Source organism: Sciscionella sediminilitoris (assembly GCF_000737195.2).
Taxonomy (GTDB): domain Bacteria; phylum Actinomycetota; class Actinomycetes; order Mycobacteriales; family Pseudonocardiaceae; genus Sciscionella; species Sciscionella sediminilitoris.
Map to the genome: position 1 here is coordinate 224,446 of NZ_JALM01000009.1, position 89,596 is coordinate 314,041.

The following is an 89,596-nucleotide window of genomic DNA, read 5'->3' on the forward strand; positions in this document are numbered from 1 at the left end:
TAGTCGAGTGCGGCCTTGGGATCACCGGATTCGCCGTACAGCCCGATGAACGAGCCCGCGAGACAGTCGCCCGCTCCGGTGGTGTCCACGATCGGCGGCGCATCGGCGGGCGCCGGAACCGAGAACCGCTCGGTGCGGGTGCACCAGCGGGCGCCGCGCGCGCCGTCGGTGAACACCACCGCCCGCACACCCATGCCGAGCAGCACCTCCAGCGGATCCGGTCCGATCGCTTGCGCGGCACGGGTATTGCAGAACACCACCGCGGCACCGTCCAGCTGCGCGGCCAGTTCCGTGATGCCCGAAGGGAAGGTCGCCGGTTCCAGGTCGATGGACCACGGCACCCCGGATTCCGCGCAGCGGGCCAATAACACGCGCGCCGCCTCGGGTTCGTAGACCGCGGTGTGCACCCAGCCGACATCCTCGAGCGAGAGGTCCGCGCAGCGCCGTGCCGAGGGGTACATCCGCACCCCGGGGGCGAGCATGAGCTGCTTCTCCCCGTCGCCCGCGAGCGCGATGATCGCCCGGTTCGCCGGCCCGGTCAGGGTTTCCGGGCAGAACTCGATGCCGAGCTCGCGGCCCTGGGCGAGGCATTCCGCGCTCGCGGTGTCGGTGCCGATCGCGGTCACCAGGCGGGTGGGCTGCCCGGTACGGCGGCAGGCGACGGCGGCATTGGTGACCACGCCGCCGATGGAGTCGGCGAGCTCGGCCGCGACGACCTTCTCGTCCGCGGCAGGCAGATGGCCGACCCGGATCGTGGTATCGAAAACCGTGTCCCCGACGAAGAGTGCGGTCACGAACCCTCCTCGCTGGTGCTCGTCGGCTTCGCGACCGGCGGTGCTGTGTCCGATGGTGACCTCGCAAGCTCGGTCACGAATCCTCCTCGCTGGTGCTCGTCGGCTTCGCGACCGGCGGTGCTGTGTCCGATGGTGACCTCGCAAGCTCGGTCACGAGGCGGTCCTTCCTGAGCATCGCAGCGAGCGCCAGCGAGTGAGGAGCGGAGGGAAGGCCGCGTCGGGTAAGCAGGATCATGGGCGGGCGAGCTCGATCCGGAACCGGTACCGGTCGGCGCGATAGGTGATCACCGCGGACTCCACCGGTTCACCACTCGCGCTCACGCAGCGCCGCCGTGCGATCAGGATCGGCGCGCCCTTGGTCACGGCGAGCCGCCGGGCCAGGGACGGCGTGGCTACCCCGCCTTCGATGTATTCCTCGCCGGAACTGATCCGGGTACCGGTCTCGCGCTCGATCCATTGGTACAGCGAGGATTCGTCGAGGGTTTCCGGGGCCGGGGCGTTGCCGGTGGGTACCACCCGAGGGGAGAGCCAGGAGGCGCTGGAGGCGATCGGCTCCCCGTCCGCGAGCAGTACCCGGTCGATGTGCACGACCTGCTCGTCCTCGCTGAGCCCGAGCTCCTTGGCCACCTCGGCGGGCGCCGCGGCCACGCTGACCTCGGAGAGCCGGTATCCGGGGGTGAGTCCCCGGGCGCGCATATCGTCGGAGAACGAGGCCAGCAGGTTCAGCGGCTGCTCCACCTTGGGCGGCAGCACGATCGTGCCCTGCCCGGAGCGCCTGCTCACCAGCTGGTCGTGCTCCAGCTCGTTGAGCGCGCTGCGCGCGGTGGTCCTGCTGATGCCGAACCGCCTGGTGAGCAGGGTTTCCGAGGGCAGGGCGTCCCCGGGGGCGAACTCGCCGGCGGTGATGCAGGAGCGCAACCGCTCGGCGATCTGGTGCCACTTGGGCACCGGTCCGTCCACCAGGTCTTCGTCATGCCACGCCATGAATCGAACATACAAACGTCATGACGTTTGGTCAATGGGTCATCTATGGCTAGGCTGGTTCCGTGATCGTCTTCTGCGGCTACGCCAACAACGATGTGACGGTGTATCTGCCCGCGCTTCCCGGGGTCGGTGCGCGGGTGCAGGCGCGTGCGCTGCACCGCCGGGACGGTGGCATGGGCGCGAATGCCGCGTTCGCCGCCGCGCGGCTGGGTGCCGAGGCGCGGTTCGCCGGGGTGCTCGGCGCCGATCCGCTCAGCGCCGCCTTTCTCGAGGAGCTGGGCCGTGCCGGGGTGGACACCTCCTGGACCGCGCGGGACGGGGAGCTCACCACCGCGATCGTGCTCGTCGGCCCGGACGGGGACCGCTCGATCATCAGCCAGGACGATGCGATCACCGAGGCACATCTGCGGCAGGTGCTGGACCGGATGTCCGGTGGTGACCTGCTCTATCTGGACGGGTACCGATTCCCGTGGGCGGCCGCGCTGGTGCGCGCCGCACCGGATGTCCGTCTCGCCGTGGATCTGGACGGCTGCGAAGACGCCGATGCGGCCCGTTCCGCGCTGCTCGCCGCCGAACACGTGGTGCTGAGCGCGGAACAACTCGCCCTGCTGGGCACCGAACCGGGCACGGCCGCGGTGGACCATGGCACCACGGTGGTGGTCACCGAGGGCGCGCGGGGCTGGCGGCTCCACGCCCCGGATGGGCAGCAGTGGAGTGGTCCGGCGCTCGAGGTCGCGGTGCGGGACACCACGGGGGCCGGGGACTGTTTCACCGGCGGGTATCTCGCCGAACTCGAACGGGGTTCGCCCGCGCACGAGGCAGCGCGATTCGCCGCGGCCGCCGCGAGCCTTTCCTGCACCGCGGAGGGGGCGCGGGCCGGGGTGCCGGACCGGGCGAGCCTCGCGGAGGCCCTCAGCCGAACACGTCGATCCCGGTGAGCTCGGCGCTCAGTGTCCACAGCCGGTCCGCGAGCGCATGGTCGGCGAAGGTGCCGCGCACCGGGAGCTGCCGGGGGTTTCCGCGCAGCCCGAACCACCGCGGGGCCCACAGCTGCCCGCCGCGCACCCCTGGATCGAGGGTGGCGCGGACGGCGACCCGGGCGGCGGCCTGTTTGCCGTGCAGCAGAAGGGCCGCGGGCAGTCCGCGCAGCCGCTGCCCGGCCGTCGGTTCGTGCACCGGAGGCCGCGCGGGGGTGAGCGCATCGAGGGCACCGCCCGGATGGGTGACCGTGCTCAGTGTGGTGCTGCCCGCGGCGCGCAGCCTGCGGTCGAGTTCGAAGCCGAACAGCATCTGCGCCAGCTTCGACCGGGCGTAGGCGCGTTTGCTCTGGTAGTCGCGGGTGCTCTGCGGATCGGCCGGGTCGAACTTCGCGGAACCGGCGACCAGGCTCCCGGTGGTGACCACCCGGCCCGCCTCGGCCGCCTCCAGCAGCGGGGTGAGCAGGCCGACGAGTGCGAAATGCCCGAGGTGGTTGGTGGCGAACATCAGCTCGTTGCCTTCCCCGGTGACCTGCCGTTCCGGTTCGTCGAGCAGCACACCGGCATTGCAGACGATCGCGTCGAGCGCGGCGACCCCCAATGTGGTGATGCTCGCTTCGATCGAGGCGCGGTCCCCCAGGTCCAGCGGAACGTGGCGCAGGCGCGCCCCGGGAACCCGGGACCGGATGGTGCCCATCGCCGCCTCCGCCTTGGCGGTGTTCCGGCTGCCGAGCAGGACGGTCGCGCCGGTACTGGCCAGCTGTTCGGCGACGAAATAGCCGATCCCCGCATTGGCGCCGGTGACGAGGAAGTTCCGGTGTTCGGCGCGCGGCAGCCGGTGAACATCCCAGGATGTGGCTGACATGGCGGCAGCGTACCTGGCGGATCAGTCCCGCAGGCTCCTCGGGAGCACGTTGTCCCACACCCGGTCGATATAGGCGAGGCAGTCCTGTTTGCTGCCCCGGGGGCCGGTGCGGGACCAGCCTGCGGGCGGTTCCCCGTCCGCAGGCCAGGTGGAGTACTGGTCCTCCTCGTTGACCACCACGGTGTACTCGGTCATGCGGGAGCTCCCGGAAAACCGTGCTGGCCTGGAAAGAAGTTCTCCACGACCGTCCCGCCGCCGCGTTCGGTGATCTTGCGGTGTACCCAGCTGCCCAGTGCCAGGTCGAGCACGCCGAGCCCGAACGGGGAGAAGATCGCCGGTTGCCCCGCCGGTCGTTCGATCCGCCCGGTGACCAGTTCGGCGATGGTGCCGTGCACGAACTCCCGGTTCCCGGTGCGCTGTTCGGTCAGGTGCAGCGAGGTGCGCTCGCGCACGGCGTGGTCGACGTCGTCGGTGATGTTGAAGGCGCCGAGGATGAGCTCCGGGGCCAGATCGCGCAGCGAGACGTGCAGGACGACGGGGTTGTGCCGCAACAGTTCCGGATCGTGAATGTGCGGGGTCCCGGCGACCGTGGCGAGCACGACGAGATCGCTTTCCGCGCACACCTGCTCGGCGCTGTCCGCGATCCGCACCTCACCGGCGCCGTCGGCCGTGCAGTCCGCGGCGAACCGGCCCGCCGCGTCCGCGCTGTGGTCGTAGAGCAGGAATTCCCCGAGCTGCCAGTTCAGATCGCGGAAGAACCGGCGGATGTTCTCCGCGATCAGTCCGGTTCCGATGAACCCGATGGTGTTTGCTTTCCGTTGCCCGGTAAGGGCTTCCGCGCCGAGCACGGCCGAGGCGGCGGTGCGCGATGCGGAGATCACCGAGGCTTCGAGGCAGGCGAAGGGATAACCGGTCGTGCAGTCGTTGAGCAGCAGTGCGGCCGAGGCGCGCGGGATCCCGTTCGCGGTGTTGCCGGGGAAACTGGCGATCCACTTGATCCCGGCGACGTCGAAATCGGCACCCAGATAACCGGGCAGCGCGATGATCCGGTCCGACTCCCGGTGCGGGAACCGCAGGAAACTGCTGTGCGGTAACACGCTCTGCTGATTCTCGTGCGCGAGATAACCCGCGCGGATCACCTCGAGGCAGCCCGGGCGGTCCGCCTCGATCTCGGCGGAGATCTCCGGGCCGCCGACGACGAGGAACGGTTTTTCGGTCACAATGGCTCCTTCATGCGGATGGGGTCAATTCGAGGTGCGGGTCGAAGCCGAACTGCTCGCGCACCCAGTCGCGATCGTAGACGGTGTCGGCATAGGCGCGGCCCCGATCGGCGCACAGGAAAGCAACGCTGGCGGGTACTTCGCCGGCCAAGGCTCCGGAACCGAAATACTCGTTGAGCGCGGCGTACACGCTTCCGGTGGAGCCGCCCGCGTGGATTCCGTGTGTGCGCAGCAGTTCGTGGCAGCCGCGGATCGCGTCCTGTTCGCGCACCAGCATCACCTCGTCGATGAGCGCGTGCTCGCACAACGGCGGCCGCATACTCGATCCGAGCCCGGGCAGTCGCCGCTTTCCCGGTGTGTCCCCGAAAATGGCGGATCCGGCGGCGTCCACGGCGATCACCTTCGCCCGCGGGAACTCCTGTTTCACCCGCAGCGAGAGTCCGCTGATCGTGCCGCAGGTGCTGGTGCCGACGAACAGGTAGTCGAGCCGGTCGAGTTGCGCGCACAGTTCCCCGCCGGTGAGCCGGTAGTGCGCGAACAGCGCGTCGAGGTTCGCGTACTGGTTCGGCCAGTACACCGGGTCGAGTTCGGTGCGCAGCCGCTGCACCGCGGCCAGCCGGGTGCTCAGGAATCCGCCGCTGGCATCGCGTTCGGTGACCTTCTCCACCCGGCGGCAGGTATCCCGCAGGAAGCGTTCGGTCGCAGCATTCACGTTCGGATCGATCACCGGGACGAACTCGATACCGAGCCGGGCGCAGAAGTTCGCCAGGGAGATGGCGAAATTCCCCGATGAGGACTCGACGATGGTGCTGTCCCTGGTGATCTCGCCGCGTTCGATGGCGGATTTCAGGATCCAGTACGCGGAGCGGTCCTTGGAGCTGCCGTTCGGGTTCTCGTACTCGAGTTTGGCCCACAGGTCGAGCTCGTGTGAAAGGGCGACGACCGGGGTCTCGATCATCGCGGCACGCAGCTCGGTGATCCCGCGCAGCAGCTGGCGATCGGTCATGCGGGCACGCTCCGTGGGGTGACCGGACTGGGAATGATCGGGAAGAGCGGGAACTGCCGGGCGAGTCGCAGCACTTCGGCCCCGGTGGTGAACAGCGCCCCGGAGCCGCCGAGCCAGGCGTGGATGAGCGCGGCCAGCTGGCACATCTCGCCCGGCCCGAATCCGCGCCTTGTCACCGCGGCGGTGCCGAGCCGCAGGTGCGTGCCGGCCGGTTCGGCGAGAATGTTGACCTCGGCGAGCTTGCGGGCGCCCGCTTCGGCGTCCTCGGTGACCAGATCGGTGAACGGCACCGCGCAGGAGCGGACGCAGTCGCGGCCGAGCGCGCGCAGCTGCTCGTCCAGGTGCGCGGCGTTGTCGAGCACGGCCCGCGCCCCGGCGATGCCGTGTTCCCCGGTGGCGGCGTCCAGGGCACGGGCGACCCCGGCGAGTACCGGGGCGGGCACCGCGGGATGCTCCGCGTGTCCGCCGAGCACCAGGGTCGCTCGCGGCCCGCCGAGCGCGGAATCCATGGCCAGTACCGCGGTTGCGTTCTCCGGGAGTTCCGCGTTCCCGGTGAGCACCCCGAGCGCGGTGTCCGAGATATCGGTGACCGTGCCCTCCCGCGCGGCCGCCTCGGCGGGGGTCGCCGAGGTGATCACCACCCGGTCGGCGCGGAATCCGCGCAGCGCCCGGTCTTTGGCGAGCTGTTCGATCCGGTCGCTACTCGGGCCGACATAGGTCAGCGCGCCCATCGCCGCGCCCACACTGGATTCCAGCACGGATGCCCTCGTGGTGAGCGCGATGCTGCGTTCGGCGCGCTCCCATTCGGCGTGCACCAAGCCGTGCAGTTCGGCGTCCTGGCTGGCCAGCAGTTCGGTTCCGGTGACGGGGACCCGCATCATCGCGCGACCGCCGAACGGTAGGCCCGTGTGGTCAGCGGGGCGAAGATGGCCAGCAGCAGCACGGTCAGCAGCAGCGCCCAGGGGATCGGCGCGCTGCCGAACACGCTCATTCCGCGCAGTGCCGCGGATCCCGCGTTGCCGAACAGATCCCGGCAGGCCGCGATGACCGCGCTGATCGGGTTCCACGCGCACACCGCCTGCAGCCAGCCGGGCAGTTTGCCGAGCGGGATGAACGCATTGGACAGGAAGGTGATCGGCGCGACGATCACGAACGCGACCGGGGTGATCACCTCGGGGGAACGCAGCGCGAGTCCGAGCAGCGCGCCGAGCCAGGCCATGGTCAGCCCGAGCAGCGCGAGAATGCCGAACCCGGCGAGTACCGCGAGCACATTGGTATGCACCCGCCAGCCGATAGCGAATCCGATCAGCGCCATCGCGGCCGCGGAAGTCAGGGACAGCAACAGATTCGAGGTGGTGCGCGCGATCATCACCGGTGCGGCGCCGATCGGCAGCGAGCGGAACCGGTCCACGATTCCGCCCGCGAGATCGTCGGCCACCCCGAGCGCGGTCCCGGACACGTTCATCAGCATGGTCTGCGCGAGGATCCCGGCCATCAGGTAGTCCAGATAGTCCACCCCGGGCACGGACATCGCGCTGCCGAACAGCACCCCGAAGATGACCACATAGGCCACCGGCATCATGGTGAGGCTGAGCAGTTTCTCGGGTATCCGCAACAGATGCCGGATGTGCCTGCCGAGCAGCGCACTGGTCTCCATCGCGAGTTCACGCAGGTTCATGCCGGGCTCCCTGCTTTCTCGGTTTCCGCCGGACTGTCCATGCCGCCGACGAGGGAGAGGAACACATCGTCGAGCGAGGGGCGGCTGGTGCCGAACTCGGTGACCTCGATGCGGGACTCGCGCAACCGTCCGGTGACCTCGGCGAGGGTGTCGATGCCCTCGCGCGTGGCGAAGGAAATGGTGCCGGATTCGGGATCGAGCAGCGGCCGCTCGGTGAACAGGGGCTCCAGCGTGCGCACCGCACCGTCCACATCGGAGGAATCGGCGAGCGTGATGCGCAGCCGTTCCCCGCCGACGCGGCGTTTCAGCTCGGCCTGGGTGCCCTCGGCGATCACCGAACCCTCGCCGAGCACCGCGATCCGGTCCGCGAGCCGGTCGGCCTCCTCGAGGTACTGGGTGGTGAGCAGCACCGTGGTGCCCTCGCGCACCTGTCCGGCGATGATGTCCCAGAGCACCTGCCTGCTCGCCGGATCGAGTCCGGTGGTCGGCTCGTCGAGGAACAGCACCGCCGGCTCGTCCACCAGGCTCGCCGCGAGGTCCACCCGGCGGCGCATCCCGCCCGAGTAGGTCTTCACCGGACGGTCGGCGGCGGCAACGAGATCGAACCGCTCGAGCAGTTCCCCCGCCCTGCGCAAAGCGGACCGCTTGCCCCGGTGGTGCAGCTGGCCGATCAGGGTGAGGTTCTCCCGTCCGGTGAGTCGTTCGTCCACCGCGGCGTACTGCCCGGTGAGCCCGATGCGTTCGCGCACCCGCTTCGGTTCGGCGCTCACCTCGTGCCCGGCGACGGTCGCCCGCCCGGAATCGGCGGGCAGCAGCGTGGACAGAATGCGTACCACGGTGGTCTTTCCCGCTCCGTTGGGCCCGAGCAGACCCAGCACGGTGCCGGTCGGGACGTGCAGATCCACCCCGCGCAGGGCGTAACTGTCCCCGTACCGCTTGCACAGCGCCTCGGCGTGAATACTCACTTGGTCACCTCGATAACTCTTCGACTGCTTCGAACCTGAGAGCACGTCTGAGAGCTCCGTGTCCTGCTGCGCGGGGCCAATCGGCGCCTCGCTGCGTTGTCGTCAGTCGCCATAGAACCCCGCTATGGCTTCTTCCTCCGCCTTGCGATGCATCCGATCCGGCTCCCGCTCGCGACGGACGAGAACTCTCAGACGCACTCTAAGGGCGATCGCGCCGCCGGGGAGCCGGATCCGGGCCAGGGTTCCGGTTGCTGCAAGAACGTTGACCCCGGTACAGCCGGATCGGTGTCATGGCGAACAGGAATTGTTCGCGGAGCGAGGGTGTGAAAGATGGCCGATGGCGTACTGCCGCTGACCGATGCGCAGCGCGGGGTGTGGTTCGCGAACCGGCTGGACCCGGGGAATCCCAGCTATGCCGTGGCCGAATGCGTGCGGATTCCCGGTGCGGTCGACCCGGAATGTTTCGCACGGGCACTGCGCCGGACCGTGGCGGACATCGAGGTGTTGCGCGGCTCGGTCGTCGAGGACACCGAGGGTGGCACTGTGTTGCGGGTCACCGCGGAAATCGAGGATTTCCCTTTCGCATTCCTGGATCTGTCCGCGGAAACCGATCCGGAGCGGTCCGCGCGGGACTGGATCGCGGACCTGCTCGATGAACCGGTCGACGTGACCAGTGCCCCGGCGTTCTCCTTCACTCTGCTGCGCCTTTCCGAGGCGGAATACCTGTGGGTGCAGCGGTATCACCACGTGCTGCTCGACGGGGTCGGTATGACCCTGGTGCAGCGCAGGGTCGCCGAGGTCTACACCGCACTGGTGCGCGGGGAAACCGTTGCGGCGGCTGAATTCCCGCCGAGTTCCGCACTCGCCGATGCCGAGCGCGCCTACCGGGAATCACCGGAGTGCGCGCGGGACAGGGAATACTGGACCGGATTGCTCGCCGATCGCCCGGAACCGGCAAGTGTCGCCGCGCAGGCCTCGGGTACTCCGGATCGCCTGCTGCGCCACACCACGCATCTGGATCGGGCCGCGCTGGAGCGGGTGCACGCGGCCGCGCGGGAGATCGGCATCGCCTGGCCGAGCCTGCTCGTCGCCGGGTTCGGGCTCTACCTGGAGCGGGTCGGCGGCGGTCGCCCGGTCGTACTCGGCCTCCCGGTCGCCGCGCGCGGTCCCAAACTCGGCGCGGTTCCCGGCATGGCAACGAATATCGTGCCGCTGCGCCTGGAAACCGTTGCCGCGCAGGACATCGCCGGACTCGCCAAGCACACCGCCAAGCGGCTGCGCGAGGCGGTGAAACACCAGCGGTACCGCTATGAGCAACTGCGCGCCGAACTCGGCCTGCTCGCCGAGGAACAACGGCTGACCGGCCCGCAGGTGAACATCGTGCTGTTCGACTACGAGCTGGACTTCGCCGGGGTGCGGGGCCAGAGCCACAACCTGGCCGGCGGCCCGGTGGACGAACTCTCCCTGGTGCTCGACGCGCGCTGCCCGGACGGCGGGCTGGACCTGATCCTGGACGCGAACCCGGAACTGTTCACCGAGGCGGAACTGGACACGTTCGCCGAACGGCTGCGTTCGCTGTTCACCACCCTCACACGAACGCCGCCGGAAACCGCGACCGCTTCGCTTTCGGTGACCACGCCCGAGGAATCCACCCGGGTGCTCGAGGAATTCGCCTCGGAGACCCGGACGATCCCGGACAGCACGCTCTACACGGAGTTCATCGCGCAGGCCGCACGCACCCCGGAGGCGCCCGCGGTTCGGCATGCGGGGCAGTGCCTCAGTTACGGCGAACTCGCCTCGGCGGCGAACCGGCTCGCCAGGCGGCTGATCGCGCGCGGTATCGGGCCGGAGGATTTCGTCGCGGTGACCGTGCCCCGCTCGGCGCCCATGATGGTGGCGCTGCTCGGGGTGCTCGGCGCGGGCGCGGCCTATCTGCCGGTCGACCCGAACTATCCGGCCGAGCGGATCGAATATCTGCTCGCGGACGCGGAACCGGTGCTGGCACTGAGCACCACGCGGGCCCGTTCCGTGCTGCCGGACTCGATCGAGGTGCTGCTCCTCGACGAGTCCGAGGTGCAATCCGCCGATGAGGATTTCCCAGTGAGTGCCGCGGAACGGGTGCGGCCGCTGCACCCGGAACACCCGGCGTACGCGATCTACACCTCCGGATCGACCGGGAAACCCAAGGGAGTGGTGGTCGCCAACCGCAGCGCCGTGGACCTGGCCTGCTGGGCGCGGAACACCTTCGGCGCCAAGGGACTCACCGAGGTGCTCGCCTCCACCTCGCTGAACTTCGACGTCTCGGTCTTCGAGATGTTCGGGCCGCTGACCTGTGGCGGCTGCATCGAGATCGTGCGGGATCTGCTGGAGCTCACCGAACGCGCCGAACGGTCCTGGTCGGGCAGCCTGATCAGCGCGGTTCCCTCGGCGCTCTCCGCGGTGCTCGAACACGGCGAGGTGCGGCTGCGCGCCGAACAGGTCGTGCTGGCCGGGGAAGCGCTTCCCGGTTACCTGATGCACCGGATCGAGCGGGCGATTCCCGGCGCGCGGATCGCCAATATCTACGGCCCGACCGAAGCGACCGTGTACGCCGCCGCCTGGTACGGCGCTGTGCCGGAGAGGGAGGGGCGAGCCGCGGAACCACCGATCGGCAAACCACTGCCCAATACCGGTGCCTATATCCTCGACGCCGCGCTGCGCCCGCTGCCGGTGGGGGTGACCGGGGAGCTCTACCTCGCCGGTCCCGGACTGGCCCGCGGTTATCTGGGCAGGCGCGGGCTGAGCGCCCAGCGGTTCCTCGCCGACCCCTACGGAGACGGCACCCGGATGTACCGGACCGGGGATCTGGCGCGGTGGAACGAACACGGCGAGATCGTCTACCTCGGGCGTGCCGATGACCAGATCAAGATCCGCGGGTTCCGGGTGGAACTGGGCGAGGTGGAAAGCGCGCTCGCCGAGGCCGAGGGGGTCGCCCAGGCCGCGGTGGTTTTCCGGGACGGGCGGATCGCCGGATACGTGGTTCCCCTTGCCGGGCACGACATCGAGCCCGCCGAGCTGCGCACGAGGATCGCGAGCCGGCTGCCCGACTACATGGTGCCCTCGGCGATCGTGGTGCTGGATGCCCTGCCGCTCAACGCGAACGGGAAACTCGACCGCAAGCGCCTTCCGGATCCGGAGTTCGGCGCCGGACAGGGCCGGGCCGCGTGCACCGAGAACGAGCGGATCGCCTGCCGGATCGCGGCCGAGGTGCTGGGCCTCGATGAGGTCTCCCCGGAACGGAACTTCTTCTCCCTCGGCGGGGACAGCATCATCGCGATCCAGTTCGTGAACCGCGCCCGTTCCGCGGGACTGGACCTCGGGCCCCGGCAGGTGTTCGAGCACAAGACGATCGAACGCATCGCCGAATCCGCGGGCCGCCTGGAAACCGAGGCCGCGCACGACGAATCGGCCGGACCGGTTCCGCTGACCCCGATCATGCGGCGGCTCGCCGAACGCACCGGGCCGACGGCGGGCTACAACCAGTCGGTGCTGATCGAGGCCCCGGCCGGGATGCGCGCGGCCGAGGTCCCCGCGCTGGTGCAACGGTTGCTCGACCGGCACGACGCGTTCCGGATCCGGGTCCGCGATGGAGCGGCCGAGGTACTGGAATCCGGTGCGGTGCCCGCACGCGTGCGGACCGCGGATTCCGCCGACGTGGCCGCGCTCGCCGAACAGGCAAGGGCCCGGCTCGATCCGGAACAGGCACGGTTGCTCGAGGTGGTGGTGCTCGAAGGGGAGCCACTGCGGCTGTTGTTCGTGGCGCACCACTACGCCGTGGACGGGGTCTCCTGGCGTGTGCTGCTTTCCGAGCTCACCGAACCGAGCCCGGTCCCGGTCGGGTTCCGGAGCTGGGCGCAGCGGCTCGCCGAACGCGAGGCCGGGGCGGAACTGCCGTACTGGCGCGCACAACTGGACGGTCCCACCGCCGCCGCACCCACCGGAGAGGGGCAGAGCAGGCACCGGTTCCGGTTCCCCGCGGAGCTGACCGCGACCCTGCTCGACCGGTTGCCCGCGCAGCTGCACGCGGGCGTGGACGAACTGCTGCTCGCCGCGCTGCACCGGGCGCTGCCCGCGATCGGTGTCGCGACCGGGGAACTGCCGCTGCTCGTGGACCTGGAACGGCACGGCAGGCAGGACGAGGATCTCGGCCGCACGGTCGGCTGGCTGACCAGCATGCACCCGGTCCGGCTCGACCCCTCCGGGGATCCGGTGGCCACGGTGCGCACGGTCAAGGAGGCGATGCGGTCCACGCCGGGCGATGGGCACGGCTATGGCCTGCTGCGCTACCGGGACGGGGAACTGGCCGAGTCCCCGCGGCCCTGGCTCGCGTTCAACTACCTCGGCAGTCTCGCCCTCACCGACCGCGGCTGGTCGCTGGTCGAGGCGGGAGTGATCCCCGGTGCGCAACCAGGGTTGACACCCGAGCACGCGCTGGTGGTCAACGCCTTCCTGGACGGTGCACAGCTGGTCGCCGAACTGGAACTGGCCGGAGCGGAGGCGGACCGGCTCGCCGTGGCCTGGCAGGCGGAACTGGCCGCGCTCGCCGAGGCGGCCCGGCCCGGGCAGCGCACGGGAGCCCCGAGCGCCAGGACCCCGAGCGATTTCCCCTACGCCACACTGAATCAGCACGAGGTGGATGTCCTCGAGGACACCGCGGGCGATCTGGTGGACGCGGTCCGGCCCGCCCCGCTGGCCGCCGGTCTGGTGTTCCACGCGCTCTACGAGCAGGACGCGCAAGACGTCTACACCGTGCAGGTGTGCTTCGAGCTGAGCGGGGAACTCGACGAGGACCGGCTGCGTGCCGCGGCGCAGCGGCTGCTCGACCGGCACGACGCGTTGCGTTCCGGCTTCGCCACCGAGGGGATGCGGGAACCGGTCCGGTTCATCGTCTCCGGAAGGGAACTGCCCTGGACGAGCATCGACGTGTCCACAATGGACGATGCCGCGATCGGGGAACTGCTTGCCCGGTGGCGCACCGAACGGTTCGACCTCGCCCGCCCGCCGCTGCTGCGCTTCGACCTGCTGCGGTTGGGTGCGCACCGGTACCGGCTGGTGTTCACCCATCACCACACCCTGCTCGACGGCTGGTCGCTCCCGGTGCTCGGGGCGGAACTGTTCGCCCTGTACGGCGGCGCGGAACCGGCCGAGACCGCGGGACACGAGCCCTACGCGCGCTGGCTGGCGAACGCGGACCGCGCGGCGGCCGAACAGGCCTGGGCGGCCTATCTCGAAGGCCTGCGCGGGCCGAGCCTGCTCGCCCGCGGTGAACCGGATGCGGCGCCGGACTCGATCCGGGCGCGGCTGCCCATCGAGGAACTGCGGGAGCGCGCCCGCGCACGCGGGGTCACCCTGAACAGCCTGGTGCAGACCGCTTGGGCGCTGGTGCTCGGCACGTTCACCGCGAGCGAGGATGTGGTGTTCGGGGCGACCGTTTCCGGGCGGCCCGCCGAACTTCCCGGCGTGGAGCGGATGGTCGGCCTGTTCATCAACACCGTCCCGGTACGCGCCCGGGTGCATCCGCGACGGACCCTCGCCGAGACCGCGCGCCTGGTGCAGGACGAACAGACCGCGCTGCGCGAGCACCAGCACCTGGGACTGTCCGCGATCCAGCGGGCGAGCGGGCAGGACACCCTGTTCGATTCGCTGCTCGTGTTCGAGAACTACCCGCTGGACCACGCGGAATTCACCCCGGAGGGCGCGGATATCGCGGTCACCGGGGTACACGGCAGCGATGCCACGCACTATCCGGTCACCGTGAACATCACCCCGGGGCAGCAGCTGGAGATCCGGCTCGATCACCGGGACGGCGCGGTGGACCGCCCGCTGGCCGAGGCACTGCTCGCGGCATTCACCCGGGTGCTCACCGGCGATCTCGACCTGCCCGCCGGGCGCCTGCGGCCCGCTTCCGGGCGATTGCTCGCCGGGGAATCCCGTGAGCTTCCGCGCACCACGCTGCCCGCGCTGTTCGGGCGGCAGGTGGCCGAGACGCCCGAGGCGACGGCGGTGATCGCGGATAGCGAGCGGTACAGCTATCGGGAATTCTCCGACCGCGTCGCCCGGCTCGCCGGGCGGATCGCCGCACGTGGGGTCGCTCGCGGGGACCGGGTCGCGGTCGCGGTGCCACGCTCGGCCGAACTGGTCGCCGCACTGTACGCGGTGCAACGGCTCGGCGCGGCCTATGTGCCCATCGATCCGGACTACCCGGCCGAGCGCATCGAGTTCATGCTCGAGGACTGCGCGCCCGCGCTGTTGCTGACCACCTCCGCGCTCGCCGATGAGCTGCCGGAGACCGAGCGGTTGCTCGTGGACACCGCGGAAACCGCCGAACCGGTGGCACCGGCCCAGGTGTCCGCGCACGACACCGCCTACGTCATCTACACCTCGGGATCCACCGGTCGGCCCAAGGGAGTCGCCGTCTCGCACGCCGCGATCGTGAACCGGCTGCTGTGGATGCGCGCCGAGTACGGCATCGGCGCGGACGACGTGATCCTGCAGAAGACCCCGTCCAGCTTCGACGTCTCGGTGTGGGAGTTCTTCCTTCCGCTGCTTTCCGGGGCCGCGCTGGTGGTCGCCGAACCGGAAGCACACACCGATCCGGCCGCCCTCACCGCGCTGATCGAACGGCACGCGGTCAGCACCGTCCACTTCGTACCCTCGATGCTGCAGGCCTTCCTGGCGCACAGCGAACCCGGCAGCTGCCCGTCGCTGCGCAGGGTGATCTGCAGCGGGGAAGCGCTGTCCCCGGCCACCAGGACCCGGTTCGGCGAAGTGCTCGGCGCGCAGCTGCACAATCTGTACGGGCCGACCGAGGCCGCGGTGGATGTGACCGCATGGCCCTGTGAGCCGGCCGATTCGGGCCCGAGTGTGCCGATCGGGGAACCGGTGTGGAACACCCGGCTCTACGTGCTCGACTCGGCGCTGCGCCCGGTTCCCGAAGGGGTCGCCGGGGATCTCTACCTCGCGGGCCCGCAACTGGCCGATGGCTACACCGAGCGCAGGGGCCTGACCGCGACCAGGTTCCTCGCCGACCCGTTCGGTGCCCCCGGGACGCGGATGTACCGCACCGGTGATCTGGCCAGTGTGGACGGTTCCGGGGTGCTGTGGTTTCACGGCCGCGCCGACGACCAGGTCAAGATCCGCGGATTCCGGGTGGAACTCGGCGAGATCGAGTCCGTGCTCGCCGCCGCGAACGGGGTCGCCGAATGCGCGGTGCTCGCGCGCACCGACGCCGGCGGAACGGCGCGGCTGATCGGGTACCTCACCGGAACGGCCGAACCCGAGCAGTTGCGGGCCGGGCTCGCCGAACTGCTGCCCGCGCACATGGTGCCCGCGGCGTTCGTGGTGCTCGAGGAGTTCCCTCTCACCCCGAGCGGGAAACTCGACCGCGGCGCACTGCCGGATCCGGAGTTCACCGGCGGATCCCAGGCGGCGAACGGACCGGTCGAGGAGACCCTGTGCGCGCTGTTCGCCGAAACCCTCGGGCGCACCGAGGTCGGGGCCGGGGACGGTTTCTTCGCGCTCGGCGGGGACAGCATCCTGTCCATCAAACTCGTGGCGCGTGCCAGGGAACACGGCCTGGTGTGCACGCCCAAGGACGTGTTCAAGCACCGCACCCCGGCCGCGCTCGCCGCGGTGTGCACGGCAGCGGGGACCGAGGCGAACGCGGTGGACGGCATCGGCACGCTGCCGGTTCCCCCGATCGCGCAGGCGCTGCTGGACCGCGGTGGGCCGATCGGCGGCTACCACCAGTCCATACGGGTGCACCTGCCCGCCGAGACGAGCGAACCGGTGCTGCGCGCGGCCCTTGCGGCCCTTGTCGAACAGCACGACGCACTGCGTGCCCGGCTGCTTCCCGAAGGCCTCCTGGAGGTACCCGAACCGTCGACTGTGGACGTGCTGCGGATCGATGCGGACCCGGAAAGCGTTGCCGCCGAACTGGATCCGGAGTCCGGGGTGATGTTCCGCGCGGTGTGGGACACCTCGTCCGGACAGCTGCTGCTGCTCGCCCATCACCTGGTGGTCGACGGGATCTCCTGGCAGATCCTGCTCGCCGATCTGCGCACCGCACACGCCGCGATCGCGGACGGAAAAACCCCGGAGCTGCCCGCGGTCCCGGTTTCCTACCGTGGCTGGGCGCGGGCGCTGGAAGACCACGCGCAGACCGTGGATCGGCGGTTCTGGCGCGAACTCGGCGCGGCACCGCGGCTCGGCGCGCGGGCACTGGACCCGGTGAGCGACACCGTGGCCACCGCGCGGCGCACCGAAGTCCGGTTGTCCGCGGCGGACACCGAACGGCTGCTCGGCACGGTGACCGAATCCTGTCACGCGCGCGCCGACGAGGTGCTGCTGGCCGCGCTCGCCGTGGCCGTTCGGTCCTGGCGCGGTCCGGAGGCGCTGCTCGCCGAGCTCGAAGGGCACGGCCGGGATGTCCTCGGTGACCTCGACACCGGCCGCACCGTCGGCTGGTTCACCACGCTGTTCCCGGCGCGCATCGAGATCGGCGCCGCACACGGTGCCGAGGCGGTGAAGCTGGCCAAGGAACAGGTGCGGAACAGCACCGCGCGCGGCGGCGAGTACGGACTGGCCCGCTGGACCGGACAGCGCCCGGAACTCGACAACGGCGCGGAGATCGGCTTCAACTATCTGGGCAGGATGCCCGCACCCGAACCGGGCGCGTTCGCCCCGGCGGGCGAGGGCATCGGCGGCGGGGCGGACCCCGGAATGCCGCTGGCGCACCTGCTCGAGCTCACCGCGGTACACAGCGGGGACCAGCTCGTGGTCGACGTGCTCGCCGCGGGGGAACTGCTCGGCGAGACCGAACTGGAGCGGTTCGCCGATGCCCTGCGCACCGCCCTGGCCGAACTGGCCGAACACGGCGGCGAAGGTGCCGGGTTCACGCCATCGGATCTGAGCCTGCTCGAGCTCGACCAGGACGACATCGACGAATTCGAGAACGAACTAGACGAAGAGTGGGAGTTGCTTCCGTGAGCGAGCTTGCGAGCGAACCAGAAGATACGGCATCTCGTGCAGCGATGGTGACGAGCGTCGGCGAGGAGGCATCGTGAGCGGCAACCGTATCGAGGACGTCCTTCCGCTTTCCCCGCTGCAGCTCGGGTTCCTGTTCCACGCGCTCTACGACGAGCGGGCCGAGGACGTGTACACCATGCAGCTGCGGCTCGAACTGGACGGCGAACTGGACGCCGCGCGGCTGCGGCGCGCCTTCGAAACCCTCATCGAGCGGCACCCGAACCTGCGCGCGGGATTCCGCCAGCGGCGCAACGGCGAGACCGTACAGGTGATCCCGAAACAGGTGCGACTGCCCTGGCGGGAGCTCGATCTGTCCGATATGGACGGTGCGGACACCGGGACGCATCTGGAGAAGCTGCTCGCCGAGGAGCGTTCGCGTACCTTCACGCTCAGCTCCGCCCCGCTGCTGCGGGTGCTGCTGGTGCGGCTGGCCGGGGACCGGCACGTGGTCGCGCTGACCAACCACCACATCCTGCTGGACGGCTGGTCGCTCCCGCTGCTGGTGCGCCAGCTGTTCACCACCTACGCGGGCGAGGAACTGCCGCACACCACGCCGTACCGGGACTACCACGGCTGGCTCGCCGAACGCGATACCGAGGCCGCGCACACCGCATGGCGCGCCGCGCTCGACGGTCTCGGCACGCCGCCGCTGCTGGTGGACGCCGCCGAGCGGGAACCGGTGCACCCGCGCCGCATCGTGACCGAGCTCTCCGAACAGCAGACCGAACGGCTCACCGCCTTCGCCAGGGAACACGACTGCACCTCGAACACGGTGCTGCAGGCCGCGTGGGGGCTGCTGCTCGGCTCGCTGACCGGGGCCGAGGACGTGGTGTTCGGTTCCACGGTTTCCGGGCGCCCGCCGGAGCTCCCCGGATCCGGTGCGATGATCGGGCTGTTCATCAACACCGTCCCGGTGCGCGTGCGGCTGCGCCCGCAGGAGTCGGTTTCCGCGCTGCTGCACCGGATCCAGGACGAGCAGGCCGAACTGCTCGAGCACCAGCACCTTCCGCTGACCGACATCCAGAAACTCGCGGGCGGCGGAACCCTGTTCGATTCGCTGGTGGTGTTCGAGAACTACCCGCTCGAACCGGACGCGCTCGAACTCCCCGGTACCGGTCTGCGGCTGAGCGGGGTCAGCGGGCAGGACGCCACGCACTACCCGTTCGCCATCTGCGCGATTCCCGGGCCGCGGCTGCGGTTGTGCTTCGATCACCGCGAGGACCTGCTCCCGGCAGCGGCCGCCGAGCGGATCGCCGCGCGGCTGTGCGAGGTGCTGACCGCGATGCTGGAGAACCCGGAGCGCCCGATCGCCGCGATCCCGGTGACCGCGCCCGAGGAGCACAGCATCCTGCGCGGTGACGGCGGGGAAATCGAGGAATCGCTGCTGGACGCGTTCGGCAGGCAGGTCGCGGCGCAGCCGGACGAGCCCGCGCTGCTCGGCGACGGAATCCGGCTGAGCTACCGGGAACTGGACGAGCGCGCGAACCGGCTGGCGCACCGGCTGCTCGACGCCGGGGTCGGCGCGGAGCACCGGGTGGCGATCCGGCAGCGCCGCTCGCCGGAATTCGCCGTCGCTGTGCTCGCGGTGCTCAAGGCGGGCGCGATCTATGTGCCGCTGGACATGCGCAGCCCGCAGGAGCGGCTGGCGCACATGCTCGGCGCCGCCGGGGTCGCGGTGTTGCTCACCGACACCGCGAGTGTGGGCGAGACCGCGGTGGACGGCATCACGAGCATCCTGGTCGACGAACCGGTAACCGGTTACCCCGCAACGGATCCCGGTATCCCGGTGCATCCGGAACAGCTCGCCTACATCATGTTCACCTCCGGATCGACCGGGGTGCCCAAGGGTGTGGGCGTGCGGCACAAGGACATCGTGGCCCTCGGCGCGGACCGGAGCTGGGACACCGACCGGCATCAGCGGGTGCTGCTGCACTCGCCGTTCGCCTTCGACATGTCCACCTGCGAGCTGTGGTGCCAGCTGCTGCGCGGGCGGCAGGTGGTGGTCGCGCCGGACGGCGAGCTGGACTCCCAGGAACTGGCGCGGCTGATCCGGGAGCACGAGGTCAGCACCGTATTGCTGACCGCTGGCCTGTTCCGGATGTTCGCCGAGGAGGATCCGCACTGCTTCACCGGTGTCCGCGAGGTGTGGTCCGGCGGGGATGTGGTGCCCGCCGCGACCGTGCGTGCGGTGCTGGACGCCAACCCGGGGATCGTGGTCGGCGATGGCTACGGCCCCGCGGAAGCGACCGCGTTCGTGTGCCGGCACCTGATGCGCACGGTCGATGAGGTGCCGGACACGGTGCCGATCGGCGCGGTGATCGACGGAACCCGGCTCTACGTGCTCGACGATTTCCTCCGCCCGGTCCCGCACGGCAGCACCGGCGAGCTCTACATCGGCGGCGCCGGGCTGGCCCGCGGTTACTGGGCGGCGCCGGGGCAGACGGCGCAGCGGTTCCTCGCCGACCCGTTCGAACCGGGCGCGCGGATGTACCGCACCGGGGACCTGGTGCGCCGCATCGAGGATCCGCACGGGCTGCATCCCGAGGGGATTCTCGAGTTCGCCGGACGCTGCGACGAACAGGTCAAGATCCGCGGATTCCGCGTCGAACCGGGGGAGATCGCCGCGGTACTCGGCAACTCGCCCGAGCTCGCCCAGGTCGCCGTGGTCACCAGGCAGACCCCGCGCGGGAAGCAGCTGATCGCCTACTACGTACCCGAAGGCGCGGACCCGGGCGCGCAGCGGCTCGCCGAATGGACCGGCGAGCGGCTGCCCGAATACCAGGTGCCCGCGGCATTCGTGGCCATGCCCGCGCTGCCGCTCACCACGAACGGCAAGATCGACCAGGCCGCACTGCCCGAACCCGAACTCGGCGTGCGCGGCGGCGAGCACACCGCACCGCGCGATGAAACCGAACGGCAGCTCTGCGAACTGTTCGCACAGGTGCTCGGGGTCGAGCAGATCGGCGTGCACGACAGCTTCTTCGCGCTCGGCGGGGACAGCATCGTGTCCATTCAGCTGGCCAGCAGGGCCCGCAAGGCCGGGCTGCGCATCAGCCCGAAGGACATCTTCACCCACCGCACCGTGGCCGGGCTCGCCGCTGCGGCCACTCCGGTGCGGGAAAACCAAGCACCGCAACAGGAATCGGGCATCGGCAAGGTCGAGCTCACCCCGATCATGCACTGGCTGCGCGAACTGGGCGGGGAGATCGACGGATTCTGCCAGTCGGTCTCGCTGATCGCCCCGCAGGGCCTGACCGTCGAACGGCTGCGCACCCTGGCGCAGACCGTGCTGGACACCCACGACGCGCTGCGCATGCGGCTGCGCCGGGAGCAGGGGAACTGGTCGCTGGACATTCCCGAACCCGGCACCGTCACCGCGCAGGTGCGGCGGATCGAGGTGTCCGGCGATCTGGCCGGGGCCACCGCGGCCGCCCTGGAACAGGCCCGCGCGCAGCTCGATCCGGGAGCCGGGGATCTGGTGCGGTTCGTGTGGCTGGACACCGCGGACACCGGGCGGCTGCTCATCGTGGCGCACCACCTCGCCGTGGACGGGGTTTCCTGGCGCATCCTCACCGGCGACCTCGCCGAGGCCTGGCAGGCGGTACGCGAGGACGCGAGCCCGGCGCTGGAACCGGTACCCACCGCCTACCGCGGCTGGGCCGCCCGGCTGCGCGAAGCGGCCGGTGGCGCCGATGCCGCTGCCTGGGCGCGGTTGCTCGACCAGCCCGACCCGCCGCTTTCCGAACGCGCGCTCGATCCGAACCGGGACACCGCGGACACCGTGCGGCACCTGGATCTGGTGCTGCCACCGGAGATCGCGGATCCGCTGCTCGGCACGGTTCCCGAGGCGTTCCACACCGGAGCGCAGGAGGTACTGCTCAGCGGTCTCGCCCTGGCCTGCGCGGGCTGGCGGGCGCGGCGGGGAACCCCGGGAACGGCTACCCTGCTCGATCTGGAGACCCACGGCAGGGACGGCACCGACACCGATCTGACCCGCACGGTCGGCTGGTTCACCACGATGTACCCGGTTCGCCTTGAACTCGACGGGATCGACCTCGGCGCGGCGCTGCGCGGCGGTCCGGCCCTGAACGGGGTCGTCGGCCTGGTCAAGGATCAGCTGCGGGCGCTGCCCGATGCCGCCAGCTACGGGCAGGCGCGCTACCTCGATCCGGAGACCGCGCCCGCACTGGCGGCCGGGGCCACCCCGCAGATCGGCTTCAACTACCTCGGCCGGTTCACCGCGGGCAGCCAGCCGTTCACCCCGGCACCCGAATCGGCGGGGCTCGGTGGTGGCGCGGACGCGAAACTGCCCGCCCCGCATGCGCTCGAGGTCACCGTCACCGCGCTCGAGGACGGCTTGCACACCCGGCTTTCCTGGCCGGAGGCGGTGCTCGCGGAGACCGAGATCGCCGAACTGGGCAGGTTGTTCACCGAGGCGCTCACCGCGCTCGCCGGTGCCGAAGGCGGGTACAGCCCCTCGGACTTCCCGCTCGCCGCACTCGATGCCGGGCAGCTGGGCGCACTGGAGCGCGAGCACGCCCCGCTCGCCGAGGTGCTGCCGCTTTCCCCGCTGGCCAAGGGATTGTTCTTCCACGCGGCCTACGGCGAGGACCCCTATGTTGTGCAGCTCGGCCTGCGGCTCTACGGGGAACTGGACGTGGAACGCCTGCGTGCCGCGCTTTCCGCGCTGCTCGACCGGCACCCCAACCTCGCCTCCGGGTTCACCGACCGCGGCCTCTCCGCTCCGGTGCAGTTCTCCCGCGCAAGGCCCGAGGTCCCGTTCCGGCTCATCGAGGCCAGCGAAGCGGAACTGGACGGACTGCGCGCCGCCGACCGGGAAGAGGGCTTCGATCTCGCCGATCCGCCACTGCTGCGGCTGATCGTGTTCGCCCTCGGTTCGGGACAGCACGAGGTCATGCTCACCAACCACCACCTGCTGCTGGACGGCTGGTCGGCCCCGCTGCTGGTGCACGAGCTGTTCGCGCTCTACGCCGGGCAGCGCCTCGACCCGCCCGCGCGGTACCGCGACTACCTGGAATGGCTTGCCGCCCAGGACATCGAGGCCGCGAAGCAGGACTGGGCCCGTGCGCTGGACGGGGCCGAACCGACGCTGCTGTGCGCGCACTCCGAGGCGGAGGCGGAGCAGCGCAGGCACACGGTCACCTTCCCGCGCGCGCTGACCGAAGGCCTTTCCGCGCTCGCCGCGGAGTCCGGGGTCACCCTGAACACCGTGCTGCAGTCGCTGTGGTCGGTGCTGCTCGGCAGGCTGACCGGGCGCGAGGATGTGCTGTTCGGCGCGACCGTTTCCGGGCGGCCCGCGGACCTGCCCGGGGTCGAGTCGATGATCGGCCTGTTCATCAACACGGTCCCGGTCCGGGTGCGCCCGGGTGCCGCGGACAGCTTCCGTGCGCTGCTCTCGGCCGTGCAGTCCGAGCAGACCGCGCTGCAGGCACAGCACTATCTGGGCCTTTCCGATATCCAGGAAACCCTCGGCAGCGGGGAACTGTTCGACACGCTGCTGGTGTTCGAGAACTACCCGCTCGAATCCGCGCTGGAACTGCCCGGGACCGGGCTGCGTGCCGAGGCGGGCTACATCGACGACGCCACGCACTATCCGCTGACCGTGGTCGCGGTTCCCGGCGCCGAACTGGAACTGCGGCTCAACCACCGCCCCGATCTGGTCGACGCGGAGGCGATCGGCGCCCGGCTGCGCACCCTCGCCGAACGAGTGCTCGCCGCCCCGGACGCCGAGCTGTCCACAATGGACGTGTTGCCGGAGGCCGAGCACACGCTGCTGCAGGAACTGGGCACCGGTGCGTCGCAGCAGGAAGCGGTGCGCGGGGTGCACGAATGCTTCGCCGAAGAGGCCGCAAGGCACCCGGAGGCCACCGCGCTGCTCGCCGACGGGGTGCGGATCGGATACGGCGAACTGGACGCGCGGGCGAACCGGCTCGCGAACCGGTTGATTTCCCTCGGGGTCGCCGCGGAGGAGCGGATCGCGCTGCTGCTCGATCGCGGACCGGAGCTCGTGGTCGCCACCCTCGCCGTGCTCAAGGCCGGGGCCGCCTATGTTCCGCTGGACGCGCGCAATCCCGAGGGCAGGCTCACCAGGATCCTCGAGCACACCGGGGCCCGGCTGCTGATCACCGATACCGAACCGGGTTTCGCGCACGGCTGCGAACTCGTGGATCCCGGGCAGACAGCGGATTTCCCGGCCACCGATCCGGGCATCACCGCGGATCCGCAGCAGCTGGCCTATGTCATGTTCACCTCCGGTTCGACCGGGGTGCCCAAGGGAGTCGCGGTCCGGCATGCCGATGTGCTCGCGCTCGCGGCCGATCGCTGCTGGGACACCGAACGTCAGCAGCGGGTGCTGCTGCACTCCCCGCACGCCTTCGACGCGTCGACCTACGAACTGTGGGCGGGACTGCTGCACGGCCGTGAACTGGTCCTCGCCCCGGCCGGTGAGCTCGACATCCGGGACCTGGCCGCGAGCATCCGCGAACAGGGGATCACCGCGCTGTGGCTGACCGCGGGCCTGTTCCGGCTGCTCGCCGAGGAGGAGCCCGGCTGCTTCGCGAACGTCCGCGAGGTGTGGTCCGGCGGAGACGTGGTGCCCGCCCCGGCCGTGCGCCGGGTGTTCGAGGTGAACCCGGAGCTGGTGTTCGGCGACGGCTACGGTCCGACCGAGACCACGACCTTCGCGACCAGGCACCTGATGCGCTCGGCCGCCGAGCTTCCGGACACCGTGCCTATCGGTGCGCCGATGGACGGGATGCGGTGCTATGTCCTGGATGAGCGGCTGCGCCCGGTCCCGCACGGCACGATCGGCGAGCTCTACCTCGCCGGAGCCGGTCTGGCCCGCGGTTACCTCGACGAGCCGGGGCTGAGCGCCAACCGGTTCGTGGCCGACCCGTTCGCCGCCGGTGCGCGGATGTACCGCACCGGGGACCTGGTGCGCTGGACCGCGGGCGGTGCCCTGGAATTCGCCGGGCGTGTCGACGAACAGGCCAAGATCCGCGGATTCCGCATCGAGCTCGGCGAGATCGAAGCGGTGCTCGGCCGCGCGGAGGGCATCGGGCAGGTCGCCGTGCTCGTTCGCGAGGACCGCCCGGGGGACAAGCGACTGGTCGCCTACTACGTGGGCACGGTGAACGAGGAGCAGCTGCGCGCGCTCGCCGAGCACGAACTGCCCGGCTACATGGTTCCCGCCGCCTTCTGCGCCCTGGACCGGCTTCCGCTGACCGCCAACGGAAAACTCGACCGGCGCGCCCTCCCGGAACCGGTGTACGCGGGCGCGGCCGAGGGCAGGTCCGCGCGCAACCGCAGCGAGGAAGTGCTGTGCGAACTGTTCGCCGAAGCACTCGGCCTCGACGCGGTGGGCATCGATGACAACTTCTTCGCCATGGGCGGGCATTCGCTGCTGGCCACCCGCCTGGTCAGCCGGATCCGCTCGGCCTTCGGCGTGGAACTCGCGGTGCGCAACCTGTTCGACGCGCCCACCGTGGCCGGCCTGGTCACCGCGCTGGACAATGCCGCCGATGCGCGCCAGACCCTGTGCCCGATGCCGCGCGGGGAACGGATCCCCGCCTCCTTCGGGCAGCGGCGGCTGTGGTTCCTGAACAAACTCGAACCGGAGAACTCCCCGTACAAGATCCCGATCGGCATCCGGCTTTCCGGGGTGCTCGACGTGCCCGCGCTCGAGGCCGCCATCGCGGATGTGCTGGCTCGCCACGAAGTGCTGTGCACTGTGTACCCGGAATTCGACGGTGAGCCCTACCAGGTGATCCTGCCCGCCGAACAGATCCAGCCCGCGCTGGATCCGGTCGCGGTGACCGAATCCGGGCTCGGCGAACGGATGCTCGAGGAAGTGCGCAGGCCCTTCGATCTGCACACCGAGCCGCCGCTGCGCCCGGTGCTGTTCCGGACCGGCGAGACCGAGCACGTGCTGCTGCTGACCCTGCACCACATCGCGGGCGACGGCTGGTCCATGGCACCACTCGCGCGGGACCTCTCCGAGGCCTACACCGCACGGCTGCGCGGCGCCGCCCCGGACTGGGCCCCGCTTCCGGTGCAGTACGCGGACTACAGCATCTGGCAGCGTCAGGTCATGGGCACCGAGCAGGACGCGGAAAGCCGGATCGCGCAACAGGTCGAGTACTGGCGCTCCACATTGGACGGAATCCCGGACGAGCTGACGCTGCCCGCCGACCGCCCGCGCCCCTCGGTGAGCGAGAACCGCGGCGGAGTGGAACTGTTCGAAGTGGACAGTGCGCTGCACGCGAAGCTGGCCGAGCTCGCCTCCGGCGCACAGGTCAGCATGTTCATGCTCTTCCAGGCCGCGCTCGCCGGGCTGCTGACCCGGCTGGGGGCCGGCGAGGATGTGCCGATCGGTTCGCCGATCGCGGGCCGTACCGATGCGGCGCTGGACGAACTGGTCGGGTTCTTCGTGAACACCCTGGTGCTGCGCGCGGATACCTCCGGGGACCCGAGCTTCACCGAACTGCTGGACCGGGTGCGGCACACCGATCTCGCCGCGTACGCGAACCAGGATCTGCCCTTCGAACGACTGGTCGAGGTGCTGAACCCGGTACGCGAGATCGGCCGCAATCCGCTGTTCCAGGTGATGCTCGTGGTGCAGAACAACGTCAGCGCCGAGCTCGAACTCCCGGAACTGAGCGTGCGCCCGCAGCCGGTCGGCGCCTACGCCGCGCAGTTCGACCTGTCCTTCGACCTGACCGAGCGCAGCGAAGGCGGAGTGGCCGGGCGGCTGGACTACAGCTCCGAGCTCTTCGACGCGAGCACTGCCCGCACCATCGTGGAGCGGTTCCTGCGCCTGCTGCACGCGATCGCGGAGCGGCCGGAAACCCGGCTCAGCGCGGTGGATGTGCTCGGCGCGCGGGAACGCACGCGGTTGCTCGAGGAGTTCAACGCCAGCGCCCGCCCGGAATCCTGCACCGATCTGGTCGCCTGTGTGCAGGACTTCGCCGCGCGCACCCCGGAGGCGATCGCGCTGCGCGATGACACCGAGGTGCTGAGCTACGCGGAACTGGCCGGGCGCGCCTCGGCGCTGTCCCGCACCCTGCTCGCCGCGGGGGCCGGGCGCGGCTCGGTGGTCGGGGTGTACGCGCCACGCGGTACCGATGTGCCGGTCGCGGTGCTCGGGATCCTCGGCGCGGGCGCGGCCTATCTGCCGCTCGATCCGGCCAGCCCGGATGCCCGGATCGCGGACATGCTCGAGCGCGCGGACGCGCAGCTGGTGCTCGCCGATCCGGATCTGGTGGCCCACGCGAAAACCCTGAGCGGACAGGCGCTCGTGCTGCCGATCGAGCGGCGCGGCGACGAACCGGGTGACCTGGCACGCGGGGTCGGCAAGAGCGAGGATCTCGCCTACGTGCTCTACACCTCGGGGTCCACCGGAAAACCCAAGGGCGCGCTCGTGCACCGGCGCGGCATGCTCAACCACCTGCTCGCCAAGGTGGAGGAGCTCGATCTGTGCGCCACCGACACCGTGGTGCAGAATGCCCCGCTCTCCTTCGACATCTCGATCTGGCAGATGCTGTGCGCCTTCACCGTCGGCGCCACCACCCGGGTGGTGAACGGGGAGGACGCGGCCGATCCGATGCGGCTGTTCGGTCTGGTGGACAGTGAACGGATCACCGGACTCGAAGTGGTTCCCTCGCTGCTGCGTACCGCGCTGGAGAGCTGGGAAACCGGTGCGGCCGCGCCCGGTCTGGGTACGCTGCGCTGGCTGATGGTCACCGGTGAGGCGCTGCCCGCGGACCTGGTGGACCGCTGGTTCGTCCGCTACCCGGGCATTCCGATGGTGAACGCCTACGGGCCGACCGAATGCTCCGATGACGTCACGCACGCCCGGCTGACCGCGGAAACCGAACTCGACGGCGCGCGGGTGCCGATCGGTTCCGTGGTGCGCAATACCCAGCTCTACGTGCTCGACGAGCAGCTGAACCCGGTCCCGCTCGGGGTTCCCGGCGAACTGTGCGTCGGCGGGATCGGCGTCGGCTACGGCTACCTCGGCGATCCGGTGAAGACCGCGAACGCCTTCGTGCCCGATCCGTTCGGCGAGGTTCCCGGCGCCCGGCTGTACCGGACCGGCGACCAGGCCCGCTACCGCGCGGACGGACAACTGGAATTCCTGGGCCGCAACGATCACCAGGTCAAGATCCGCGGCCAGCGCATCGAACTGTCCGAAGTGGAATCCGCGCTGCGTGGCGTGCCAGGGGTACGCGACGCGGTCGTGGTCGCCAGCGGGCACGACCGGCTGATCGGTTACTACGCCGGGGAAACGGCACCGGAGGTGGTGCGCGCGGCACTGGAGACCACGCTCACCCAGGCGATGGTGCCCGCCGTGCTGATGCCGCTGCCCGCGCTGCCGCTTTCCGCCAACGGCAAGGTGGACCGCGCGAAACTGCCCGAGCCCGAGCTCAGCGCGACGAGCGGGCGGCGCCCGTCCACCCCGCAGGAGGAGATCCTGTGCACGATCTTCGCCGAGGTGCTCGGCCGCGCGGAGCCCGGAGTGGACGAGGACTTCTTCGCCCTCGGCGGGCATTCCTTGCTCGCCACCCGGCTGGTGAACCGGATCCGGGTCGCGCTCGACGCGGAACTGGAGATCCGCGAGGTGTTCGCGAACCCGACAGTGGCGCGGATCGCGCGGCTGCTCGCGGAGAAATCCGGCACCACGCGGCCCCGGCTCGGTGCCCGGGAGCGCGGGGAACGGGTTCCGCTTTCCTTCGCCCAGCGCAGGTTGTGGTTCCTCAACCGGATGGACGCCGCGACCGGCGCCTACAACGTGCCCATCGGGCTGCGGCTGCACGGCGAACTGGACGCGGACGCGCTGCGTGCCGCCCTCGGTGACCTGCTCGCCAGGCACGAGAGCCTGCGCACGGTCTTCCCGCAGCAGGACGACGAACCGCACCAGTGGATCGTGGACGCCGAGCTCGCCCGGCCGCGGCTGCGGTTCGTGGAAACCGATGCCGAACGGCTGCCGGGCGAGCTGGACGAGGCGGTGCGCACCGGTTTCGACCTGACCGCCGAACTGCCGATCCGCGGCTGGCTCTACCGGCTCGGCGCTGAGGAGCACGTGCTGCTGTTGCTGGTGCACCACATCGCCTGCGACGGCGGCTCGGCGGTACCGCTGGCCACCGATCTGGCCACCGCGTACCGGGCGCGCACCGCGGGCGCCGAGCCGGACTGGGCCCCGCTTCCGGTGCAGTACGCGGATTACGCGCTCTGGCAGCGGGATGTGCTCGGCAGCGAGGACGATCCGGAGAGCCTGCTCGCCGGTCAGCTCGCCCACTGGCGGTCCGCGCTGCACGGCCTTCCGGACGAGCTCGCGCTGCCTGTCGACCGGCCACGGCCCGCGGAATCCAGCATGCACGGGGAATCCGTGCCCATCCGGTTGCCCGCCGGACTGCACGCCGGACTGGTGGCGCTGGCCAGGGAACACGGCGCGAGCCTGTTCATGGTGCTGCACGCCGGACTGGCCGCGCTGCTGTCCCGGCTCGGTGCCGGGGAGGATGTGCCGATCGGTTCGCCGATCGCGGGCCGTACCGATGCGGCGCTGGACGAGCTGGTCGGGTTCTTCGTGAACACCCTGGTGCTGCGCACCGATGTGTCCGGGGATCCCTCCTTCGCCGAGCTGCTGGACCGGGCGCGGCGCACCGATCTCGCCGCGTACGCCAACCAGGACCTGCCCTTCGAACGGCTCGTGGAGGAACTGAACCCGCCGCGGGCACTGGCCAGGCATCCGCTGTTCCAGGTGATGCTGGTGCTGGCGAATCAGGAAACCGGATCGGCGAGCCTGGACGGGCTCACCGTCGAGGCGCTGCCGCTGACCAACGGGGCGGCCAAGTTCGACCTGTCCTGCCACCTGGCTGAGGCGTTCACCGAGGACGGTGCGGCCGCGGGCATCGAGGGCAGGCTCGACTACCGCACCGAGCTGTTCGACCGCGCCAGCGCCGAGCACATCGCCGCCGCACTGGAGCGGTTGCTGTCCGCGGCGGTCGCCGAACCACAGCGCCCGGTCACCGAACTGGACCTGCTCGCCCCCGGACGCAGGGACACGCTGCTCGCCGCGGGACCCCGGGTGGACCACGGCACCGCGAGCCTTCCGGAACTGCTTGCCGCGCAAGCGATCCGCACCCCGGATGCGGTCGCGCTCGCCGATGGGCAGCGCAGTTACCGCTACGCGGAACTGGTTCCGAGGGTGAACCGGCTCGCTCACCTGCTGCGCGAACACGGTGCGGGGCAAGGAGAATTCGTGGCCGTCGCACTGCCCGCGGGGACCGAACTCGTGGTGGCGCTGCTCGCCGTGCTGCGTGCGGGCGCGGCCTATGTGCCGATCGATCCGGAATACCCGGCCGAGCGGGTGCGCTACATGCTCGAGGACTCGGCCCCGGTCGCGGTGCTCACCACCGAGGGCAGCGCGATCGAGGGCATCGACGTGGCAGGCGAGCTCGGCGGTTATCCGGACAGTGCACCGGAGGGCGCGCCGCGGCCCGGGGATCCGGCCTATGTCATCTACACCTCGGGTTCCACCGGACGCCCCAAGGGTGTGGTGGTCGAGCACCGCTCGCTGAGCGATTACCTCGGCTTCGCGCGCACCGCGTACTCCGGCATGACCGGGACGACCGTGCTGCACACCTCGGTGTCCTTCGACCTCTCGGTGACCGCGCTGCTCACCCCGCTGACCGCGGGCGGCACCGTGCACGTCGGCGAACTAGGCTCCGCCCCGGCCACCCTGGTCAAGGCGACACCGAGCCATCTGCCGATGTTCGCGGCAGCCGGACCGGGCGCGGTGCCTGGTGAGCAACTGCTGCTCGGCGGGGAAGCGCTCACCGGGGAGGCGGTACGTGAACTGCGCGCCGCGCACCCGGAGCTGACCGTGCTGAACACCTACGGCCCCACCGAGGCCACGGTGAACGTCACGCAGTACCGCGTCGAACCGGGCGCGGAACTGCCGGACGGACCGGTGCCGATCGGGCGGCCGATGGACAACGCGCGGGTGTACGTGCTCGACGCCCGGCTGCGGCCGGTGGACACCGGGGTGCCCGGCGAGCTCTACCTCGCGGGCGAGAGCCTGGCACGGGGCTACCTGAACCGGCCGGGCCAGACCGCGAGCGCGTTCGTGGCCGATCCGTTCGTCCCCGGTGAGCGCATGTACCGCACCGGTGACCTGGTCCGCTGGGATCACGAGGGCAATCTGCGTTACCTGCGCCGCGCCGACGAACAGGTGAAGCTGCGCGGATTCCGCATCGAACCGGGTGAGATCGAGGCCGTGCTCTCCGGGCTCGGCGATGTCGGCCGCGCCGCGGTGCTCGTCCGCGAGGACAGCCCGGGGGATCAGCGGCTCGTCGGCTATGTGGAACCGGAACTCGATACCGGGGCACTGCGCGCGGCACTCGCGAAACGGTTGCCCGCGCACCTGGTGCCGTCCGCGGTGGTCGCGCTGCCGGAGCTGCCGCGGACCCCGAGCGGGAAGGTGGACCGCGGCGCGCTGCCCGCCCCCGAGCTCGACGGGAGCAGGGCGATCGAGGCCCCGCGCGATCACACCGAACGCGAGCTGTGCCGGTTGTTCGCCGAAACGCTCGGGGTCGGCGAGGTCTCGGTGCACGAAGGGTTCTTCGAACTCGGCGGGCACTCGCTGCTGGCCACCGCGCTGCTGCGCCGGGTGCGCGCCACCTTCGGCGTGGACCTTCCGGTGCGGGCGCTGTTCGAGGCGCCGACCGTCGCCGGGCTCGCCACGCGGCTGGGTACCGATGAACCGAGCGGTGGCTACGACATGCTGCTCGGGCTGCGCCCGCGCGGCGGAGCCACCCCGCTGTTCTGCGTGCACCCGGCGAGCGGCTTCTCCTGGTCCTACGCCGGGCTGCTGCGCCACCTGGACAAGGACATCCCGGTGTACGGCCTGCAATCGCGTGGGCTGGACACCGAGACCGAACTGCCGGGCAGCCTCGCCGAGATCGCCGCCGAATACCTCGAGCAGATCCGCACGGTGCAGCCGCACGGTCCGTACCGCCTGCTCGGCTGGTCCTTCGGTGGACTGGTCGCCCAGGAGATCGCGGCGGCACTGCGCGAGGCCGGTGAGGAGGTGGAACTGCTCGCCCTGCTGGATGCGGCACCGCACGAGGGCGGTGTCCGGGACGAGGTGTTCGCCGAGGACGAGCTGTACCGCTCGCTGCTCGATCTGGTCGGCGTGGACCAGTCGAGCCTCGGCACCGAACCGGTCGGCGCCGAACGGGCCGCGGAGCTGCTCACCGAACGCGGCGGGCTGTTCGCCGAGGCGGACGCGGACACCCTGCGCAGGCTGCACGCGGTGTTCACGAACAATGTGGCGCTCGCCGACCGGCACACCCCGCGCCCGTTCGACGGGACCGCGCTGCTGTTCGTCGCCGAACACGAACCGGACCGGATCGGCGCGCACCGCTGGGCCGGGCTGCTCGGCGAGGTGCACGAACACCCCATCGCCGCCAGGCACAACGACCTGACCATGGCCGAACCGCTCGCCGCGATCGGCGCGCTGCTCGCGGCCGAGATGACAGAAGGAGAATCCGAATGAGCACAAATCCGTTCGACCGCACCGATATCGACTACCTCGTGCTGCGCAATGACGAGGGCCAGTACTCGCTGTGGCCGGAATTCGCCGAGGTACCGCAGGGCTGGGAGCAGGTCTTCCGCGGAGACCGCGCCACCTGCCTCGAACACGTCGAGACCAACTGGACCGATATGCGCCCGCGCTCGCTCGTGGCCGCGATGGAAGGGCGGTGACCGCAGGTGGCGAACCAGAATGCGGTGATCACCGGCGGTTCGCGGGGAATCGGGCGCGCCGTCGCCGAACGCCTCGCCGCGGACGGTTTCGACGTCGCCTACTGCTACCGCACCGAATCCGATGCGGCACATGAGACCGCAGAACGCCTCGCCCAGTACGGGGTCGGCGTCTACCACGCACCCTGCGATGTGGCGGACCCGGAATCGGTCGCCGCCTTCCTGAAGTCCGCCGAGGCCGAGGTCGGCCCGTTCGACACGCTGGTGAACTCCGCGGGTGTGGTGCGGGACAACCCGATGGTGCGGATGGGGCTCGAGGAATGGAATGAGGTGATCGACACGAACCTGACCGGATATTTTCATTTCTGCCACCGAATGGTATTCGGATTCATGAAGCAGAAAACTGGTTCGATCGTGAATCTGTCCTCGATCGCGGGAACATACGGAAACGCGACCCAGACGAACTATTCCGCGGCGAAGGCCGGGATCAACGGGATGAGCAAGGCGCTGGCCAAGGAGGTCGCCCCGTACGGCATCCGGGTCAACGTGGTCTCCCCGGGATTCATCGAGACCGATATGACCTCCTCGCTCTCCGAAGCGGTGCGCGAACAGTCGCTCGCCTCGGTTCCGCTGCGCCGGTTCGGCACCCCGGAGGAGGTCGCCGACCTGGTCGCCTTCCTGACCAGCGAACGGGCCGCCTATATCACCGGCCAGGTGTTCGGCATCGACGGCGGAATGACACTGTGAGCGAGCTTGGCAGCGTTCCAAGGACACGGCGAGCGTGGGGCACGGCCGCACCGAGCGTCAGCGAGGTGCGGCCGTGAACCCGGGCGCGGGGACGCTGATCGAGGAAGCGCTGCCGCGGTACGACGCGGTGGAACGGCACAGCAAGCGGGTGCCCGCGAGCCCGGAGGCCGCCTTCGCCGCGCTCGAACGACTGCGCATCGCGGATCTCCCGGTCACCGCCGCGCTGCTGCGGCTGCGCGGCGGTCCGGCGAACTGGTTCGTCGGACTCGGCGAGGCGGGCCGGATGCGGGCGCTCGACGCGATCGCCCCGCGCCGGATCGCCGAACACCCCGGACGGGAACTGCTGCTCGGCGATATCGCGCGGTATGCGGCACTGCACCCGGAACGGCCCAGCGAACCACCGTCCGATGTGGCCGGATTCGCCGCTTTCGACACGCCCGGCTGGAGCAAGGTGGCGATGAATTTCGCGTTCACCGCCCAGGCTGGTGCCACCCTGGTACGCACCGAGACGAGGGTGCGCAGTACCGATCCGCGCACCCGACGTATCTTCTCGGTGTACTGGCGGATCGTCGGCAAGGGCAGCGCGCTGATCCGCAGAGAGATACTCGCGGCGCTGGCCAGGGCACTCGCGAACGGAGGACAGGAGTGATGATGACCGAGCAGGTGCGCACCGGCTATTCACGTGGCTGGCCGGCGATCGCCGCGTTCGTGGTGGCCCTGCTCTTCGCCCTGGTGAGCCTCTACTGGACGGCCGGAGGGGAACTGGGCCTGGACACCGTCGGCGGTGTGATCGAACAAGCCGTGCGCACCGGGGACGCCGGGATGACCGCGGTGATGGTGCTGGTGACGGTGATCAAACTGGTCGGTGCCGTCTTCGCGCTTGCCCTCGTGCAACCCTGGGGACGGGTGTTCCCCAGGAAACTGCTGCTCGTGCTCGGCTGGCTGGGTACGGCCGTTCTCGTGCTCTACGGCGGATTCCTGACCATCTCCGAGGCGGTGGTCGCGATCGGCGGGGCCCCGGGAACCGAAACGCTGGCTTTCCGCTGGCACCTTTACCTCTGGGACCCCTGGTTCCTGGTGTGGGGGGTTGCCCTGGGCCTGGCCATGCTCCGCATGCACCGCCGCTAGCGATTGTCTTGACTGGACTTGTGCTGCGGAGTGGGTAGCGGAACCTCAGGCGTCCCCTCGCTCCGGGATCACCTTCTCATGTATGCCCATACACCACGGCGGTGCTGTCCTCGCGAGGAAACGCCAGAGAACCCGCCGCGGTGCCGGGTGCGTGGGTGGTGAAAGCGGCTATGCCGCTGAAAACCGCGATTCGCGCAGTTAGCTCGGACACAGCGGAAAGCCCCGGAACCGTTTGGCTCCGGGGCTTTCTCGCGGTGGCTGGGTTCAGCTGGCGGCCTGGTCGACGACCTCGTTCACGGCGCTGAGGTTGACCATCTTCGGCAGCTCCGCCTGGTCGATGGTGATGCCGAATTCCTTCTCCAGCGAGGCGAGGATCTCGATGGCGCGCAGCGAATCGGCGTCGTGGTCCTCGATGAACAGGCTCGTCTCGGTGACCTCGTCCTCCTCGATCTCCAGGATCTCGCACACGATCTCCCGGATTTTGGCGTATCGCTCGCCTACGGAGGTAGTCATATTCGCGCTCCCTTGATTCGTTGGCTTTGTCGTATTTGAGTCCATTGTTTTTGGCACCGGCCCGATTGCCAAGGTCGCTCGCAGGTTCATGCAACGCAATTCCACGGGCCCGGAAATCCGTGCGATTCTCGGGGGACCGAGACGAAAGGTGTTTGGCATGTCCTCGAACTCCGCAACGCGACCGCAGCACCGGGTCGTGCTCACCGGGCTCGGCGCGCTCTCCAGCATCGGGATCGGTGTGGAACAGTTCACCGAGGGGCTGCGTACGGGCCGTAGTGGGGCGAAACCGATCTCGGTGTTCGACGCGAGCGGGTTCGCCCACTCCACCGGATGTGAGGTCACCGGCTTCGATCCGGACACCTACATCCACAACCTGGACACCGAGAACCTCGGCCGCGCCACCGCGCTCGCGGTCAGCGCCGCCCGGATGGCCGTGCAAGACGCGGGCCTCGAGCCGGAAGCGCTCGACGCGCGGCACGGGATGATCTCCATCGGCACCACCGATGGTGCCTCGGCCGAACTGGACCGGCTCATCGAGAGCGAACTCACCGACGGCCCGGAGGCGATGGATCCCGAACTGGCCGCGCGCATCTCGCCCGCCCGGCTTTCCCTTGCCATTGCTCAGGAACTGGGACTCTCCGATGTTGAGCCGGTGACCCTGGCCACGGCCTGCTCGGCGGGCAACTACACCATCGGTTACGGATTCGACGCGGTGCGCTCCGGCGAGGTGGACTACGCGCTGTGCGGTGGTGCGGACGCCATGTGCCGCAAGACCTTCGCGGGGTTCTATCGGCTCGGTACGATCGCCCCCGAGTGCTGTCAGCCGTTCGACGCCGAGCGCAAGGGCATCCTCACCGGGGAGGGCGCCGGGGTGCTCGTGCTGGAAAGCCTGGAGTCCGCACTCGCCAGGGGAGCGCGCATCTACGCGGAGATCCTCGGCTACGGGCTCAACTGCGATGCCTACCACCAGGTGGCCCCGGACGAGGAAAGCGTCGGCCGCTGCATGCGGCTCGCGCTGGAGAACGCGGGCGTCAAACCCGATGAGGTCGACCTGATCTCCGCGCACGGCACCGGAACCAAGGCCAATGACATCACCGAGAGCAGGGCGATCCGCGCGGTGTACGGGGAGCAGCCACCGCGCACCGTTTCGCTGAAGTCGATGCTCGGCCACACCATGGGTGCGGCGAGCGCGCTGGCCGCGATCGCCTGCTCACTGGCCATCACCGAAGGCTTCATCCCGCCGACGATCAACCATGTGCGCACCGATCCGGAATGCGAGATCGACTGTGTGCCCAACGAATCCGTGCCCGCGCGGTTGCGGATCGTGCAGAACAACGGGCTCGCCTTCGGCGGGAACAACGCCGTTGTCGTACTCGGCAGCTACACGGGGGAGGGACGATGACCGCGGCCATCACCGGGCTCGGCGCGATCGCCAGCATCGGCGGGAACGTCGGAGAGCTGTTCGACAACCTGTGCGCGGGGCGCAGCGGGCTGGCGCCGATGCGCGGATTCGACCACGCCAAGTACAACGCCCGTCAACTGTTCGAAGTGGACAATCGGCCCGCGGAGGGCGTGGACGAGCCGAAGCGCGCCACCGCCCTGCTCAACACCGCGATCCGCGAAGCGCTCGCCGATGCGGGTCTCGAGCCGAAGCTGGACGGGATCCCGGTGCTGATCGGCACCGGACTGCGCGAGCTGCGCTCGGTGGAACTGTGGTGGCGTGATGGTGCTCCGTTCGAGGCCGGTGACCTGCATTTCGGCTCCGAACTGCGGCGCGAGTTCGGGGCAGCCGATACGCACACCTTCGCCGGGGCCTGCTCCGCCTCGCTGTACGCGCTCGCGCTCGGCGCCGATCTGATCGCGGCCGGGGAACACGACACCGTGGTCGTGGCCGGGGTGGATGTGGTCACCGAGAGCATGTTCGGCCTCTCCGACCGGTTCCAGCCGGTGCCACCGGACCGGGTACGCCCGCTCGATGTGCACCGCAAGGGCACGATCCTCGGCGAGGGCGCGGGCGCGATCGTGTTGCGCGCACCGGAGAATCCGGGACGGGCCCGGCTGCGTTCGGTCGGGATCAACTGCGATGCCTACCATGCCACCGCTCCCGATCCGGCCGGGGTGAGCGCGAGCATCCGGTCCGCGCACGAACGCGCCGGGATCAAACCCTCCGATGTGGATCTCGTGCTGTTGCACGGCACCGGAACCCCGCTCAACGACGAGGTGGAGGCGGGCGCGGTGCGCGAGGTGTTCGGCGATGCGCTGGAGACCCCGCTGTTGACCGGGATCAAGTCGATGACCGGGCACACCTCGGGTTCGGCGGGCGCGCTCAGCCTGGTGACCGCGGTGCGCTCGCTGGAGACCGGGCTCGTCCCGCCGATCACCGGTGTCGCCGAGCGGATCGAGGAGACCGAGGGAATGCGGGTCGTGCTCGGCACCGCGCAGCAGGAGAACCCGACCGTCGCGCAGGTGCACGGATTCGGGTTCGGGGGCGTGAACGCCGTGGCGATGCTGGAGGTGTCATGAACGACGATCGCGAAGCTCTGTTCATGAAAGCCGACCGGGTGCGGGTGTCCCGCAAGTCACTGGAGGTGTCATGAACCTGCTCACCGCGGCCCAGCCGGTCCTGCCCGGGATCGCCGACTGCGCCGGACTGCTGCGCGAGCCACGGAACGCCGAACCGGTCGATCCGGCCGCGGTACTCGGCAAGAAGGGCCTGCGCTACAAGGACCGGGCCACCCAACTGGGACTGGTCGCCGCGAAACTCGTGCTCACCGAGGCGAACCTGCTCGACGGCGAGGGGCGCTGCACCGATCCGGGAATGGGTGTGGTGGTCAGCTCCAACTTCGGCAATGTGGACACCGTGTGCCGGGTGGCGAACACGATCGCCGAGGAGACCACCCGCGGGGTGAGCCCGATGGACACGGCGAACGCCTCCTCGAACGTGATCGCCTCGGAGATCGCCATCCGGTTCCGGCTGCGCGGGCCGAATCTGATGCTGTGCAACGGATCCACCTCCGGGGCCGACGCGATGCGCTGGGCCGATTCGCTGGTGCGTGCCGGGCGGGCGGCGCGGATGCTGGTGATCGGGGTGGAGCCGGACAACCCGGTGGTGCGCGAGCTCTCCGGGAACACCCGGGTCCTCGACGGCGGTGCCGGGGTGCTCCTCGAATCCCCGGACGCGGCCCGAAACCGTGGGGTGACCGGCAAAGCGGTGCTGCGCCGCTGTGTGCGCGCGGCCGATCCGGCCGGTTGTGCCCGTGAACTCGGTGCGGAACCGGCGCTGCGCCTCGGCAGCGGGGAGAGCGCGCCGTTCGATCTGGACGCCCGGCTTGGCGCTTCTTCGGGCGCACTCGGAGTCCTGCAGTGCGCGGCCTCGATCGGCTGGTTCTCCGATGGCGGACGGGGCAGCGTGCACGCGATCTCCGGATCGGTTGCCGCGGACGCCACCGCGGGGCTGCTGATCGGCGGCGCCGATGAGTGAACCGATCGAGCTGCATTGCCTGCGCGCCACGGAGAACCCGCACACCAGGGTGCTGTTGTTGCACGGGTTGGCGAACAGCGCGGCGATCTGGCGGTCCGTCACGGACGGCTGGCCCGACGGCGTCGAGGTGTGGGCCGCCGATCTGCCCTGGCGGGGCACCGGATCCCGGTCCTGGAGCTGGCAGTCCGACTGTGCACAGTGGATCGAACAGGCCGCGGCACGGGTTCCCGGCGGCACCGATGTGCTCGTCGCGCACTCCATGTCGGCCAACGCGGTGCTGGAACTGCTCAGCGCGACCGAAGCCGGATACCGGGCGGTGGTGCTGGTGGCGCCGTTCTACCGGGCGGATCCGGAGGAGTTCGACTGGCCCGCGGTGCAGCGGTCGATCGCCAATTTCGAGCACACCATCACCGAGGGCATCCGCACCCACGCCGCCGGGCGCATCCCGGAGGAGCGGATCGCCGAACTCGGCAGGCTGGTGTGCGAGAAGACCGGACCGTATGCCTGGTCCCGGTTCTTCACCATGTATCTGAACACGCCGTGGCTGCGCACCTCCGCCATCCGGATCCCGGTGCGGGTGCTCAGCGGTGGGCGGGACGAGACCGCGCCCGCCGCCGAGGGGCAGCGGCTCGCCGAGGCCCTGCCCTCGGGTTCGGTGCGGGTGCTCGCGGAAAGCGGGCATTTCCCGATGATCGAGTTCCCCGGGGAGTTCCGCGCCGCGGTGTGCGAATTCCTGAACCAGTACCAGACAGTCGCCTGTGGAGTGAGCTGAATGACCACTATGGACACACCGGTTTCTGAGGACAAGGTGCGCGCCCTGCTCGAACAGCAGAGCTCGGCCGTGCTCCGGCCCGCGTACGAGGGCTGCAACATCAGCACCTCGCTCGGCTTCAAACAGATCAACTACCTCGTCGAGGCCGCGGTACTGGAACACTTCCGCGCGGCCGGGCTGCCCGCGGGCGGGTTGTACGACCGGTTCGGGCTCGGCCTCGACGTGGTGGAGATCGCCACCCGGCTGCCCGCGCATCTGCACATCGACGATGTGCCGACGCTGACCGTGACCCCGGATACCCGCAAGGGCGGCTTGCGGTTCAAGGTGGTGGCCACCGTGCAGCGCGACGGAGCCGAGGTGACCACCTCGACGTCCACGGTTTCCGTCGTGCTGCGCCGGGATTCGGGGGCCACCGCACCCGTTCCGGACGGGCTGCACCCGTTCGTCACCGACCGCATCGGCGGCGCCGAACCACGCCCGCTGACCGCGGAACCGGCCCCGCGCGGTGAGCTCTCCGCGGGCCGCGGCACGAGCGCCGACCCGGTGCTCGCCGAACTCACCAAGGACCAGAACGCCTTCGGCTGGCGCTGGCGCATCCCGTACTTCTACTGCCATTTCAGCGAGCGCGTGCAGATGTCCGGGTTCCTGCGGCAGATGGAGGAGGTCGTGGATCTCTTCCTCGCCGACCGGGGACTGGACATCAAGCGAGTGCTCGATGAGCGCCACTGGATCCCGGTGGTCACCAAGTCCGACGTGCGGCTGCTGGACGAGGTGATCATGGAGGAGGAGCTGTACACGATCTACACCGTCGAGGATGTGTTCAAGGGACTGCTCTACACCTCCCGGATGGACTGCTACGTGGTGCGCGAGGGGGCGCTCGTCCCGGTCGCGACCGGGCACATCACCCACGGCTACATGACCAAACGGGACACCGGTGTCTGGGAGATGGTCACCTTCGACGAAAAGACGGTGGCCGCGTTCGAGGGAGCGAACCGATGACCGCGGTGATCGCCGACTGGTCGGCGGTGTCCCCGTTCGGGATCGGGCGCACCGCGTTCACCGAGGGGCTGCGCGCGGGCACCGATCCGGTGCGCGAACTCGCCGCGGAGTGGGATTCCCCGGACGAGCGCGCCGGAGTGCTCACCGAGTTCGACGCGCGCGCGGTGCTCGGCAAGAAGGGAACCCGTTCCATGGACCGGGTGACCGCGCTGACCGTGACCGCGATGCGTGAACTCACCGAGCAGGCGCTGGACGCCGAACGCACCGCGATCGTGCTCGGCACCACCACCGGAAGCGCGCAGAGCATGATGGAGTTCACCGGTTCCTCGCTCACCGGCGCGGAACCCTTCCACGTGGATCCCGCGCTGATGCCCAATGTCGTGATGAACTGCGCCGCGGGCCGGTGCGGGATCTGGTACGGCATCAAGGGGCCGAACACCACGGTGGCCGGTGGGCGCGCTGCGGGGCTGCAGGGGCTGCAGTACGCCGTGCGGCTGCTCGCCGCCGACCGCGCCGACACCGTGCTCTGCGGTGCGGCCGAGGAATACTCCCGCGCCCGCGCCTGGCTCGAACGGCATGCGCGTTCCCTCGAGGAGTCCCCGGAATACGGCGCACCGCTCGGCGAGGGCGCGGCGCTGTTCACCGTGTGCCGCGAGGCCGAGAACGCGCTCGCCGAGATCCTCTCGGTGCGCTCCCGGGTCGTGCTGGACGGGGATCCGCGCACCGCCCTGCTCGCCTGCCTGCGCGGCGCCCTCGAGGAAGCGGGCACCCGGCCCGGGGATGTGGCCGCCGTGGTGTCCTCCGGTGCGACCGGGCTCACCGGCCACGCCGAACGGGCCGCGCTCACCGAACTGTTCACCGAGCAGGCACGCGGCCGGGTACCGGAGGTCGCCGGGTTCGGGGACCTCGGGGCGAGCTCGTCGGCCTTCGGGCTCGCCGCACTGCTTGCCACCCCGGGAACGGCGGGCGAGCTCGCCGTGCTCAGCAACGTCGACCGGGACGGCGCGGTCGGTGCGGCCGTGCTGCGGATGCGCTGATGGCCGCACTGCTGGAGGCGCCGCTGGTGCTGCGGGAGCACACCGAGGACCGCGCCGTGGCGAGCTTCGCCATCGGTGCGGAGGAACCCGTGTTCGCCGGGCACTACCCGGATTTCCCGATCCTGCCCGGGGTGTTGCTGCTCGACTGCGTGCACCGGGTGGTCCGGGAAACCGCACCCGGTCCGGTCGAACTGTCCGCAGTGGACAGTTGCCGGTTCACCGGCGCGGTGTATCCGGGCGAGACCGTGACCGTGACGCTGCAGTGGAAGGGCGAGCAGGTGAGTGCGACGGTCCACAGTGGAGAACAACAGGCGGCGAAGATGAAACTGACCTATCGGGGTGTGCCGTGATCGGGGCCGAGCGGATCCGGGAACTGCTGCCGCACCGGCACCCGATCCAGCTCGTGGACCGGGTGCCCGAGGTCGAGCCGGGAACCTGGCTGCGCGCGGAGAAAGCGGTCACCGCGAACGAACCGTGGGACTGCGCGAACGGGTACCCGGCCGCGCTGCTCATCGAGTCCTGGGGACAGTCCGCCGCGCTGCTCGCCGCGCTCGAACAGGACCGCCTCGGCCCGGGCACGGTGCTGCTGTTCGGCGGCATGTCCAAGGTGCGTTTCCACCGTCCTGTCGCGGTGGGCGAAACCCTCGAACACCACGTCCGGATCGCCCGCGACCTCGGCGAGACCGTGCTCTTCGAGGGGCACACCGAGTGCGCGGGACAGACCGTGCTCGAGATCGGCCAGGCGGTGCTCGCCTTCCGCCCCGGTGCCGAACTGAACTGACCGAAGGAGTTCTCATGCCGAAGAAGAAGGTGCGCTGGTATTTCTCCCTGCGCAGCCCGTACTCCTGGTTCGCCTACCGGGAACTGCGCGCCGAGTACCCGTGGCTGCTGGACCGGATGGAGTGGCTGCCCTACTGGGAACCCGATGCGGCCACCGGTGAACTGCTCGCGGAGCGAGGTATCCAGCTGGCGCTGACCGAGATGCCGCGCGCCAAGAACCTTTACATTCTGCAGGATGCGAAGCGCACCGCCCGGGCCCGCGGGCTGGAGATCGCGTGGCCGGTGGACCGGAATCCCTGCTGGGAGCTACCGCATCTGGGCTACCTCGCGGCCCAGGAAGCGGGCCATGGCGCGGAGTTCGTGGACGCGGCCTACCGGGCGCGGTGGGAACAGGGGCGGAACATCTGCTCGGTGGAGGTGCTCGCCGAGATCGCCGGGGAACTCGGACTGGACGCGGCGGCGATCGCCGGTGCCGCGCAGGAGGAACGCCTGCGGGAACGGGGCGTGGAACTGCTCGCGGCCGGGGAGCGTGACGGCGTGTTCGGAGTGCCGTTCTTCCTGTACGGCAGGGAAAAGTTCTGGGGCGTGGAACGGCTCGGTGCCTTCGCCGCCCTGGTGGCGGCGGACCCCGCGACCGAACCGGAGGCCGTGTCCGTGCCCGCTGGGCCGGAGCTGGTGCTCGACGGCGGGCACGCGGGAGGCTGCGGCTGATCGCCGACGGGAACAGGAAAGGGCCGCCCTGCCAAGGGGAGCAGGGCGGCCCAGCCGCATCCACAGTCCCTAGATCAGGCCGAGCCGCGCCGCGGTGGCACCGGCCTGGAACCGGCTGCGGGATTCGAGCACCTTCATGGTGGAGGCGACGTCATTGCGGACCGTGCGCACGCTGACCCCGAGCCGGCGTGCCACCGCGTCATCGGTGAGTCCATCGGAGAGCAGCGAGAGCACGCTCTCCAGGCGGTCGGTGCCGCCGTCCATCCCCGCCGGGGTCATCGAACCGCGGGTGCGCGCGCCCTGGCACCACAACCGTTCCGCCGCCGTGTAGAGGGTGCCGAGCGCCCGCTCGTCCCACTGCACTTCCACGACCCCGGCGCTGTCGATGGTCACCGCTACGCGCTTGTCGATCAGTACCGCCCAGGCGGGCACCTTGGCGACGAACCGGGGTGCCGCGCAGCGGTTGTCCAGCCAGCGCGCGTAGTCCTCCGCGGGGCCGAGCTGCATCAGCTCGGCTGCCCAGATCGGGCGCAGCGTGACATTGCGGCGCAGGGCCGATTCGGCGAGCTGGGCGGAGAACTCCACCGCGCCGGGGACATAACGCGGGACCAGGAAGGTGATCTCCTCGTCGGCCCCGGTCGCGTAGCGTTCCACGGTGGCCGCCATCTCGTCGAAGCCGCGCAGCCCCTTGTTGTGCCGGTACTGCTCGGCGTAGCGGTCGCGCAGCGCGATGACCCCCTGCACCCCGCCGAACCGGGACCGCATCACATCCTCGTCCAGCTTGCGGAAACAGCGCAGCACGAGCGCGGGAAGGGCGAGCGCGGGTTCGACCGCGCGGTAGGCCCCCGCCTTGTCCGCCGATGCGGTCACCAGGCCGTCCGCGCGCATCTGGCCGAGGTGATCGGCGACCTCGGCCAGCGGCCAGCCGAGCGCGTCCGAGAGTTCCTCGGGGCTCCAGCGGGAATGCCGTAGCATCGTTCGATAGACCACGTCGGTATTGCCGGTGAGTCCGATATCAGTCTTCACGTCCGTACCCCTCGTGCGATGGTCAGCCCCGGTGTGCCGTGGGTCGGTGCGGCCGGGCTGGATCAGATGCCGGGTTGAGTGACACCCCTAGAGCCACCCAGCCCGGCCACGCCGGTCGCTAACCCTCAGCAATGAAGTTAACTGACAGCTATCCTCGATGGGGCCGAGTCTTACCGAATTGGGGTACTTTGTCAACTGCCAGCAAATCTGTAATACTAAGAATTAGCTGTCGGTGATCGAGTGAAGACGGGAGGTGCGGGCGTGGCCGAGGAGGACCAGGAACGGCCGGTGTTGGCGACGAGGCTGGACCAGCTGTTTCGAACCGCTCGCCCTGGGGGGAAGCGTTGGACCAATGCGGAAGTTGTCGCCGAGCTCAAACGCATTTCACCCGAACTTAAGGTCGGTCCGGTATATCTTTCCCAGATCCGTACGGGAAAGCGGACCAACCCGTCGCAGGAGCTGTTGAGCGCGCTCGCGAAGTTCTTCGGGGTGTCCGTCGCCTACTTCTTCGACGAGGAACTCGCCGATTCGGTGCTCAGTGAGCTGGCGGCGGTGGAGGCGATGCGGCAGTCTGGAGTACGGGCAGTGGCCATGCGCGCGGCGGGGCTGCGGGAGGAGAATCTCGAGGCCATCACCACGATCATGGACCAGTATCGGCAGATGCAGGGCCTGCCTCCGGTGACCGATTCGGAGTGATGACATGACCGATCCCGAGCAGCGGCACGAACAGTTACGGCGGATCCGCGAGGAATGCGCGGGCCGGATCGCCGAACTCGACCTGCACGAGGCCCGGGATGTGCGGGCGTTGTGCGATCACCTCGTGGAGCTGCGCGGGCGGCCCATCCGGCTCGTCCCGCTCCCGCTTCCTGCCTCGCATCCGTGCGGGATGTGGGTCGCCGCGAGCGACGAGGACGTCATCTTCTACGACGCCAACACGACGAGCGCACACCAGGAGCACATCATCTTGCACGAGCTGGGGCATGTCATCTGTTGTCACCGGGGTTCCGGGATACTCGATGACGAGAGTGCACGAGCGTTGTTCCCGAACATCGACCCGCAGATCGTGCGCGACATGCTCGGTCGCGCCACCTATGACGATGTGCAGGAGCAGGAGGCCGAGATCACCGCCTATCTGCTCGCGGAGCTCATCAAGGGACGACCGAGGGCGAACCCGAGCAGCCCGGAACGCGAACGCGCGATCGACCGCGTGGAACGCACCCTGGTCTAGGGATCGCCGCAGGCCGGATGATCACCGCCGCCAGAACAGGTGGTGGCGCACCCCGCTCGGGCTGGGCACCACCTCGAGGTGGAACCGGTCGAGCAGTTCCTCGGGGGACTCCCAGAGCCGCAGCCCGGATCCGAGCCGTACCGGGGAGACCGCGATGTGCATGGTGTCGACCAGATCGGCGTCCAGGAACTCGCGAACGGTGCGGACACCGCCGCCGAGCCGCACATCCAGGCCCCCGGCCGCTTCCCGTGCCCGGTCCAATATCGCTGCCGGATCGCCCGCCACGAAGTGGAAGGTGGTGTCGGCGAGGGGGAACGAGGGCCGTTCGTGGTGGGTCAGCACGAAAACCGGGGTGCGAAACGGCGGCCGCTCGCCCCACCAGCCGCGCCATTCGTGATCGGGCCAGGGACCGCGCTGCGGCCCGAACTTGTTGCGCCCCATGATCTCCGCGCCGATACCGTGGTCGTAGTCCCTGGTGAAGTAGTCGTCGAGGCCCCGGCTGCCGCCCGGATCGGTGCGCATCGGCCAGCTCGCCGTGGCACCGGCCCAGGAGAACAGGCGCTCGGGTTCGACATGGCCGAACGGCCGCTCCAGGGTCTGGTCCGCGCCGGCCCCGATCCCGTCGCTGGAGACGTTGAAGTTCTGCACCCGCAGCAGTGCGGCCATGGTCGTTCCTTTCGTCGGTGACGAACGGAGTGACCTCCCCGGCGGGCGGAACTCATCGCGGCACCGTCAGTACTTGCTCAGTTCAGCGCTTGCCCAGTTCCTCGCGCAGCACCGCCACCGTGTACTCCAGCTCCTCCTGGGTGTGCTCGCTGGTGATGAAGAACCGCAGCCTGGTCTGCCGTTCCTCCACGGCCGGATGCAGGATCGGATCGGCGAGGATGCCGCGTTCGTAGAGCCGGTGCGCGAGCCGGAGGGTGACGGCCGAATCACCGAGGATGACCGGAACCACCGGGGTGGGCACCTCCGGCCGGGTGGCGATCCCGGCGTCCTCGACGAGCTTGCCGAACAGCGCGGCGTTGTCCCGCAACCGGTGCAGCCGCTGCGGTTCGGCGTGCATCCGGCGCAGCGCGGCGAGTGCGGCCGCGGCGTTCGGCGGGGTCATTCCCGCGCTGTAGACGAAACCGGGAAGCGTGTACTTGAGCCAGTTCACGGTGCGCGCGGAACCCGCGAGGTAACCCCCGCAACTGGCAAGCGATTTGGAGAGGGTGCCCATCCACAGGTCGACCTGATCGCGGTCCACGCCGAAGTGCTCGCCGATCCCGCCACCGTGATAGCCGACGGTGCCGATGCTGTGCGCCTCGTCGATGAGCAGCAGGGCCCCGTGCCTGCGTTTGAGCTCGATCAGCTCCGGAAGCGGGGCGAGGTCCCCGTCCATGCTGTAGACGCCCTCGGCCACGATCAGCACCCTGCGGAACCGTCCACGGGTCTGCTCGAGCAGATAGTCCAGCTGCTCGGTGTCGTTGTGCGCGAACGGGCGCCGCGTCGCCCCGGAGAGCGCGCAACCCTGCAGAATGCTGTCGTGGGCAAGGGAATCGTGCAGGATCAGGTCCCGGTTCCCGCACAGATGACCGATCGCGCTGACGTTCGTGGCGTGCCCGCTGACCAGGGTGAGACTGGCCTGGGTGCCGAGCAGCTCGGCGAGTTCCTTTTCGAGTTCCCTGGTCACCGGGCGCTCCCCGGCGAGCAGCCTGCTGCCGGAAACCGAGGAACCGTACCGGGAAACGGCATCGCGGACCGCGGCGTTCACCTCGGGGTCCCCGGAGAGGCCGAGGTAGTTGTAGCTGCTGAACGAGTAGAACCGCCGCCCGTCGATCTCCGTGGTGTCCCGCAGATTCCCTTGGTGAGTACGGAAATACGGGTTCGGCATGCCGTTCCCGGAGATCTCGCTCAGCCGCCGCTCGATGGCCGCGACCTCGGGGAAGCTCTCGATGCGCGCGGTGTCCGGATCGTAGTGCGCGGCGGGCGCCGGTTCGCGTGCACCGGCTCCGTCCGGGGTACGGCCGCCGTCCGGGATGAGGCTGTCGATGGTGGGATCGCCGGTGTCGCTGACGGTGAACGGCAGCAGCGGCAGTCGATCGCGCACATTGGTCTGCAGTTCGTGCAGCATCAGCGAGTCGAAACCGAGGTTGCTGGCCAGCCGCTGGGTTCCGGAGAGCTCGGTGACCGGCAGCGCGCTGGTGCGGGCGATCTCCTCGAGGATCACGGTGCGCGGATCGGTCTCCGGTCGCTCGGCCGCGGGCGGTTGCGGGGTCGTGGGGGCCGGTTGCGCGGTCGCGGTGACCTCGTCCAGGATCCAGTGCCGCTTCGGGAGCAGCGGGCTCGGCGGGAGCGTGCACGGTGCGGTGCGCGGGAATTCCAGGCGCAGCCCCGTTCCGCTGGTGGCCCGTTCGGCGAGCAGGCGCAGTTCGTCCGGTCGATCGGCGACCGGATCCCTTGCCACCACGGGATTTCCCGGTTCGGTGCTGCCGGTGCGCGCGGCCGGGCCGAGCTCCCCGGTCTCGCCGAGGCCCACCAGCCGGGCGGACTCCTCGAGGGTGGCAGCGGCCTCGGCGCTCGAATGCGCGGTGACGGCGAGGACCTCGGGCAACGGGGTGCGCGCGGCCAGCGTCGCGGCGACACTGCGCAGTGCCGGACGCTCCGCCCGCAGTGTCCCGGCAAGTTCTGCCGCGTGCCTGGCGAGCCCGGCCCGGTCCTTGGCGGAGACGAGCAGCAGCTGCGGTTCGGCGGGCGCGGTCTCGGTCACCGGTTCATCGGCCCCGGACAGCACGATGTGCACGTTCGTCCCGCCGAACCCGAAGGCGCTGACCCCGGCCAGCCGCTCCCGGTTCTCCGGCCATGGCACCGGTTCGCCGGCCACCCGGAATCCGGCGGCGCCGAGTTCGAGCCCTTCGGCCGGTTCGAATCCCGGCTGCGGGGTGATCTCCCCGTGGTAGACGCTCAGCGCGCATTTGATCATCCCGGCGACCCCGGCCGCGCCGATCGAGTGGCCGAGGATCGCCTTCGCGGCCCCGAGATAGGTCTGCTGGGTCTCCGGTCCGCGCAGTTCGCGCAGTGCCCCGATCTCCACCGGATCCCCGGCGGCGGTCGCGGTCCCGTGCGCCTCGAGGTAGCCGAGCGTGCCCGGATCCACCCCGGCGTCCGCATAGGCCCGGCGCAGCGCGAGTATCTGACCGCGGTGCTGGGGCAGCATATTGCCGACGACCTTGCCGTCATTGGCCATGCCGACCCCGCGCAGCACCGCGTAGACCCGGTCGCCTTCGGCGCGGGCGTCGGCGAGCGGGCGCAGCGCGAGCACCCCGGCGCCTTCCCCGAGCACGAAACCGTCGGCGCGCGCGTCGAACGGGCGGCACATTCCGGAGCGGGAGATCGCGCCGACCCGGCAGAGCCCGACCAGCAGATCCGGGGTGAGCACGAGCTGCGCGGCCCCGGCGAGCGCGATCCGGCAGCGCCCGGAACGCAGCGCGTGCACCGCCTCGGCGATCGCGGCGAGCCCGCCGGAGCACGCGGCGTCCAGCGAATAGCTCTCCCCGTGCAGCGCGAAGGCCGAGCTGACCGAACTCGGCCCCATGTTCATCAGCAGCCCGGCGAGCGCGGTGCCGTGCAGCGCGCCGACCCCGGTCACCCCGGACTCCGCGCCGGGCACCGGATTCCCGAACTCACCTCCGGCGAGCTGACGGGCCCGCACGTGCATCAGGCTGATCTCGCGGTACCCGCTCTCGCTCACCGCCATGATCGAGGCGGTGTGCTCCCGGTCGAATCCCCGGGCCTCCCAGCCCGCGTCCTGGATCGCCTCGCGCGCGGTGTCGATGAGCAGGCGGTGCTGCGGATCGAGCGAGCGCGCCCGCCGCGGTGGCATGCCGTAGTGCGCCGCGTCGAACCCGGAAACATCGCCGAGCAGCGCCATCCGGTCGGTGTAGCTGGTGCGGTGATCGCGGAAATCGTCGCTGACGAAGGAATCCTGGCGCCACCGGGAATCCGGGACACGGCGGAACTGGGGCCGGGGAGCGCGGAGCAGGCGCCAGTACTCGTTGACATCGCGGGCACCGGGAAACCGGCAACCGATCCCCACGATGGCGATGTCACCCGCGTTTTCCCTGTCCCCCGGCCGGTTCGTCATGCGGACTCCCTATGCCGCCGGCCTCGAGCGCCACCATTCCAGGGTGGACCGCAGCTGCTCCTCGAGCGGTGTGGCGGTGAGACCGAACTTCTCGGTGAACGCAGTCGAGTCCACAGTGAACGGACGATCGAACTGGTACTGGATCTCGCGCAGTTCCCGCATCAGCGGGACGAACAGGCCGAGTACGCGCAGCATCACCGGCGGAATAGGGGAAACCTTGGCCTGGTTCTTCCCGGCCAGTGTGGCCAGCGATTCGAGCATCTGCCTGCTGGAGCGGGGCGCGACGGTCGGCACGTGCCAGGCGCGGCCGAGCGCGTCCTCGCTCGACCCCGCCTGGACGAGAGCCCTTGCCACGTCGGGAAGATAGGTCCAGCTGTGCGGGCTGTCCGGATCACCGAGCACCCGCACCGGTTTCCCGGCGAGCAGCTGCGGGATCGCGCGGGAGGCGAGGTGGCCGCCGTCGGTGACCCGGGGGCCGAAGAAGTCCGAGGCGCGCAGTTCGGTCGCGCGGATCCGGCCCTGTTCGTGCAGTTCCCGGGTGCGCTCCCAGACCTGCGCGCGCACCCGTCCCTTGACGGTGTTCGCGGACAGCGGCAGATCCTCGGTCATCGGACCGTCGACCGGGCCGTATCCATAGAGATTGCTCAATACGACGAGGGTGGCCCCGCTGGATTCGGCGGCCGCGTGCATCGCGGTGGCCAGCTTCGGCCAATCCCGCTGCCACAAGTGATACGGCGGGCACGCACAGTGATAAATGACGTCCGCGTCCTTCGCGGCCTCGCTCAGTGCCTCGGCCTCCGAGGCATCGAGGCGGACGTATTCGATGCCCGATTCGGCTACCCGCTCGGACCTGCTCACGATCCGGACCGATTCGCCCTGGTCGGCAAGGAGCCGCGCGGTGGCCGCACCGGCCGGCCCATGACCGATCACCAGGTGCTGACTCATATCTCCCCTTACTGTCGTCGGTTCGCCCCCATCGTGCGGCACCGGAAGGCAGCCTGGTGAACGGAAGGAAAAAACGGTGTTTCGAGCCGTTCGCTTCACCGATGCGGGATGGCCTGCTTGGTGTACAGTCGCTCACTGTAACGGCTCGGATGAAGGATGGCTATGACCTCTGACGATCTCGCACAGTCCATCAAGGCCGCAGCGCTGCGCCTGGTCGAAGCCGCGGGGACCGGTGGACTGGATGTGGAATCCGTCGCGGCCGCGGATGGACGTTCGTCTGACGAAGTCGGGAGCGTTTTCGGCTCGGTGGACGAACTTCTCACCGCACTGATCATCGACGCCTACAACGCATCGGGGGAGGCGATGGAGCGCGCGGACGATCCGTCCGCGCAGCCCGGTGCCCGGATGCTCGCGATCACCAGGGCGCTTCGCGAATGGTCGCTGGCGAACCGCGCCGCGTTCACCCTGATCTACGGTTCCCCGATCCCCGGTTACCACGCGCCCGAGGACACGGTCGGCCCCGCATCGCGCACCCCGGCGGCGATCGCGCGCATCCTGCGTTCGGCGATGGAAAGCGGTGCGATGGCACAGATTCCGCGCCCGTACCCGAGTCCTTCACTGGTCACCAAGGAATCCATCGCGCTGTTCGGCGGGGAACCGGAGCCGGGCTACGAGGACCTGATCGAGCGCGGTATCGGGTTCTGGAGCAACCTGGTCGGGCTGCTGATCTTCGAACTGTTCAGCCGCACGCACGACAGCGTGACCGATCAGTCCGCCTTCTTCGACTACTCGATCGCGGCCGCGGTGCGCGGGCTCGGCCTCACGGTGGAAGGCGCCTGAAAACCTACCCGCGCGGGGGATACCGGGAAAACGCTGAGCACGAGGAACGGACAGGCCAACGGTGAACGGTGTCGCGGCGGCAGCCTTTCTGCTTTCGGCGATCGCGTCGTCCGCGGCGTTTCTGTACAAGCTCGTGCAGATCCACCGGAACTGGCGCGATGTCGTCTATGTGAGCCTGACCGTCACCCTCGCCTGGCAGTTCCTCACCTTCGCGATGGGTGTGGTCTCGACGAGCTCGGCGAGCCTGTTCGGGGTGCCCAACCTCAGCGTGCTCGTCCTGCACGTGGTCGCGGTCGCACTCTGCATCAGCGCGCAGATTCTGTTGCTGCTGTGGGCGAATCCACTCGAGAAGGTGCGCGGGCGCATCCGGGGCTGGCTGGTCACCGGTGTGCTGATCATCGCCGTGCTCGTCGCGCTGTTCTTCATCGGCGGCGCGGTGTACCTGCCCTCCACGGATCTCACCGTCGGCAGCGCCGATCCGGTCATCCTGACCTATCTGCTGCTGTTCATCGCCTCGCAGCTGGTGCCGTGCGTGAAGATCGCCATCCAGTGCATCCCCTATGCGCGCGCGGCCGGGAATCCGTGGCTGCGCAGGGGTTTGTGGCTGCTCTCGATCGCCGCGGTGCTGCTCGTGGTGTACTGCCTCACGCGCACCGTGAACATCCTCAGCCCGGCGCTGCACATCGAACCCGGGATCTGGAAGGTACTGCCCAATCTGTTCAGCGCGGTGGGCATCGTGGTGATGTCGATCGCACTGACCATGCCGTCCTGGGGCGGGCACGTCACGAACGCGGTCGGCTGGCTGCGGGACTACCGCTCCTATCGCGCGCTCTACCCGCTGTGGCATTCGCTGTACGAGGCGACCCCGGAGATCGCGCTCGAACCGCCGAGTTCCTCGATCTCGGATCTGCACTACCGGCTCTACCGCAGGGTGGTCGAGATCCGGGACGGCTGGCGCGCACTGCGGCCCTATATGGAGTCCGAGTCCGAGTCCGAGACACCGGCCGATCAGGTCCGGCTGGAAGCCAGGAAGATCAAGCAGGCACTGGAAACCAAGCGCACGGACCCGCGCAGTATCCCGGCACCCAGCCGCGGCGGTTTCGAACAGCGGGACGCGAAGACGTTCGCCGCCGAGGTCAGCTGGCTCAAAGAGGTCTCACACGCGTTCGCCAGCGTCCGCGACTGACCGGGCCACGGTCGCGCTGCCCAGCCGGGCGATCGAACGCAGTTCCGCCTCGGCCGCTCCCGCGCGGGAGAGCACCGCGAGCGACTGGTTCAGCCCGACGACGAACCCGGCGAGCTCGTCGAGGGCAGCCTCGCCCAGTCCCGCGCCGGTGAGCGCACCGCGTACCCGTTCCCGTTGCCTGGCAAGCAGATCGTGCACCAGGGCCCGGCTTTCCGCGGTGAGCATCGGGGACTGCGCCGCCGACTGGGCGACCAAACAGCCGTCCGGGACCGCGGGATCGGTGATGCGTGCCAGGATCGCGGCGAAGAAGGCCTCCACCGCGCGGACCGGATCGTCCGGATGGGCCGCCAGCGCCTGCTCGAACCGCTGCCCGTAGATCGCCGAGTAGCGGTCCAGGCACTGCCGGAACAACGCGTCCTTACCGCCGAAGGCCCCGTACAGCGAACCGCGCCCGAGCCCGGTCGCGGAACCGAGGGCATCGAGGGAGGCCTCGGCGTAGCCGCGTTCCCAGAACACCCGCATCGCCTCGTCGAGGGCGTGTTCCACATCGAACTGTTTCTTGCCTGCCACGCGTCGAGCCTAGCAGGATGTTGGACTGATCGGTCGGGAGGGAGGTGGGAGGAATTCCTTCTCGGACTTGGCGATCACGGTGGCTGCCAGTGCGTTACCGGTCACGTTGAGTGCGGTGCGAGCCATGTCGACCACGAAGTCCACGGCGAGCAGGATCGCCACGCCCTGCGCGGGCAGCCCGATGATCGTGGCCGCGGAGAACAGCACGACCACCGAGGCGGAGGGGATCCCGGCGATGCCCTTGGTGAGCAGCATCAGCACCAGGATGGCCATGACCAGTCTGCCCGGGGTGAGCTCGATCCCGTAGGCGTTGGCCAGGAACACGACCGCGAGTCCTTCGTAGATGGTGGCCCCGTCGGCGTTGAAGGAGTAGCCGAGCGGCATGGTGAACGAGGAGACCTTGCGGCTCACCCCGAACCGTTCGAGCCGGGCGATCAGCGGGGCGAGCACGACCTCGGAGCTGCGGGTGACGAAGGACAGCAGCACCAGGTCGCCGGCCTTGGCGAGCATCCGGAAGTACGGCACCCGGCAGACCAGTGCCACGACCGGAAGGATCACCCCGAGTACGAGCAGACAGGCCGCGTAGAACACGACGACGAACAGGGCGAGGTCGAGCAGCACATCCCAGCCATAGTGCGCGGTGTTGTAGGCGACATAGGCGATCACCGCGATCGGGGCCAGCCGGGCGACCCAGCCGACGACCCGGAACATCGCCTCGGCGACCCCGTCGAGCACGTTCAGCACCGGCTGCGCTTTCTCGCCGATCCGGGCCAGCGCAACCCCGAAGAAGGCGGCGAACAACAGCACCGCGAGCAGGTTTCCCTCGCTGAGCGCGGCGAAGATGTTCTTCGGGATGATGTCGAGGATGAACTGGCCGGCGTCCAGGGATTTGGTGATTCCCTTGGTGTCCGCGGCGTCCCTGGCGGGCAGGTGCACGCCGGAGCCGAACCCGGCGATCGCGGCGACCCCGACCGTGCACACCACGATCACCGTGGTGACGACCTCGAAGTAGAGGATGCTCTTCCCGGCGAGGCGCCCGAGGGTCTTCGCCGAATCCATCCGGGCGATGGCGAGCACGATCAGCGGGAAGATCAGCGGGAGCAGGCTCATCTGGATCAGCCGGATGAAGGCCTCGCCGACGATCTCGATGTGCTCGCTGAACCCGGGAGCGAGAAACCCGAGCAGGACACCGAGTGCGAGCGCGAGCAGGATCTGGGCCCACAGCGGGGGAAACCGGGGCCGGTTCGGCAGATCCTGGGACTCGTCCGTTCGGCCTCGTCGCTCCGGCATGGCGAGCAATATAGGTGCGTGCCGGAGTGCTGCACAGTCCCATGTGAATCTTGCATGCCCGCGCCGGAGATGTGCATTGGACAACGGCGGGCCGTACCGGTGTAGTTGTGCTGGCGATCCGACGACCGAAAGGTGATGCTCATGGTGCAGCTGTCCCGTTTCCCGCGCTATCGGCTCGGGCATTTCCCCACCCCGCTCGAGCCGATGCACCGGTTGACCGCGCAGCTGCGCGAGCGGTACTCCCAGGTGCCGAACCTGTGGATCAAACGCGATGACTGCACCGGCCTCGCCACCGGCGGCAACAAGACCCGCAAGCTGGAGTTCCTGCTCGGCGCCGCGCTCGCCGAGGACGCGGACCTGTTGATCACCCAGGGCGCCACCCAGTCCAACCACGCGCGCCAGACCGCGGCCGCGGCCGCGCTTTGCGGACTGGACTGCAAACTGCTGCTCGAACGCCGCCAGGTACGCGACGAGGAGTACGAGCATTCCGGCAATGTGCTGCTCGACGGCATCCTCGGCGCGGAGATCACCGAGCGGTTCCCCGCGGGCACCGATATGGCCGCCGCCATGGAACGGGTCGCCGAACAGGCGCGGGCACAGGGGAAGCGGCCGTACGTGATCCCGGGCGGCGGCTCGAATCCGACCGGCGCGCTCGGTTATGTGGGCTGTGCGCAGGAACTCGATGCGGCCGAGGTTCCGGTGGACTGGATCGTGCACGGCACCGGGAGCGCGGGCACCCAGGCCGGACTGCTCGCCGGGCTGCACGCCATGGGATCCGGTGCGCGGGTGCTCGGGGTCAGCGTGCGCCAGCCGGAGCAGCACCAGATCGGGGCGGTGCACGCACTCGGCGCGCGCACCGCGGAACTGCTCGGCTGCCGGGACACGCTGCCTCGCGAAGCCGTGCACGTGGACGATCGCTGGGTCGGCGGGGGTTACGGGGTGCCGACCGAGTCCATGGTCGACGCGGTCCGGCTGCTCGCGCGCACCGAGGGGATCCTGCTCGACCCGGTGTACGCGGGGAAGGGGTTCGCCGGTCTGCTCGGTGGTATCGCCGAGGGCCGGTTCGGCGCCGGGGAGCACGTGGTTTTCCTGCACACCGGGGGAAGCGCGGCCCTGTTCGGTTACCGGGAGACGTTCTCGTGACGGTGGACCACACCCAGCTCGTCGGGGTACTGGGCGGAATGGGCCCCGCGGCGAGCGCGGATTTCTATGCCCGGCTCACCGAGTTCACCCCTGCCGAGCGCGATCAGGATCATCTGCGCGTGGTGATCTGGTCGGATCCGACGGTGCCCGACCGGGTCGGTGCGGTGCTGCACGGGAATCCCGATCCGTATCCGGCTTTGCTGGCCGGGACCCGGATGCTGCTGGACGCGGGTGCCACGATCCTGGCCATGCCCTGTCATACCGCGCACCATTTCCTGCCGAGGCTGCGCGCGGACACCGGGGCGCCGTTCCTGGACATGATCGCCGAGACGGTGGCTTCGATCGCCGGACGCGGTATCGGCCGGGTGGGTTTGCTGTCCACCCGGGCCAGCCGGGAGCTCTACCGGGCCCGGTTCGCCGCGGCGGGCATCGAGGTGCGCGCGGCCGAGGACGCCGTGCAGCAGGACATCGACCTGGCGATCCGCTGCGTCAAATCCGGTGACCGGGCGGATGCGCTGCGCGCCGGGGAACGGGCGGTGCGCGCCATGGACGATGCCGAAGTACTCGTGCTCGCCTGTACGGAGCTGCCGATCGCCTTGCGCGGCAGCGATCACGCGGCCCGGCTGCTGGACCCGACCGAGCTGCTGGCCCGCGCGGTGGTCAGGAACTGTCTGCGGTAGCCAGCCATACCCGCGCCGCCTGCTCGGGCAGCGGTTTGCGGGTGCGGTAGAGCCGGATCTCCAGTTCCGTGCTCGCCCCGTGGAGTTCGGTGAGTTCCGGGTACCCCGCGGCGACGATTTCGGGCAGCCAGGCGATGCCGAGCCCGGAAGCGGAGAGTTCGGCGAGTGTGCCGGTCAGATCGCTTTGCACCACCGGCCGCAGAAACGCGTGCTCCGCGCCGAGCAGCCGGTCGGTGATCCTGCCGAGGAAGGCGCCGGGTCCGTGGCTGACGAACGGAACCGGAGCACCGGCGCTGCCGGGCAGGGCGAATTCCGGGCCGGAACCACCGTCGCGGGCATACGGGGCGAGGCGGTCCGTGGCGAGCACCCGCCAGTCGAGTTCGTGCTCCACACCGAGCGGGCTGCCCGGATCGGCGTGCGCGAGCAGCAGATCGCAGCCGCCGTGCAACAGCGAATCGTAGGCGTCCAGGGTGTTCGCGGCGACCAGCACGCAGTGCTCCGCCGCGGCGAACCGGTGCCACCAGCGCGGGAAGAAATGTGTGGCGAGCGTGTGCCCGCAGCCGATGCGCACCGCCTGCTCCGGGGTGAGCTGGGCGCTGCGCACCTGATCGCGCACCCCGAACAGGCCGGTCAGCGCCTGATTTGCCTGCACCCGCAGGTTTTCCCCGGCCGCGGTGAGGGTGAGCGGATGCGTCGCGCGGTCGATCAGCTCGGTGCCGACCCACCGCTCCAGGCTGCGGATCCGGCGGCTGAACGCGGGCTGGCTGAGTCGCTGCGCCTGTGCGGCGGCGGTGAACCCGCCGTGCTCGATGAGTGCGAGGAAACTCTGCAACCAGGCGATGTCCACGCCGGGTACGGTACGTGCTCTCAGTCCCAGGCGACGGGCAGCTCATGGACTCCGTGCATGAGCGCCTGATCGCGCACCGGGACCTGATCCGGGGCAACGGCGAGCCGCAGTTTCGGGAAGCGGGTGGCCAGCGCGGGAAACGCGGTCCGCAGGGTGACCCTGGCCAACTGCTGGCCGAGGCACTGGTGCAGCCCGTGCCCGAAGCTCAGCTGCCCGCTGCCTTCCCGCCGCAGGTTCAGGGTGTCCGGATCGGGGTACCGCGCGGGATCGCGGTTGGCGGCCTGTGTGGACAGCACCACCGTCTCACCGGCCTTGATCAGCTGCCCGCCGAGTTCCACATCCTCGAGTGCCGCGCGCGCCCCGGTCGGCAGGATGCTCAGATAGCGCAGCAGTTCCTCGACGGCCCGGTCGGCGATCTCTGGTTCGGTGCGCAGCAGGGCGAACTGCTCGGGGTGGCACAGCAGTGCGAAGGTGCCGAGCCCCAGCATGTTCGCCGTGGTGTCCAGCCCCGCGCCGAGCAGTACGATGCCGATGTTCACCAGTTCGGTATCGCTGAGCTCGCTCCCGGCGAGGCCGCTGAGCATGTCCTCGCCCGGATCGGCGCGTTTGGCCAGGATCAGCTCGCGCAGCGATTCCTCGAGCGCGTTCCAGGCCTCGCTCATCGCTTCCTGGTCCATCCCGGAGACCAGGGTCTGCGCGTGCCGTTGGAAGCGCACCCGCTCCGTGGCCGGGATGTCGAGCAGTTCGCAGATCAGCAGCGCGGGCACCGGATTCGCGAACAGTTCGACCAGATCGGCCGGGGATCCCTTGCGCTCCAGCGCATCGAGCTGTTCGGCGGCGATCTCCTCGATCCGTGCGGTGAGCGCGCGCATCCGGCGCACGGTGAACTGCCCGGTGAGCAGCGGGCGGTAGCGGGTGTGTTCGGGCGGGTCCATATCGGTGAACACGCCCGGGGGCGGTGGCGGCGGCCGCAACCCGGCGGTCTCCGGGAACGGAGAGGTCATCAGCTCGGGCCGGATGCTGAACCGGTTGTCCGCCAGGATCGCGCGAACCATCGCGTGACTGGTGGCCAGCCAGCCGCGGGTGCCGTCCGGGTGCACGAACGGGCACAGCGGCCGTTCGGCGCGCAGTCCGGCCAGTTCCCCGGGCGGGTCGAAAGGACGGCCGGGTGGGTGGGTCATCGGAAGGGTGTGCAGCTCATTCATGGCACCAAGATGGCACATTGATGGCGCCATTTCAAGATGTGATGGCACCATGATGGCGCGGACGGGGAACTGTCGGTGGGATGCGCCAGCATGCGGGCGTGGGTGACTACTTCGAGACGATCGTGGACGTGGAGGCCTCCGCGGAGCAGGCTCCCGAGCTCGCCGAGCGGCTGCTCGACTGGTTCCTGGCAGAGGGGATCGTGGTTCGCGGTGCGGCGGACGGGCACTTCGGTGAGAGCTATCCGATCGGGCCGAACTCCGGCCGCGCCGCTCCCGAGGAACCGTGGGCGCACGGCGGCCTCGAGCTGACCACTGGGCGGTCGGTGTTCCATTCCCATGACGAAGGCCCGCTCGAGGTCAGCTGTCCGCGCTGCGCCGAGACCGTCACCTTGTGGCCGAAGGCCGGGGAATCGAGCGCGGAATGGGATTCGATCGAGAAGGTCATCAGCGCCTGGTACGAGCAGGGCACCGGTACCTGGCCGTGCCGCGGCTGCGCGCGGCCGCTCGGGCTGAACGAATGGCGCTGGAGACCGGCGTGGGGCTTCGGCTACCTGGGCTTCGCGTTCTGGAACGTGCCGCCGCTGCGGGAGGAGTTCGTCGCCGAGGTGTCCCGGCGGCTCGGGCACCGGGTGGTGTGCCCGTCCGGAAAGCTCTAGCCGGGCACGAAGGACTGCCAGGTGCGCCTGCGGTACGCGGTCGGGGAGAGGCCGTACGCGGTGCCGAACCGGCGGGTGAAATAGGACTGGCTGGCGAACCCGCAGCGGTGCGCGATCTGGGTGACCGGTTCATCGGTGGAGCCGAGCAGCTGCGCGGCCCGTTCCAGGCGCAGGCCGGTGACGAACTCGGTCGGCGTGGTGCCGTAGTGGGCGCGCATGGTGCGGGACAGATGCGCCGGGCTGACCGCGGCGAGCCGGGCCATGAGCGGGACCCCGCCGCGCAGCTGCGGTTCGGCGTGCATCTGTTCGAGCACCCGCACCAGCCAGGCCGGTGGCCGGGTGCCCGGCCGCGCGCCGGATCCGGGTTGCTGCTGCAGCAGTTCCACCAGATCGGTCCAGAACCGCATCATGTCGAGCATCGTGGGGTTCGCGTGGAACCGTTCGAGCGCGCGCCCGAACACCTCGCGGGCGCGCCGCACCGCGGTTCCGGACAGCCGCCACAGTGGTGCCGCGGTGGCGTCCTCCCAGGTGCCGATGCGGGCGATGTCCACGAAACCGTGCCAGGCCGCTGCCGGGAAGGCGATGTTCACGAACCGCATTCCCTGCGGGGCGAGGCCCTGCATGGCGTGTACATCGCGCGGCCGCACGAAGGTCACATCCCCGGCGCGCAGTGGTTGCGCACCGGATTCGAGGTGATGCAGGCCGTTTCCCTCGACGATGCCCATGAACTCGAAGAAATCCGCGTGCCCGTGCGTTTCGGACACCCCCGCCGCGACCGGCTGGGTGACCAGATCGGCGTGGTAGGGCTCGCCGACGGCGTGTTCGGCGAATCGCAGCAGCTTCGCTGTCATGTCAACAGAATGCACGGGCGCGCAACCCTGCTGCTATCCCGGGCCGGTGCGCCGCGCCGATGATGGTCGGAAACCACCGGCTCGAGGAGGCAGGACATGACGGGATCGACCGCGGCGCAACACAGCGTGCTCGAGGATTTCGACCGGGACGGGTACGTCATCTTCCGGGATGTGCTCGATGCCGAACTGATCAAGGAAGTGCACGGGCACGTGGAGTGGTTGCAGCGCAAGCATCCCGAACTGCGGCCCGAACAGCTCGGCCACGAACTGCTCGCCGATGATCCGTTCTGGGTGCGCCTGGTCTCGGACGACCGGTTGCTGGACATCGCGGAACTGTTCGTCGGCGGGGACATCGCGCTGTTCGCCTCGCACTACATCCTCAAGCCCGCGTACTCCGGGCAGGCGGTGCTCTGGCACCAGGACGGCGCGTTCTGGCCGCTGGAACCGATGCGGGTGGTCACCCTGTGGCTCGCCGCCGATCACTCCACCCCGGAAAACGGGTGTGTGCGGGTGATTCCGGGCAGCCACAAGCAGGACTTCAGCGAGATGCGCGATTCCACCGAGGTGGACAACGTGTTCGGCAAGGAGATCGCGGTGGATGTGGACGAGTCCGAGGCGGTGGACATGGTGCTGCGCCCCGGGGATGTCGAGGTGCACCACCCGAACATCGTGCACGGCAGCGGGCCGAACACCTCGCCGAACCGTCGCTGTGGGCTGACCATCCGCTATATCCCCACTTCCACACTGATCACCGAGGAGCAGCCGTATCCGAGCGCGTTCTGGCTGCGCGGGGATCGGGGCACGGTCAACGAATACCAGCCGCAGCCGCGGTACACCGAAGGGAAGCATTTTCCGTTCCGTGACGCGCCTGCATGGTCCTGAGAAACACAGTCCGATCCTGACGGTAACGGCCGTATTCCAGCAACGGAGGTGGAATTCGGATGGACCGGTTCCTGCGCGGGCTCTGCTGCGTGTTCGTGGTCGTCCTGCTCGCCGGTTGCGCGAGCGGTGCCGAGCGGGAAGCGCTGCGGGTGTGGCTGCTCACCGCGAACAGCGAGTCGATCGGCCGTGGCTATGCGGCCCTGCTCACGGATTTCCAGCGGCGGTTTCCCGGGGTGCGGGTGGAGCTCGATCAGCTGCCGTATCAGGAGTACCAGGACAAACTGGTGCTCGCGATGCAGGGCGGTACCGGTCCGGATGTGCTGGAGCTGGACCAGATCAACACCCCGCAGTTCGCCGCGGCGGGGCTGATCGAACCGGTCGGCGAATTCCTGACGCGCAGCCCGGAACTGGCCAGGAACAACTACTTTCCCGGCGCCTGGGACTCGAATCGCTGGCACGGCCGGGTATGGGGGCTCCCGTTCAACGCCGATGTCTGGGAGCGGCTGTTCTACAACACCGCGCTGTTCCGCGCGGCCGGTCTCGATCCGGGGAAACCACCGCGAACCTGGCCGCAGTGGCTGGACGCGGCCCGCCGGATCGCCGCGCTGCCGGGGAAATCCGGGATCGGGCTGATCGGCTGCCGGGACGAGGCCACCTCGGTGCTCACCGATTCGCTGCTGTACTCCGCGGGCGGGGCCGTGCTGCACGGTGACCGCGTGACCTTCGACAGCGAACCGTCCCGGCGCGCCTACCGGATGTTCGCCCGGCTCGCCGAGTACGCACCGGCCGGGCTCGCCGGGGCCTGCGATACCGATTCGCTCGCGCAGTTCACCGCGGGACAGACCGGGATGGTGCTCGCCGGGGGCTGGCAGGAGGCCACGATCGGGAAAACGGCGCGGTTTCCCTGGCGGGTGGCACGCCCGCCCGCACCCGAGGGCGGCCGGTTCATCGGAGCGCTCGGCGGTTACAACCTGGCGATCAACGCGGCGAGTACCCAGCGGCGCAACGCCTTCGCATTCGCCGAGCTGGCCACCACCTCGGTGCGTCACCAGATCGCCTGCAACGACTCGGTTCCCGCGCTCCGCGAGGCGGGTGAGCGTTACGTGCGCGCGAGCCGCAGTGCCCCGGACGACATGCTCTCCTTACTGGCACAGGGAAAGCCACGTGCGGTGACCCCGGTGTACAGCAAGGTGTCCCGCGCGCAGCAGGACGCGGTGCAGTCCATTCTGGACGGTGAACCGGCCGGTTCCGCCGTGGCCACCGCCGCCGGGCAGATGCGCGAAGCCATCGGGCGGCAGTGAGGATGCGCACCCGTAGGGAAAGCCTCATCCGGTTCGCCTGCCTCGCCCCGCTGCTGATCCTGCTCGCCGTGCTCATCGGTTACCCGGTGCTCGACGTGCTGTGGCTGAGCACCACGAAAAGCAGCCTGATCCATCCCGAGCCGGATTTCATCGGCCTCGGCAACTTCACCGACGCGTTCACCGACTCCGCGCTGCTGACCGTGCTGCGCAATACCCTGGTGTGGACGGTTCTGGTGGTGCTGCTGCAGTTCCTGCTCGGCCTCGGCTCGGCGATCCTGCTCAGCAAGCGCATCCGCGGGGCCGCCGTGCTGCGCGTGCTGCTGGTGATTCCCTGGGTGATGCCCGGAATCACCGCGGGCCTGGTGTGGAAGATGCTCGAGGACCCGTATCTCGGCCCGGTCAACCAGGTGCTCGGGGCGCTCGGGCTGATCAGTGGCGAACCCGCCTGGCTCGGCGATCAGGGCACCGCGCTGTTCGGGGTGATCCTCGCCGCGGTGTGGAAGGGATTCCCCATGTCCGCGCTGATGTATCTGGCCGCCTATCGCACCGTTTCCGAGGAACTGCGCGATGCCGCGCGGGTGGACGGTGCGCGGCCGTGGCGGGTGTTCTGGCACGTCACCCTGCCCGCGATGGCGCCGACCATCCGCACGACGGTGCTGCTCACCACGATCTGGACGTTCAACAGTTTCGACCTGATCTACGTGATGACCAAGGGCGGGCCCGGGGTGTCCAGTCAGGTGCTCTCCGGATACATCTACCGGACCGCGTTCCTGGACGTGGACCACGGGGCCGCCGCCGCGTACGGCGTGATCGCGGTGCTCGTGCTCGGCGTGTTCTCCGCGCTGTACCTGCGCCAGGTGCGCGCCGAAGGAGGGTTGCGATGAGCGGGGCCGCCCGGAACACCGGGTTCTCCATCGCCGGGCTCGCGCTGGCCGTGTTCCTGATCGGTCCGTTCGCCTGGATGGTGCTCACCGCGGTGAAAACACCCGACGAGGTGTTCCGCGATCCGCCCACCTGGTGGCCGCACACGCCCTCGGCACGCAACTTCGCCGCGGTACTCGACGGGGATTTCGCCTCCTCCCTGCTGAACAGCGCGCTGGTTTGTGCCGGAACCGCCCTCGTGTGCACCCTGCTCGCGCTGCTGGCCGGATATCCGCTCAGCAGGACGCGATTGCGCGGCAGGCCCCAGGTGCTCGGCGCCGCGCTCGTCTCCCAACTGGTGCCCCAGGCCGTGCTGCTGCTGCCGATCTACGGGCTCGCCCGCGACCTCGGGCTGCTGAACACCAGGCACGGCTTGGTGCTCGCGATGCTGGCGGTCAACCTGCCGGTCGCGGTGTGGCTGCTGCGCGGGTTCCTCGCCGGGGCGCCGATCGAGGTGGAAGAGGCCGCCCAGCTCGACGGGCTGACCCAGGCGCGCGCCTACTGGCGGGTGACCGTGCCGCTCGCCCGTAACGGCGTGCTCTCCGTCGCGGTGTACGTGTTCTTCATGTCCTGGCAGGACTTCATCTTCTCGATGATCTTCCTGACCGGCCCCGAACAGCAGACCGCTCCGCTGTGGCTGCTCGGTTTCATCGGCCAGCATTCGGTGGACTGGGGACTGCTGATGGCCGCATCGACGGTCATGATGGTCCCGGTGATCCTGTTGTTCTCGGTGGTGCAGCGGTCGTTCGCCGGTAACCTCACCGGCGGCGCCACCAAGGGCTGATGGCCGAGAGCGGCGCACTCACTCCGCTGCCTTGGCCCGGTCGTGCGCCCATCCCGCCAGTACCACGCCCACCAGGGTGACCACGAGCAACGCGGCCAGCCGGCCACCCCAGCCGCCGGGAACCCAGTCGACCGCGCCCCACAACTGGCGCGCGGAGTGATCGAACAGGCTGCGGATCGCCGCCTGGGCGAACACGATCGTCACCACCATCCCCAGAATCTGCAGCGTGGTGTAACCGGTCTTGGACATTCGGAGCTCCCCGTGTTTCGTGTCCCGGTGGGCTACCGGGTACGAGCCGAACCCTAGCTGTTATGGTTCGATCGTATCAAGAAAACTGAAAGGGGCACCAGTGGCATGCCGAAGCGGGTCGATCACGAGCAGCGCAGACGCCAGATCGCCGAGGCCGTCTGGCGGATAGCGGCCGATATCGGTCTCGAAGGCGTCACCATGCGCCGGGTCGCGACGGAGGCCGAGGTGTCCACCCGGTTGGTTCAGTACTACTTCGGCACTCGCAAGGACCTGCTGCTCGGCGCGCTGCACTGCCTCAACGACGACTCCCGGCAGCGGATCGAGCAGCGGATCGCCGAGGAGGTCGCCGAGCTGGCGGACGGCGCTGCGGATGGGGAGGCGGCCGAGGTCCGGGCCGTCCTGCGGCACGTGCTCGTCAGCATGCTGCCCAGCGACGAGGCCACCCGCCGGGCCAGCCTGGTGCACATCGCCTACTTCGTGCATGCGCTCAGCGACCCCGAACTCGCCGAAGCGCTGCGTGCCCAGCAGGAGCCCACCCTGGAGGCGATCTTCACCGAACTCCTCGGGCATGCCGAGGCCAACGGGCGGCTTCGACAGGGGCTCGACCTCGCGCGTGAAGCCGACACGCTGCTCGCCCTTCCCGGGCTCGGTCCCGACATCCTGCTCGGCCTGCGCACCACGGAACAGATCGTCGAGCTCATCGACTACCACCTCGACCGGCTCTTCCGCTGAGGGAGTGCCTAGCTCGATTCGTTGTCGATCTGCTCGCGCAACCGGCGCAGGAAACCGAGCAGCTGGGTGCGTTCCGCCGCGGTGAACCCGGCATAGGAGCGCGCCTGCTGGGCGCGGCGGTGCGCGCTGATCTCCTCGAGCAGCCGCGCGCCGTGCCCGGTCAGGCGCACGAACACCTGGCGCTGGTCGGTGGCGCCGCGTTCGCGGACCACCACGCCCTTGGTGTCGAGCTGCTGCAGCATCCGGGTGGCGGTCGGCACGCTCACCTCGGCCCGTTCGGCGAGCACCCGCACGGGCAAATCGGTCTCCTCGGCGAGCGGTTCGAGCAGGGCGAGCTGGGCCAGGCTGAGCCCGCCGCCGTGCACCGCCTGCGCCGAGCGTGCCCGGCGCATCGCGGCGAACAGGGCGTCCGCCATCCGGGAGAGCTCCTCGATCTCGGCATCATCCGGTTTACCTTGCCGCGCCATGGGAGTACATTAGCACGGTAACCATTAGCAAGCTAATGATTCGTCAGCGATGAATGGAGTGGTCATGTCCGGACGTATCGATGTGCACCAGCACCTGATCCCGCCCGCCTACCGCGAGCTGCTCGACCGGAACGGGAAAACGGCGGGTGGCTGGCCGATGCCGGACTGGGACGCGGCGGGCGCGATCGCGATGATGGACGGCCGCTCGATCGCCACCGGTATTCTCTCGATCAGCTCGCCCGGGGTGTACTTCGGCGAGAACGCGGCCGCGCGGGACACGGCGCGCATGGTCAACGAGTACACGGGCGAACTGGTCAAGGATCGGCCGGACCGGTTCGGCATGTTCGCGAGCCTGCCGCTGCCCGATGTGGACGGCGCGCTCGCCGAACTCGGCTACGCCCTCGACGAGCTCGGCGCGGACGGCGTGGTCCTGCTGTCCAATGTGGAGGGACGGTATCTCGGCGATCCGGAGTTCGAACCGCTGTGGGCCGAACTGAACGCCCGCGCGGCGACGGTGTTCGTGCACCCGGACGCTCCCGCGCTGCCGATGCTCGACGGACTGCCGAGCCCGCTGCTCGATTTCCCCTTCGACACCACGCGAACTGCACTGCAACTGGTCACATCCGGGATCATGGGCCGGTATCCGCGGGTGAAGGTGATCCTCTCGCATGCCGGTGGATTCCTGCCGTACGCCGCCTATCGGTTCACCGGCGCCGCGCTGGTCAATCCCGGGCTCACCCCGGAGGGCGTGTACGCGGATCTGCGCCGGTTCTACTTCGACACCGCGCTTTCCGCGAGTGAGACCGCGCTGCCCGCGCTGCTGGCCTTCGCCGAGGAAGGGCACGTGTGCTATGGCAGCGATGCGCCCTTCGCCCCGGACCGGTGGGGCAGCGTGTTCGACGCGAAACTCGACGAATACCAGGGATACCGGCCCGGCCAGCTGACGGCGATCAACCGCGGTAACGCCGAGGGATTGTTCCCGCGGCTGCGCTGATCCCGACGGGCCGAATTACCGGCTGGGCTGAGTTACCGGCCGCGCGGTAATGGTCTTGTCCGGCCTTGGCGCCTTTGGTGAGCTCCCGGCATGCAACGGGTCAAGGACACGAAGGCTTTCTACCGCACCGGGGCTACGACCTTTTTCGCGGCACGCTGTGATCAGCGGTTCTCCTATTCGCTTTTCGTTCCCGTTTCCTGTCAGGAGACCGACCGGCGTCATCCGCTCGTGGTCATCATGCACGGCACCGGGCGCACGGCGGAGACCTACCGGGACGCGATGGCGGAGTTCGCCGAGGAGAATTCCTGCGTGGTGCTCACCCCGTTGTTTCCCGCGGGCATCATCGACCCGGACGATCTGCACAACTACAAATTCATCGGCTACCGGGACATCCGGTACGACAAGGTACTGCTGGACATCGTGGACGAGGTCGCCGAACGGTTCCCGGTGCAGCGGAATTTCCTGCTGCACGGGTTCTCCGGCGGCGGCCAGTTCACCCACCGGTTCCTCTACCTGCATCCCGGCCGGTTGCGCGCCGCCTCGATCGGCGCGCCTGGCAGGGTGACCCTGCTCGACGACCGGGACTGGTGGCTCGGTACCGGGGACACCCGGGAACGGTTCGGGATCACGGTGGACCCGGCCGCGATCCGGGAGGTCCCGGTGCAGATGGTGGTCGGGGAGGAGGACACCGAGACCTGGGAGATCAACAATCCCGGCGATTCGAACTGGCTCGACGGCGCGGAGAAGGCCGGGCGCACCAGGATCGAACGGCTGCGCACGCTGCGGGACGAGTTCACCCGGCACGGCATCGAGGTGCGCTTCGACCTGGTGCCCGGAATCGGCCACCACGGCCCGAGTGTGCTGCCCGTGGTGCGGGATTTCTTCGCAGAACAGCTTAAACTCGAATGAATGGCCGTCACCCTGCTGCTTCCCGAGGATCGCGCGCCGAACCTGACGGTGCGGATCTCGGCGCTCGCCGAGCTGTGCGCCGCGCTGCACGCCCTGTGCGAGTCCGAACACCACCCGGTGAGCGCCTCATGGGCCGGGGAGGTCCGGGAACTGGCGAGCCCGGAACTGCTCGCCGAATGCGATGTGTGGGCGCCCCTGTTCGGGGCGAAACGGGCCCGGTTCTTCTATCCGCTCGACGCCTGCGGGAATCGCACGCTCGAGGAGGAATTCGAGGCGATCGAACGGCTCCCGGTAGCGGAATTCGCGGTGCTGGCCATCGAAGCCATCGCCGAACAGCGTGCGCCGTCTCCGCAACCGGTCGAGCCGCAGGAGCGGTCCGCGCTGCTCGAACACGCCCGCAGGCTCTCGCACTACCGGCTCGCCCTGCTCGAGCGCCTGTTCGCCGATCCGTCCCGCACCAGGGATGATCTGCTCTCCTTCCTGCGCGCCTGCACCGATCAGGTGTTCGCCAGGCAGTGGCAGCGCGAGGCCGAGGTGCTCGAAGCCGATCTGCGCACCAGGGAACGGGATGTGCGGGTGCACGGATTCGGTGCGCTGCCCAGGATTCCCACCGCGGCGGCGACCGAACTGCGCGAGCCGTCCCGGATCCGGTTCGACAAGCTCTACCACGTCATCGTCGAGGTGAACCGGCCGTGCGTGCTGATCCCCTCGGTGCACGGGACACCGCACGTGGTGCTGAAATACGTTCCGGACCTGCCGATCGTGATCCAGTACCCGGTCGCCGATCGCGGTGCGGCGCCGAATTCCGGGCTCGTGACCCGGCGGCTGACCGTGCTCACCGATCCGGCGCGGATCGCGTTGTGCCGCATGCTGGTGCGCGGCCCGCACAGCACCTCCGATCTCGCGGAGCAGACCGGGATGACCGGACCACAGGTTTCCCGGCATCTGCGCCAGCTGCGCGAGGTCGGCCTGGTGCACACCCGCCGGGCGGGAAAACTGGTCTACTACACCCTCGATATCGAGGCGGTCGGAAAAGTGGGCGGGGATTTCGTGCATTCGCTGCTGCGCTGAATTACCGCTGCCGCGATAATCGTCTTGTTCCCCGGACGCGGCGCTCGTAGCTTCGCTTATCGTGACAACGACGCCACTCGGCACGCGGTCGGCGGCACCGCCCGCGGCCCGCCGTGAACTGCTCGCCGCGACCGCCGGCGCCCTCGTCGAAGGGTATGACTGGGGGATCTACAGCACCCTCGCGGTCTACTATTCGGTGCAGGTGTTCCCCGGCCAGAGCCCGACCGCGAAGCTGTTGCTCGCCTTCGCCAGCTTCGCGGCCGGATTCCTGATGCGGCCCTTCGGCAGTGCGCTGTTCGGGCGGATCTCGGACACCAAGGGCCGCCGGTTCGCGCTCACCCTCGGCATGGCGGTCGCCTCGCTGGCCCTGCTGTTCATCGCGGTCGTGCCCACCTATGCCGCCATCGGCGCGGCCAGCCCGATCATCGTGGTGCTCGCCCGGCTCGTGCAGGGCCTCGCCATGGGCGGGGAGAAGGCCATCGCGGCCACCTATGTGGTGGAAACCGCCCCGCCGCGGCGCCGGTTCACCTACGCCGCGATCGCCTACTGCGGGGATGTGCTCAGCGGCATCGTCGGCTTCGGCACCACCGCGCTGTTGCTCGCGATCTTCGGCAGCGAAGGAATGACGAACGGTGCCTGGCGCATCTCATTCGGCTTCGGCGCCCTGCTGGGGATCACCGCGCTCTGGATCCGGTCCAGCGCCAAGGAAAGCGCGGTGTTCCTGGCGCACCGGAACAGTGCGCGGGAACCCCGGACCAGGGCACTGCTCCGGGCGAACGCACGGTCGGTGTGCGCGGTCTTCCTGCTGGTGATCGGCGGGACCACGAGCTACTACTTCGGCGTGACCTATCTTCCGCAGTACGCCTGGCGTGATCTCGGGGTGCTCAGCGATACGGCCGCCGATGCGTACATCAACATCGCCTTCGTGGCCATGTTCGCCGCGATGCTGGTCAGTGGCAGGCTCGCGGACCGGTTCGGGCCGCTGCGGGTCACCAGGGCGGGAATCATCGCGGTCGCGGTGTGCACGGTCCCGCTGATGCTCGCGCTGCGCACCGGGGCGCTCCCGTTCTTCGTGGTCGCCCCGCTGTACCTGATCGTCATCGCGTTCCCGATCGGGATCTCGAACGTCTTCTACTGCCAGCTCTTCCCGACCGCGATCCGGTCCATCGGCATGGGCATCCCGAACGCGGTCGCGGTCGCCGCCTTCGGGGGAACCCTGCCGATGGTGGCGACCGCGCTGGGCGAGGGCGGGAACAGCATCCTGGTGCCCTGGCTGATCACCGCGGCCGCGGTCATCGCCTTCGGTGGCTCACTGCTGGTTCCCGCCGTACACCACCGCGCGGTCACGGCTTGGCCAGAAGCTCCAGCAGCAGTGCCGCCGACCAGCTGAAGTTGGTGGCGTTGCGGCCCTGCCCGGTGACCGAGTTGTAGTTCTCCCTGATTGGTGCGTTCCCGGTGAGCCCGGCCGCATTGGTGAGCAGTTTCTCCCGCGCGGTGCGGGCATCGCCGCGGTAGCCGTAGTTCTCCAGGGCCCGGACCCCGAAGTACACCTGGTCCACCCAGGTGGTGCCGCGCCAGTAGCCGTTCGGGTCGAAGTTCGCCGAATTCCGTGCCACGGTGGGAAACGGGATCGCGGTGTCGAACTGCTGCGGATCGGTGAGGCTCTGCCGGACCCGCGCGGCCTGCCCGGGGCTCGCGATCTTCGTCCACAGTGGAGTGATCGACTCGGTTCCCTTGCCCCGCTCGACGAGCGGGCGGCGGGTGGCGAGGTCGGTGTCGTAGAAGAACCCGGTTTTCTCGTCGTACATGCGATCGCGGATCAGCTTCGCGGTCGAGTCGGCCTGCTCGGTGAGCCGGTGCGCCTGTGTTCCCTTGCCGAGTGCGCGGGCGATCTCGGCGAGATAGCGCTTGTCCGCGACCAGATAGGCGTTGAGGTCGACCGATTCCTGATTGAGCGAGTAGCCGACGACCTGGCCGTGCGCGTCCCGGTTCTTCAGCACCCGCAGCCCGGCGCTCTTGTCGAAGCGGGGCGCGTCGTCCATCCCGCTCTCCCAGGCTGCCGCTTCGACCTGAGCCTTTTCGGTGTCGTTGCGCGGATCCACGGTCGCCCCGTACTCGGCGAGCCCGTCGTGATCGTGATCCCGGTTGCGGTACCACCACTCGTGCTGGGCGAGCAGCTTCGGGAACATCTCGCGCAGGAAGGCACGGTCGTGGCTGTGCCGGAAGGTCTGCCACACCGCCCAGGCACCGAGCGGTGGCTTGGTGTTGCGCTCATTGGTGCCCTCGCTCGGTGTGGTGTACATGACCACATCGGGGAGCATGCCCGCGTCCTGGCCCCGGTCCGGGGTTTTCGCGGTGAACTGGTGCTGGTACACCGAACGCAGCACCGATTCGGCCAGCTTGGGGGCGAACCGGGAGACCCCGACCGCCTCCTTGAAGCTGTCCCACGGCCAGTAGCCCGCGGAGAAATCGCTCTCGGTCAGCGAGGGGGTGATCCCCGCATCGTGCAGGTCCCCGGCCGGACCGCGCCAGTTCGTGGTCAGCGTCTCGATCGCTTTCACCGCGGTGCGCCGCTGCGCGGGCGCGACCCCGGCGAGGCCCCGCCGCAGGTAACCGGCCCAGCGCTGATCCACCCGCGCGGCCGCGAGCGCGGGCAGCCGGGTGGCGGATCGCACCGTGTTCGCTTCCCTGTCCCGCTCGGCCTTGGTGAAGGTGTAGCTCTCGCCCCAGGACAGTCCCTGACTGCCGCCGGGAGCCAGGCGCAGCGGGGCGCGCCTGCTCGTGCGGTAGGAATCCCCATGCACCTGGGTGGAAACCGCCTCCGGATGGTGGACGCGGAACTGCTCGGTGCCACTGGTCACGAACTTCTCGGGCTTGTTCACCTTCGCGAAGTCCACCCGGACCCCATCCGGGCCGGAGTGCAGGCTCGGCGCCGAGCGCATCGGTTCCCTGTCCGGGCGCAACAGCTGCCCCTGCCAGGAGACACCGAGGGTGCGCGGCCGCGGCGAGTGGTTCCGCACCCGCACCCGCACCATCGCGGTGCGATCGGAGACGAAGCGCAGATCGAGATCGAGTTCCAGGCCGGGCAACCGATAGGTCTGGCCGAGGTGACCGGGGTAGGAGTGCACGCTCGGGGCGGGGAGCGGGATCGTGCGCCCGCGCTCATCGGTGAGCGCGATCTTGCTGAACGCCTTGCTCAGGTACCAGGGGCCTTGCTGGGCCAGGTAGAACGGACCGGTGAACCCGCCATAAGCGGATGTATCGCCCTTCGCGGGCAAGGCGTACGCGTGCCAGGCCCCGGCATCGGAGAACACGTTGACCGGGTTCGCCGGCGGAACCTGCGCGCTCTGTGGTGTTCCCTGCCGGTCCAGCACATCCGCGAAACCGGGCGATGGGGACGGCCGCGCGCTCGCGGGGACGGTTCCGAGACAGGTCGCGCCGACCACGGCAGCGGCGAGCAGGGCGATGAACCTGCGCACTCCAGCACCTCCTCATGCGGCATCCCTTGCCACATCGGGAATGACGATAATCGGCGGCTCCCGATGCGATCATCCGCCCCCGCTCGCCGAGCATCGAGGGTTTCGATGCTCGGCATGCAGACCGTGCACGAGTACTGCGCGGACCGCCCGGTTCGGGCAGGCTTCGCCGCGATCCGGCAATGTGGCAGGAAGGGGCTGGCCATGCGGCGAGCGCTGGTGATCGTGGTGGTACTTGCCGCCGCGCTCACGGCATGCGGGCGCTCGGATTCGAGCCCGGGCGGCGGAAACTATGCCCGAGTCAATGCGGCGCACACCGCGCGGGAACTGCTCCCCGAGCGCTACCGCGAGGACGGCGTGCTCAAGGTGGTGACCTCGGTCGGGTACCCGCCGATGGAGATGTACGCGCCCGGAACGACGCGACTGACCGGAGTGGACCCCGATCTGGCGCACGCCATCGCCGGGGAACTGGGGCTGCGCCTCGAACTGTCCAATGCGGCCTTCGACGGGATCGTGCCCGGGGTGCAGGGGCAGCGCTGGGATCTCGCGCTCAGCTCGCTCAGCGATTCGGCCAAGCGCCGGGCCGCGGTGGACTTCGTGGACTATTTCCGTGCGGGCGGGGTGATCCTGGTACGCAAGGGAAATCCGGAACACATCCGGGATCTCGGTGATCTGTGCGGCAAATCCGTCGTACTGGCGCAGGGATCCTCGAATCTGAAGATCGGCCAGGAGCAGAACGCGCGCTGCCGGGACGGGATGCGGATCTCGCAGAGCGTGGACGCGCCGAGCGGGCTGCTCACCATCGACTCCGGAAGGACGGTCGCGACCATCGTGGATTATCCGGCGGGCATCGACTACGCGAAAACCGGGAAATACGAACTGATCGGCGGCCAGCACGCGGCCGGGCTGTGGGGAATCGCGGTGAGCAAACACAACGACGAACTGCGCGATGCGGTGCAGAAGGCACTCGGCGCACTGATCGCCGACGGCCGGTACGCCACGATCCTGCGCCGTTACGGGGTCGAGGCGAACGCGATCCACGCGCCGAAGGTGAACACCAAATGAGCGCGGCCGAGGAACTGCCGATCAACGCGAAACACCCGCCCCGGCCCGGGCGCTGGATCGCCGCCGTGCTCGCCGGTTTCGTGCTGGTCTGGCTGGCCTACACGATCATCGTGAACCCGAACCTGCACTGGGACATCGTGGCGGACCAGCAGTTCGATCACCGGATCCTCGCCGGGCTCGGGGTCACCATCGCGCTGGCGGTGATCTCGATGGTCGTCGGGATCGTGCTCGGGGTGCTGGTCGCGGTGATGCAGCTGTCCGCGAATCCGGTGCTCCGCGCCGCGGCCGGGCTCTACACCTGGTTCTTCCGCGGCACCCCGCTGCTGGTGCAGCTGATCTTCTGGTTCAACCTCGCGCTGATCTTTCCCACGGTCGGGATCGGTGTCCCCTTCGGCGGGCCGCAGCTCGTGGAATGGCAGACCAATGCGCTGATCACCCCGTTCGTGGCGGGGCTGCTCGGGCTGACCATCAACGAGGGCGCCTATATGGCCGAGATCGTGCGCGCCGGGATCTCCTCGGTCGCGCACGGGCAGCGCGAAGCCGCCGAGGCGCTGGGCATGCCGAACCGCGCGGTGCTGCGCAGGGTGGTGCTCCCGCAGGCGATGCGGGTGATCATCCCGCCGACCGGGAATCAGTTCATCTCCATGCTCAAGACGACCTCGATGGTCTCGGTGATCGCCGGGGCCGATCTGCTCACCGTCGCCCAGCACATCTATCTGGACAACTTCGAGGTGATCGCCCTGCTGATCGTGGCCTCGATCTGGTATCTGGTGCTGACCACGATCGCCAGCATCGGGCAGCACTTCATCGAGAAACGGTTCAACCGCGGGCAGATCTCGCTGCGCAGGCGCCTCGGCCGTGATCTGCTCCCGGTGGTGCGGAGGAGGAAATCGTGACACCGATGGTGCGGATCTCGAAGGTACGCAAGCGATTCGGGCACCTCGAGGTACTCAAGGGGATCGACCTGGATGTGGCGCGCAACAGCGTGGTGTGCGTCATCGGCCCCTCCGGTTCGGGGAAATCCACCCTGCTGCGCTGTGTGAACCGGCTGGAGACCATCGATTCCGGGCGGATCAGGGTGGACGGCGAACTGATCGGGTACACCGAGCACCCCGACGGTCTGCGGGTGCTCGGCGAGAAGCAGTTGTGTCGTCAGCGCGCCGCGATCGGCATGGTGTTCCAGGGCTTTCACCTGTTCGGCAACCGCACCGCGCTGGAGAACGTCATCGAGGGACCCGTTACGGTGCAAGGGAAACCGCGCGCCGAGGCGATCGAGCAGGCCCGGGAGCTGCTGGAGCGGGTGGGGCTGGCCGACCGCGCGGAGCACTATCCCGCGCAACTGTCCGGCGGCCAGCAGCAGCGGGTGGCGATCGCGCGAAGCCTCGCCATGCGCCCGAAAGTGATGTTGTTCGACGAACCGACGAGCGCGCTCGACCCGGAACTGGTCGCCGAGGTGCTCGCGGTGATGCGGGATCTGGCCCGGGAGGGGATGACGATGATGGTGGTGACCCACGAGATGCGCTTCGCCAGAGATGCCGGCGATCACCTCGTGTTCATGGACGACGGGGTGATCGTGGAACAGGGCGATCCGCGCACGGTGCTCGAACAGCCGCGTGAGGCACGGACGAGGGCCTTCCTCGGGCAGGTGGGGTGATGCGGCTGGATCTGTTGCTGCGCGGTGGTTTGCTCGTGGACGGCACCGGGGAACCGGCCCGCGAGGCGGATCTCGGGGTGCGCGCGGGGCGGTTGTGTTTCCCCGGCCCCGGCGCGGAGGCCGAACGGGTGCTGGATGTTCCCGGCCTGGCCGTGGCACCCGGTTTCATCGACGCGCACACCCATTCCGATGGGGTGAACCTGCTCGATCCGGCAGCGCCCGAACTCACGCTCGCCCCGGTGCGCCAGGGCGTGACCACCGAGATCTGCGGCAACTGCGGATTCGGCATGTTCCCCGCGGGCGGTCCGGCCGCCGGGCAGATGCGCGCGCAGGCGCGGGTGGAATTCGGCGGGGATGTGGGCGTGTTCGCCGATTTCCCGGCCTTCGCGGAGGGACACGCGCGCGTTCCGCGCAGCACCAACCTGAGTTCGCTGGTCGGGCACGGCACGCTGCGCGCGAGCGTGCTCGGCTACGCCGACCGGGCAGCGGAAGCCGATGAGCTCGACCGGATGCGTGCCGCACTGGACGCGGCACTGCGCGCCGGAGCTGCCGGGCTGTCCACCGGGCTGATCTACCCGCCGGGTACCTACGCGGACACCGCGGAGGTGGTCGCGCTGGCCGAAATCGCCGCGCGGCACGGAAAACCGTACGTGACCCATATGCGGGACGAGATGTCCCAGGTGGAGACCGCGCTCGCGGAGGCGGTGGAGATCGCCGAACGAAGCGGCGCCGCACTGCACGTCTCGCATCACAAGACAGCGGGGAAATACGCCTGGGGCCGCACCGGGAAAACCCTGCCGCTGTTGGACGAACTGCGCGCGGGCGGACTGGATGTGAGCTGCGATGTGTACCCGTACACCGCGGGAAGCACCCGGCTGGCGGCGATGCTTCCGCCGTGGGCCAGCGAAGGGGGAACGGCGGCACTGATCGAACGCCTCGGTGATCCGGCGCAGTTGGACCGGATGCGGGCGGACATCGAGAACGGGGTCCCCGGCTGGGAGAACACCGTGGGAAACGGTGGCTGGGACCGGGTGGACATCGCCTGCGCGCCGAGTGAACCCGGCATCGAGGGCGCCAGTCTCGCCGAACTCGCCGCGCAGCGGGGCAGCGATCCGCTTTCCGTCGCTGCGGGCCTGCTGCGCGCCGACGGCGGGGCGGTGATGGTGATCAGTCATTCCATGCGCGAGGACGATGTGCGGCGGGTGCTGGCCAGTCCGCTGTCGGTGATCGGCTCGGACGGGGTTCCCAAACCCGGTCACCCGCACCCGCGACTCGCCGGGACCTTTCCCCGGGTGCTCGGGCACTATCACCGTGAACTCGGGTTGTTCTCCCTGGAAACGGCCGTGCACAAGATGACAGGGGCCACCGCGGCGCGGTTCGGGCTCACCGGAAGGGGAGTGCTCACCGAAGGGGCGCACGCGGACCTCGTGGTGTTCGATCCGGAGACCATCATCGACCGGGCGAGTTACACCGATCCGCTGCTCGCCCCGGACGGCGTGCGGCACGTACTGGTCGGCGGAACCGAGGTGCTGCGCGCGGGAACCGACACCGGAGCGCGGCCGGGAAAGGTGCTCGCGAGTAGATGAGCGAAGCTTGCGAGCGAATAGTGGAAATGATGCGCCATAAGGGATTGGACACTGCCTCGCGGAGCGAGGCCACCGCATGAGCACCGAATTCGACAGACTGGACACGGCGGTGCGCGCCATCGAACGGCGCGGACCGGAAACCCTCGCGGTCGCGGTGCACGCGCCCGGCGAAGGCCGGTACGGGCACCACGAACGCACCGAGCTTCCACTGGCTAGCGCGGGCAAACTCGCCCTGCTCGCCGAACTGGGCAGGGCGCTCGAACAGGGTGAGCTGACCGAATCCACGCCGGTGCCGATCGAACCCGGGGACCGCTGCGGGGGTACCGGGCTGCTGCAGCACCTCGCCGCGGGCAGTTACAGCCTCGGCGATCTCGCCCTGTTCACCGCATCGGTGAGCGACAACATTGCCACCAACGCGCTGCTGCGGGTGCTCGGCATCGAGGCGGTGAACCGGACCGCGGACCGGCTCGGGCTCACCGCGACCAGGTTGCTGGACCGGATCCGGGATGTGCGTGGGCCGGGGACCGCGCCGACGTTCGCGCTCGGTACCGCGGCCGATCTGGCGCTGCTGGCCGCGCGGGTGGCCGAGAACGGTTTCCCCGGAGCGGCGCGGGTGCTGCGCTGGATGCGCACGAACACCGATCACGACCTCGTTCCCGCCCTGTTGCCGCACGATCCCTACCAGGAGCGGCCGTCCCCGGGCATCATCTGGATCGCGAACAAGACCGGGACCGATGACGGAGTGCGCGCCGATGTCGGCGTGATGCACAGCGCCAATCGCATCGCCTATGCGGTGCTCGCGGTCGGGGAACCGGGCACCGAACCGGGACTGGTGGCCTCGGCACGCCAGGCCGGGCTCGCGATCGCCAGGCACGCCGCGGGCTGGGTGGGCTGACGCAGCGCCGATGCAACGCCGGTACAGGGCCGAGACACAGTACGGCGCCGCAACGGAATCCCGTTGCGGCGCCGTACTACAGGACCGAGAACGCGCTTACTTGGTCTCGAGCTTCTGCCCGGGGAACAAGGTGTTGGCGTTGCTGAGCGTGTCCTTGTTGAGCTTGTAGAGCTGCGCCCAGCCGCCCTTGACGCCCTTCTCCGTGGCGATCTTGGAGAGGGTGTCGCCCGGGGCGACGGTGTAGTCGCCGTGCCCGGTCTTGACGGTGGCCGTGCTGCTCGTCTTGGCCTTGCTCGAGCTGGAGCTCGAGTGGCTGGAGGCGGAGCTGTACTTCTTGCTGCTGCTGTAGGAGGAGCTGTGGCTGCTCTTGTAGCTCGAGGAGGAGCTGGAGCTGCTCGAGGAGCTGCCGCCCTTGCTGCCGCAGTTCGGCCAGGCACCCATGCCCTGGGAAGCCTTCACGTTCTCGGCAACCCGGATCTGCTCGGAACGCGAGGCGCTCTGCGGGCTTCCGGAGCCGCCGTTGGCGCGCCAGGTGCTCGGGGTGAACTGCAGGCCGCCGGAGAACCCGTTGCCGGTGTTGGTGCTCCAGTTGCCGCCGCTCTCGCACTGCGCGACCGCGTCCCAGTTGGTCGCGCTCGCCGGAACCGAGGTGGCGAGTGCCGGGATGCCGATGACGGCCGCGGCGACGCCGATCTTGGCGATGTGCTTGACCACGGAGGACTGCTTGCGGTGAGTAGACATATTCTGCTCATTCATCTACCGCGCCATCGAGCGCTTCGTCTCGCCCTGCCCGGTAGCGGCCAATCGGTCGGGGTTTATTCCGAGTGTCCATCGGGCAGGGGTGGCGCTTGGACACTCGGGGTCGTATCCGCTGCTCGCGGACCGACCAGAAGCGACGGTACGCAACGAATCGGTAAACGAAAGGGGTCCGGCCATGTAACCGTCGTCACGGTAACGGTGAAACGGATGACGCGATTGGCACATTTATCCTGGTCATAGAAAGATAATCGAGTAGTTACCGTTTCGAGATTTGATATCGCTTGCGAGACCCGTATCACAGGGTATCGCGCCCGTTCAGGGCAGTACCCGCTCCAGGGAGTCGCGCATCGCGGCCGCGCTGGCTCGCAGGTGCGCGGTGAACGGGCGCAATGCGGGGTTCGGGTTCGTCGGCCGCACCGCCACTCCGACCGTGCGCTGCAGCCCCCGGTTCTCGATCGCACAGGTGTGCACCCCGGCCGCGTCCTGCATGCCGAGGCAGGGCACGACAGCGACCCCGAGACCGGCGCGTACGAGTCCGATGGTGACGTCGTAGTAGTCGCTTCGGCAGCGGATCCGCGGGGTGAATCCGGCGACCGCGCAGGCGCGTTCGAACACCGAGACCGAGGTGTCCGCCCCGAAAGTGGTGATCCACGCTTCCCCGGACAGTTCGGAAAGCCGTACCTTCGCCCGGCCCGCGACCCGGTGCCCTTGCGGGACCACGAGCATCTGCGGCTCGGTGAGCAATGGGGTCACCTCGACCGAATCGGGCAGGTGCCGGGGTTCCAGCGCGTGCTCGAAGACCACGAGCGCATCGAGGGTTCCGCCGGCCAGTTCGGGGAGGAGCTCGTGCGGCTGGCCGAGGCGCAGGTCCAGTTCCACCCCCGGATGTCGTTCGCTGAACCGGGAAAGGGCGAGCGGGACCAGCCGGTAGCCCGCCGAGCCGAAGAACCCGATGCGCAGCCGCCCCTGGTCCACCCGCGCCTGCACGCGCAGGTCCTGTTCGGCCGAGGCGACCAGATCGAGCACTTCCTGGGCACGCCTGGCGAGCTGGGCGCCCGCCTCGGTGAACCGCAATCGCTGCGCGCCGCGTTCGACGAGGCCGACACCCGTTTCCTGCTCGAGTTTCGCCAGCTGGTGCGAAACCGCGGACGGGGAGAGTCCCAGTTCGCGCGCCGCGCCCGCGATGCTGCCCGCGCGGAACACCTCGAGCAGGACCCGCAACCGCACATTGCTCAACATCGCCGGATTATGACTCAGAAACGCAGCGCGGCCAGCCGTTCACGGTCCTGTACCACCCGCGGACCCGTTTCCGGGTCGAGCGACACCTTCGGCGCGTGCGGCCGTCCGTTGTAGGTGGTCTCCAGCGCCGAGGAGTAGGCACCGGCCATGCCGATGAGCACCAGATCGCCCCGGTGCAGCGCGGGCAGTTCGTAGTGCCCGATCCGGTCGGCGGATTCGCAGACCGGGCCGTGCAGCTCGGTGGGGAGTACGGGTGCGTCCGGCGCGGTGAGTGCGTGCACCGGATGCCGGGCGCCGTAGAGGGCGGGCCGGATGAGTTCGGTCATCCCGGTGTCCAGCACGACCTGTTGTGTGCCGCCGAGATCGCGCACGTGCAGCACCGAGGCGAGCAGTGCTCCGGCCTCGGCGACCAAGGCCCTTCCCGGTTCGATGGCGCACCGCGCGGGCAGCTCGTGTTCCGTGAGCACGGCGGCGAAATCCGCGGCCGACGGGCCGGGGCCGGATGGGGTGCCCAGGACCGGGAAACCGCCGCCGAAATCCACCGTGTCCGCCCCGGAATGCTTGGTCCGTACCAGATCGAGCGCCTCCAGCGCGGCGTGCGCGCCGTTCCGCCACGCGGTCACCTCGCCGAGCTGCGAGCCCACGTGCACGTGCACCCCGCGCACCCGGATTCCGGTGCCCGCGAACGGATCCGTGTCGAGCAGGGTGCGCAATTCCGCCCCGCGCAGGCCGAATTTGCTCTCCGCGCTGCCGACCGCGAGCCCGGCATGGGTTTCCGGGCGCACCGCGGGATTGATCCGCAGCAGCACATCCAGGGGGACCGGCCCGCACAGTTGCGCGAACCGGCGCGCCTCGTCCAGAGTTTCCAGGCTCACCCAGCGCAGCGGATCCCCGTCCCTGGCCGCCGCGATGGCCGCGCGCAGTTCGGCATCGGTCTTGCCGATGCCCTCCATGGTGGTCTCCGCGTTCGGTACCCCGGCTCGGCGCGCGGCCTCCCATTCCCCGAGTGAGACCACGTTCGCGCCCCAGCCCCTGGCGTGCAGCCGGGAAACGACCTCGGGGAGCGGATTCGCCTTGAGCGAGTACGAACGGATCCAGTGCTCGCCGAACGCCTGGGTGGCGCTATCGGCCGCGGCGTCGATGGCGGCCGGGTCGAGTACGTAGGCCGGGGTGCCGACGGCCTCGGCGAGCTGCGGGTACGGCGAGTGATCCGGGGCTACGCTGGCCACCGGCAGAACAGAGGACGTCACGAGAGAGACTGTATCACTTCATGCAGAAATCCGGCGATAACGAAGATCCTGTTACAAGTGAATCAGGCGTGTTCGAGGAAATCCGCGCCCGGCTCGGTGAGTTCTCCCCTGCCGAGAAGCGGGTGGCGATCGCGCTGCTGGACAACGCGGAGACCTTCGGGCTGACCTCGTCGGGAGAACTCGCCCGCGCGATCGGGGTGACCGCGCCGACCGTGATCCGGTTCGTGCGCAGGCTCGGTCACCAGACCTACGCCGAGTTCCAGGAAGTGTTGCGGGGAACGATATCCGGGCGGATCGCCTCGCCCGCCGAGATGTATCAGCGCTACACCCCGAGCGGGCAGGGCGATCCGGGGCAGCGGCTGCGTACCTATGCCGGGGAGCTGAGCGAGGCCGTCGCGAGCACCCTCGCCGGTCTGCCCGAGCGGCAGTACGAGGCCGCGATCGAACTGCTCGCCGACCGCAAGCGGCGGGTGTACGCGGTCGGCGGCTGGTTCAGCGATCTGCTCGCGCAGGCGTTCATCGCGCTGCTGCAACAGGTTCGCAAGGACACCAGGCACATCGAGCCCGATCCGCGCACCAGGGTCGGCATGCTCGTGGATCTCAAGGCCAGCGATGTGCTGTGCGTGTTCGACTACGCCCGGCACGAGGGCATGACCCGCCAGCTCGCCGCGGATGCCAAGCAGCGGGGCTGCAAGCTGATCCTGTTCAGTGATGTGCCGCTGTCGCCGGTGGCTCAGCTCGCCGATGTGGTGCTGCCCTCGCGAAGCGCGGTGCCGACCGCCGTCGAATCGATCATTCCCGCCATGGCCGTGGTGGACGCACTGGTCTCCGGGGTGCTCGAGCGCTCGCCGGATGTACAGGCCCGGATGCGCGAATTCACCGAGACGAGCGCGCACCTCGTCGAGGGCTGGACGAGTTAGGGCGCGTCTGACAATCCCGTAGCCTGCTGCGCGGGGCCAGCGCGGCGCCTCGCTGCGTTGTCGTCAATCACCGCAGAAACCTACTGCGGCTCAATCCTCCGCCTTGCGATGCATCCACGCTGCCTCCCGCTCGCGACGGCAGAGGATCATCAGACACACCCTAGCCGGTGAGCCCGCGCAGCACGGTGTCGTGGAAGCCGATCATGCAGGAGGTCAGCTCCTCGATGTCTTCGGGATCGTCCGGTTCCTGTTCGTGCAGCCAATCGGCGAGGATGTCGAACAGGCCGCCGATCAGCCCGATCGTGACCACCCGGGTCCGGTGCTTGTCGAGTTCCACCCCGGCCCGCTGCCATGCGGCCTCCACGAGGATGGCGGCGTTGCGGCGGTTCTTCCGGCGTTCCCGTTCCACCGCGGTCGAGATCGCCGCCGATTCGCCGAAGGCCACCTTGAGTACCCGCACATCGCCGACGAGGCCGCGGGTGAACGTGGCGATCAGCTCCGGTAGTGCCAACCGGTCCGCGGCCATGGTCTCCAGTCCGGCGCGCACCTGCTCGAAGAGGTTCGCCGTGACATGGCGGAACAGGTCGAGGTAACAAGCCTCCTTGTTCTCGAAAAGCTCGTAGAACCCTTTGGTGCCGACATAGGCGCGCTGGCAGATCTCCTCGATCGAGGTGCCGTAGTAGCCCTGGTCCGCGAACAGTTCGAGTGCCGCCGCCCGCAGGTCGGTGTGCCGTTGTGCCCTTCGCTGCTCGGCATCCCGCCCGCGCACCGTGCGCGTGTTCCGCTTGGTCGTGCTCATCTCACCGATCCTAGAGATTGCCCCTCCTCCGTGCGGGGCAATAAGAAAAAGAGCTCTTGTTCATAACATGACATCGTGTTCTACTGGCCCGACCCAGTCAGCGCGAACAAAGGAGTCCGCGATGCTTGCTCGTCTCGCACGTCTCGGTGCCGTCCTGGTGCTGTGCCTCGCAGCGGTCCTCGCCGGCACGGTTTCGGCGGACGCGGCACAACAGTCCGGGCCGCGTTCCTCGGGATGGAACGACAACGACTGCAAACCCAGTGCCGAACACCCGGAACCGGTCATCCTCGTGCACGGCATGTTCGCCAATGACCGGGTCAATTTCGCCACGATCGCGCCCGCGCTCTCCAGTGCCGGGTACTGCGTGTTCTCCACGACCTACGGGGCTGGACCGCTCGGCCCGTTCATCGGCGGACTCGATCCGCTCGCGGGCAGTGCCGGGGCGCTCGGTCAGTACGTGGACCGGATCCGGGAACAGACCGGTGCCGAGAAGGTCGACCTGGTCGGCCACTCGGAGGGGAGCACCGTCCCCGCCTACTACATGAAAATGCTCGGTGGCGCGGCCAAGGTGAAGCGCTACGTCGGGTTCGGTGCCAACTACCGGGGGACCACGCTGCACGGGCTCGGCACGCTCGCCAAGAAGCTCGGTATCGACAAACCGCTCGCGGACATCGGTTGCGGTGCCTGCTACGACTTCCTTCCCGGTTCGCGGTTCCTGGCGGATCTCGGCAAGGGCGGGATCGCGGTCCCCGGGCCGACGTACACCAATATCGTCAGCAAGATCGACGAGGTGGTCACGCCGTACACCAGCGGCCTGATCGACGCACCCAACAGCACCAATGTGGTGCTGCAGGACCGGTGTCCGAGCGATGCGGCCGGACATATCGGGCAGGCGATCGATCCGAACGTGCTCGACGAGATCAAGCGATCCCTGGATCCGGCACACGCCGGTCCGCCGAAGTGCACGCCGTTCCCCGGGTTCGGCATCTGAGGCCGACCGCGCACCACGACTGAAGCGGAGGATCCTCCAGTTCTGCTAACCTGAGTAGAGCGGAGGATCCTCCGCTTCGTCTGTGGTCAGGAGAGTGCGGAGATGGACAGTCCAGGTGGAACGGCGCTGCTCGCCGGTCGGCGGGTGGCCCGGGTCGGGTTCGGCGCGATGCAGCTGGGTGCGCAGGACGCCGAGGTACTGCACAAGGCGGTGGACCACGGGGTGAACCACATCGACACCGCCGAGTTCTACGGCGATGGTGCGGTCAACGCGCTGATCCGCACGGCATTGCATCCGTATCCCGAGGATCTGGTGCTGGTGAGCAAGGTCGGTGCGGAACATCGCGGTGATCTCGTTTCGGCGCAGAAGCCGGAGCAGTTGCGCGCGGGCGTGGAGGCCAACCTCGCCAGTCTGGGCATCGAGCAGTTGCCCGTGGTGAATCTGCGCCGGATGGATGTGTGGCCCGGCGTGGTCGCCGAGGGGGATCAGCGGGTGGACATCGAGGACCAGCTCGCCGAACTCATCGCCCTGCGCACGGAGGGGAAGATCGGCGCGATCGGGCTCAGTGCCGTGGACGCCGAACGGCTGCGCGCCGCCCTTCCGGCCGGAATCGCCTGCGTGCAGAACGCGCACAGTCTGCTGTACCGGGAGAGCGCCGAACTACTGCGGATCTGCCGGGAGAACGAAATCCCGTGGGTGCCGTTCTTCCCGCTCGGCTCCGCGTTTCCCGGTCAGCCGAAGGTCACCGAGCATCCCGAGGTGCGGGCTGTGGCCACCGAACTCGGCGCGACCCCGGCGCAGATCGCCCTCGCCTGGCTGCTCGCCGAGTACGAGAACACCCTGCTCATCCCGGGCACCGCGAACCCCGCACACCTGGAGGCGAATCTGGCTGCCGGGAAGATCCGGCTGGACGCGGCCACCTTCGCGCGCCTGGACGGGCTCGACTAGCGCATCATCGGATGCGTGGCGAGCGGGGTGACCTCGATGTCTGCGTAGGGAAAGACCGGCAGCTCGGCGAGCACCGTGGCGAGCGTGTCGGCATCGGGGGTGGACCAGATGCCGACATTGCCGCGGCGCCCGGGAACGCGCCAGAACCGTTGGATCGTGCCGTCCGCGAGCAGCTCACGGCCACGGGCGCGTTCCCGCTCGATCAGGTCGGCGCGCTCCTTCTCGGGCAACTCGTAGGCGCGCGAGGCATCGACGCGGACCAGGAACTCCATGCGGACTCCTCCTTCGATATTCGACGAACATCGAAGGAGTCTACGCTTCCGTTGCGGGCACCACCGAGATGAGCACCTTCCCGACGAAGCCCTGCTCCAGTGCGGCGTGCGCGGCCGGGGCCTCGGTGAGCTCGTAGCGTCCGAGCGGCAGCCCGTGCTCGGTGCCGACGCCCATGACCCCGTCCGCGACGGCGGCGGTGACCGCGGCGAGCGCGTCCTCCTTCGCGGCGGTGTCGACCGTGTAGGTGTAGGTGAAGCCCAGCCGGGCGTTCTTGACGAGCAGCTCCAGCGAGGGGATCGGGAGCAGTTCATCCGGCCGGAAGGTGTAGACGTTGATGCTGCCGCCGTTCGCGAGCACCGCGGTGTCCGTGGCGAGATTGGCCGCGAGATCCACCTCGACGATGCGGTGCACGCCATCGGGGGCGAGCTCGGCGATGCGCGCGGGCACATCCTCGGCGCGGTAGTCGATCACGTGGTGGGCCCCGGCGGCCGCGGCGAGCCGGGCCTTGTCCTTGCTGCTGACCGTGCTGAGCACGTGCGCGCCCGCCCACCTGGCCAGCTGGATCGCGGCGTGCCCGACCGCGCCCGCCCCGCCGTGCACCAGGACCGTGGTCCCGGCCAGCACGCCGGGGGCGAGCCGGTGCGTCCCCGAGGTGAGCGCGTGGTGCGCGGTCAGCGCGGGAATGCCGAGTGAGGCGCCGAGTTCGAAGCTCGCCCCGTCCGGCAGCGGAATCACGTGTTCCGCGGGCAGGACGACGTACTCCGCCGCGGTGCCCGCCGGCCTGCCGAACGCCGCATCCCAGAGCCACACCCGCTGCCCGGCTTCGAATCCGGTCACATCCGCGGCGATCGCGTCCACCACGCCCGCACCGTCCTGATGGGGGATCTGCTCGGCGAACTTCATCCCCGAGGACTGGCCGCTGCGGCTGCGCAGGTCGGTGGGGTTCACCCCGGACACGTGTACCCGTACCCGGACATGGCCCGCGGGCACATCCGGAACGGGCCGTTCGGCGAGCCGGAGTACTTCGGGACCGCCCGTGCGTTCGTGGACGACCGCGCGCATGAAACACCTCTTCCGTCAGGGGGGGGCAACGGAAGAGGTAACTCAGCGTGTACCGGTTTCATTCCTCGCCAGCCCGGCGATGGCCTGCTCGATCCCCTTTCGGTCATAACCGTTGGTGGGCATGGTCGCCGCGTGCGCGTGGCGGACGATCCCGCTCCGGTCGATCAGCAGGCTCCCGGACTGCTGGAGGGTGCCGAACACCTTCTTCGGCAGCCCGACCGCCTCGTGCGGGGTGCCGCGCCTTCCGGTGACCACGGGGAACGGTGGCTTGCGTTTCGCCCGCCAGGCACCGGCTTCGGTACGGCCCTCGGGCACCACGAGCAGGACGCGCACGCCCGCGGCGCTCAGCTCGTCCGCGCGCCCGGCGAGGTCCTTGACGTGCCGGTTGCATACCGGGCAGGTGGTCGAGCGCAGGAAGTAGAGCAGCACGTTCTCGGTGCCCTGGAAGTCGGTGAGGTGTACAGGTTTTCCTTCGGTGTTCTCGAGTTCGAGGGCCGGGGCGGTGGATCCGGTTTCCAGCACGGGTTTCTCCTTCGTCAGTCGTGGTGTGGCAGGCCCGGGTCCTGCAGTCGTTCCCGCACCGCGGCCCGTGCGCGGTGCAGCCGGGATTTCATCGCGGGCGTGCTCAGTCCGAGTGCGGCGGCGACCGCGTGGCCCGGATAGCCCTGGACGTCCCGCATGATCAGCACGCGGCGCTGTTCGGCGGGCAGCTCGGCGACCGCGGCGGCCACCCGCTGTGCCTCCAGCCGGTGCAGGACGTCCTCCTCCGCCGACATGCGGGTTTCCGGGCCGGAAAGCTCCTCGGCGCGCCATGCCCGGCGCGCCCGGCGCAGGCATTCGTTGCGCACGATCCGGAACATCCACGAGGCGAGCGCACCGGTCGCGCGCAGCGAGCCGATCTTGCGGTACAGGATGATCAGCGCTTCCTGCGCGGAATCCTCCGCGTCCTCGGGGGATGCGCACAGCGTGCGCGCGAACCGGTGCACGTGCGGATGCGAGCCCGAAACCAGGGTGCTGATAGCGGCGGGGTCCCCGTCCTGCGCGGCGGCGATCAGCGATTCCCTCGGCCAGCCCGGTTCGGCCATGGCGTGCACCTCCTCTCTCCTTCAGTGCCGGTGTGTTCCGGCCCCTATAAGAGTCCGCGCGGGGGAGAAAGGATTCAGCTCAGTTCCCGGTTCAGGGTGGTCGGAGTGGCCAGCAGGGCCCTGATGTGCGCGAAGAAGGCTTCGCCGTCCACATCCTCGATCACCGTGGCATTGGGTTCCATCCCGTGTACGCCCCAGGACATGGCCGCGTAACCGCGGGTGAGTTCGCCCGCCGTCTCCACGTCCACGTGGTACCGGGCGCTGCGGGTGACCAGTTCGGGATGCAGCAATACGGCCGCGGTCAGCGAATCGGGATGGGTGGTGCCGTCGATGCCCACGCTGCGATCGAATTCCAGGGTGGTGGCGCAGATCCGGTCGAAGAACCGGGAGAGCGGGGTGCCGAGCGCGGCGAGCTCGTCGAGCCTGGGCTGATCGAACACCGCGCGTTCCAGGGTGAGCGGGGCCCAGGGCACGACCACGATCTCGAATCCCGCGGCGAACACGGTCTTCGCCGCCTCGGGATCGACATAGAAATTGAACTCGGCGGCCGCGGTGATGTTGCCGCGACCGTTGTTGGATCCGCCCATCACGTACAGGGTCCGGACATTGCCCGCGAATTCCGGATCCTTGATCGCCGCGGTGGCGATGTTGGTCAGCGGCCCGATCGCGAGGATCGCCAGTTCGCCCTGGTGCTCGGCGGCCAGCCGGATCAGCGCGTCCACCGCATGTTCACTGCTCGGCTCGTGCCCGCTCAGATCCATGCGCAGGCCACCGGCCCCGTCCCCGTGCACGTTCTCCGCGCCCTCCCAGGGGCGCACCAGCGGGCGGCGGCAGCCGAGGTGGATCGGGACCTCGCCGAGCCGCCCGGCCACATTGGCGGTCAGATAGGCATTGCGCACCTGGTGCTCGAACCCGACATTGCCCGCGACCATGGTCACCGCGCGCAGTTCCGCCGCCGGATCGAGCAGCCCGGTCAGCAGCGCGACACAGTCGTCCTGCGCGGTATCGGTGTCGATCACCAGCGGGGTCACGGATTCCGCCGAGCAGTACGGGCAGGATTGTTCCCCGGCGAACCGGCCGCACTCCGGGCAGACCGAGGACAGCCAGCACGCCGGGTCGCCACCTTCTTCGGTCATGACCCGAGCCTAGTGGTGCTGAGCTGCCGCTATCCACCGAACTTGTCGGCCGACCCGATCTTTGTGTTTCCCCGCGCCCGCGCACTGCGCCTAGCGTCGGTGGCACGACAACGAGAGAGGGAGAAACATGACTGAGCACACGCTTCGGGACAAGGTCGCGGTCGTCGCCGGGGGAGCGAAGAACCTCGGCGGGCTGATCAGCACCAGTTTCGCCGAGCAGGGCGCGAACCTGGTGATCCACTACCACGGGGACGCCTCGGCGGTGGACGCGGAGAAGACCGCGGAAGCCGTGCGCGCGGCGGGTTCGAAGGCCATCACGGTGCAGGGCGACCTCACCAAGGTCGGCGATGTGCGCCGGCTGTTCGACGCCGCGGTTGACGAGTTCTCCGGGGTGGATGTCGCGGTGAACACCACCGGGATGGTGCTGCGCAAGCCGATCCTGGAGACCACCGAGCAGGAGTACGACACCATGCTGGCGATCAACGCCAAGGCCGCGTACTTCTTCCTGCAGGAGGCCGGGCGCCGGATCAACGACAACGGCAAGATCATCAGCCTGGTGACCTCGCTGCTCGCCGCCTACACCGACGGCTACTCCACCTACGCGGGCGGCAAGGCCCCGCTGGAGCACTTCACCAGGGCCGCGTCCAAGGAGTTCGCCGAGCGCGGCATCTCGGTCACCAACATCGCGCCCGGACCGATGGACACGCCGTTCTTCTACCCGCAGGAAACCCCGGAACGCGTAGAATTCCACAAGTCCCAGGCGCTCGGAAACCAGCTGACCCAGATCGAGGACATCGCCGCGCTGACCAGGTTCCTCGCCACCGAGGGCTGGTGGATCACCGGGCAGACCATCTTCGCCAACGGCGGCTACACCACCCGCTGATTCCAGGGAGGGAACCATGACAGTGCAACCGAGTGAACCGACCGTACGGGCCTTCGTCGAGGCCATCAACTCCGGTGACCGTGCCGCGTTCGACGCGCTGCTGGGTGCGGGTGCCACGATGTCCGATGACGGCACCGACCGGGACCTGCGGTCCTGGGTGGACGGGGAGATCTTCGACGCGGACGGCCGGATGGATGTGGAGTCCGAATCGGACGGTGGGCTCGGCCTGATCGCCGAGTTCACGAACTCCACCTGGGGCAGCATGCGCACCCGGTGGCGGTTCACCGTCGCGGACGGGAAGATCACCCGGTTCGAGACCGGCCAGGCCTGAGCGGCCCGGCCTACCCTGGCGGACATGGGCATCGACCTACGGAAACTGGACCAGCTCGTCGCCGTGGCCGAGGAGGGCAGCTTCACCAAGGCCGCGAGCCGGCTGCATCTCTCGCAGCAGGCGTTGAGCACTTCGATCCGGTCCTTCGAACGTGAGGTCGGAGTGCCGCTGCTGGCCCGCGATCCGGGCGGGGTCACCGCCCTTCCCGCGGGGCAGGCGCTGATCGAGGACGCGCGCGTATTGCACGGACTGGTGCGCGCCGCCCTCGAACGGGCACGGCGGATCGGCCGGGAGGAGACCGAACCGCTGCGGATCGGGCACACGCCCGCGGTGACCGGGGAGGAGATCGCCGAGCTGCTCCGGTCCCGGCTCAGCGAACAGGAACTGGGCAACACCGAGGTGTTCCAGCGCTATCCAGCGCAGCTGCTCGATGAGCTGTACACCGGAAAGCTGGACATCGGTCTCTGCCGTGGCATGCCGCCACCACAAGGGATCGCGCGGGAAACGCTCGGCCACGACCGGCTCGGTGTCGCCGTCGCGGCCGAGCACCACCTGGCCGGGCGGGAGTACGTGGAGCTCGCCGAGCTGGCCGGGGAACCGATCATGGGGTGGGGGCGGCCGGGCAACTCCGGGTACACCGATTTCCTGCTCGATCAGTGCCGCCGGGCCGGATTCGAACCCCGGTACACCCGCAATCCCATCCAGGGCACCCCGCCGGTGACCGCGGTGATCGGCACCGGACACGTCGCCTTCGTCACTGCGCCACCGGGACCGGCCGCGGGCGGCAAGAGCAGGGTGCTCGAACTGCGCCCGGCACTGCACGCCCCGCTGCACGCGCTCTGGTCCCCGCACATCACCAACGAGCTACGGGACGCGTTCCTGCTCGCTCGCTGAGATTGACCAGGGCGCCGGGGTTCCCCGGACACCGGGTTCACCAGGACACCGGAAGCCGCTCGATCCCTCCGGTGAGGCGCTCATCGCGCGGGGTGAGTTCTTCGGGCCCGGCGGCGAGGGCGAGCGTGGGCAACCGGCGGAACAGCTGACCGAACACGCCGCGCAGTTCCAGCCGGGCCAGGCTCGCACCGATGCAGAAGTAGCCGCCGTGGCCGAAGCCGAGGTGCGTGTCCGCGCGCTTCGCGGGCGCGAACCGTTCCGCGTCCGCGAAGGCGCGCGGATCGCGGTCGACGAGCGCGCTGTACAGGATCACCGCCTCGCCCCGGCGGATCAGCTGCTCGCCGACCTGGATATCGGCGTGAGCGTAGCGCAGGATCCCGATTCCCCCGGACGCGTTGAGCCGCAGGATTTCCTCGACCACCTCGTCGACGGTCTCCGGATGCGCGATCAGCCGCTGCTTCGCGGCCGGGTTGCTCAGCAGCGCCAGGGTGCCGTAGCTGATCGCGTTCAGCGTGGTCTCGTGCCCCGCGAACAGCAGCCCGGCCACGATCCCGGTGAGCTGTTCCCCGGTGAGGTACTCGGGATACTCCTGCTGCGCCGCGACCAGATCGGAGATCAGATCCTCGCCCGGATCGGTTCGTTTCGCCTCCGCGATCCGGCCGACGTACTCGCGCAGCTCCGCGTAGGCGATCCCCGGATCCTGTCCGGTCAGCGTCGCCAGCCGGGTGGAGAGGTCCTTGAAGTAGTACCGGTCGGCGAACGGGACCCCGAGCAGCCGGCAGATCACGAACACCGGCAACGGCATCGAGATGTGCCGCTGCAGATCGGCCGTACCATGTTCCGCGCCGCCGGTCATCTCCTCGATCGACTCCCGCACGAGCGTGGTGATCAACGTGGCCAGGTCGTTCATTCGCCGCGCCGAGAACGCCGGGGTGAGCAGTCG

75 protein-coding genes (1 of these 75 cut by a window edge) are annotated in these 89,596 nt (G+C 69.4%); 43 read left to right on the plus strand and 32 right to left on the minus strand.

The window, feature by feature from the left end:
- A protein-coding gene (locus AD72_RS04375; RefSeq protein WP_031465079.1) for a carbohydrate kinase family protein crosses the window boundary here: on the minus strand, positions 1–794 show its 5' portion. The gene continues 79 nt to the left of window position 1, outside the view; the window shows 794 of its 873 coding nt (coding positions 1–794); it begins with the start codon at positions 792–794; its stop codon lies beyond the left edge, outside the window.
- A 231-nt stretch (positions 795–1,025) separates the two neighbouring features.
- On the minus strand, positions 1,026–1,778 hold the full coding sequence (locus tag AD72_RS04380; protein ID WP_031465080.1) for a GntR family transcriptional regulator: 753 nt from the start codon (positions 1,776–1,778) through the stop codon (positions 1,026–1,028).
- Positions 1,779–1,840: 62 nt separating this feature from the next.
- Here AD72_RS04380 and AD72_RS04385 point away from each other — a divergent pair, with 62 nt between their 5' ends.
- A complete protein-coding gene (locus AD72_RS04385) occupies positions 1,841–2,716 on the plus strand; it encodes a carbohydrate kinase family protein (RefSeq protein ID WP_051897898.1) in 876 nt (291 codons plus the stop codon).
- Here AD72_RS04385 and AD72_RS04390 read toward each other — a convergent pair.
- The 7 genes from AD72_RS04390 to AD72_RS04420 are packed head-to-tail and all read right to left on the minus strand — an operon-like array spanning position 2,691 to position 8,489.
- The gene (locus AD72_RS04390) at positions 2,691–3,620 is read right to left on the minus strand and encodes an SDR family NAD(P)-dependent oxidoreductase (RefSeq protein ID WP_031465082.1); all 930 of its coding nucleotides are present in this window, start codon (positions 3,618–3,620) and stop codon (positions 2,691–2,693) included. The two genes, AD72_RS04385 and AD72_RS04390, sit on opposite strands and share 26 nt — an antisense overlap.
- Before the next feature lie 21 nt (positions 3,621–3,641).
- Complete coding sequence (locus AD72_RS04395) at positions 3,642–3,815, minus strand: MbtH family protein (protein ID WP_031465083.1); 174 nt, start codon at positions 3,813–3,815, stop codon at positions 3,642–3,644.
- Positions 3,812–4,840 (minus strand): 2,3-diaminopropionate biosynthesis protein SbnB, encoded by a 1,029-nt coding sequence (gene sbnB, locus AD72_RS04400; RefSeq protein ID WP_031465084.1) that lies wholly within the window; start codon positions 4,838–4,840, stop codon positions 3,812–3,814. Before sbnB ends, AD72_RS04395 begins: the two co-directional genes overlap by 4 nt.
- Positions 4,841–4,850: 10 nt before the next feature.
- The gene (sbnA, locus tag AD72_RS04405; RefSeq protein ID WP_031465085.1) at positions 4,851–5,846 is read right to left on the minus strand and encodes a 2,3-diaminopropionate biosynthesis protein SbnA; all 996 of its coding nucleotides are present in this window, start codon (positions 5,844–5,846) and stop codon (positions 4,851–4,853) included.
- Positions 5,843–6,727, minus strand: coding sequence for a PLP-dependent aminotransferase family protein (locus AD72_RS04410; protein WP_031465086.1), 885 nt, complete (start codon positions 6,725–6,727; stop codon positions 5,843–5,845). Before AD72_RS04410 ends, sbnA begins: the two co-directional genes overlap by 4 nt.
- Positions 6,724–7,524, minus strand: coding sequence for an ABC transporter permease (locus tag AD72_RS04415; protein WP_031465087.1), 801 nt, complete (start codon positions 7,522–7,524; stop codon positions 6,724–6,726). The genes AD72_RS04410 and AD72_RS04415 overlap by 4 nt, the downstream gene beginning before the upstream one ends.
- A complete protein-coding gene (locus tag AD72_RS04420; protein WP_031465088.1) occupies positions 7,521–8,489 on the minus strand; it encodes a daunorubicin resistance protein DrrA family ABC transporter ATP-binding protein in 969 nt (322 codons plus the stop codon). The genes AD72_RS04415 and AD72_RS04420 overlap by 4 nt, the downstream gene beginning before the upstream one ends.
- A 330-nt stretch (positions 8,490–8,819) precedes the next feature.
- Here AD72_RS04420 and AD72_RS04425 point away from each other — a divergent pair, with 330 nt between their 5' ends.
- From AD72_RS04425 to AD72_RS04450, 6 genes are all read left to right on the plus strand, one after another.
- Positions 8,820–17,516 (plus strand): non-ribosomal peptide synthetase, encoded by an 8,697-nt coding sequence (locus AD72_RS04425; protein ID WP_051897900.1) that lies wholly within the window; start codon positions 8,820–8,822, stop codon positions 17,514–17,516.
- 73 nt (positions 17,517–17,589) lie between these two features.
- Entirely contained in the window at positions 17,590–32,133 is a 14,544-nt protein-coding gene (locus AD72_RS04430) for a non-ribosomal peptide synthetase (protein WP_051897902.1), read from the plus strand.
- Positions 32,130–32,342, plus strand: coding sequence for an MbtH family protein (locus tag AD72_RS04435; RefSeq protein ID WP_020496658.1), 213 nt, complete (start codon positions 32,130–32,132; stop codon positions 32,340–32,342). The genes AD72_RS04430 and AD72_RS04435 overlap by 4 nt, the downstream gene beginning before the upstream one ends.
- Positions 32,343–32,348: 6 nt before the next feature.
- Positions 32,349–33,086 (plus strand): 3-oxoacyl-[acyl-carrier-protein] reductase, encoded by a 738-nt coding sequence (fabG, locus tag AD72_RS04440; protein ID WP_031465091.1) that lies wholly within the window; start codon positions 32,349–32,351, stop codon positions 33,084–33,086.
- Between the two features lie 73 nt (positions 33,087–33,159).
- Positions 33,160–33,735 carry a hypothetical protein gene (locus AD72_RS04445; RefSeq protein ID WP_031465092.1) on the plus strand — a complete coding sequence of 192 codons (576 nt, stop codon included), beginning with the start codon at positions 33,160–33,162 and terminating at the stop codon, positions 33,733–33,735.
- A gap of 2 nt (positions 33,736–33,737) precedes the next feature.
- Positions 33,738–34,214 carry a DUF3995 domain-containing protein gene (locus tag AD72_RS04450; protein WP_197284872.1) on the plus strand — a complete coding sequence of 159 codons (477 nt, stop codon included), beginning with the start codon at positions 33,738–33,740 and terminating at the stop codon, positions 34,212–34,214.
- Between the two features lie 264 nt (positions 34,215–34,478).
- Here the strand turns inward: AD72_RS04450 and AD72_RS04455 are convergent, their stop codons facing one another.
- A complete protein-coding gene (locus AD72_RS04455; protein WP_031465094.1) occupies positions 34,479–34,727 on the minus strand; it encodes an acyl carrier protein in 249 nt (82 codons plus the stop codon).
- A 157-nt stretch (positions 34,728–34,884) separates the two neighbouring features.
- Between AD72_RS04455 and AD72_RS04460 the strand changes: the two genes are divergently transcribed.
- The 9 genes from AD72_RS04460 (at position 34,885) to AD72_RS04500 (ending at position 42,507) form a co-directional block, all read left to right on the plus strand.
- On the plus strand, positions 34,885–36,129 hold the full coding sequence (locus AD72_RS04460) for a beta-ketoacyl-[acyl-carrier-protein] synthase family protein (protein ID WP_031465095.1): 1,245 nt from the start codon (positions 34,885–34,887) through the stop codon (positions 36,127–36,129).
- On the plus strand, positions 36,126–37,250 hold the full coding sequence (locus AD72_RS04465) for a beta-ketoacyl synthase N-terminal-like domain-containing protein (protein ID WP_031465096.1): 1,125 nt from the start codon (positions 36,126–36,128) through the stop codon (positions 37,248–37,250). Before AD72_RS04460 ends, AD72_RS04465 begins: the two co-directional genes overlap by 4 nt.
- A 70-nt stretch (positions 37,251–37,320) precedes the next feature.
- Complete coding sequence (locus AD72_RS04470; protein WP_031465097.1) at positions 37,321–38,208, plus strand: beta-ketoacyl synthase N-terminal-like domain-containing protein; 888 nt, start codon at positions 37,321–37,323, stop codon at positions 38,206–38,208.
- The gene (locus AD72_RS04475; protein WP_051897907.1) at positions 38,201–38,980 is read left to right on the plus strand and encodes an alpha/beta fold hydrolase; all 780 of its coding nucleotides are present in this window, start codon (positions 38,201–38,203) and stop codon (positions 38,978–38,980) included. The genes AD72_RS04470 and AD72_RS04475 overlap by 8 nt, the downstream gene beginning before the upstream one ends.
- Entirely contained in the window at positions 38,981–39,979 is a 999-nt protein-coding gene (locus AD72_RS04480; protein ID WP_051897909.1) for a hypothetical protein, read from the plus strand. It abuts the gene before it with no gap.
- On the plus strand, positions 39,976–41,016 hold the full coding sequence (locus tag AD72_RS04485) for a beta-ketoacyl synthase N-terminal-like domain-containing protein (protein WP_031465100.1): 1,041 nt from the start codon (positions 39,976–39,978) through the stop codon (positions 41,014–41,016). The genes AD72_RS04480 and AD72_RS04485 overlap by 4 nt, the downstream gene beginning before the upstream one ends.
- A complete protein-coding gene (locus tag AD72_RS04490; protein WP_037344788.1) occupies positions 41,016–41,366 on the plus strand; it encodes a 3-hydroxyacyl-ACP dehydratase FabZ family protein in 351 nt (116 codons plus the stop codon). The genes AD72_RS04485 and AD72_RS04490 overlap by 1 nt, the downstream gene beginning before the upstream one ends.
- Complete coding sequence (locus tag AD72_RS04495; RefSeq protein WP_031465102.1) at positions 41,363–41,797, plus strand: 3-hydroxyacyl-ACP dehydratase FabZ family protein; 435 nt, start codon at positions 41,363–41,365, stop codon at positions 41,795–41,797. The genes AD72_RS04490 and AD72_RS04495 overlap by 4 nt, the downstream gene beginning before the upstream one ends.
- A gap of 14 nt (positions 41,798–41,811) precedes the next feature.
- The gene (locus AD72_RS04500; RefSeq protein ID WP_031465103.1) at positions 41,812–42,507 is read left to right on the plus strand and encodes a 2-hydroxychromene-2-carboxylate isomerase; all 696 of its coding nucleotides are present in this window, start codon (positions 41,812–41,814) and stop codon (positions 42,505–42,507) included.
- Positions 42,508–42,576: 69 nt separating this feature from the next.
- On the opposite strand, the gene AD72_RS37495 is transcribed toward AD72_RS04500, so the two are convergent.
- On the minus strand, positions 42,577–43,533 hold the full coding sequence (locus AD72_RS37495; protein ID WP_031465104.1) for a LuxR C-terminal-related transcriptional regulator: 957 nt from the start codon (positions 43,531–43,533) through the stop codon (positions 42,577–42,579).
- A gap of 261 nt (positions 43,534–43,794) precedes the next feature.
- Here AD72_RS37495 and AD72_RS04510 point away from each other — a divergent pair, with 261 nt between their 5' ends.
- Together AD72_RS04510 and AD72_RS04515 are read left to right on the plus strand one after the other, a co-directional pair.
- A complete protein-coding gene (locus AD72_RS04510; RefSeq protein ID WP_031465105.1) occupies positions 43,795–44,229 on the plus strand; it encodes a helix-turn-helix domain-containing protein in 435 nt (144 codons plus the stop codon).
- Positions 44,230–44,233: 4 nt separating this feature from the next.
- Positions 44,234–44,761, plus strand: coding sequence for an ImmA/IrrE family metallo-endopeptidase (locus tag AD72_RS04515; RefSeq protein WP_031465106.1), 528 nt, complete (start codon positions 44,234–44,236; stop codon positions 44,759–44,761).
- A gap of 21 nt (positions 44,762–44,782) precedes the next feature.
- On the opposite strand, the gene AD72_RS04520 is transcribed toward AD72_RS04515, so the two are convergent.
- The 3 genes from AD72_RS04520 to AD72_RS04530 form a co-directional block, all read right to left on the minus strand.
- Positions 44,783–45,427, minus strand: coding sequence for a dihydrofolate reductase family protein (locus AD72_RS04520; protein WP_031465107.1), 645 nt, complete (start codon positions 45,425–45,427; stop codon positions 44,783–44,785).
- An 82-nt stretch (positions 45,428–45,509) separates the two neighbouring features.
- Positions 45,510–48,884 (minus strand): aminotransferase class I/II-fold pyridoxal phosphate-dependent enzyme, encoded by a 3,375-nt coding sequence (locus tag AD72_RS04525; protein ID WP_051897912.1) that lies wholly within the window; start codon positions 48,882–48,884, stop codon positions 45,510–45,512.
- A 9-nt stretch (positions 48,885–48,893) separates the two neighbouring features.
- The gene (locus AD72_RS04530; protein WP_031465109.1) at positions 48,894–49,829 is read right to left on the minus strand and encodes an NAD-dependent epimerase/dehydratase family protein; all 936 of its coding nucleotides are present in this window, start codon (positions 49,827–49,829) and stop codon (positions 48,894–48,896) included.
- Between the two features lie 162 nt (positions 49,830–49,991).
- Here AD72_RS04530 and AD72_RS04535 point away from each other — a divergent pair, with 162 nt between their 5' ends.
- Together AD72_RS04535 and AD72_RS04540 are read left to right on the plus strand one after the other, a co-directional pair.
- Complete coding sequence (locus AD72_RS04535; protein WP_031465110.1) at positions 49,992–50,669, plus strand: TetR/AcrR family transcriptional regulator; 678 nt, start codon at positions 49,992–49,994, stop codon at positions 50,667–50,669.
- A gap of 61 nt (positions 50,670–50,730) precedes the next feature.
- Positions 50,731–51,855 carry an MAB_1171c family putative transporter gene (locus tag AD72_RS04540; RefSeq protein WP_031465111.1) on the plus strand — a complete coding sequence of 375 codons (1,125 nt, stop codon included), beginning with the start codon at positions 50,731–50,733 and terminating at the stop codon, positions 51,853–51,855.
- Here the strand turns inward: AD72_RS04540 and AD72_RS04545 are convergent.
- Both AD72_RS04545 and AD72_RS04550 read right to left on the minus strand, forming a co-directional pair.
- The gene (locus AD72_RS04545; RefSeq protein WP_031465112.1) at positions 51,826–52,425 is read right to left on the minus strand and encodes a TetR/AcrR family transcriptional regulator; all 600 of its coding nucleotides are present in this window, start codon (positions 52,423–52,425) and stop codon (positions 51,826–51,828) included. The genes AD72_RS04540 and AD72_RS04545 overlap by 30 nt on opposite strands.
- 9 nt (positions 52,426–52,434) lie before the next feature.
- On the minus strand, positions 52,435–53,715 hold the full coding sequence (locus tag AD72_RS04550; RefSeq protein ID WP_051897914.1) for a dicarboxylate/amino acid:cation symporter: 1,281 nt from the start codon (positions 53,713–53,715) through the stop codon (positions 52,435–52,437).
- 141 nt (positions 53,716–53,856) lie between these two features.
- Here AD72_RS04550 and cuyA point away from each other — a divergent pair, with 141 nt between their 5' ends.
- Together cuyA and cuyB are read left to right on the plus strand one after the other, a co-directional pair.
- Complete coding sequence (gene cuyA / locus AD72_RS04555; RefSeq protein ID WP_031465114.1) at positions 53,857–54,858, plus strand: D-cysteate sulfo-lyase; 1,002 nt, start codon at positions 53,857–53,859, stop codon at positions 54,856–54,858.
- Positions 54,855–55,538: a cysteate racemase gene (gene cuyB / locus AD72_RS04560; RefSeq protein WP_031465115.1), complete on the plus strand. Its 684-nt coding sequence runs from the start codon at positions 54,855–54,857 to the stop codon at positions 55,536–55,538. Before cuyA ends, cuyB begins: the two co-directional genes overlap by 4 nt.
- Here cuyB and AD72_RS04565 read toward each other — a convergent pair.
- Together AD72_RS04565 and AD72_RS04570 are read right to left on the minus strand one after the other, a co-directional pair.
- Entirely contained in the window at positions 55,519–56,385 is an 867-nt protein-coding gene (locus AD72_RS04565) for a LysR family transcriptional regulator (RefSeq protein ID WP_031465116.1), read from the minus strand. The two genes, cuyB and AD72_RS04565, sit on opposite strands and share 20 nt — an antisense overlap.
- Positions 56,386–56,405: 20 nt before the next feature.
- Positions 56,406–57,590, minus strand: coding sequence for a cytochrome P450 (locus AD72_RS04570; protein WP_031465117.1), 1,185 nt, complete (start codon positions 57,588–57,590; stop codon positions 56,406–56,408).
- Between the two features lie 98 nt (positions 57,591–57,688).
- On the opposite strand from AD72_RS04570, the gene AD72_RS04575 reads away from it, so the two are divergent.
- Positions 57,689–58,246, plus strand: coding sequence for a hypothetical protein (locus AD72_RS04575; RefSeq protein ID WP_031465118.1), 558 nt, complete (start codon positions 57,689–57,691; stop codon positions 58,244–58,246).
- On the opposite strand, the gene AD72_RS04580 is transcribed toward AD72_RS04575, so the two are convergent.
- Positions 58,243–59,097 carry a helix-turn-helix transcriptional regulator gene (locus tag AD72_RS04580; protein WP_031465119.1) on the minus strand — a complete coding sequence of 285 codons (855 nt, stop codon included), beginning with the start codon at positions 59,095–59,097 and terminating at the stop codon, positions 58,243–58,245. The two genes, AD72_RS04575 and AD72_RS04580, sit on opposite strands and share 4 nt — an antisense overlap.
- Before the next feature lie 96 nt (positions 59,098–59,193).
- Here AD72_RS04580 and AD72_RS04585 point away from each other — a divergent pair, with 96 nt between their 5' ends.
- Genes AD72_RS04585 through AD72_RS04600 form a run of 4 tightly spaced genes read left to right on the plus strand, consistent with a single transcriptional unit; the run spans position 59,194 to position 62,985 of the window.
- Positions 59,194–59,979 carry a phytanoyl-CoA dioxygenase family protein gene (locus AD72_RS04585; RefSeq protein WP_031465120.1) on the plus strand — a complete coding sequence of 262 codons (786 nt, stop codon included), beginning with the start codon at positions 59,194–59,196 and terminating at the stop codon, positions 59,977–59,979.
- Between the two features lie 59 nt (positions 59,980–60,038).
- Positions 60,039–61,280: an ABC transporter substrate-binding protein gene (locus tag AD72_RS04590; protein ID WP_031465121.1), complete on the plus strand. Its 1,242-nt coding sequence runs from the start codon at positions 60,039–60,041 to the stop codon at positions 61,278–61,280.
- Positions 61,281–61,282: 2 nt separating this feature from the next.
- Positions 61,283–62,164, plus strand: coding sequence for a carbohydrate ABC transporter permease (locus AD72_RS04595; RefSeq protein ID WP_031465122.1), 882 nt, complete (start codon positions 61,283–61,285; stop codon positions 62,162–62,164).
- Positions 62,161–62,985, plus strand: a complete 825-nt coding sequence (locus AD72_RS04600; protein WP_051897918.1) for a carbohydrate ABC transporter permease — start codon at positions 62,161–62,163, stop codon at positions 62,983–62,985. Before AD72_RS04595 ends, AD72_RS04600 begins: the two co-directional genes overlap by 4 nt.
- 18 nt (positions 62,986–63,003) lie before the next feature.
- Here the strand turns inward: AD72_RS04600 and AD72_RS04605 are convergent, their stop codons facing one another.
- Positions 63,004–63,234: a hypothetical protein gene (locus AD72_RS04605; protein ID WP_031465124.1), complete on the minus strand. Its 231-nt coding sequence runs from the start codon at positions 63,232–63,234 to the stop codon at positions 63,004–63,006.
- Between the two features lie 105 nt (positions 63,235–63,339).
- Between AD72_RS04605 and AD72_RS04610 the strand changes: the two genes are divergently transcribed.
- Positions 63,340–63,966, plus strand: a complete 627-nt coding sequence (locus AD72_RS04610; protein ID WP_031465125.1) for a TetR/AcrR family transcriptional regulator — start codon at positions 63,340–63,342, stop codon at positions 63,964–63,966.
- Positions 63,967–63,974: 8 nt separating this feature from the next.
- Here the strand turns inward: AD72_RS04610 and AD72_RS04615 are convergent, their stop codons facing one another.
- Positions 63,975–64,433, minus strand: coding sequence for a MarR family winged helix-turn-helix transcriptional regulator (locus AD72_RS04615; protein WP_031465126.1), 459 nt, complete (start codon positions 64,431–64,433; stop codon positions 63,975–63,977).
- Between the two features lie 64 nt (positions 64,434–64,497).
- Here AD72_RS04615 and AD72_RS04620 point away from each other — a divergent pair, with 64 nt between their 5' ends.
- From AD72_RS04620 to AD72_RS04635, 4 genes are all read left to right on the plus strand, one after another.
- Positions 64,498–65,427 (plus strand): amidohydrolase family protein, encoded by a 930-nt coding sequence (locus AD72_RS04620; RefSeq protein ID WP_031465127.1) that lies wholly within the window; start codon positions 64,498–64,500, stop codon positions 65,425–65,427.
- Between the two features lie 90 nt (positions 65,428–65,517).
- The gene (locus AD72_RS04625) at positions 65,518–66,336 is read left to right on the plus strand and encodes an alpha/beta hydrolase family protein (RefSeq protein WP_031465128.1); all 819 of its coding nucleotides are present in this window, start codon (positions 65,518–65,520) and stop codon (positions 66,334–66,336) included.
- A complete protein-coding gene (locus tag AD72_RS04630; RefSeq protein WP_031465129.1) occupies positions 66,337–67,407 on the plus strand; it encodes an ArsR/SmtB family transcription factor in 1,071 nt (356 codons plus the stop codon).
- A gap of 61 nt (positions 67,408–67,468) precedes the next feature.
- Complete coding sequence (locus tag AD72_RS04635; protein ID WP_051897920.1) at positions 67,469–68,797, plus strand: MFS transporter; 1,329 nt, start codon at positions 67,469–67,471, stop codon at positions 68,795–68,797.
- Here AD72_RS04635 and AD72_RS04640 read toward each other — a convergent pair.
- Entirely contained in the window at positions 68,751–70,886 is a 2,136-nt protein-coding gene (locus AD72_RS04640) for an MGH1-like glycoside hydrolase domain-containing protein (protein WP_031465131.1), read from the minus strand. The genes AD72_RS04635 and AD72_RS04640 overlap by 47 nt on opposite strands.
- A 105-nt stretch (positions 70,887–70,991) precedes the next feature.
- Between AD72_RS04640 and AD72_RS04645 the strand changes: the two genes are divergently transcribed.
- The 5 genes from AD72_RS04645 (at position 70,992) to AD72_RS04665 (ending at position 76,083) form a co-directional block, all read left to right on the plus strand.
- Positions 70,992–71,948: an ABC transporter substrate-binding protein gene (locus AD72_RS04645; protein ID WP_231644728.1), complete on the plus strand. Its 957-nt coding sequence runs from the start codon at positions 70,992–70,994 to the stop codon at positions 71,946–71,948.
- The gene (locus tag AD72_RS04650) at positions 71,945–72,844 is read left to right on the plus strand and encodes an amino acid ABC transporter permease (RefSeq protein ID WP_031465133.1); all 900 of its coding nucleotides are present in this window, start codon (positions 71,945–71,947) and stop codon (positions 72,842–72,844) included. The genes AD72_RS04645 and AD72_RS04650 overlap by 4 nt, the downstream gene beginning before the upstream one ends.
- Positions 72,841–73,602, plus strand: a complete 762-nt coding sequence (locus tag AD72_RS04655) for an amino acid ABC transporter ATP-binding protein (RefSeq protein ID WP_304437777.1) — start codon at positions 72,841–72,843, stop codon at positions 73,600–73,602. Before AD72_RS04650 ends, AD72_RS04655 begins: the two co-directional genes overlap by 4 nt.
- Positions 73,602–75,188: an N-acyl-D-amino-acid deacylase family protein gene (locus AD72_RS04660; protein ID WP_031465135.1), complete on the plus strand. Its 1,587-nt coding sequence runs from the start codon at positions 73,602–73,604 to the stop codon at positions 75,186–75,188. Before AD72_RS04655 ends, AD72_RS04660 begins: the two co-directional genes overlap by 1 nt.
- Positions 75,189–75,264: 76 nt before the next feature.
- Positions 75,265–76,083 carry a serine hydrolase gene (locus tag AD72_RS04665; RefSeq protein ID WP_037344798.1) on the plus strand — a complete coding sequence of 273 codons (819 nt, stop codon included), beginning with the start codon at positions 75,265–75,267 and terminating at the stop codon, positions 76,081–76,083.
- A 96-nt stretch (positions 76,084–76,179) separates the two neighbouring features.
- Here the strand turns inward: AD72_RS04665 and AD72_RS04670 are convergent, their stop codons facing one another.
- The 3 genes from AD72_RS04670 to AD72_RS04680 all read right to left on the minus strand — a co-directional run bounded on the left by AD72_RS04670 (position 76,180) and on the right by AD72_RS04680 (position 79,331).
- Positions 76,180–76,824 carry a LysM peptidoglycan-binding domain-containing protein gene (locus AD72_RS04670; protein WP_031465137.1) on the minus strand — a complete coding sequence of 215 codons (645 nt, stop codon included), beginning with the start codon at positions 76,822–76,824 and terminating at the stop codon, positions 76,180–76,182.
- Between the two features lie 333 nt (positions 76,825–77,157).
- Positions 77,158–78,081 (minus strand): LysR family transcriptional regulator, encoded by a 924-nt coding sequence (locus AD72_RS04675; RefSeq protein WP_031465138.1) that lies wholly within the window; start codon positions 78,079–78,081, stop codon positions 77,158–77,160.
- A gap of 14 nt (positions 78,082–78,095) precedes the next feature.
- Positions 78,096–79,331, minus strand: a complete 1,236-nt coding sequence (locus tag AD72_RS04680) for a diaminopimelate decarboxylase family protein (protein WP_082468761.1) — start codon at positions 79,329–79,331, stop codon at positions 78,096–78,098.
- 68 nt (positions 79,332–79,399) lie between these two features.
- On the opposite strand from AD72_RS04680, the gene AD72_RS04685 reads away from it, so the two are divergent.
- Complete coding sequence (locus tag AD72_RS04685) at positions 79,400–80,251, plus strand: MurR/RpiR family transcriptional regulator (RefSeq protein WP_037344799.1); 852 nt, start codon at positions 79,400–79,402, stop codon at positions 80,249–80,251.
- A gap of 160 nt (positions 80,252–80,411) precedes the next feature.
- On the opposite strand, the gene AD72_RS04690 is transcribed toward AD72_RS04685, so the two are convergent.
- The gene (locus AD72_RS04690) at positions 80,412–81,050 is read right to left on the minus strand and encodes a TetR/AcrR family transcriptional regulator (protein WP_031465141.1); all 639 of its coding nucleotides are present in this window, start codon (positions 81,048–81,050) and stop codon (positions 80,412–80,414) included.
- A 121-nt stretch (positions 81,051–81,171) separates the two neighbouring features.
- Between AD72_RS04690 and AD72_RS04695 the strand changes: the two genes are divergently transcribed.
- Complete coding sequence (locus AD72_RS04695) at positions 81,172–82,041, plus strand: lipase family alpha/beta hydrolase (protein ID WP_031465142.1); 870 nt, start codon at positions 81,172–81,174, stop codon at positions 82,039–82,041.
- 102 nt (positions 82,042–82,143) lie between these two features.
- Complete coding sequence (locus AD72_RS04700) at positions 82,144–82,989, plus strand: aldo/keto reductase (RefSeq protein WP_031465143.1); 846 nt, start codon at positions 82,144–82,146, stop codon at positions 82,987–82,989.
- Here the strand turns inward: AD72_RS04700 and AD72_RS04705 are convergent.
- The 5 genes from AD72_RS04705 to AD72_RS04725 all read right to left on the minus strand — a co-directional run bounded on the left by AD72_RS04705 (position 82,986) and on the right by AD72_RS04725 (position 86,545).
- Positions 82,986–83,261: a muconolactone Delta-isomerase gene (locus AD72_RS04705; protein WP_031465144.1), complete on the minus strand. Its 276-nt coding sequence runs from the start codon at positions 83,259–83,261 to the stop codon at positions 82,986–82,988. The genes AD72_RS04700 and AD72_RS04705 overlap by 4 nt on opposite strands.
- Positions 83,262–83,301: 40 nt before the next feature.
- On the minus strand, positions 83,302–84,324 hold the full coding sequence (locus tag AD72_RS04710; RefSeq protein ID WP_031465145.1) for an NADPH:quinone reductase: 1,023 nt from the start codon (positions 84,322–84,324) through the stop codon (positions 83,302–83,304).
- Between the two features lie 42 nt (positions 84,325–84,366).
- Entirely contained in the window at positions 84,367–84,846 is a 480-nt protein-coding gene (locus tag AD72_RS04715; protein WP_031465146.1) for a peroxiredoxin family protein, read from the minus strand.
- Between the two features lie 14 nt (positions 84,847–84,860).
- Positions 84,861–85,409, minus strand: coding sequence for an RNA polymerase sigma factor (locus AD72_RS04720; protein ID WP_031465147.1), 549 nt, complete (start codon positions 85,407–85,409; stop codon positions 84,861–84,863).
- Between the two features lie 74 nt (positions 85,410–85,483).
- Positions 85,484–86,545, minus strand: coding sequence for a nucleoside hydrolase (locus AD72_RS04725; protein ID WP_197284873.1), 1,062 nt, complete (start codon positions 86,543–86,545; stop codon positions 85,484–85,486).
- Between the two features lie 127 nt (positions 86,546–86,672).
- Here AD72_RS04725 and AD72_RS04730 point away from each other — a divergent pair, with 127 nt between their 5' ends.
- Genes AD72_RS04730 through AD72_RS04740 form a run of 3 tightly spaced genes read left to right on the plus strand, consistent with a single transcriptional unit; the run spans position 86,673 to position 88,653 of the window.
- A complete protein-coding gene (locus AD72_RS04730) occupies positions 86,673–87,428 on the plus strand; it encodes an SDR family oxidoreductase (protein WP_031465149.1) in 756 nt (251 codons plus the stop codon).
- Positions 87,429–87,444: 16 nt separating this feature from the next.
- Entirely contained in the window at positions 87,445–87,759 is a 315-nt protein-coding gene (locus AD72_RS04735; protein ID WP_031465150.1) for a nuclear transport factor 2 family protein, read from the plus strand.
- Positions 87,760–87,783: 24 nt separating this feature from the next.
- Positions 87,784–88,653, plus strand: coding sequence for a LysR family transcriptional regulator (locus AD72_RS04740; RefSeq protein WP_031465151.1), 870 nt, complete (start codon positions 87,784–87,786; stop codon positions 88,651–88,653).
- Positions 88,654–88,690: 37 nt separating this feature from the next.
- Here AD72_RS04740 and AD72_RS04745 read toward each other — a convergent pair.
- Positions 88,691–89,596: cytochrome P450 (locus AD72_RS04745; RefSeq protein ID WP_031465152.1), on the minus strand; the 906-nt coding region annotated here is incomplete at its 5' end.

Coding starts and splice junctions, on each gene's coding strand:
- AD72_RS04380 (WP_031465080.1), bottom strand. CDS start 1,778: ATGGCGTGGCATGACGAAGACCTGGTGGACGGACCGGTGCCCAAGTGG.
- AD72_RS04390 (WP_031465082.1), bottom strand. CDS start 3,620: ATGTCAGCCACATCCTGGGATGTTCACCGGCTGCCGCGCGCCGAACAC.
- AD72_RS04395 (WP_031465083.1), bottom strand. CDS start 3,815: ATGACCGAGTACACCGTGGTGGTCAACGAGGAGGACCAGTACTCCACC.
- sbnA (WP_031465085.1), bottom strand. CDS start 5,846: ATGACCGATCGCCAGCTGCTGCGCGGGATCACCGAGCTGCGTGCCGCG.
- AD72_RS04410 (WP_031465086.1), bottom strand. CDS start 6,727: ATGATGCGGGTCCCCGTCACCGGAACCGAACTGCTGGCCAGCCAGGAC.
- AD72_RS04415 (WP_031465087.1), bottom strand. CDS start 7,524: ATGAACCTGCGTGAACTCGCGATGGAGACCAGTGCGCTGCTCGGCAGG.
- AD72_RS04425 (WP_051897900.1), top strand. CDS start 8,820: ATGGCCGATGGCGTACTGCCGCTGACCGATGCGCAGCGCGGGGTGTGG.
- AD72_RS04435 (WP_020496658.1), top strand. CDS start 32,130: ATGAGCACAAATCCGTTCGACCGCACCGATATCGACTACCTCGTGCTG.
- AD72_RS04450 (WP_197284872.1), top strand. CDS start 33,738: ATGACCGAGCAGGTGCGCACCGGCTATTCACGTGGCTGGCCGGCGATC.
- AD72_RS04455 (WP_031465094.1), bottom strand. CDS start 34,727: ATGACTACCTCCGTAGGCGAGCGATACGCCAAAATCCGGGAGATCGTG.
- AD72_RS04460 (WP_031465095.1), top strand. CDS start 34,885: ATGTCCTCGAACTCCGCAACGCGACCGCAGCACCGGGTCGTGCTCACC.
- AD72_RS04465 (WP_031465096.1), top strand. CDS start 36,126: ATGACCGCGGCCATCACCGGGCTCGGCGCGATCGCCAGCATCGGCGGG.
- AD72_RS04470 (WP_031465097.1), top strand. CDS start 37,321: ATGAACCTGCTCACCGCGGCCCAGCCGGTCCTGCCCGGGATCGCCGAC.
- AD72_RS04475 (WP_051897907.1), top strand. CDS start 38,201: ATGAGTGAACCGATCGAGCTGCATTGCCTGCGCGCCACGGAGAACCCG.
- AD72_RS04480 (WP_051897909.1), top strand. CDS start 38,981: ATGACCACTATGGACACACCGGTTTCTGAGGACAAGGTGCGCGCCCTG.
- AD72_RS04485 (WP_031465100.1), top strand. CDS start 39,976: ATGACCGCGGTGATCGCCGACTGGTCGGCGGTGTCCCCGTTCGGGATC.
- AD72_RS04490 (WP_037344788.1), top strand. CDS start 41,016: ATGGCCGCACTGCTGGAGGCGCCGCTGGTGCTGCGGGAGCACACCGAG.
- AD72_RS04500 (WP_031465103.1), top strand. CDS start 41,812: ATGCCGAAGAAGAAGGTGCGCTGGTATTTCTCCCTGCGCAGCCCGTAC.
- AD72_RS04515 (WP_031465106.1), top strand. CDS start 44,234: ATGACCGATCCCGAGCAGCGGCACGAACAGTTACGGCGGATCCGCGAG.
- AD72_RS04520 (WP_031465107.1), bottom strand. CDS start 45,427: ATGGCCGCACTGCTGCGGGTGCAGAACTTCAACGTCTCCAGCGACGGG.
- AD72_RS04525 (WP_051897912.1), bottom strand. CDS start 48,884: ATGACGAACCGGCCGGGGGACAGGGAAAACGCGGGTGACATCGCCATC.
- AD72_RS04530 (WP_031465109.1), bottom strand. CDS start 49,829: ATGAGTCAGCACCTGGTGATCGGTCATGGGCCGGCCGGTGCGGCCACC.
- AD72_RS04535 (WP_031465110.1), top strand. CDS start 49,992: ATGACCTCTGACGATCTCGCACAGTCCATCAAGGCCGCAGCGCTGCGC.
- AD72_RS04550 (WP_051897914.1), bottom strand. CDS start 53,715: ATGCCGGAGCGACGAGGCCGAACGGACGAGTCCCAGGATCTGCCGAAC.
- cuyA (WP_031465114.1), top strand. CDS start 53,857: ATGGTGCAGCTGTCCCGTTTCCCGCGCTATCGGCTCGGGCATTTCCCC.
- AD72_RS04570 (WP_031465117.1), bottom strand. CDS start 57,590: ATGAATGAGCTGCACACCCTTCCGATGACCCACCCACCCGGCCGTCCT.
- AD72_RS04580 (WP_031465119.1), bottom strand. CDS start 59,097: ATGACAGCGAAGCTGCTGCGATTCGCCGAACACGCCGTCGGCGAGCCC.
- AD72_RS04585 (WP_031465120.1), top strand. CDS start 59,194: ATGACGGGATCGACCGCGGCGCAACACAGCGTGCTCGAGGATTTCGAC.
- AD72_RS04590 (WP_031465121.1), top strand. CDS start 60,039: ATGGACCGGTTCCTGCGCGGGCTCTGCTGCGTGTTCGTGGTCGTCCTG.
- AD72_RS04595 (WP_031465122.1), top strand. CDS start 61,283: ATGCGCACCCGTAGGGAAAGCCTCATCCGGTTCGCCTGCCTCGCCCCG.
- AD72_RS04600 (WP_051897918.1), top strand. CDS start 62,161: ATGAGCGGGGCCGCCCGGAACACCGGGTTCTCCATCGCCGGGCTCGCG.
- AD72_RS04605 (WP_031465124.1), bottom strand. CDS start 63,234: ATGTCCAAGACCGGTTACACCACGCTGCAGATTCTGGGGATGGTGGTG.
- AD72_RS04610 (WP_031465125.1), top strand. CDS start 63,340: ATGCCGAAGCGGGTCGATCACGAGCAGCGCAGACGCCAGATCGCCGAG.
- AD72_RS04615 (WP_031465126.1), bottom strand. CDS start 64,433: ATGGCGCGGCAAGGTAAACCGGATGATGCCGAGATCGAGGAGCTCTCC.
- AD72_RS04620 (WP_031465127.1), top strand. CDS start 64,498: ATGTCCGGACGTATCGATGTGCACCAGCACCTGATCCCGCCCGCCTAC.
- AD72_RS04625 (WP_031465128.1), top strand. CDS start 65,518: ATGCAACGGGTCAAGGACACGAAGGCTTTCTACCGCACCGGGGCTACG.
- AD72_RS04630 (WP_031465129.1), top strand. CDS start 66,337: ATGGCCGTCACCCTGCTGCTTCCCGAGGATCGCGCGCCGAACCTGACG.
- AD72_RS04645 (WP_231644728.1), top strand. CDS start 70,992: ATGCTCGGCATGCAGACCGTGCACGAGTACTGCGCGGACCGCCCGGTT.
- AD72_RS04650 (WP_031465133.1), top strand. CDS start 71,945: ATGAGCGCGGCCGAGGAACTGCCGATCAACGCGAAACACCCGCCCCGG.
- AD72_RS04660 (WP_031465135.1), top strand. CDS start 73,602: ATGCGGCTGGATCTGTTGCTGCGCGGTGGTTTGCTCGTGGACGGCACC.
- AD72_RS04665 (WP_037344798.1), top strand. CDS start 75,265: ATGAGCACCGAATTCGACAGACTGGACACGGCGGTGCGCGCCATCGAA.
- AD72_RS04670 (WP_031465137.1), bottom strand. CDS start 76,824: ATGTCTACTCACCGCAAGCAGTCCTCCGTGGTCAAGCACATCGCCAAG.
- AD72_RS04675 (WP_031465138.1), bottom strand. CDS start 78,081: ATGTTGAGCAATGTGCGGTTGCGGGTCCTGCTCGAGGTGTTCCGCGCG.
- AD72_RS04690 (WP_031465141.1), bottom strand. CDS start 81,050: ATGAGCACGACCAAGCGGAACACGCGCACGGTGCGCGGGCGGGATGCC.
- AD72_RS04695 (WP_031465142.1), top strand. CDS start 81,172: ATGCTTGCTCGTCTCGCACGTCTCGGTGCCGTCCTGGTGCTGTGCCTC.
- AD72_RS04700 (WP_031465143.1), top strand. CDS start 82,144: ATGGACAGTCCAGGTGGAACGGCGCTGCTCGCCGGTCGGCGGGTGGCC.
- AD72_RS04705 (WP_031465144.1), bottom strand. CDS start 83,261: ATGGAGTTCCTGGTCCGCGTCGATGCCTCGCGCGCCTACGAGTTGCCC.
- AD72_RS04710 (WP_031465145.1), bottom strand. CDS start 84,324: ATGCGCGCGGTCGTCCACGAACGCACGGGCGGTCCCGAAGTACTCCGG.
- AD72_RS04720 (WP_031465147.1), bottom strand. CDS start 85,409: ATGGCCGAACCGGGCTGGCCGAGGGAATCGCTGATCGCCGCCGCGCAG.
- AD72_RS04725 (WP_197284873.1), bottom strand. CDS start 86,545: ATGACCGAAGAAGGTGGCGACCCGGCGTGCTGGCTGTCCTCGGTCTGC.
- AD72_RS04730 (WP_031465149.1), top strand. CDS start 86,673: ATGACTGAGCACACGCTTCGGGACAAGGTCGCGGTCGTCGCCGGGGGA.
- AD72_RS04735 (WP_031465150.1), top strand. CDS start 87,445: ATGACAGTGCAACCGAGTGAACCGACCGTACGGGCCTTCGTCGAGGCC.
- AD72_RS04740 (WP_031465151.1), top strand. CDS start 87,784: ATGGGCATCGACCTACGGAAACTGGACCAGCTCGTCGCCGTGGCCGAG.